Source organism: Pseudomonas sp. GM41(2012), assembly GCF_000282315.2.
In the GTDB taxonomy this organism is placed as follows: Bacteria; Pseudomonadota; Gammaproteobacteria; order Pseudomonadales; family Pseudomonadaceae; genus Aquipseudomonas.
Genome location: NZ_AKJN02000006.1, coordinates 1,371,181 through 1,484,418 on the forward strand (window position 1 = coordinate 1,371,181; position 113,238 = coordinate 1,484,418).

Consider the following 113,238-nt stretch of genomic DNA (forward strand, 5'->3'; position numbering starts at 1 on the left):
ACCTGACCGCTGTTCTCGAACACGGCGCGCCCCAACCCTTTGACGGCCTTTTCCAGGTCCGCATCGGCGAAAACGATGCCGGCGTTTTTGCCACCCAGCTCCAGCGATACCGGGCGGATACCCTTGGCTGCGGCCTTCATGATGATTTCACCCGTGCCGGTTTCACCGGTGAAGGTGACACCATTAACCTCTGGGTGAGCGGTGAGGAACGCGCCGGCCGAGTCGCCGCCGAATCCATGCACCACGTTGTACACACCGGGTGGCACGCCGGCTTCATTCATGACCTCGGCGAGCAGCGTGGCAGTGGCCGGTGTCTCTTCGGAAGGTTTGACCACGACGGTATTGCCACAGGCCAGGGCCGGCCCGACCTTCCAGGTCATCAGCAACAGCGGCAGGTTCCAGGGGCAAACAACGGCGATGACGCCACGCGGTGCTCGCACGCTGTAGTTCACGGCTTTGCCACCGTCAGGCGTATCCATCACGAAACTTTCGGTCGGCACATTCTTGATCAGGTCGGCGAACACCTTGAAGTTGGCCGCACCACGGGGAATGTCCAAATGTCCGGCGAGCGCGCGGGGTTTACCGGTATCGGCCACTTCGGCCGCCACGAACTCTTCATGGCGACGTTCGATGCCATCGGCCACCTTGTGCAACAGCGCCGTTCGCTGGGCGACGGTCATGCTGCCCCACGGGCCTTTCAATGCCGCTTGCGCAGCTCGCACGGCGTCGTCGACTTCAGTCTTGCCGGCCTCATGCACCAAGCCGATCAGGCTGTTATCGGCCGGGTTTCGGTTCTCGAAGGTACGGGCGCTACTCACCCATTCACCATTGATGAAATGGCGGAATTCTTTAGCAGGCATAAGGTATTCCTTCTTGTTTTAGAGTGTTGGAACGCTGGCTTCGGGATCGCCCGCCGTCAGGTATTCCCACATGCGTTCGTAGATTCGGCCGCTGGTGACAGCCCGTTGCGCGCAGCTTTGCGCGTCGAGTACCGGCCCTTGAGCGGCAAGACCTGCGCTGTGCAGTTGCAATTCAATCCGCGCGGCGTCTTCCAGGTACCAGGTCAGCGTCAACGCTTCGATCAGTGACGCGCCAACGACGATGGCGCCATTGCCACGCATGACCAGGGCGTTTCCCTGTCCTAATTGATCGGCCAGGTCGCTGGCCTGTTCGTCGCTGCGCAGCAGCTGTGGGTCGTCCCACAGAGGGATTGGCGACTGGAAATAGCTGCCCATTCCATGGCGCGGTTGAGGTGTCAGCCTTGCACAGGACAGGGTCATGACCTGGGCAGGCATGCTGCGGATCACCGCATGGGCATCCGGGCGGCGACGGTATATTTGCTGGTGGATGCGGACCTCACCCAGCACACCCTCGGGCAACTCACCTTTGATCGGGACCACAACGCCTGGCTCGCCCGGCCGGATCAAACCCATCGGTTGCGCTGCGCAAACCAAAAAATGCTCCTCATCCAGCCGCAGGCTGCAGTGTCCGTAGGCGTGCACCAGACCGGCGCGGGACAAGGCGCGCGCGGCCACGCGCACTTGCGATTGCTGTTCGCGGCTGGGGGTTGGCAAGCGACTCACGATTTGAATTCCGGAATGTCAGGCTTCGCACCCCAGGCGCAGAATCCCGCACCCTCCGCCGGAAACTGCCGAGGCTGGTGGCTTGCATCATTCTCTGGAGAGATCAGGCTAACCCCTGTCGAGTATTCGTAGGTCATGCCGTCAGGTCCCTCGAAGTAGAGGAACATCGCGCCCGAGGTGGGGTGGCGGCCCGGGCCAAAGAGGATGCGAATGCCCCGCTCAACCAGGAAGTAGTAGGCGCGCATCAAGTCATCGACGGTTTCCACCTGGTGGTTGATGTGTTGCACACCGGGATGGGACGAAGGGAACAACGCGATCTTGTGATGGACCTCGTCGATGCGCAGTAGCGGCGCCTCGCCAATTCGGTCACTGACCCTGGCGTTTGCCAGCTGAGTCCAGAACAGTTCATCACGCCGGGCATTCAGGGTGCGCAAGCCAATGTGGCTGAAACCGGTGATACCGGCATCGCGACTCGGGAAATAGCGTCGCCCGCTGGCATGGGGACGCAAGACCAGTTCGATGTTGTTGCCGCTGGGATCCTTGAAGCGAATGAAGTCGTCGACATAACGCACTTCAGCGTCTGCACGCGAGCCATGCTGTACGTCGAATTCATGACGCTCCAGCAACACCGCGGCGTCTTCCAGGTCTTGCGCTGTCCTGACCTCGAACGCTGTCGTGGTTTCCTGCGGATCGCCCTCGTAATAGCAGAGCGTGTGGTCGCGACTGTCCGATCGGAAGTACACCGCGTCGTTGGCTTCTCGGGCGATCTGCAGTCCGAGAACCTGAGTGGCGTAGCGACGCGCTTCGTCCAGATTCGCGGTACCCAACCGTATGTATCGAATGTCATGCAGGTTGATCATGAGGGATGTCCTCTTATTTATTGTTGTCTGGGATTCATCTTCCCGTTGCCCAATAAATAAAAGAAGCAAATATTAGTTATTCTCACTATCTGAAATGCTTATAGAGATATCAGCCTTTTCCGGAAAAAAAAATGCCCCGTATCCGTAGATACGAGGCATTGGCACTCACGAATCAGGTCAACCGATTGCCTCCTTGGCAATGTCTGAAGCGGCAGCCTGAGTACTCATCTCGCCCACTGTTTTATTCCTTGGCATGGAGATCACGAACACTGCGGAGATGACGTAGAAGCCGGCGCAGACGATCAATCCCGCTGCCAGGCTATAAAAGCTGGCAATGCCACTGAGCAGCACGGGGGCAAAAGCCGCCAACCCTCGGCCCATGTTGAAACAGAAGCCCGCCCCCAGCGTTCGCACCCGGATCGGGTACATCTCGCTGAAGTAAGAACCGAACAACCCTGCGAACACCATGAAAAATGCGTACCCCGCCCCGATCCAGATCAGCGATTGGGTCTGGGTGGTATAGACATAGACCAGCGCCATCATGGATGTCAGCAACAGCGATATGACAATCGTAAGCCGCTTGCCAATGCGGTCGGCGATGAAACCGAATACGTTCAGGCCAAAGAAATTCCCGAGATGGAGCACCGCCATAAAGCTGGTCATCGACGCCACAGTCAAGCCACGGTCCTGTATCAGGTAGGTGGGCAGCCACGTGCTGACGCCCCAGGAGCCAAGCAACGCGAAGCTGGCTGCAAGAGACCCCAGCAGGGTGTAACGAAGTAGCTCAGGCGAAAAAATCTCCCTGACCGATATCCGCTGCGCAGCAGTGCCCTGAGTATCGCGCTGAGCCTTCCAGGCCGGCGATTCAGGAATCAGAAAATACACATAAATGATCGGCAATATCACCGCGGCGCCGGACACGAAAAACATCAAACGCCATTCCGGCAGCATGAACTTTGCCGCCAGGGCAGCCGCGATGGCGCCAATCGGGAAGGCACTGATCACGAAGGATATGGCTCTGGCGCGTTGCTTGGGCGGCCACGTTTCGACGATATAAGCCGAGAGGATCGTCCATACCCCGCCGAGCCCAAGACCTGAGAGAAACCTCAGGCCCGCCATTACGTAGAGATCATGAGCGAATGCAAAGACACAGGTCAGTGCGCCGAAGATCGCCAGCGATGCAATCAATGCCTTGCGCCGGCCGAAGTTGTCGGAGTACCAACCTGTGGCAACGCCGCTCACCCCAATACCCAGCAATGTAGCGCTAGCCAGCGCACCCACCTCATGGAGGCTGAAACCCAGGTCCTGGCGGATAACGGGTAGAGCGAGCGTGAGCAGGATGATCTCCATTGCATCAAAGAGGTAGGCGATGAATCCACCGATCAGTACGTGCCACTTGGATATTCCAGTCATGATTTCACCTGGTTCTAATTATTGGACAGTGATGTTCATTCAAGGGGCGCCATGTTGTTTATGGCTTCCCTGGGAGGAGGTGACGTTCAGAATCGGTAAACGGCCTGCAGCCAGATTCGATCACCTTCGGCTCGGTTCTCGACCTTTGTCTCGTGCTGCCATTTCATGACAAACCCGATTGCCGGGGTCTGGTATTTGATCGCGGGGCCGATCGCGGCGACTTGACCACGGTTACCATCCAGGTAGGTCTCGCCATTCTTCTCATCATCGCTGACCTGCTTGTACAGATAGCCGTTCACGCCTACCTGCCATTCGCGGGTGATGTTGTAGCCGATGTTGTAGTCGGCGTTGAACTCACGGCCGGAGCGATAGTTGGTTTCGGAGTTCTCGCCGTTGATCATGTAGATGAGCTTGGCGCTGACCTCCAGATTCTCCAGCGGATAGGCGGTAAATGAATACCAGGGCCCGTAAGCCCATGTGTTTCGACCCGGGTTGAAAAGGCGGTCCTTGTCATAGGAACCGATGGGCGCAAACACATCCAGGCCGAGTAACTGGTGGTACCGTGGAGAGCTCCAACCCAATACAAATGGAACCACCGTCAGATCGCCGACGCCTTCTTGATGGTCGCTGCGATGAACGCGACCACGAGGCGTATCGACATCGAAACTGATGTCACCCTTGATCAAGGGCAAGGCAAGGCGACTGGCCAGTTTGGCACCCAGTATCGAGAAGTCCTGATAGACGTAATCCACGCGTATCGACAGTGCCTGGACATTAAGGTCAAAGTTGTGAATACCTTGTTTTTTATCGCCCTCGCCGTCCAGCGTTTTGTTCGCACTGTAGTCGGACAAGTAGAAGAACTCGGTAAAGCCTGGCGGTGGCATCTTTCCCGCGCCGACCGTATTCACACCCAGTGGGTATGAACTGCCGCCGCCCTCTGTTGCCTGGGCAAGCGGAACACAAAGAAGACCGATGCAGAGGGTGCTGATCCAGACGTTTGACGCGCGCAAGGTAGGTGATTTTAGTGTGTTCATCTCATGTTCCATTTTTATTTTTGTATTACGGAGGAGAGTTTTTTTGGAACTTTCAGCGTTGGCGTTACTTAAAAACGGCTGGCAAATTTCAGGTGCAGCGATGCACACCGTCATTTGTCAGGACGCTGCAAACAGTTGAGTTATTCAATGGCCGGGCACTGATTGCCCGGCCGTCAGCACGGTATTAGCGAATAGTGGTTTCCAGCTCGCCGAGCCCTTCGATGCAGACTTTCAATACATCGCCGCGGTCCAGGAATGTGTGGCTTTCCATGCCCACGCCTGCCGGTGTTCCCGTCAACAGCACATCACCGGGAAACAGGTCGATGGTCTGGCTCAGATAGGAAATCTGCTCTGCAACGCCGTACATATGGTTGCGGGTATTGGAATCCTGTACCCACGCGCCGTTCCTCGACAGCTTGATATTCAAGTTCTCGGGGTCTTTCACAAATTGTGCTGGCGTCAGGTACGGGCCGAGTGGGCAAGAACCGGTGAAGCATTTGTGTCCAATCCAGTCGAAGCGAAACGGCGAGCTCGGATCGACTTGCTCGCGGCGCAGTCGATCACGCGCGGACAGGTCATTGGCGCAGGTGTAACCCGCCACATAGTCGAGTGCATCTTCAATGGAGACGCGCGATGCTCTCTTGCCGATCACCACCGCCAACTCGGCTTCCCAATCGAGCATGCGGACACCTTCCGGAAAGTCCACCGCTTGCTTGTGTGCGACCAGACTGCCGCGGCCGGGTTTGATGAAATGCCAGGGAGCAATGCCCTCGCTGCGCGGATCCAGCGACAGTTTCATGTTGAACGCACGGGCCATGGCTTCGACATGGTCACGATAGTTTGCTCCCGCGCAATAGATCGTGCCTGGACGTTCCAGAAACGGAGCAAAGTGCAAAGTGGCAAGATCAAGCCGCTGCGACTCATAGAGCGCTGGCGCTTCAAACACCGCCACTGCAAGCTTTTGCAGCTGCGGATTGGACGTCTCCCAACTATCGAGCAATGTATCGATGGAAGCTGTCGGCAACTCAAGGCCTGCCGTGGCCACAAGCTGACCGAGATCATAGGCATATTCGCCAACCAGCAGGCCGGTAGCGTTTGACTGGACATCCGTCCGATAGGTGAAAAGCTGATACTTCATGGGGCCACCATCACAGGAGCGAAAAGCGTTGGTTGGAAAAGCTGACGTGGAGCGTCAGGCCGCCTTCCATGAGCAGCCACTTGCGTACCTCTACGTCATAAACACCCTGGGCAATAAAGGGATCTGACTGGACGATGCGCAGCGCTTCGGCCTGATCCGCTGCACGCAGAATGCTCATGCCGCCCAGTTCACCGGGAAAGGTCTGATCCGAGACAAAGGGTCCGGAAGCAAACAACTCGCCGCGTTGCTGCGCCAGAATCGCCCACTTCAAGTGGGCGTCCAGCAGCTCTGGTACGCGGGTCAGATCCCGTGGCGTACGCATGACCACGAACAGCGGCTTGTTCAACATCCCTGCCAGCAGTTCCTTGGTCGCAGAGCTGTCACTCATCACGCGCCGCCTCGAAGTTCTGAATGAACGTCTCAGGAGGTGGATTGGTTGCCCACACGGCGATCAGGTCTGGTGGTGCCCCGTCGATAGCCAGCCATTCGCTGTCATCTTCGGGAATGACATCGATGTCCCAGAAGTATTCGACCATGCTGTCCCAAGGGTCGCGGATGTAATGAAAGTAGTTGGAGCCTGCCACATGCCGACCCAGGCCAAATGCGCTTTCATAGCCCAGGCTCATCAGGTGTTGAGCGCCCAATTCGATCTCATCAATACCCATCACCTCAAAACTGAGATGGTGCAGGCCGCTATGGCTGCTCTTGGCCAGGCCCAGTACATGGTGATCACCGCCACAGCCACACCGCAGAAAGGCGATCTTGTCCCCCGCGCGATCAGAGACTTTCATCCCTAGCACCCGGGTATAGAAGTCAATCGAACGATCCACATCGGGGGTGAATTTGATCAAGTGACCCAAGCGCAACGGTGTCACTCGACGCAACTTCGAGGACGGTGTGCACCCGCGCTGACCGATGCGACGGTAACGGCCCGGGGTGTTCGACTCTGGCGTCGGCAAAGGAGCTAGCGGCATGGAGTCGGCGTCGGTGACGTGAACCCAATCGCCGGATGGATCACGAAACCACAGCCCTTCTTGCCCGATATCAAACGGTGCCGGATGGATGACCACACCGTGATAGCTCAGATTTTCGCGAATAGTCTGCAACCCCTCAGCATCGGTACCAAACGAGATGTAGCTGAGTTGCTTTGTAGTACCAGGCATCAGCCGCACTTGATCCTGGGCGCGCCCTTTGCAACGCAACACCAAATGCTCACCTGCCATGCGGGCTTCGAGCCCGACAGCTTCGTAGAAGGAACGACCTACTTCCAGGTCTGGAACGGTCACGCCTACGTGTTGTAGAGAACGAATCATTTTGGATGCTCCTCTTAACGGATAGGGGAAAAGGGCGCGGCGCTCAGCAGTTCCACCTGCTGGGCAACCACCAGATGGCCGTTCTTGCCGAGGAACGCGCGCCACCTTGGGTCGCTGGACAGCGCCGCGCGGCGTTGGGCACGGTCCTCATAGCTGGAGTATCCCCACAACTGAATGACCCGATTGATGTCCCCCGTTTCCGGCTTGAAATAACCGATCAGATTGCCCAGCGCCTCGCCCTGAAGTGGCAGCCCCTCCTCCTCGTAAGCACGCAGGAATTCGTGCAGGGCGCCAGGCTTGAGTTGATAGGTGCGTTGTTCGATCAGCATGTTGTTTTCTCTTTTTTGGAATGTTTCTGGGAATCAGCCTGGGAGTCGGCCTCGATCAACTTGATCACTGCCGAGATGTCTTCTTCACCGATGCCTTCTTTGATAGCCCGTTGAAAGTAAGGCTTGGCGGCGTTGAACAAAGGCGCGGCGCTACCGAGCTCCTCGGACAGCTCACTGGCCATATCGATGTACTTCTCCAGCGTGGCGAAAGGTCCTGGCGCCGGCAGGAAGTGACGATCAGCCATCATCGGTGCTCTTGCGCTGAACATCGTTGAACCACCCGCGCTTTGGCGTATGACCTCAACCACCTGCTGTGCGCTGAACCCTGCTTTCACGCCAAGGTTTAACGCCTCGGCTGCGGCCAAGGTGTGGATAGTCACGAGATAGTTGGCGATCAATTTCATTGCGACTGCGCACCCAAACCCACCGATGTGGAACTGGATGTCGGCGATCGCATCGAGTACCGGCTTGCAGTGCTCCACCAGGTCAGGGTCACCGCCCAGAAACAAGGAAGCCTTGCGTAGGGAAACCATGGATGGAGTACCACTGACCTCCGCTTCCAACACCCGCGCACCACGTTGTTCGATACGCTGAGCCATTCGTTGCTTGAAGGCTTTGTGATAGGTGCCGATCTCGATGAGCGTGTGCTGCGGTCCTATGGACTGAAGCAGGCCATCAGGCCCCTCCATGATTCCCATGTGGGCCACTTCGCTGGGCAGGCAAGTGAGGATGAAGTTTGATTGCGCCGCTACGGCGGCTGGGCTTTCGAGCGCGATGCCACCCTGACGGATGAAGGCTTCACGATCTCGACGTCGGTAACCGACAACGCGAAATCCGGCCGCAAGCAGGTTGGTTGCGATAGGAAGGCCAAGCTGGCCGATTCCCACCATACCGATGGTTATCACAGGCATTTTTCGCTTCTCTTGTTGTTGTTCTTTTACGCAAAGCTTGAAGCTCGGCTAAGCGCTAACCTAGGCGCAGCCGGGTTTGGGAGCAAACAGCCCAGGTTATGAATAAGTAGAAGCGAGGGTTATACAAAGGGCGTAAACGGGCCCGATACCTCAGCCGGGACGCATCCCATCGCTGAGGTTCAGGGGGAACCGGTGTGTTGTCGTTCAGCCAACACGTTCACGTCTCAATCACATCGTCCGCCCAACTGATGGCCGCAACGACAGTCGGGAAACCGATCGTGCTGGTCAGGGAAATCAGCGTGTGACGGATCTGCTCTGGCGTGGCGCCCGCCTCCAGTGCCCGTCGGGTATGGCTGTGCACCGCGCCCTCAGAGCGGATGGCCGCCGCGGCACCGAGCTGGATCAGCTGGACAACGATCTCTTCCAGTGGGCCGGTATGACGCACCGCCGTACCCAAGGCCTCCACGGCGGCCAGGTAATCCGGGTACTGCTGTTCGAGACGTTGGTAGGTGTTGTGCGCTTTCTTCTTTGTCATGTTTGTTTCCTCGCGTTGGAGGGCGATCAATTCGCGCCTTTACGCCCGAGTCATCAGGCTGCGATTTGCGAAACTTGCACACTGCAACAGTAGGCTACGCTTACAGCAGCTTATTGCACACGATGCTCGCGTCTGCAGGTTTTGGTTGGTTCTGGAGAGCGTCTGCAACAGCTATTTCAGACAGGCCCAAACAATTCACGCAGGACTACGTGATGACCGAGCCCCTCCTCAGTTTTGATCAACTCAAGCGTGCCGCCGCCTCCGGCGAGATCGATACCGTTCTGGTCTGCATGGTCGACATGCAAGGCCGACTCGTCGGCAAACGATTCCAGGTCGAGTTTTTCATCGACAGCGGCCATGAAGAAACCCATTGCTGCAATTACCTGCTCGCCGACGACATCGACATGGAACCGGTGCCGGGTTACGCCGCGGCCAGCTGGAGCAAAGGTTATGGCGACTTTGTGCTCAAACCCGACATGGCCACGTTGCGACGGGTGCCCTGGCTTGAGTGCACGGCGCTAGTGCTCTGCGATGTGCTCGATCATCACCATCGGCGCGACCTGCCGCACAGCCCGCGGGCGATCCTGAAAAAGCAGGTCGAGCGACTGCGCGAGCGCGGCTACACCGGCATGTTCGCCTCGGAACTGGAGTTCTATCTGTTCGACGAGAGCTACGAGGCCATCCACGAGCGCAACTACCACAAGCCGAAAACGGCCGGTCACTACATCGAGGACTACAACATCCTGCAGACCACCCGCGAAGAGCCGGTGCTGCGGGCGATTCGCAAGCATCTGCAGGCCAGCGGCATTCCCGTGGAAAACTCCAAGGGTGAATGGGGACCGGGTCAGGAAGAGATCAACATCCGTTACGCCGATGCGCTGACCATGGCCGACCACCACGTCATCATCAAGCACGCCTGCAAAGAGATCGCGCAACTGCAGGGCAAGGCGATCACGTTCATGGCCAAGTGGCGCTATGACGCCGCCGGTTCCAGTAGCCACATCCACAATTCGCTGTGGGACAAGAACGGTAAAAAGCCTTTGTTCTTCGACGCCAAGGCTGAGTTCGGCATGTCGAAACTGATGCGTTCCTGGGTGGCCGGGCAGCTCAAATACGCCAACGACATCACCTGTTTTCTCGCGCCCTACATCAATTCGTACAAGCGCTTTCAGGCCGGCACCTTTGCCCCGACCCGGGCGGTGTGGAGTCGGGACAATCGCACCGCAGGTTTCCGTTTGTGCGCGGAAGGCAGCAAATCCATCCGCATCGAATGTCGCATTGGCGGTGCCGACCTCAACCCTTATCTGGCCTTCGCCGCGTTGATCGCTGCGGGACTGGCCGGTATCGACGAGAAGCTCAGCCTCGCGCCGCCCTTCGAGGGCGATGCCTACGTCGACGAACACTTGCCTGAAGTATCGAAGACCCTGCGCGAAGCCTGCGCCGCACTTCAGGGCTCGACCATGTTGCGCGAAGCGTTCGGCGATGAAGTGATCGACCACTACGTGCACACCGCCGAATGGGAGCAGAAAGAGTACGACCGGCGGATCACCGACTGGGAACTGCAGCGCGGGTTTGAACGTTATTGAGACCGCCATCATGACTTCAACGATTCAACTCATCTCACCGGTCGATGGCCGGGTCTATGCCGAACGCCGCTGCGCCGATGCGGCGCAAATCGACCAGGCGCTGGCAGCGGCCGAAGCTGCCCAGGCGCAATGGAAACGCCGGCCACTGAGCGAACGCGCCGTCTTCTGCAACGCCGCGGTGGACGCGATGCTGGCCATGAAGGCTGACATCGTGCCGGAACTGGCCTGGCAGATGGGCCGCCCGGTGCGCTTTGGTGCTGGCGAACTGCGCGGTTTCGAAGAGCGTGCCCGGCATATGATCGCGATTGCGCCTGAAGCCTTGGCAGCGATTGAACCCACGCCTATTAACGGTTTTCGACGCCATATCAAACGCGAACCGCTGGGTACGGTGTTGGTCGTCGCCCCTTGGAATTACCCCTACCTGACTGCGGTGAATACGATTATCCCGGCGCTGATGGCCGGCAACAGCGTCATCCTCAAACACGCGTCGCAAACGTTGCTGGTCGGCGAACGGTTCGCCGAGGCGTTTCGCCGCGCCCATCTGCCCGAAGGACTGTTCCAGAACCTGCTGCTCAGTCATGTTAATACCGGAGCGATCATTGCCTCTGGACGCGTGCAGCAAGTGAACTTCACCGGCTCGGTCGAAGCCGGTAAATCCATGGAACATGCTGCCGTCGGAGGTTTCCTCGGCGTGGGCCTGGAACTCGGCGGCAAAGACCCGGCCTACGTCCGCGCAGACGCCAACCTCGAACACGCAGTGGAAAACCTGGTGGATGGCAGCTACTTCAACTCCGGGCAAAGCTGCTGCGCGGTCGAACGGATCTATGTCGATGAAAAAATCTACCCCGCGTTTGTCGAACGCTTCGTCGCACTGACTCGCCAATACGTGCTGGGCAGCCCACTGGACGAAGCCACCACCCTCGGCCCGCTGGTGAATCCGGCCGCCGCTGAATTCGTTCGGGGTCAGATCGCCGAAGCACTGTCAAAAGGCGCCAAGGCACTGATCGATCCGAAGACCTTTCCCGCCGACGCACCGGGCAGTGCCTACCTCGCGCCGCAAGTATTAGTCGACGTCACCCATCAAATGTCGGTGATGCGCGAGGAAAGCTTTGGTCCCGTGGTCGGCATCATGCCGGTGGCCAGCGACGACGACGCCATTGCCTTGATGAACGACAGTGAGTTCGGGCTCAGCGCGTCCATCTGGACGCAAGACCTTGCCGCCGCCGAACGCCTGGGCAACGAGATCGACACCGGCACCGTGTTCATGAACCGCTGCGATTACCTGGACCCGGCCCTGGCCTGGACCGGCGTGAAGAACAGCGGGCGCGGCGTCACGCTGTCGCGCCTGGGTTATGAACACCTGACCCGCGCGAAATCCTTCCATTTGCGCCACGAGATCTGAGCCATGAGCCTGACCGCGAACTGGAACTACCCCACAAGCATCCGCTTCGGTGTCGGCCGCATCGCCGAACTTGCCGAGATCTGCCGCAGCCAAGGGATCCAGCGACCGTTGCTGGTCACCGACAGTGGCCTGGCGCGTGCCCCGATCACCCTTTCAGCGCTGGACGCCTTGCGCGCCGCCGGCCTTGGCGTCGCGCTGTTTTGCGACCTTAAACCCAATCCGGTCGAAGCCAACCTGGCGGGCGGGCTCGACGCCTGGCGCGCCGGCAAACACGATGGCGTGGTCGCCTTCGGCGGTGGCAGTGGCCTGGACATGGGCAAGCTCATCGCCTTCATGAGCGGCCAGACCCGACCGGTGTGGGATTTCGAAGACATCGGTGACTACTGGACCCGCGCCGACGAAGGCAGCATCGCCCCGATCATTGCGGTGCCGACCACGGCGGGTACCGGCTCCGAGGTGGGCCGTGCGGCGGTAATCATCGATGAGCGTACGCACACCAAACGCATCATCTTCCACCCGAAGATGATGCCGCGCGTGGTCATCAGCGACCCGGCCCTCACCGTCGGCATGCCGGCCAAAGTCACCGCGGGCACCGGCATGGATGCGTTTGCGCATTGTCTGGAATCGTATTGCGCCCCCGGCTTTCACCCCATGGCCGAAGGGATTGCGGTGGAAGGCATGCGCCTGGTCGCCAATGCCCTGGTGCGAGCCGTACACACACCCTCGGACCTGGAGGCGCGAGCGGAAATGCTCGCGGCTGCCGCGATGGGCGCTACCGCTTTCCAGAAAGGTCTGGGCGGGATGCACGCCCTCTCACATCCGGTGGGCGCCCTGTACGACACCCATCACGGCATGACCAACGCCACGTTCATGCCCTATGTCCTGAAATTCAATCGCCCGGCCATCGAGGAACGCATCACCCGCCTCGCCGCTTATTTGCGTCTGCCCTCGCCCGGCTTCGACAGTTTTCTGGCCTTCGTCCTCAAGTTGCGCAAGGACATCGGCGTGCCCCATACGCTGGTTGAGCTGGGGGTGGATGACCGGCAGGCCGACCTGATCGCGGACATGGCGATTGTCGACCCCTGCGCCGGCGGCAACCCGCTGCCATTGACCCGAAATGGCGCGGCAGAAATTTTCGAAGCGGCGTACCACGGCCGTCTGTAGGAGCAGTTGACTGTCCATGGCCAAGGTGCGAACGCGCAGCATGGACGGGGTTTATCCGTTAGAAACAGGAGCAGTACGACAAGGGGTTGAAGGCCAGCCCGTCCGACAACGTAAACCCGGATGGATGCGTATCAAAACCTAAGGGGCACACAACATGAATCCAGCAAGCCAGCCCGGCACGAGCGCGCCGCAAGACGATGACGTCAAGGTGCTGCACAGCATGGGCTATGCCCAGCAGCTCTCGCGACGCATGGGCGTTTTCTCCAACTTTGCCATTTCCTTTTCGATCATCTGCATCCTCTCGGGTGGCATCAACTCACTCGCCCAGGGCACCTCGGGTGCGGGCGGTGCGTCAATCGGCATCGGCTGGCCGATCGGTTGCCTGATCTCCGGGGTTTTCGCCATGGCCATGGCGCAGATTTCCTCGGCCTACCCCACCGCTGGCGGCCTCTATCACTGGGGTTCGATTCTCGGTAACCGCTTCACCGGCTGGCTGACTGCGTGGTTCAATTTGCTGGGGCTGGTCACCGTGCTCGGTGCGATCAACGTCGGCACCTATTACTTCTTTTTCGGCGCCTTCGGACCAGCACTGGGAATGGAAGACACCACCACGACCCGGGTGATTTTCCTGGCGATCCTGACCGGTATCCAGGCCTTGTGTAACCACTTGGGTATCGGCCTGACGGCGAAGCTCACCGACTTCTCGGGCTATCTGATCTTCGCCACGGCGCTCGCGCTGACCATCGTCTGCCTGATCTCGGCGCCCAGCTATGAGTTCGCCCGGTTATGGACCTTCAGCAACTATTCCGGCGAGGCTGGCGGCAGCGTTTGGCCACAGGTGTCGAACGGCTGGATTTTCATGCTCGGCCTGCTGCTGCCGATCTATACCATCACCGGCTATGACGCCTCTGCGCATACCTCGGAAGAGACCCGAAATGCCGCCATGTCGGTGCCTCGCGGCATGGTCATGTCGGTGGTCTGGTCGCTGCTGTTCGGCTGGGTCATGCTCAGTTCGTTCGTGCTGATGCTGCCGAACATGGATGAGGCGGCGAAGCAAGGCTGGAACGTATTTTTCTGGGCCATGAACACGCAGGTCAACCCAACCGTGAAGCTCGCGCTGTACGTGGCGATTTTCATCTCGCAGTTCCTCTGCGGGCTGGCAACCGTGACCTCGGTTTCACGCATGATCTTCGCGTTTTCCCGTGACGGTGGCCTGCCCTGCTCGAAAGCGCTGGCCTCAGTTTCGCCTACCTATCGCAGCCCGGTGGCTGCGATCTGGACCGGTGCCACCCTGGCGGTATTGTTCGATTGGGGATCGTCGGTGATATCGGTCGGCGCAACGCCGGTCTATACCATCGTGGTGTCCTGCACGGTGATCTTCCTGTTCTTCTCCTTCATCATTCCCATCGTGCTGGGCCTGTTTACCTTCGGGACGTCGAAGTGGCCAACCATGGGGCCGTGGAACATGGGACGCTTCTGGTACTCCGTGTTCGCCATCCTCTCGATCCTCTCGATGGTGATCATTTTCGTCATCGGCATCCAGCCACCGAACGATTGGGCGCTGTACATCACCATCGGCTTTCTGGTGCTGACGGCCATCGTCTGGTTCGGTTTTGAAGCTCGACGCTTCCAGGGGCCGCCGATTGGCGACATGATCGTCAAGCGTCAGGCTGAAATTGCCGCGGCGGAAGAGGCGTTGAATAAACGGGCTGGAAGCTGATTGCTAGTTAAGCGTGACGCTAACCCTGTGGCGAGGGAGCTTGCTTCCGCTGGCTGCGTAGCGGCCCCAAAAGATCGCAGCCTTCGGCAGCTCCTACAGGGGATCGTGTATACCTGTAGGAGCTGCCGAAGGCTGCGATCTTTTAAGGGATCATTGCAACGCAAGAGAGTGGTTAATGGCATGCTGACCTCAGTCGATGATTGAGCGATCTCAAGATCAGCACCCACTTCTCATCCACTCAGACAACTTTTCATGAAACGCCATCGAATTCCGAGGGGGCGGTGATTATCATGGACGCCGGTTCGGCAGGAGGCATGCTCGAAGACGCAGTGAAGCCCTGTCTAATTCCCTGGGCTTCGTGCACCAACCTCTGCCACCATTCAAGACTTACAAGCCGAGTAGAAAACATGAATCGTCGTAAAAAAATACAGCAGTTATTAAAGGCTCACGCAAAAAAGGCCAGTGCCAAATTGGCACCGGCCAACAAGTCTAAATACATTAGTAAAGCTGACCGATTGAAGCTAGCGGCTGAACCTGGTCTAGACTCGATCAATTCCCCTGAGAGCTGATTTATTTATCTTCTTCGGTTGCTGGACGTTACGCGATAAAACCGGGACCGTGCCGCGCTCCCTTAACCAAACGTCAGGCACTTATCCAGCCTTACCGTTACGGAGCATATAAGACATGTCAAACATCGTCGCATGGACCCTGTTCGCCTTGGGCGTCTTCCATGTTCCATTCGGTATTATCAAGTTCAAAACGGCATTCGCCGCCGCTGTAGACTCTGGATTCGTTGACCAATTCAGAGCGCACGAAGATCGACGCACTGCCCTCTGGTTTACCATGCTGGGACCGCTTTTTATGCTCGCAGGGCAGACAGCGATTCACGCCGTAGCCGTTGGCGATCTCGCGCTACTTAAAATTGTTGGCCTCTATGTGTTGATGATCTCGATCATTTGCGTCATTGCTGTTCCAAAATCGGGGTTCTGGGCAACGCTGCTGGTTGCTCCGCTGATCATCGCGGCAGGGTATGGCTTGTACGCCTGACAAACGGTTCAAGTCGTCCACGTCATCGGGTAACTGAAACGGGGGGTTGGCTACCGCTTTATTCCTTAACGGCCCGCCTGATCCGGCTTGAGGATCGGCCTCTTTGGAGCCTCGCATGCCCCGTCTCTGCACCCATCTGCCTCTACCCTCCTCGACACTGTTTTCGCTTCGTTCACGCAGCCTGCTCACGCGGACCTGGCTGCGATGGATCCTGTGCCTGAGCATTGTCGTGCCCGGCATCGCCGTTGCAGAGACACGACCCGAGAACATGGTGTATCTGCGTACGATTGATCCGGGCATCGAGCAAGACATTCGCTATGCCAGCGCTCACAACTTCACCGGGCACCCACTCGACGGTTACGCCGCGGCGCAGTGTCTGTTATCGCTGGACGCCGCCAAGGCCCTCGCTCGGGTACAAACAGCGTTGCGGGCGCAGGGCTACGGTTTGAAGGTGTTTGACTGTTATCGACCGAGCCGTGCCGTTGCCGATATGGGGCGTTTTGCGTCGGAGCCGGGTGACCCGCGCAAGGCCGAGTTCTATCCGCGTGTGGACAAGCAGGACTTCTGGCGCCTGGGTTACGTGGCCCGTGTGTCGAACCACTCCAAAGGCTCAACCGTGGACCTGACACTGACCGGTCCGGATGCCCTGCCTGCCGAGACCTGGACACCTTCAGCCGGGCAAGTCGATTGCACGGCCCCTTATGACCAGCGTTGGCGCGACGGCGCGCTCGACATGGGCACAGGGTTCGATTGCTTTGATGAGCGCGCGCATACCGACAACCCGACGATCAGCGCTGCCGCCACAGAAAATCGCCAGAAGCTCAGCAGGGCCATGGAGAAAGAAGGGTTTACCGGGTACTCGAAGGAATGGTGGCACTTCACCTACAGCGGGGAAGGTTCGCCGAAGAACGTCATGGACTTCCCCATCACGCCGCTGGGTGCACGCGATGTTCTCGACACCGCCAATCAGCTGATTGTGGTCACCACAAAAAACTGGACTGACATCCAGGGCACGGCCCAGCGTTATGAACGGCAGGGCAACAGCTTTCGAAAATACGAAGGGTCATTTCCGGTCGTGGTCGGCAAGAGCGGGCTGGCGTGGGGCAAGGGCCTGAGCAGCGTTGAGCAACGCGAAGGTCCGGTCAAACGTGAAGGCGATGGAAAAGCGCCTGCCGGGGTGTTCAAACTGGGAACGGCATTTGGCTACGACAGCACGGCTGAGACAAAACTGCCTTACCTGGCGCTGACCTCGACCATCGAATGCGTGGATGACAGCCACTCCGCACGCTATAACGAGCTGGTCGACGGAGCGACTGTTTCGAAAGACTGGAACAGCTCCGAACGTATGCGTCGCGATGACGACATGTATCGAAAAGGCATTTTCATCGAGCACAATACGCCGGCGTCCCCCGCCTCGGGCTCGTGCATTTTCTTCCACATCTGGCGCGGCCCCACCTCGCCGACGCTCGGCTGCACCGCCATGGACCCAGCGGATATTTCTCGCTTGTTCGATTGGCTGGATCCTCGCCAGTCCCCTCTGCTGGTTCAAATGCCCGAAGCGGAATACGAGCAAATCCGCGAGAGCTGGAACCTCCCCGAACGTTGATACAACTCCGTTACGCCGGCTGTTACTTCCTGATCTGCACCGGCGCCAATACCCCTTCTGACTGTAACGCCAAGACACTTCGCCGCACTGCACGACCCGTCTACCGTGAAGCCATCAATGTGCTTACAGGGTCGTGACACATCATCGGCACCGTCCGCCGGATTCAAAACCCGCTGCCCATTGATTGCCCAACACTCAACCAAGGAAGAGGGAAACCATGAGTCAGTCAAGCGCAGCAAGTAAACAAAGCCAGCAACTGCACAAAGACGTGCAAGAGGCTTTCAAGTCGTTCCAGAGCGTCGCCCCAACAGCCCTGAAAACCACCGACTACAGCAAGGTGCTGACGTCGACCCTGGCGGCCACCCAAAAATCGGTCAAGATTCAGATCGCCTCCGCAGATCTGACCCTGCTCAAACAATCAGGCTACAAACTGTGTTTTGCCAAGAAAGTCGGCAACGAAGCCTACAACGTGGTCTGGCAGTCTTACGTTCAGTACCTGAGCAACAGCACGTTCAGCTGGACGCCCCAGTATCAGTTGTTCGGCGCCAACTCTTTCCAGGCCAACGTGCAGGTTGATGTGTCGACCAACCTCGTCAATATCGGGCTGGGCCAACAGTCGATACTCGACAATGCCGGCCTGCTGGGTTCGGCGACGAGCGGTGGCCCCGACACCTCCATCACCCTGGTGAACAACTACGGTGCGATCCACCCCGGCCTCAGCCAACTGTCCACGGGCATCGATGGCAGGCAGATCAGCACGCCCATCTACGTGGCCTCGGCACAAGTAGTCACCGGCCAGACCGTGCTAACCCCCGTCGAGACCATTCTGGTGTGGTTCGAACAGAACGTGCAGACCAGCACCATGTTCAGCACCTCACGCTCGCAATCGGTCGAAATCGACCTGACCTTCGATAACAGTGCGACCCGCCTCTACTCTGGCGGTCTCTGGACCATCCCGTAGCGCCAGCCTCCTGGGGCAACCTTATGGTTGCCCCTCTGTTCATCAATCGTCGCTGCCACCCCGGGCGAAATAGCCCGTCAACGACCGGCAAATGGACTCGGCCAGATCTTCCTGAGTGGCAATGCCATAGGGTTGATTGCGATCGAACTGCGCTGACCAGCGAATGCGGCCCTGAGCGACATCAATCAGGCGCACCGAGGCCCGGACACGAGCCGGCTCCACCCGCACGCTGCCTTCCAGCGAATAGCTGCCCCGCCCCGTCCGCCCCTGGGCCAGTGTTTTCACACTGCTTCGCGGCACCTTCATCAGCACATGACTGGCGCGGGTTTGCGTCTGTTCAAACGACTCGAACAGCCTGCAACTCAACTCTTCGCACAAGCCCCGGGTAAAGTCGTCGCCGTCGTGGGTGATGCAGGTAAACGGCTGGAGTTGCAGGACAGGATGGCGAATCGCGATGCCTTTGAGTCTGAGTCGCTGGTACGCCAGCCGATAACAACCGGCCGGAATGCTCAGACGCACCGGATCCTGCTGGCCAAACGTGGCGTAATGACTGGCGAGCTTGCGCCGCAATCGGCCTACCTGAACCCGCACCACGGGATCATCGCCGGTGCAGTAGACCGCCGGATCACGGCGAAACACCGCGATGCCGATGGCGTGCTCGGTCAGGGGGATGTCCGAGAACTGGAGGTCGTGCTCGACCAGAAAGCGCAGCAGGCTGCCCATCCGCCGTGACTTGGCGAACAACGGGCTAGCCAGTAACAGCGCGAGCACCCGCTCCACCTCTTCACGAGCGAGAGGCTCGGGAACGATGTCTGCACTTGCATTGCCAATGGGCTTGATCACCACAGCCTGCCTCCTTGCAGGTAACCGCTTGTCGCCCGCCACCTTGAGGGCATGAACGACTCGAGCGCTGCCAGAACGTAGCGTAGCAGTTGCCATCGGATCGGGAAGATATTGCAGTGGCGGGAGGCCCCGGCCATCGCCGAAGGAACACCCAGTGCAAATTCGTATACCATATCTGCAATTCAATCCGAACGATCACGACCGTGGCCCTGACAAAACTCAACGCTCCCGACCTTGGCAATTCGCCTTCGACGTCGGAAATCATCACCCGTCATCTGCGTGACGCCATCGTCGCCGGGCATTTCGCCGAGGACGAACCGATTCGCCAGGACGATATCGCCCGTCAGTTCAACGTCAGCAAGATTCCGGTGCGCGAAGCCCTCAAGCGCCTGGAGGCCGAAGGCCTGGTGATGTTTCAGCGTAATCGCGGGGCGATGGTCACCCGGGTTTCCGATGCAGAACTGGCGCAGATGTTCGAAGTGCGCATGCTGCTCGAAGACAAGGTGTTGCGCCTGGCCATTCCGAACATGACCGAAGACACCTTCGCCCGTGCCGAACGCATCTGCCAGGAGTTCATCGGCGAAGATGACGTCGGTCGCTGGGCCGAGCTCAACTGGGAACTGCACGCTTGTCTTTACGAACCGGCGCAACGACCGTTTCTGGTCGGCCTGATCCGCTCGATCAACGACAAGCTGGAGCGCTACCTGCGCATGCAGATGAGCCTGTCGGCCGGCAAGGAACGCGCCGATCACGAACACCGGGAAATCCTTGCAGCCTGTCGCGCCGGTGACGTGGACCTTGCGGTGAAGTTGCTCGACGAGCACATTGCCGGGGTCTGCAAGACCCTGTTCGAACATCTGCCTCACCACCACTGACCCCTCGCCGCACTGTGCCGATTTCGTCATCGGCACTGGATAAAACCATCAAGCCGACACCCCTCTCTACAGGCCACTCTTTCGTTCACTCATCTGAACGGACGTGGCCATCCCATGAAACGCATCACCGTGATCGACTCCCACACCGGCGGCGAACCGACCCGACTGGTGACCGCCGGCTTTCCTGACCTGGGCAACGGCAGCATGGCCGAGCGTCGACAGCGGCTGGCCGAACAGCATGATCAATGGCGCGCCGCTTGCGTGCTGGAACCACGGGGCAGTGACGTCCTGGTCGGCGCCCTGCTCTGTGAGCCGGTGGACCCGAGCGCCTGTGCCGGCGTGATTTTCTTCAACAACAGCGGTTACCTCGGCATGTGCGGCCACGGCACCATCGGCCTGGTGGCTTCGTTGGCGCATCTGGGCAAGATCGGCCCTGGGGTGCACAGCATCGAAACCCCGGTGGGCACGGTGCAGGCAACGCTGCACGAAGACCATTCGGTCAGCGTGCGCAACGTGCCGGCTTACCGTTATCGCAAAGCGCTGTCGCTGCAGGTACCGGGTATCGGTCAAGTGACCGGCGATGTTGCCTGGGGCGGGAACTGGTTTTTCCTGATTGCCGAGCATGGCCTGCGCGTTGCGGGCGATAACCTCGATGCGCTGACCGCCTACACCTTCGCCGTCCAGCAAGCACTGGAAGCCCAGGGTATTCGCGGCGAAGACGGCGGCTTGATCGACCATGTCGAGCTGTTCGCCGATGACGTGCAGGCCGACAGCCGCAATTTCGTCCTCTGCCCCGGCAAGGCCTACGACCGCTCGCCTTGTGGCACCGGTACCAGCGCCAAACTGGCGTGCCTGGCGGCCGACGACAAATTGCAGCCGGGACAGATCTGGCGTCAGGCCAGTGTCATCGGCAGCGAATTCGAGGGTTCCTACGAACTTCAGGGCGAGTGCATCGTGCCGACCATTCGCGGCCGCGCCTTTATCAGCGCCGAAGCCAGCCTGATCATCGAACAGGACGACCCGTTCGCCTGGGGCATTCGTTCGTGAACGACGGCCTGGTGGCCGATGTGATCGTGATCGGCGCCGGCATCATCGGCGCCGCTTGTGCCCAGGCGCTGGCGGGGCGCGGTTTGCACGTGCTGGTGCTGGACGCCGGCCTGCCCGGCGCCACGGCGGCGGGCATGGGCCACTTGCTGGTCCTCGACGACAACCCGGCCGAACTGGCCCTCAGTCAATATTCCCTGCATCGCTGGCGCGAACTGGCTCCGGTCCTGCCCGACGGCTGCGCCTACCGTTGCAATGGCACCCTCTGGCTGGCCGCCAATGCCGAAGAAATGGCCGTCGCCCACAGCAAATACCTGAACTTGCAGGCCCAAGGCGTGGCCTGCGAATTGATCTCCAGCAGTGCCTTGCACCAGCGCGAACCGGAACTGCGCGAGGGCCTGGAAGGCGGATTGCTGATCAATGGCGACGGCATTCTTTATGCGCCGGCGACCGCCAACTGGATGCTCGACACACCGAACATCAGCCAACGCCGGGCGCGGGTCAGCGAAGTCGACGGCAACCGCGTGCGACTCGACGACGGCCACTGGCTAAGCGCCGAAGCGGTGATTCTGGCCAACGGCGTCCAGGCCAACGAGCTTTGCCCGGAGTTGCCGATCGAGCCGAAGAAAGGTCACTTGCTGATCACCGACCGCTATCCCGGCAAGGTCACCCACACCCTGGTGGAACTTGGTTACGTCACCAGCGCCCACAACGCCAGCGGTCCCTCGACGGCGTGCAATATCCAGCCTCGGCCGACCGGGCAACTGTTCATCGGCGCTTCGCGACAATTCGGTACCACCAACCCGCAGGTCGAGGGCTGGATGCTGGCGAAAATGCTCCGGCGTGCCACCGACTACATGCCGGGGCTGGCTCAGCTTAACGGCATCCGTGCCTGGACCGGTTTTCGCGCCGCCAGCCCCGACGGCTTGCCGCTGGTGGGTCAGCACCCACAACGCAAAGGCTTATGGCTGGCGGTCGGTCATGAGGGCCTCGGCGTGACGACCGCCCCCGGCACCGCCGACCTGCTGGTCGCGCAGCTGTTCGACGAAACGCCGCCACTGGCCGCGCAACCGTATCTGCCGCAACGTTTTCTCGGAGAGCCCGTTTATGCCTGAATTGATGCTGGACGGGCGTGCCCTGCGGGTTGCCGAGGGCACCAGCGTCGCTGCTGCACTGGCCCTGAGCGGCGACGGCTGCACGCGCACCTCGGTCAGTGGCCAACGTCGCGCACCGTTGTGCGGCATGGGCATTTGCCAGGAATGCCGGGTGACCATCGACGGTCGGCGACGACTGGCCTGCCAGACGCTGTGCCGTGACGGCATGCACGTGGAGACTCAAGCATGAGCGAATACGCCGACCTGCTGATCATCGGTGCCGGTCCCGCCGGCATGGCCGCTGCGCTCGCCGCAGCGCCAAGCGGTGCGCGCATCGTCCTGCTTGATGACAACCCGTTGCCGGGCGGGCAAATCTGGCGCGACGGACCTCAAGCCAAGTTGCCGAACCCGGCGCGTCAGATGCGCGAGCGATTGGAAGCGTGCAGCAACATCCGCCGTCATTCGGGCACTCGAGTGATCGCCTGCGCCGCGCCGAAACAACTGCTGGTTGAAGACCCCGATCGAGGCTGGGTGATCGGTTACGACAAACTGATTCTGTGCACCGGTGCTCGCGAATTACTGCTGCCCTTCCCCGGCTGGACGCTGCCCGGCGTGACGGGTGCGGGTGGCCTCCAGGCATTGATCAAGGGAGGGCTGCCGGTGCAGGGCGAACGCATTGTGATTGCCGGCAGCGGGCCGTTATTGCTGGCCAGCGCTGGCACCGCAAAACACAACGGCGCCCGGGTGTTGCGCATCGCCGAGCAGGCCTGCGCGGCCGCCGTTGCCGGTTTCGCTGTGCAACTCCCACGCTGGCCGAACAAGCTGATGCAGTCGGTCACGTTGTTCGACCGCCATTACCGTACCGGAACCTATGTGCTGGCCGCCTTGGGCAATGAGCGGCTGGAAGGTGTGCGCCTGCAACAGCAAGGGAAAATCGTCGAGCTGGAATGTGATCGCCTCGCCTGTGGCTTCGGTCTGATCCCTAATACCCAACTCGGCCAGGCCCTCGGCTGCGAACTTGAAGATCAGGCGATTGCCGTCGATACCTGGCAGACCACTCGCCGCGCCGATCACTACGCGGCAGGTGAATGCACCGGTTTCGGTGGCAGTGAACTGGCGTTGGTCGAAGGCGCCATCGCCGGCCACGCCGCCGTCGGTGACGTTGATTCGGCCCGGGCATTGTGGCCGCGTCGTGCACGTTGGCAGGGTTTCGCCAACGCCCTCAACAAGGCATTCACCCTCGACCCGCAACTTAAGTCGCTGGCGCAACCCGACACCCTGGTGTGCCGTTGCGAAGACGTGCCTTACGGTTTGCTGGCCGGGCACACTGACTGGCGCGAGGCCAAACTGGCCAGCCGCTGCGGCATGGGCGCCTGCCAGGGTCGGGTGTGTGGCGGCGCGTTGCAGCACCTGTTCGGCTGGCAACCTGCGGCGCCACGCCCGCCCTTCAGTCCGGCGCGGATCGAGACCTTGCTGTGCCTGGACGATACCCCGCCGGCCTGAATGCCGGCCCGGGGCTTTCGGGTCCGTCGCCGAGTCTTTATGATCCCGGGCATTGCCTCCAGACGCCCAGCGCCATGTATGCCTCGCTCACTACCTTCAAACCCTGCGACCTGCCCACTCTGCTGAGCAGTCTGCAGCCGATCGCGGCGCTGCTCGACACCCTGTCGGACGTGGTGTTTTTCATCAAGGACAGCGAGGCCCGCTACGCCTTCGTCAACCAGACCCTGGCCCGACGCTGCGGCTTCAAACACAGTGACGAACTGCTCGGGCGCACCGCCGACATGGTCTTTCCCGAGCGCTTCGGCCCGCTGTACACCGAGCAGGATCGGCGGGTGCTGTCCACCGGCCGCGAACTGGCCGACCAACTCGAACTGCACCTGTATTACGGTAACCAGCCGGTCTGGTGCCTGACCCACAAACTCGCGCTGCGTGACCTGCAAGGTCAGATCGTCGGTCTGGCCGGCATCTCCCGCGACCTGCAAACGCCACAGTCCAGTCATCCGGCGTTTCAGAAACTTGCGGCGGTGGACGCGCATATCCGCAGCCATTTCGCCCGCCCTATCAGCCTCGCCGAACTGACCGCGATCGCCGGGTTTTCCGTGGCGCAACTGGAGCGCCACTGCAAACGAGTGTTCCAGCTCACTCCACGGCAAATGATCCACAAGGCGCGCCTGGAAGAAGGCTCCCGGCTGTTGCTGCACACCGACCTGCCCATCACCGAGATCGCCCTGCGCTGCGGTTACACCGACCACAGCGCGTTCAGCCGGCAGTTCCGCGCCTTGACCAGTCTGGCGCCAAGTCAGTATCGCGAAAGCCGTCGCTGAACCCGGGCGAGTGTTCCTTTAAGGGGCGCACGGCGTTCCCACTGCTCCCTTCTGTAACACCGCTTGATACGGCCCCCCGAGGCGTTCTTCTCCTACGCCCTGCTCCCACAATCTTGTAAGACCTTTAGCTCAAGCCTTGGCGATTAATTCTCGCCTCAGTTCGGAAACAGGCACGCTCATTGCTAATCAAATATCGTATACGAAATTCACAATACGATATCCAACAGCACTTTCCGACAACGAGGCCTCTATGAAAAACCCCGCATTTGCCGTAGCCCTCAGCGCTGTTCTCAGTACTTCCTTTATCGCCACCGCCCAGGCCGACAAGCTCGACGACATCATTGGTTCGGGCAAGCTGCGCTGCGCCGTGACCCTGGACTTCCCGCCGATGGGTTTTCGCGATGAAGGTAACAACCCGGCCGGTTTCGACGTGGACTACTGCCGCGACCTGGCGAAAATCCTCGGGGTCGACGCCGAAGTGGTTGAAACACCCTTCCCTGATCGAATCCCGGCGCTGGTCTCCGGGCGTGCAGACGTGATCGTCGCCTCCACGTCTGACACCCTCGAACGGGCCAAGACCGTCGGCCTCACCGTGCCGTACTTCGCCTTCCAGATGGTGGTGCTGACCCGTGACAACACCGGCATCAACAGCTTCGCCGATATCAAAGGCAAAGCCCTGGGCAACACCAGCGGCACCTATGAAGCCATCGCTCTGGAAAAAGACGTGAAGAATTGGGGCACCGGCACCTTCCGCGCCTATCAGTCGCAGAACGACACGCTGCTAGCGGTCGCCCAGGGTCACATCGACGCCACCGTGGTCACCAACACCGTGGCCGCCGCCACGATCAAGTCGGGCAAATACAAGAACCTGAAAATCGCCGGCAACGCGCCGTACACCATCGACTACGTGTCCCTGGGCGCCAAGCGTAACGAGTATGGATTGCTCAACTACCTCAACCTGTTCGTCAATCAGCAGGTGCGCAGCGGTCGCTACAACGAGCTGTTCACCAAATGGGTCGGCACCGAGATTTCACCCACCGACCTGACCGTGCCCAAGGTCTATTACTGAGGTGTCCGGCATGCCTAGGCCAACCTCTCTGACCGGTCGCAGCCTGGTCGCCGGCGCCGCCCAAGGCGCCCTGCTGCTTGCCGATGTCGGGCTGAGTTTCTGGGGCGGGGTCGATCCCTATAGTGGAGAGATCATCGACCGTCACCACCCGCTCAGCGGCGAACATCTGGCCGGCCGGGTGCTGGCGATTCCCAGTGGTCGCGGCTCGTGCACCGGCAGCAGTGTGCTGATGGAACTGATCAGCAACGGTCATGCGCCCGCCGCACTGGTGCTGGCCGAACCCGATGAGATCCTGACCCTGGGCGTGCTCGTGGCACAGACCATTTTCGAGCGCTCCCTGCCGGTGCTGTGCATCGGCAGGGAGGCCTTCGCCGCCTTGCGCGGCAAGGCCTTTGCTCGGGTCGAAGAGTCAACAGTGACTCTGTTCGAACACCTGCCGGGCGATGCCTGGCAGGCACTCGACAGTCCGTTGCAGACAGCAGAAAAAAGCACCGCCATCGAACTCACCGGACACGATCAGGCACTGCTCGACGGCGAGCATGGCAAAGCCGCCCAAGTGGCGATGCAGATCGTCCTGCGCATGGCTGAACTGCAAGGTGCCCGCCTTCTGGTGGATGTCACCCAGGCGCACATCGACGGCTGCATTTATACCGGACCTGCGAGCCTGCGCTTCGCCGAACAACTGGTGCAGTGGGGAGCCAAAGTGCGGGTACCGACCACCCTCAATTCGATTTCCGTCGACCAGCGCCGTTGGCGCGAGTTGGGCATTGATCCGGCACTCGGCGTACCGGCCAGCGCCTTGGGCGATGCGTACATGGCGATGGGCGCACAGCTGAGTTTTACCTGCGCGCCCTACCTGCTCGACAGCGCGCCGAAGGCCGGCGAGCAAATCGTCTGGGCCGAATCCAACGCAGTGGTCTATGCCAACAGCGTGCTCGGCGCGCGCACCCTGAAATACCCGGACTACCTGGATATCTGCATCGCCCTGACCGGCCGCGCGCCCCTGATCGGTTGCCATCTGGACGCGCAACGTAAAGCGAGACTGCAAATCGAATTGCCGATTTTAAGTGAGCTGGACGATGCCTTTTACCCCCTGCTCGGCTACCACATCGGGGCCCTGGCCGGCAGCCGGATTCCGCTGGTACTGGGACTGGAACAGAGCAAGCCGAGCCTGGACGATTTGAAAGCCTTCGGTGCCGCGTTCGCCACCACCTCCGCCGCGCCACTGTTCCACATCGCCGGTGTAACCCCGGAAGCACTCGACCCAACGCAGGTGCTGGAGGCGGATGCAGAAGTGCCGGTGGAAAAAATCCGCCTGAAGGATTTGCTGCTCAGCTGGCGCGAACTCAACAGTGCCCGCGACAACCGGGTGGATGTGGTCTCGCTGGGCAATCCGCATTTTTCCCTCAGCGAATTCGCGCATCTGGCGCGGCTGTGCCGGGGTCGGCACAAACACCCCGAGGTGGTGCTTGCCATTACCTGCGGTCGTGCGGTGCTGGAGCAGGCCCGCGAGGCGGGACATATCGCGGTGATCGAAGCCTTCGGCGCGACGCTGGTCACCGACACCTGCTGGTGCATGCTCGGCGAACCGGTGATCCCGCTGGCCGCCAAAACCTTGATGACCAACTCGGGCAAGTACGCCCATTACGCACCCGGCCTGGTGGGCCGCAAGGTGCACTTCGCCAACCTCGCCGAATGTGTCGACGCCGCCTGCAGCGCCACGGCCAGTGGTCGTTTGCCGGCCTGGCTGCAATCGGCCGCCTCACTGGAGAGTCACGCGCATGTTTGATTACACCTTCCAATGGCGCGCGACCCTGCGCGCCCTGCCGGACATGCTCGCCGGCGCCTGGGTCACCTTCGAGACCGCCGCGCTGTCGATGATCTTCGGCGTGCTGATCGCCCTGGCCCTGACGGTGATGCGCGAAACCAAACAACCGTTGTTGCGCGGCATCGGCAATGGCTGGGTGTCGATCGCCCGCAACACCCCGTCGCTGTTCCAGATCTACGTCCTCTACTTCGGCCTCGGCTCGCTCGACTTGCATGTCAGCTCATGGTTCGCGCTGTTGGCCGGGATCACTTTCAACAACGCCGGTTACCTGGCGGAAAACTTTCGCGGCGGCCTCAAGGCTGTGCCCGGCACGCAGGTGCGCGCGGCGCGTTCGCTGGGCATGAGTGCCTTCCAGGCTTACCGGATGATCATCGTCCCGCAGCTGCTGCGGATCGTCTTCTACCCGTTGAGTAACCAGATGGTCTGGGCGGTGCTGATGACGTCCCTGGGGGTGATCGTCGGGCTGAACAATGACCTGACCGGCGTGACCCAGGATTACAACGTCAAGACGTTCCGCACCTTCGAATACTTCGCCATCGCCGCGGCGCTGTATTACCTGATTGCCAAGGCGATCGTCGCCGTCGCCCGGCTGATGGCCTGGCGACTGTTCCGCTACTGAGGAGGTGAGCATGTTGACCACCAGTTTTTCCTGGAATGACCTGTTGTTCTTGCTTGATGGCGCCTGGGTCACTCTGAAACTCACGTTCTGGTCGATCATCCTCGGCTCCTTCGCCGGGCTGTTGTTCGGCTTGTTGCGGGCGCTGTTGCCGCGCGCCAGCCTGCCACTGGCGTGGGTGCTGGACGTGTTTCGCAGCGTGCCGTTGCTGATCCAGTTTGTGTTGTTCAACTCGCTGAAAAGCATCGTCGGCTTGAACATCAGCGCCTTCAGCGTCGGCTGCATTGTGCTCGGGGTCTATGCCGCCGCGTACTTCACCGAGATCGTGCGCAGCGGCGTGCTGTCAGTGCCGTTCACCGTGCGCCGGGCCAGTCGCTCGCTGGGCCTGAGTTTCCTGCAGGACCTGCGCTGGATCGTCCTGCCGATGGCCACGCGGGTGGCCTTTCCCGGCTGGCTGAACCTGGTGCTCAGCGTGATGAAAGACACCGCGCTGGTGATGTGGATCGGCATCGTCGAACTGCTGCGCGCCTCGCAAACCATCGTGACCCGCATTCAGGAACCGCTGCTGGTGCTGTGCATCGCGGGCCTCATCTACTACGTCATGAGCCTGGTGGTCGCTCGCCTCGGCGCTCGTCTGGAAAGAAGGTGGCAAGAAAATGATTGAGATCGACAACGTACACAAATCCTTCGGCAACCTCGAAGTGGTCAAGGGCGTCAACCTGACGGTGAACAAGGGCGAGGTGGTGTCGATCATCGGCGGCTCCGGCTCGGGCAAGTCGACCCTGCTGATGTGCATCAACGGCCTGGAGCCGATCCAGAAAGGCAACATCCGCGTCGACGGTGTCGAGGTCCATCACAGCGCCACCGACCTCAACCGTCTGCGGCAGAAGATCGGCATCGTCTTCCAGCAATGGAACGCGTTCCCGCACCTGACCGTGCTGGAAAACGTGATGCTGGCGCCGCGCAAAGTGCTGGGCAAGAGCAAGGCCGAAGCCGAGGAACTGGCGGTGAAACAACTGACCCACGTCGGTCTGGGCGACAAGCTCAAGGCCTTTCCCGGCAAGCTCTCCGGCGGCCAGCAACAGCGCATGGCGATCGCCCGCGCCCTGGCCATGTCGCCGGACTACATGCTGTTCGACGAAGCCACTTCGGCCCTCGACCCGCAGTTGGTAGGCGAGGTGCTGGACACCATGCGCATGCTCGCCGAAGACGGCATGACCATGGTGTTGGTGACGCATGAGATCCGCTTTGCCCGGGATGTGTCTGATCGGGTGGCGTTCTTTCGTAATGGGCTGGTGCATGAGATTGGTTCGCCGGATCAGGTGATTGGTAATCCGGTGCATGCCGAAACTGCGGCTTTCCTGAAATCAGTGAAATAACTAATGGCCCCATCGCGAGCAGGCTCACTCCCACAGGGTTTGATAGTGGACACAAAATCAGTGTGGGAGTGAGCCTGCTCGCGATAAGGCCCTAACAGACAAAACAAGGAGCAAACCATGCGCTCATCGAAAGTCATCCATGTCGTCAGCTGCCACGCCGAAGGCGAAGTCGGCGACGTGATCGTCGGCGGCGTCGCGCCGCCACCCGGGGCCACCGTGTGGGAACAGTCGCGCTGGATTGCCAAGGATCAGACCCTGCGCAACTTCGTCCTAAACGAACCTCGCGGCGGTGTGTTCCGTCACGTCAACCTGCTGGTGCCGGCCAAGGATCCTCGGGCGCAGATGGCCTGGATCATCATGGAACCGGCCGACACACCGCCGATGTCCGGCTCCAACTCACTGTGCGTGGCCACCGTATTGCTCGACAGCGGCATCCTGCCGATGACCGAACCGCAAACCCGGCTGGTGCTCGAAGCACCGGGCGGACTGATCGAAGCGGTGGCCGACTGCCGTGACGGCAAGGTCGAACGGGTGGAAATCAAGAACGTGCCCTCCTTCGCCGACCGCCTCGACGCCTGGATCGAAGTTGAAGGTGTCGGCTCATTGCAGGTCGACACCGCGTACGGCGGCGACAGTTTTGTGATCGCCGATGCCAAGCGCCTGGGCTTTTCCATTCGTCCTGATGAAGCGGCGGAGCTGGTCGAGGTCGGGCTGAAAATCACCCGCGCGGCTAATGAACAGTTGGGATTTGTCCATCCGCTGAACCCCGAGTGGTCGCACATTTCTTTCTGCCAGATCGCGGCGCCCATCGTCGTTGAAAACGGCATCGCCACCGGCGCCAACGCGGTGGTGATTCAACCCGGCAAGATCGACCGTTCGCCCACCGGCACTGGCTGCTCGGCGCGCATGGCGGTGCTGAAGGCCAAGGGCTTGATGCAGGTCGGCGAGCGTTTTATCGGCCGTTCGATCATCGGTTCCGAGTTTCACTGCCGCATCGATTCGTTGACGGAAGTGGCCGGACGCCCGGCAATTTACCCGTGCATTTCCGGCCGGGCCTGGATCACTGGCACTCACCAATTGCTGCTCGATCCGAGCGATCCGTGGCCACAAGGCTATCGCCTGTCTGACACTTGGCCTGGAGCCTGAGCACAGCCTTACACACCCTCACCCAAAAACTCTGACCAACGGCTAGTAAAAAACCCCTCGTAACTGAAAAAAGCACTGGCCGAGTCTTTTCACTTGCAATATCGTATACGAAATACAATTAACGAACCGGAGGCAACAATGAGCAAGCGCATTAACTGGAGTGGCGTCTTCCCCGCGGTGACCACTCAATTCAACGACGACTTCTCCATCAACCTGGAAAAAACCCACCAGGTGATTTCCAACGTGATCCGTGACGGCGTGTCGGGCCTGGTGGTGTGCGGTTCGGTGGGGGAAAACACCTCGCTGACCGCCGAAGAAAAAATCGCCGTGACCGAAGTCGCGGTCGACGCTTCCCGTGGTCGCGTGCCGGTGATTTGCGGTGTGGCTGAATTCACCAGCATTCAAGCGGCCAAGGTGGCCAACGCGGTGCGCCGGGTTGGTGTTGACGGCGTCATGCTGATGCCGGCGCTGGTCTACGGCTCCAAGCCGTTCGAGACCGCCGAGCACTACCGCTACGTGGCGAAAAACGCCGACGTACCGCTGATGGTTTACAACAACCCGCCGATCTACAAAAACGACGTCACCCCGGACATCCTGATTTCCCTGGCCGACTGCGACAACGTGGTGTGCTTCAAGGATTCTTCCGGCGACACCCGTCGTTTCATCGACGTGCGCAATGAAGTGGGCGACCGTTTTGTGCTGTTCGCCGGCCTTGATGACGTGGTGCTGGAAAGCATCGCCGTGGGTGCCGAAGGCTGGGTCTCGGGCATGTCCAACGTGTTCCCGAAAGAAGGCGAAACCATCTTCCGCCTGGCCAAGGCCGGTCGCTTCGCCGAAGCCATGCCGATCTACGAATGGCTGATGCCGATCCTGCACCTCGACGCCCGTGCCGACCTGGTGCAGTGCATCAAGCTGTGCGAAGCCATCGCCGGTCGCGGCAGCGCCCTGACCCGTCCACCACGCCTGGCCCTGCCGGAAGCCGATCGGGTTTTCGTCGAGCAGATCATGGCCAAGGCCCTGGCCAATCGTCCGGAACTGCCAGACGTCGGTCTCTGAGTGATTGCCGGGCGGGCCCTTGAGGCCCGGCCCGGCTACCTGTCTTTGCGCCTCTACAGGAAACGTCCGCATGCCCACTCCTCACAGCACCGCCCGCGCAACCACACCCTCGGGACTCAAACGTGTCGTGGCCGCCGCCATGGCCGGCACGGTCGCCGAATGGTATGAATTCTTTCTCTACGGCACCGCCTCGGCACTGGTCTTCGGCCAACTGTTCTTCCGTCAAACCGACAGCCCGATCGATGGCATCCTCGCCGCCTTCGCCCTGTATGCGGTCGGCTTCCTCGCCCGCCCATTGGGTGGCTTGGTGTTCGGTCATTACGGTGACAAGTTCGGCCGCAAACGCCTGCTGCAACTGAGCCTGGTGGTGGTCGGCATCACTACGTTCCTGATGGGTTGCCTGCCCGGTTTCGACCAGATCGGCTACGCCGCGCCCGTGTTGTTGGTGCTGCTGCGGCTGATCCAGGGTTTCGCCTTCGGTGGCGAATGGGGCGGTGCAATCCTGCTGGTGTCCGAACACTGCCCGGACAATCGCCGAGGCTTCTGGGCCAGTTGGCCGCAAGCCGGTGTCCCGGCCGGTAACCTGGTGGCGACCGTCGCGTTGCTGCTGTTGTCGTCGAACCTGTCGGAGGAGCAATTCCTCGCGTGGGGCTGGCGTGTAGCGTTCTGGTTCTCGGCGGTGGTGGTGCTGATCGGCTACTGGATTCGCACCAGCGTCGATGACGCGCCGATCTTCAAGGAGGCCCAGGCCCGTCAGGCGCATAACAAGCAACAACAGTTGGGCGTGGTCGAAGTGCTGCGTCATCACTGGCGTGCGGTGCTGGTCGGTATCGGCGCGCGGTTTGCCGAGAACATCCTTTACTACACCGTCGTGACCTTCTCGATTACCTACCTGAAGTTGGTGGTGCACAAGGACACTTCAGAGATTCTGTTTCTGATGTTCGGCGCGCACCTGCTGCATTTCTTCATGATCCCGCTGATGGGTTATCTGTCCGACTTGGTCGGGCGCAAACCGGTGTACCTGACGGGTGCGGTCCTCACCGCGTTCTGGGGCTTCATCGGCTTCCCGATGATGGACACCGGCAACAACTGGCTGATCATCGGGGCAATCACCCTGGGCCTGGCGATCGAGTCGATGACCTACGCGCCCTACTCGGCGCTGATGGCCGAAATGTTCCCGACCCACGTGCGCTACACCGCGTTGTCCCTGTGCTACCAGGTGGCACCGATCTTCGCCGGCTCGTTGGCGCCGCTGATTGCCCTCACCCTGCTCAACAAGTACCACAGCTCGACACCCATCGCCTGGTACCTGGTCGGCGCCGCGCTGATCTCCATCGTCGCCGTCGGCCTGACCCGGGAAACCCGTGGCAAGTCGCTGCACCTGGTGGATAGCGAATCTGCGGCGCGGATCGCTGCTCTGGACAACGCCGAACCCGCCATCCCTCGCAGGGGTGATTCGCTGGCCTGAGACGCCCTCGTAGGAGCAAGGCTTGCCCGCGATGGACGTCAACGATAACGCGTGTTGTCTGAATAAACGCATCGTTCTTGAGTTCTTCGCGGGCAAGCCTCGCTCCTACAAAGGACCCGGCCCCAACCTTTTCGACAGGAGTTTTTCATGCCCCACATCATCGGCCACAACTACATCGGCGGTACGCGCAGTGCCGCTGGCAGTATCACCGTGCAAAGCCATGACGCCAGCACCGGTGAAGCCCTGCCCTACTCGTTCACGCAAGCCACCGTTGAAGAAGTCGACGCCGCTGCACAAGCCGCAGCTGCCGCCTACCCGGCCTTCCGCAACTTGCCAGCGAGCCGCCGCGCTGAATTTCTCGAGGCCATCGCCGCGCAACTGGATGCGCTGGACGATGAATTCGTTGCCCTGGTCACCCGCGAGACGGCGCTGCCGACCGGGCGTATTCAGGGTGAGCGCGGTCGCACCAGCGGTCAGATGCGGCTGTTCGCTCAGGTCCTGCGCCGTGGCGATTTCTACGGTGCGCGCATCGACCGCGCCTTGCCCGAGCGTCAGCCGCTGCCTCGTGTGGATCTGCGTCAGTACCGGATCGGCGTCGGCCCGGTCGCGGTGTTCGGTGCGAGCAATTTCCCGCTGGCGTTCTCCACCGCCGGTGGCGACACCGCTGCCGCCCTGGCCGCCGGTTGCCCGGTGGTGTTCAAGGCCCACAGCGGGCATATGGCGACTGCCGAACGGGTGGCCGATGCGATCCTCCGCGCCGCCGAGCAAACCGGCATGCCCAAGGGTGTGTTCAACATGATCTACGGCGCGGGTGTTGGCGAAGCGTTGGTCAAGCATCCGGCGATCCAGGCTGTGGGTTTTACCGGTTCGCTCAAGGGTGGGCGCGCCCTCTGCGACATGGCCGCCGCACGGCCTCAACCGATTCCGGTGTTCGCCGAAATGAGCAGCATCAATCCGGTGCTGGTACTGCCCGAAGCCCTGCAACTGCGCGGGGATAAAATCGCCAGTGAGCTCGCTGCGTCAGTGGTGCTCGGTTGCGGCCAGTTCTGCACCAACCCCGGATTGGTGATTGGCATTCGCTCCCCTGAATTCAGCGCATTTATTCAATCGCTCAGCGCGGTAATGGCCGACCAGCCGGGGCAAACCATGCTCAACGCCGGCACGTTAACCAGCTACGCCAAGGGCGTGCAGGCGCTGCACGCGCATCCGCACATCAGCCACCTCGCCGGCCGCGAACAACAGGGCAAGCAGGCCCAGCCGCAGCTGTTCAAGGCCGACGTCAGCCTGCTGCTTAATGGCGATACTCTGTTGCAGGAAGAAGTTTTCGGCCCGACCACGGTGCTGGTGGAAGTGGCCGACAAGGCCGAACTGCACCGGGCGTTGCAGAGTTTGCACGGTCAACTCACGGCCACCCTGATTGCCGAAGCCGGTGACCTGCAAACCCATGACGAACTGCTGCCGTTACTTGAACAGAAAGTCGGCCGGGTATTGTTCAACGGCTACCCGACTGGCGTCGAAGTCTGCGATGCGATGGTGCATGGCGGTCCCTACCCGGCCACCTCCGATGCCCGTGGCACCTCGGTTGGCAGCCTGGCCATCAAGCGTTTTCTGCGCCCGGTGTGCTACCAGAATTGCCCGGATGCACTCTTGCCCGACGCGCTGAAAAACGCCAATCCGCTGGGCATCGCCCGTCTGGTCGACGGCAACAACCACCGCGAACCGCTGTAAAACCACTCAAATCTGCAGCGAAATCCTGTGGGAGCGAGCCTGCTCGCGATGAGGGATTAACATTCAACACATGTGCTGAATGTCAGACCGCTATCGCGAGCAGGCTCACTCCCACAGGGGGGTTGGTTGCCCTCCGTTTCTTCAATCCAGCAGGGCTTTCAAGTCGTTGTACAAGGCTTCGGGAATCTGCACGCCCTCCACCAGACTGCGCGCCCGCGCCTCGTAACGCCGTTGCGACGGCAAGCGGGCGCCTTGCTCTTGTATGCTCTGGAACATCACTTCGGCACGGGCCAGGTGCTGCTCGGTGGCCTCGCCGAGAAAGCGTCGCGGATCGAGGGCGATGATCAGCTCGCCGTGGTACGGCGACGACTTGCTGCCGGCGTCATAGGCCAGCGATTCGGCGCTGGTCAGGTCACCAATCAACGGCCCGGCGATCAACTCCACCATGGCGGCCAGCGCCGAGCCCTTGTGCCCGCCGAACGTCAGCATCGCGCCGGCATCGAGTACCACGTTCGCATCAGTACTCGGCTGCCCGTCTGCATCGACGCCCCAACCTTCGGGAATCGCTTTGCCGGCACGTCGATGCAACTCGATCTCGCCACGGGCAATCGCACTGGTGGCGAAGTCGAACACAAACGGATCCTTGCCCGAACGCGGCCAGCCGAATGCGATGGGATTGGTGCCGAACACCGGCTGACTGCCCCCCGCCGGCGCGACCCAGGCATGGCTGGGATTACACGCCAGCGCCACCAGACCGGCAGCGGTCAGCTGCTCGATCTCGACCCACAGCGCGGAAAAATGCACACAGCGATTGATCGCTAAAGCAGCAATCCCGTTTGCCCGGGTTTTCTCCTCCAGCAATGGCAGACCCGCCTGAAACGCCAACTGGGAGAAACCTCCAGCCGCATCGACCCGCACGATCGAAGGTGCCTGATCGATCACCCGTGGCTCGGCATCGGCCACCACCTTGCCGGCCCTGAGCGAATTCACACAGCCCAATACCCGATACAAACCGTGGGAGGCACAGCCATCGCGCTCGCCAGCAATCACCGTGGCGGCCACCGCCTGAGCGTGGGCAAGGTTGAAACCGTTGTGCAGCAAGATCGATTCGGCCAGCTCGCGAGCTTCGGCCAGGGACAGTCGTTTCATCATCAACTCCTTGGACAGACCGTCCAGACTGGCCCATTCCAGACGCCACGGCTTGATCGCTTTAGGCCCGGCCGACGACGAATTCAGCATATCCCACCAACAAACCATTCGTCGGCTGGACCTCATACCACCCCTTGACTCCGATTGAGCTCTGCGCGAGTATTATTTCAATCGCATACGATACAAACGTATACGACACACAAATCACACTATTGAAACATTGAGGATTCATTCCATGAGCAAGATCGAAAAAGTACTGGTTACCGGCAAGACCCACACCACGTTCAGCGACGCGACCCGTGCCCACGGCAAGCTCGACATCGAGCTGTCGTCGCCAGGTAACGCGAAACCAGCCCACGTGTTCGCAGCCACCCTGCCGCACCCGACTGCCGAGCAACTGTTCGCCGGTGCCTGGTCGGCCTGCTACACCGCCGCCGTCGGGCTGGTGGCTGGTGAGATGAACGTGGTGCTGCCGTCGGATCTGTCCGTCGACATCGAAGTCGATCTGGGTCAGACCGGTCCGGCCTATTTCCTTCAGGCTCGATTGACCCTGCGCGTGCCGGGTTTGTCGCACGATATCGCGACGACACTGGCGCACACCGCCGATCAAATCTGCCCGTACTCGAAAGCGACGCGGGGTAACATTGACGTGGCCCTGAACGTCCTCACGGCTTGACGCACCGCGCGGGCATTTGTCGATACACCACATATATCGCATACGCTTTAAGCGCATACGAATAACAAACCCAACTAAACGTTGAGGACTCAACCATGAACAAGATCGAAAAAGTCCTGGCCACAGGCAAAACCCACACGACATTCAGCGACGGCGCCAACTCTTCCCGCGGCCTCGCCATCGAGCTCTCGTCGCCGGGAAACCCTCGGCTGGCACACGAGTTCGCCGCCATTGTGCCGCACCCAACGGCAGAGCAGTTTTTCGCCGGCGCATGGTCGGCCTGCTACACCGCTGCCGTCGAGCTGGCGGCGAAAAATATGCAGGTGACGCTGCCGCCCAATCTGGCCGTTGATATTGAGGTCGATCTGGGCCAGACCGGTCCGGCCTACTTCCTCCAGGCCCGGCTGACACTTCGCGTGCCAGGCTTGACGCAAGACGTCGCGACGGAACTGGCGCACGCCGCTGACCAAATCTGCCCGTACTCGAAGGCAACGCGCGGCAATATCAACGTGGTCATCAACGCCCTGACAGCGTGATGCACTGTACGACCGGTTCGACTTTCGCCGTCGAACCGGTCGCCGCCGTCAGTTAGGGTTGTTCCGATACAATCGCATACGAGGTATATTTCATTTTTTTGCGAGCCACCCGTCTTTGGCCAACGAGGATGCACATGAAACCCACCGACAACGCCGCCCCCGACAACCTGAAGCTCTCCGAATTCCTGTGTTTTGCGGTCTATTCCACCAACCTGGCCTTCGGCAAGGCGTACAAGCCGATACTCGAGCAGCTTGGGCTGACCTATACGCAATACATCACCATCGTCGCGCTGTGGGAGGAAGACCATCAGACCGTCGGCAGCCTGGGCGAGAAGCTGTTTCTGGAATCGAACACGCTGACCCCGATCCTGAAGAAACTGGAAGCGATGGGCTTTTTGCAAAGGCAGCGCGATCCCGAGGACGAGCGCCAAGTGCGGATCAGCCTGACGAAGAACGGTCGACAGCTGCGCGAAAGCCAACCGGAAATGGGCCTTGCTGACGCGACGGGCCTGACGCTCGACGAGTTCACGATCCTGCAGAAGGCGATCGTGAAGTTGCGCGGCAATCTGATCAAGTCGACGAAAGCCGGGGAATGAGCCGGCCAGTCGATCTGGACATTTTCACGCGCGAATTAGCGCCCCGTCTCATCCCGCACCACCCCGCGCTCCTCCAGCAAGCGCACAAACATGGTCAGACTTTGCGACACCGTGCCCCGGCGCCATACCAGCCAGGTGCGCAAATAGCGGAACGATTCCGATAACGGCCAGACGCTCACCGTGGTGCATCCGGGCATGCTGTTGAGCATGCTGCGGGGCATTAGCGCCAGGCCTGCACCGGCGCTGACGCACGCCAGCATGCCGTGGTAGGACTCCATTTCGAAAATCTTCCCGGGCACCGCCGCGTCCTTGGCAAACCAGCTTTCGAAGTGGTGTCGGTAGGAGCAATTGGAGCGGAAGGCGTAGATGTTTTCGCCATTAACATCCCGCGCACGATGGATGGGGGAATGGTTGAGCGGTGCGATCACCACCATTTCTTCCTCAAACGCCGGCACGCCTTCCAGTGCCGGGTGCAGCACCGGTCCATCGACAAACGCTGCCGCCAGTCGGCCCGACAACACCCCGTCGATCATGGTCCCCGAAGGCCCGGTGGACAGGTCCAGCTCGACCTTGGCGTGCTTCTGGTTATACGCGGCCAGCAGCTCAGGGATACGCACCGCCGCCGTACTCTCCAGTGATCCCAACGGAAACGAACCCTGCGGTTCTTCGCCCGCCACCGTCGCGCGAGCCTCCTGGACCAGGTCGAGAATGCGCCGGGCGTAGTCGAGGAAACTCCAGCCGGCCGGCGACAGGCGCAGGCGGCTCTTCTCGCGGATAAACAGGTCCACGCCCAGATCCAGCTCCAACTGCTTGATCCGCGTCGTCAGGTTGGAAGGCACCCGATGAATGTGCTGAGCCGCCGCGCTGATGCTGCCGTGTTCGGCGACGGCTTTGAAAATTTCCAGCTGAACCAGATCCAAGTCATTCTCCAAACGTGAACGATATGCTCAGTATTATTCAGTTTCCAGAAAACAAACGCCACCGTAACCTGAGCGCATCCCCACCTCGCAGGACGGTGCCATGACTCAAGTTTCCAGCCTCACCCATGCCATTTCGATCAACCCCGCCACCGGCGAGCAGATCGGCCACTACCCTTTCGAATCCGCATCGGCACTGGACGCCGCCCTGTCCCGCGCCGCTGCCGGGTTCCGCGCCTGGCGCAGCAAACCGGTTGATCAACGCTCGCAGTTGTTGATCGCCCTGGCGCAGGCATTGCGCGACAACGCCGCCGCGATGGCGAACATGATCACCCTGGAAATGGGCAAGCCGATCACTCAGGCGCGCGGCGAAATCGAAAAATGCGCGCAACTCTGCGAGTGGTACGCCGAACACGGCCCGGCGATGCTGAGCGCTGAACCGACGCTGGTTGAAGGTGGAAAAGCGCGCATTGAATACCGCCCGCTCGGCCCGATTCTCGCGGTGATGCCGTGGAACTTCCCGATCTGGCAGGTCCTGCGCGGCGCGGTTCCAGCATTGATCGCCGGCAACACCTACATGCTCAAACATGCGCCCAACGTGATGGGCAGCGCTTATCTGTTGCGAGAGGCCTTCAAGCAAGCCGACTTCCCCGAAGGTGTCTTCGAGGTGATCAATGTCACGCCGGACGGCGTCTCCACCGCGATCGCCGATCCACGCATCGCGGCAGTCACCCTCACCGGCAGCGTTCGAGCCGGCATGGCGATCGGCGCTCAAGCCGGTGCGGCGTTGAAGAAGTGCGTGCTGGAACTGGGCGGCTCCGATCCGTTCATCGTGCTCAACGATGCTGACCTCGACGAAGCGGTCAAAGCCGCCGTTATTGGCCGTTATCAGAACACCGGGCAAGTTTGCGCAGCGGCCAAACGCTTGATCGTCGAGCAAGGGATCGTCGAGGAATTCACGCGCAAGTTCGTCGAAGCCACGCAAAAACTGGTGGTTGGCGATCCTCTGGCCGCTAACACCTACATCGGCCCAATGGCCCGCTTTGATCTGCGTGATGAACTGGATCAACAGGTGCGCGACACCCTGGAGGAAGGCGCGACGCTGTTGATGGGCGGCAAGAAGGCTGAAGGCCCTGGCAACTTTTACGAGCCCACGGTGTTCGGTGATGTCACCGACCAGATGACCTCGTTCAAACAGGAACTGTTTGGCCCGGTGGCCTCGATCATCACCGCACGCGATGCGGCCCATGCTCTGGCACTGGCGAATGACAGCGAATTCGGCCTCGCTTCAACCATTTACACACGCAACGTCGAGCTTGCCGAGCAGATGGCCGATGAACTGGAAACCGGTGGCGTGTTTATCAATGGCTATTGCGCCTCCGATCCGCGTGTCACTTTCGGCGGCGTGAAGAAAAGCGGGTTTGGCCGTGAGCTCTCGCATTTCGGTGTGCGCGAATTCTGCAATGCCCAGACGGTGTGGCTGGATCGGCACTGATTGCATAACGATGCCCGGGAGCCCTTTGGCTCCCGGGCTCACGCGCTATTCGTTCAGGTAATACAGCTTGTTCACAATCACCCAGCGGTAATTGATGTTCAGCAGCGACAGATAATCGGTAAATCGCATACCGAGATAATCATCAACGACTTTTACCGCGGCGGCATCGCCCGTGACATCGAGGCTGAGTACTTCCCAAAACGGTTTGACCTCTTTGGCTGCCGGCCCCTCAGCCTTGATCGCGCTGATAAATTCCTCCAGGGAGGCCCATTCAAGCTTTTCCTCAAAATGGCCAATGATGCGGCAAGCAGGATGAAAGGCCTGTCGCAGCAAGGCTTCATCAGCGAACACCATGCCTTCTACATAATTGCGGACCACCACGTTGATGTGTTCTTTAGCCAGCAGTTGAGTCGTCATGTCATACCTCCAGCGTTCCCGTCCTCGCATCGCCGGATCAGGTTGTTCGATCATCCATCCCACCTTGAAAGTCTAGCACCGCGCGCTTAACCGTCCCGGACGGCGACTATGATGATGGGGGTCACTTGCCTTTCGAGGAGCTGAGAGATGTCGCTGACTCTTTACTACCATCCGCTGTCGTCGTTCTGCCACAAAGTGCTCATCGCGCTCTACGAAAACACTACCGAATTCGAAAAGCGGATCATCGATCTCGCCAACGATGCAGACCGGGCAGAGCTGCAAGCGCTGTGGCCGCTCGGCAAATTCCCGGTCATCCGCGACCACGCTCGCCAGCGCAACGTGGCAGAGACCACGATCATCATCGAATACCTGGACCGGTTTTATCCGGGTGAACATCCACTCGTTCCCAACGATTGGGACGTCGCGCTGGAAGTCCGTCTGTGGGACCGTGTGTGCGACCACTATCTACAGACGCCGCTGCAACAGATCGTGTTTGATCGCCTGCGCGACGCTCACGGTGATTTGACCAGGGAACGTTCCACCCTGCGGACAACGTACGGCATGCTCGACCATCAGATGGCGTCGAGAATCTGGCTCGCCAGTGCAGATTTCAGCCTGGCCGATTGCGCCGCGGCCCCGGCGCTTTTCTATGCCAGCACGCTCGAGCCGTTCCCCGACCACTATGGCCACTTGAAAGCCTATTTCGAGAGACTGATGAATAGACCGTCCGTCCAGCGGGTCATCGACGAAGCCAGGCCCTGGTTTTCGTTTTATCCATTTGAAGAGGCCATCCCGGAGCGATTTCGCCAGCCGCGGGACAACACCTGACCGGCCTCGAACGTTCGCCTACCCCACCACGTCAATCAACTGCTCGCGCTGCGCCCCCGTCAGCATCGGACCGAAACCGGCACCGGCATTTTCCGCCATGTAACGCGGGTTGCTGGTGCCGGGGATCACGCAGGTCACCGCCGAATGCGTCAGCAGGAACTTGAGCGCCAGTTGCGGCCAGCTGCTGATCCCCACTTGCGCGGCCCAACCCGGTAGCGGCTTGCCCTTCAAGCGGGCGAGCAAATCACCGCCGCCGAAGGGCCGATTGCAGATCACCGCCACGCCCCGCTCGCGACACAGCGGCAGGATGCGTTTCTCGACGCCGCGATCGTCCAGGGCATAGTTGATCTGCAAAAAGTCCAACGGCTCGGCCTTGAGCACCGCTTCCACCTCGTCATACGCCGACGCCGTGTAATGGGTGATGCCGATGTAACGAATGCGCCCTTCTTCCTTCCATTTGCGCAGCGTGGGCAAATGGGTTTTCCAATCCAGCAGGTTGTGAATCTGCATCAGGTCGATCCGGTCGGTCTGCAGCAGCTTGAAAGACTGTTCCATCTGCGCGATGCCTTCTTCGCGGCCACGGGTCCACACTTTGGTGGCCAGAAAGGCCGGCGAGCGCGGCTCATGAATCGACAGCAGCTCACCGGTCGTCTGTTCGGCACGACCGTACATGGGCGAACTGTCGATCACCTTCCCGCCCTTCTCGAACAACGCGCGCAGCACCGCAGGCAGTTGCTTGTAGGCCGGACTTGAAGGTTCGACATCAAAGCCGCGATACGTGCCCAGCCCAACGATCGGCAGAAGTTCGGCGCTGGATGGAATGGCCCGGGTCAGCATGTTCTTGCCTCCTGTTTCGGTCGACGGCGTGGATGCTGCAAAAGCCGGATCGAAGGTGAAAACCGCCGAAGCACCGGCAGCCAGCGTGAGTATTTTTCGACGCGTGTAGCCATCAGTGTGGCTCATGGAATCGCCCTTCCACATTTTTGCTGTCAGCCACGGTCCACCGCACTTCTCGCGCCGCACGCACGAGACTGGCCACATCAGCATAGCTACCGGCGACAGCGCCGCTCTTTCCGACGGCAGGACGTTGAGCCATTTCACAGCGACGGGCATGGGCGCCCTCCCGGTGCGTCGCGCTATCGGTCTACTACACTCTGACAGCGATCAAGCGATAGCCGTCTTCAGGCCAGAGCCGTCAATGCCGCCCACTAAAGTTAGCCGAATGCCACGAATCCTGGTGTCAATCGTCGTCATCATCGCCGTCGTGTATCTGGCGCTCTGCGCTGCGCTGTTCGTGTTCCAGCGCGCCCTCATCTACTTCCCGCAACCCCGCGCCGTCGGCACCTCGGCAACGCTGCTCACGTTGTCCGTCGACGACGCGCAGGTGCTGGTGTCCGTCAGGCCTCACGAGGGGCCGAATGCGTTGATCTATTTCGGTGGAAATGCCGAGGACGTCTCCCGGAGCCTGCCTTCGTTTTCCGCAGCCTTTGCCGATCACGCCGTCTACTTGCTGCACTACAGAGGCTACGGTGGCAGTTCCGGGTCGCCCTCCGAGGAGATGATTTCGCGCGACGCCCTGACCTTGTTTGACCTGGTCTACGCCACCCATCCACACATTACGGTGGTCGGTCGCAGCCTGGGCTCGGGCGTCGCCGTGCGCCTCGCCAGCCAACGCCCGGCGGCGCGTCTGGTGCTGATCACGCCCTACAACAGTGTTGCAGAACTCGCCGCCCGGCAGTTCCCCATCTTCCCGGTGAAGTGGTTGCTCAAGGACACCTTTGAATCCTGGAAGTACGCCGCCCACATCACGGTGCCGACGCTGTTGATCGCGGCGGAGCACGACGAAGTGATACCGCGCGCCAGCACCGAGCGGCTCTTCACGCATTTCGCCAAGGGAGTGGCGTCGCTGAAGGTCATACCGGGTACGGGGCACAACTCGATATCCGAGAGCCCCGAGTACCTCAAGGTGTTGGGCGGTGGTTTGTAAATGGCGGCGACTAGCGCAGCGACCGGAACGCCGCGCGAAGCTCCTCGGTAAACAGCTGTGGCTGCTCCCAGGCCGCGAAGTGGCCCCCCTTCTCGGCCTGATGGAAGTAGATCAAGTTGCTATAAGCGCGCCGGGCCCAGGTTTCTGGCGGGCAGTAGACATCCTCTGGAAACACGGTGACGGCCACCGGCAGCGAAATCTCGGTGGTCTTCTGTGCGGCCGAAGAAAGCGGGCTTCGCCCCATGTTCTCCCAGTAGAGCCTTGCTGCCGAGGCGGCGCTATTGGTCAGCCAGTAGAGGGTGATGTCGTCCAGCACTTCATCCTTCGTCGGTGACTGTTGCGGGTCGGCGCCGTATGTCCACCGGGCAAAGCCTGGATGCACGAGCATGAGCGCGGCGAGGAAGGCCGGTGAATCCGTCGCGCCGTAACCGATCATCTGCGGCCGCGCGGCCATCATCGCGCTGTACGCCAGGTTCCCCTGTTTGACGAGCGTGGCGACGGCGTCATAGGTCGCGCGTTCCTTGTCGGAAAATCCCGCCGGCGCCGGTCCGCCGACAGCGAGCGCTGCGCTCGCTTCCGCCGGTATCGTGGCGGGCAGGTTAAGGTGAATGCCGCGCAATCCGGCCGGCGCCTGGCGCGCCATCGCGCTGGTGATGGGCGCGCCCCAGTCGCCACCTTGGGCGACGTAGTGGGTGTACTCGAGGCGCTGCATCAGCTGTGCCCAGACCCGCGCGATGTGGTCCGGATCCCAACCGATACCACTCGGTTTGCCGGAGAAGCCATAGCCAGGAATGGACGGAATCACCACATCGAAGGCATCTGCCGCATTGCCCCCGTGCGCGGTCGGGTCGGTGAGCGGACCGACGACCTTGATGAACTCGAACACCGAGCCTGGCCAACCGTGGGTCATGATCATCGGCAAAGCGTTCGGATGCGGGGAGCGCACCCAGATAAAGTGGATCTCGACCCCGTCGAGGGTGGTCACGTACTGCGCCAGGGAATTGAGCTGCGCTTCGGCCTTGCGCCAGTCGTAGTCCGTGCCCCAGTAGCGAACCAGTTCTTGCAGCTGTGCCAGTTGTGCGCCCTGTGATCGATCGGAAACCGTCTCTTTGTCCGGCCAGCGGGTCGCCGCGATACGGTTGCGCAGATCGGCGAGGTCCTTGTCCGCAACATTGACGTGGAAGGGTTGAATGGCCTGGGGATCGGCGGCGGGAGCGGCGCTGGCGAGGGCCGAGACGCAAAGCGCGAGGGTCGCGATAGCGACCGCGAATGGGTGCTTCATCTTCATACCTCAGCTGAGGGATACGATGAGTCCGTCCGTGGTGAGAATGGCGTGGGCGGAGGTCGGGCGGTGCATGCCGCCCTTTACGATCTCGACGTCAAAAAGGTTAGACAATCCTGGACGCTTTCACACGGACTGAAACCGCTCATTCATGCTTGATCGCTTAACGCTTACCACGTTCCAGACAGCAAAACGCCCTCCCCGGCCGTAGACGCCGGGAGGGCGAACGGCGCTGATGGATCAGATCCGGAAACTGCCCACCAACTGTTTCAAGCGAGCCGCCTGCTGCTCCAGATCGGAACAGGCTCGCAGGGTTGAATGAAGGTTCTCCACGCCGTCCTGATTCAAGGTGTTGATTTCTCTAATGTCCCTATTGATCGACTCAACCACGGCGGTTTGTTCTTCAGTGGCGGTGGCAACCGACTGGTTCATGCCATCGATTTCGCCGATTCGCAGGGTCACACTGTTCAAGCGCTCCCCGGCCAGGTTGGCGATCTCCATACTTTCCAGGCTGTGGCGCTGGCTCTGACTCATGGTGCTGACCGACTCGCGGGCGCCGACTTGCAGCTCTTCGATCATCGTCTGCACCTGTTGCGCCGATTCCTGTGTGCGATGGGCCAGGTTGCGTACTTCATCGGCAACCACCGCAAAACCCCGACCGGCCTCACCGGCACGGGCCGCTTCAATGGCGGCGTTGAGCGCCAGCAGGTTGGTTTGCTGGGAGATGCTGGTGATCACCTCCAGGATCTGCCCGATATTCACCGTTTTGCTGTTGAGGTTCTCGATGTTGCCGCTGGAAGTGCCGAGCATCCCGGACAACGTGTTCATCGCCTGGATGGTTCTTTCGACGACCTCCTGACCCTCAGCCGCCAGGCCACGGGCATCGCTGGCCTGATGCGAGGCCTGGGCGGCGTTGCGGGCAATCTCTTGGGCGGCTGCGCCGAGCTGGTTGATCGCGGCCGCCACGCTGTTGCTGCGACTGGACTGCTCGTCGGAGTTGAGCATCGACGAGTTGGAAGCGCTGACCACCCGCAGGGCCACTTCGTTGACCTGTTCTGTGGCCGAGGAGACCTCGCGAATCGAACCATGAACCCTTTCGACAAAACGGTTGAACGCCGTACCGAGGATGCCGAATTCGTCTTGCGTCTGGATCGTCAGGCGCTTGGTCAGATCACCTTCACCCTCGGCGATATCCTGCATCGCCCGGGTCATCACTTGCATGGGTTGCATCAGGAAGCGAATCAGCAGGCTGAGCAATCCAATAATGACCAGCACGGCGATCACCGTGGCGATCAGGGCTGAATCACGAAATTCGCTGAGCATCGAAAACGCCTTGTCCTTGTCCACGGACAAACCGATGTACCAGTTCAGTGACGGCAAGCCTTTGATCGGTGCAAACGTGACGATGCGGGTTTTGCCATCAACCCGGACTTCACTGATATCGCTGCTGATGCGCGGGGTCTCTTGCGGATAAACATCCTTGAGCGTCTTCATCACCAACGCTTTGTCCGGGTGAACCAGAATCTTGCCGTCAGTGCTGACCAGAAAGGCATAACCCATGCCGTTGAAGTCCAGGGCATTGATGCTGTCGGCAACAGCCTGCAGGCCCAGATCACCGCCCGCGACGCCCTGCGTCTGCCCGGCCTTGCTGATCGCGTTGACGACGGTGATAACCAGGTTGCCGGTGGTGGCATCGATGTAAGGTTCGGTGACGGTCGGGCCGCTGCTGTTGACCGCGTCCTTGTACCAGGGGCGGGCACGAGGGTCGTAGCCCGCCGGCATCTTGGCGTCCGGATAGGTGATGAACTTACCGTCTTTATCTCCCACATAGGTGGCGATAAAGGTCGACGCCAGGGCTTGTTGCTTCAGCAGAAGCGTTATGTTTTCCGCCGCCGGATTGATCGCCACCGATTGTGAAAGGTTCTCCATCAACAACACCCTGCCATACAGCCAATTGGCAATGTTGCTCGCGGTGACACCACCCATTTCGTGCAGATAACTGTCCAGGTCCTTACGAATAGCGCTGCGCTGCAGGTAGTCGTTGTAGACCGTGAACAACCCGAACGCGGCGATGACAATCAGAGAGACGGCCAGCAGGATCTTGTGGCTGAACTTCAGGCTATTACTCATGGTCAGTCTGCAGCCCGGGTCAGCAGCGCAAGGGTACGCTCGAAGCGGTCCAGCCCTTCCACAATGTCCACCTCGGACACAATCAAACTGGGGGCAAAACGCAGTACATCGGGGCCGGCCTGCAACAGGATCAACCCCTGCCCGGCCGCCGCATTCAGCACTTCTTTGGCTCGCCCACGCCAGCCGTCAGTGAGCACGCAACCGATGAGCAGCCCCAGTCCGCGAATTTCGTTGAACACACCGTATTGCTCGGCCATTTGGGCAAGGCGAGCCTTGAACTGTTCTGCGCGTTGTTTCACGCCATCGAGCAGGACCGGGTCGCTGACCAGGTCAAACACCGCCTCGGCCACCGCACAGCCCAGCGGATTACCGCCATAGGTGGTGCCATGGGTGCCCGGCAACAGGTGTTGCGCCAGCCCTTCGCGCGTCAACATCGCGCCAATCGGGAACCCGCCTCCCAGGCTCTTGGCACTGGTCAGGATGTCGGGCTCAACGCCGTAATGCTGATAAGCGAACAACTCTCCAGTGCGTCCCACGCCGGTCTGCACTTCGTCGAAGATCAACAGCGCATTGAACTGATCGCAGAGCTTGCGGGCACCTTCGAGGTAAGCGCGCTCAGCGGGCAGCACACCGCCCTCGCCCTGAATCGGCTCCAGGACCACCGCGCAGGTTCTGTCCGACATCGCGTTCTGCAGTGCATCCAGATCATTGAAAGGCACATGGCTGATCCCTTCAATTCTCGGGCCGAAGCCGTCGGAGTATTTAGGTTGGCCGCCCACGCACACGGTAAACAGTGTTCGGCCATGGAAGCTGTTCAACGCGGCGATGATTTCAAATTTGTCCGCGCCATAACGGTCATGGGCGACCCGTCGTGCGAGCTTGAATGCCGCTTCATTCGCCTCGGCTCCCGAGTTGCAGAAGAACGCGCGGTCGGCGAAGGTCGCCTCCACCAGTTTGCGCGCCAGGCGCAACGCAGGCTCGTTGGTAAATACGTTGGAGACATGCCAGAGCGTGTTCGCTTGCTCCGTCAATGCACTAACCAGTTTCGGGTGGGCATGGCCGAGCACGTTGACGGCGATCCCACCGGAGAAATCGATCAGCTCTCGGCCATTCTGATCCCAGACCCGCGATCCTTCTCCACGGACCGGAATAAACGGCGCAGGCGCGTAGTTGGGCACCATGAAACGATCGAAATCGCCACGGTCGACCGACGCTTGCTTCTGTTGCTTGGGCAAATGCACTTCGGCCAACATGCAGCGGGCGCTGCCGCCGCCAATCAGTTCGATCGTATCGATGTTCACCGGCAAGGGCTTGGCATGTCGTTCAATGAGTTGGCGTTGCTCGGTATTCAAAGAGCACCAGGCCGTGCGCGACATCACCAGGATGGGCTCGCCCTTTTGGTTGTGAACTTCCAGCATGTTGCCCGCAAACGACTCGAGCTGTTCCCAGGTCAGTGCCAGGATTTCCTTGCCACTGGCTCGCAGCTGAGTTTCAAGTTCGGTGCGCTCCTGAAGATTGCTGACCGCTTCCAGGCAGACCACCGCGAGCCCCGTGCCGACGCTCATCATCACGTTGGTGTGATAGATCGCCACCCCTTCGCGGTCAACAGCATTAAAGGCGCATAAACGGTACCCGAGACTCTCGACAAACTGGCGCAGTGCATCGACATGGGTGCGAGCCGAATACCCTGCATAACAAATACGCTGAACGCGATCGAGCACCATGCTGCCGGTGCCCTCCAGGAAAAGTTCCTGCTGCTCCAGCTCGGTAAAGTCGAGCAAGTGCTCAATCGAATAGTCCTGCAGCAACGCTTCCAGAACGCCTTTGTCACGCTCCAGCCGACGGTTCTGTCCCTGCATCGGATACAGCACCAGCGTGCCATCGGCATGACTGCTCCACCAGTTGTTAGGGAAGATCGAATCGGGTGTATGGGGGGACGCGCTGTCCTGGGCCACCAGCACTTCGACCCCTTGCTCGCGTAATACCGCTACATAGCCATCAAACTCTTCAAGGGCCTGAGCTTGCGCCTGGTCCTGCGGCAATGAGCACTTCTGAAATCGATTGTTCGCGGCGGTATCAACGTTGAAGGAGAAGCGCGAAGGTCGAATCATCAACACGGTATTAGTCGTTTGCATGGGAGCCTTTCAAGAAAAGGAAGTGAGTGCGGTTATTCTCCGTCCTCCCCTGCGGCCGACTCGGCTGTTATCCCATTGGCGCTCGACTCAGAATGTTGAAAGTTTTACCTCAGCAGCCGATTCCGCTCTTGCTGAAATGGACGCTCATTGCTGATACCCATCAAACGAAAATCGCTGAGCAGATGAAATAAACCCTCGGTCGTTTAAGCCCTTTTTACAGCGACATCCGCTGCGCGAACGGCAGAACACCACATAAACAAACAGCGCCTTTGCCTAAAAATTCCATGGCTGTTCGCTCAATGCCTGATGGACCTGGCTGATGCCAAATCCACGCCAGCATGGGGCCTTTCCTCATCCAGTATGGAAGACTCGATATGCCACGTTTTATGCTCAGTACGCTGACGCTCGCCCTGGCCTTGACGGCAATGATGCCGGTGGTCAATGCCGCCCCTTTGCTCGATCCCACCCCTGAACATCCTCGCGCCGACAATCAATCAGGCCAGGCCAACACTTGGCTGGAGATTGATCAGGCTGCCTTCGAAGGGAACATCACCAAGCTCCAGCAACGGCTGGCGGGCAAAAGCCAGATGTGTGCCGTGATGAAAGCCGACGCTTATGGAAACGGCATTGGTTTACTGATCCCTTCCGCCATCCGGATGGGGATTACCTGTATCGGCGTGGCGAGCAATGAGGAGGCGCGTGTTGCACGGGCAAAAGGCTTCAAGGGACGCCTGATGCGTTTGCGTAGCGCGACCGTTGAAGAAGTCGAGCATGCACTGCGCTACAACATCGAAGAACTGGTCGGCAACCTGGAGGTTGCACGCCAGCTCAATGAACTGGCCACCCGCAAGGGCGTGAAGCTGCCGGTTCACCTGGCGCTGAATTCGGCGGGCATGAGCCGCAACGGTCTGGAAATGAGCACGGCTGAGGGGCAACAACAGGCGGTGGAGCTGACCCGGCTGGATCATCTGAATCTCGTCGGGATCATGACCCACTTCCCGGTCGAAGAACGAGAGGATGTTCTGAAGGGACTGGCCACATTCAAGGAGCAGTCTGGCTGGCTGATCGAGCACGCCAAACTGGACCGCAGCCGGATCACCCTGCATTGCGCCAATACCTTCACCACCCTTGAGGTGCCGGAAGGTTGGCTGGACATGGTTCGCCCGGGGGCTGCGCTCTATGGTTATCCAGTGGGTGGGCATAACGAGTTTCAACGGGTGATGCAGTTCAAATCGCGGGTCGCGGCGGTCAACGCCTACCCGGCGGGCAGTACGATCAGCTACGACCGCACCTTTACCCTGAGCAAAGACTCGTTGATCGCCAACATCCCGGCCGGCTACTCCGACGGTTATCGAAGAGCGTTCTCCAACAAAGCCTCAGTGCTGGTTCACGGTCAACGCGCGCCGGTGATCGGCAAGGTCACCATGAATACACTGATGATTGACGTCAGTGGCATCAAGGGCGTGCAACCGGGAGATGAGGTCGTTCTGTACGGCAAGCAAGGTGATGAAGAGATTACCCAGACGGAGCTTGAGACCATCAACGGTGCGTTGCTGGCGGACCTCTACACGATCTGGGGCAACTCCAATCCGAAAGTCTTGAAGTCCAAATAAGGCAACGCAGATCATCTGTAGGAGCCGAGCTTGCTCGCGATGGACTCAAGGCGGCGCGTTTATTCAGAAAACACGCGTTACCGTTAACCTCCATCGCGAGCAAGCTCGGCTCCTACAGAGATCTCATCGTTACAGTTCCGATCAGCTTTGCTCAAAGTGGTCCCGCAAGTACTCAGCCGCTTCATCCGAGGCTTGCTTGACGTGCTTTGTCATCAACGCAACCGCCGCCTCCACATCTTTTGCCCGGTACGCCGCCAGGATCGCGCGGTGCTCGTCCTGGCTATCAATCCCCGCTGAGCGTAGCTGCATGTAGATATGCGTATAACGCTGCGCAACGGTGTGCGCACGGATAATCATATTTTCCAGATGCTTCATTTGCGCAGGCGCATACAGCGCCGTGTGAAGCGTGAGGTTCCATTGACTGCTCAAGATCGGATCGTGAACTTTCTCGAACTCATCGATGATGCGTTCGACTGCATCAAGTTGCTCGGGTGTCGAGAGCGGTACCGAATGGCGGACAGCCAGCGGCTCTAAAACCGCCCTTAATTCAAAGCACTCATTCATTTCATGCCGGGAAGGCTGCGTCACCATGAAGCCGCGGTTTGGCAGGAACTGGACCAGCCCCTGACCTTCAAGCTCGCGTAGCGCTTCGCGAACCGGCACCTTGCTGGTGTTGAGTTCGGTAGCGATCAGGTCCTGACGCAGCGGTTCGCTACCGGAAAGCGCGCCGGTAACGATGGCTTCCCTGATGACGGCCGCAACAAATTGAGGCGCGGACACACGGGCCAGCGGGATCAGACCTGCAATGTATTTCAGTGGTGATGGGTTAGACATATGACACTAAGTGGCCAGGAGCGATTTAAAGGCGTGTCTGTGTTTGGCAGATACGAGCAACAACTTCATTATGCACAACCGTATACGATTATACGAAAACGAACAAGGACGGCATCCTCAGCCTCGCCCCCCCGAACAGAGTCCTCCAGTTCCTTTCCTCCATTCATCTGAAGGCGAGCCTCATTCATCGCATTTTTGTTGTCGCTGGCGAAACTTAAATCGTATACTTTCTACAGTAGAAAGGGATTGGTAACACCCTGGTAAGCCGTTCGCGATCAGGTCCTAGTCCCTCTTGCGCCATCTGCAACCACATCAGGACAACCACCGTGATCAACATAAAAAATGTTTCCAAGTGGTACGGCAACTTTCAGGTACTGAGCGATTGCTCGACCACAATTCAGAAGAGTGAAGTCGTCGTGGTGTGCGGCCCTTCCGGCTCTGGCAAATCAACGCTGATCAAAACGGTCAATGCACTGGAGCCCTTCCAGAAAGGCGAAATCGTCGTCGACGGTATCAGCCTCTCGGACCCGAAAACCAACCTGCCAAAGCTACGCAGCCGGGTCGGCATGGTGTTTCAGCACTTCGAATTGTTTCCACACCTCTCTGTTACGCAAAACCTGACGCTCGCCCAGATGAAGGTGCTGGGCCGGGGCCAGGACGAGGCGCTCAAGCGGGGTCTTAAGATGCTCGATCGTGTTGGACTGAGCGCCCATAAAGACAAATTTCCGGGGCAGCTCTCAGGTGGCCAGCAACAACGTGTGGCAATTGCTCGTGCCTTATCGATGGACCCGATCGTGATGCTGTTCGACGAACCCACCTCGGCCCTGGACCCGGAAATGGTCGGCGAGGTTCTAGACGTCATGATCAAGCTGGCAAACGAGGGCATGACCATGATGTGCGTCACCCACGAAATGGGCTTTGCCAGGAAAGTCAGTAACCGTGTGATTTTCATGGACGCGGGAAAAATCATTGAAGACTGTAAAAAAGAAGAGTTCTTTGGCACCCCCGAAGCACGGTCGCCGCGTGCCAAGGACTTCCTGTCGAAAATCCTGCAGCATTGATCACCAGGAGTCGAAAGGGGCGTGTCCAGACGCTCCTACCAACGCAACTCGAAAGCATTTTTTGCGCCCGGCTGGATGCTGCTGCCCAAGCGTGCGCACTCGCGAGAAAGGGTGTCGTGCAGCCATTGACGGTCATCCCCTTCGGCGCGACAAATGCGATAGCGACGCACGCGGGTGGGTATCAGGTCCAGCGACTGCAGGTGCCCGCCCGGGTCCAGCGAGGCAAAGTACAGAAGCCCCAGATCGCCGCGAAAGGCTGTGTGGCCCTCGATGCCTTCGTAATCGTTCAGTAGATCACCGCAGCCATAGAGAATCAGGCGTTCGTGGTACACCTCGATGCCCTTGACGTGGTGCGAGGAATGCCCGTGCACCACGTCAACTCCGGCCTCGTCGATCAAGGCATGGGCGAACCGGACCTGCTCGCGCGGGATATCGAACCCCCAGTTGCCGCCCCAGTGAATGGAGGCGACCACCAGATCCCCCGGATTTTTGCCCTCGAGAATCCGTTTGGCCACAGGGCGCAGGCTTTGCATCGACAAATCTTCCAGTCGCGCGACGCCCGCGCGCCTATCCGTGGCGGCCCAATCCGGCGCAATGCCGCTGTCGGGTGCACCGAGGCCAAACACCAGCAAGCGCCGCCCGCCAGGCTGCGGCAGCACGGCGGGCGCTTCGGCAGATTGCCGATTGTGCCCGGCGCCAGCGCTGCACATACCGTTGCTCGCCAGGGTATCCAGCGTATCGGCCAGCCCGGTTGCCCCCCAGTCCAGCACATGGTTGTTGGCCAGCACGCAGCAGTCGATGCCGGCTGCGCTGATGGCCGGGAAGTTCTCCGGGCTCATGCGGTAATTGATGCCCTTTGGCTCCGGTCGTCCGCGGCGGGACACCGCAGTTTCCAGATTGATGATGCGTGCGTGTGGCCGACGAAGTTCGAACTCTTCCAGCGCAACGCCCCAGACATAGGTAAAATCGGCTGGGCATGGAATCGAGCCACTGAGTCTTTCTGCCAGCCGGACGTAGTCGCCGGCATTCTTGACGTAAGCTTCGTAAAGCCGCGGATCACCAGGATGCGGCAGTACTGAGTCGATGCCGCGGGCGGTCATGACGTCGCCGGCGAGAAACAGCTTCAGCGTATCGGTAACAGTTGCCATGGCACCCTCCCACGCAAACTGGGGACAGTCCCCGATTAGCTCACCTGCGGCCCCATCACAACGATCATCATGTCTCAACTATAGCCAGGTGGTGTTCTCAAATCATGGCCAAAAAACAAGCCGGGGGATGTTTCCATCCGCCGGTTTATTATTACGTTGAAATGCGTAGTATTACTTCTGCACTTCTTCTCAGTTGTTCTTCATATGCAACTGATAAAGCTCATTGGCAATGGCGATATCCTCCAGCCCCAATCCGATCGAGCGGAAGAATGTATGGCGCTCGGGATCGGGCAGTCGCGCAACGCCCGTCAGAAGTTCGGGCAAATCTCCGTAAATACTTTCGGGCAACCAGCCATGCTGGTCTTTTGCCATGCGCATCTCCCCTGCACTGTCCGGCGTCGTAACCCGGTAATCGCAATAAACATTCATGTTCAGCAGGGATTCAGGCGGTACTTCGTGCGCCAGTGGGGCATTGGTGCAAATGGACGTGATCAACGCTGGTTTTTTCAGCACGGCAGGGTCAAGCACCGTTCGACCGGCCGAGGTGCACAGCAGGATGACATCCGCATCATCAACGGCACTGGCGAGTTCAGTATGAATGCTGACGCGTGGATCGAGATCCCGTAGGCCCTGCTGCTCGGACGCGGGCAGAGAGTCAATGTTGGGTGAATACAACCTGATATCCCCCCACTCGCGCAGTGCCGAAACATGCCGGACATGCGCCTGACCCAGCCGCCCTACTCCCACCACGGCCAACTTGCTGACATGCGCGGGCGCGAGTAAATCGACGGCGAGCGCTGTGGTTCCCGCCGTTCGCTCAACCGTCAGTTGTCCCGAATCACAGAGCAAGCGAGGTTGACCGTCATCCATCGACATCATCAACGTCCAGGCCGTCACCAGGGCTCCTTCCGGACGCGGGATATAGGGCGAGAGCTTTGCACCAAAAACCCGTTCCTCGGCAAGCGTTCCGAGGTAGCTGATAAAGTTGCCTTGCCCGTTGGGAAACGGATTGCGCAGTTGTGGCGGTTGCACAGCCTTTTCCTGTCCCAGCGCCAGGAACATACGACGCAATGCGGACAACACATCAATTTGACCGATCAGTTTGGCCACTTGAATTGAATCCAATACAGCAATGTCATTTTTCATCAATACATTCCTTCATAGAGCCTCTGACAGAAAATCTGAAACGTCGAGACGACTCAATTCGAGTTCATCGGCATAAACATTAAAACAACGAAGTGAATAGCTAGAGCAGAGGAACTGTTAATTCTTACAAAGCACAATCCGGCACAAACGATCGCTAAAGACAGGCAACTACATCGATTTCAATATCAAACGGAAACGGCCAGGGTTTGACTGCAACAAAAGACCGGACAGGTGGATTGTCAGGGAAATACTTGCGATACACGGTATTCACCTCATCCATCATCGCGGGGTCCGTGACAAAGATCGTGGTTTTCACCACGTTATCGAGGCACGAACCTGCCGATTCAAGAACAACTTTCATCACCCGCAATACCGCGTGAGTCTGTTCAACAATCGTGCCTCGAACAATATTCCCGGTCAGCGGATCGAGCGGCGGCAGGCCGCAGGTATAGAGCATCGAACCCGAGCGAATCAACAAAGAGGTCGGTGTATTCAAACGTCTGAGCGCGTCAGATAAAAACGGTACTTCGATGATTTCTTTCATAGAGGCGTCCATTATTGAAACAGGCGGGTTCTACGCTCACGTTCAATCGACGCGACGTAGTGTTGGATATACATGCAGATAACGAAGTAGATGACGCCGACAAACAGATAGAGCTCCTTATAGAACCCCTGCCAGTTTTCGTCATAAAGGCTTGATCTTGCCGATCCGAGCAAATCGAAAAGCCCGATGATCATCAACAGCGAGCTGTTCTTGACGAACGCGATGGCGATGTTGGCAATCGGTTGCAGCGAGTGGGCGATGACTTGCGGCAAAATGACGTAGGCGTGACTGCCCCAATAGCCGAACCCCAGGCTTGCCGACGCTTGGCGCTGACCGACTGAAAGTGCTTGCAGGGCACCGCGCAAGGCTTCGGAAAAGTAAGCGGCGGTAAACAGCGAGAGACCGATACCTGCCCGAAAAAGCTTGTCGAAAATAAGCTCGTCCGGAAGTATCAACGGAATGATCGCAAAGGTCATGAAGACAATAGTGATCGCCGGAACACTGCGAATGAGATCGACATAAAGTCGGCACGGAACAGAGATCAGCGGCATCTCCGACCGACAACCCAACGCCAGCAGCACACCCAGAGGGAACGCGCAAACAAGGCCGGCAATGCTGATCAGCAAGGTGATCGGCAGTCCACCCCAACGCGCACGGTCCACTGACTCAAGACCGAACAGCCCGCCACTCATCAATAGATAACCAATCAGCGCCGCCAGTACCCACAGCACGATGGCCGTAGTGTGATGACGGACCCGAAACAAACACCAAAGCGCAACCGCCGCGATCAAAGCAACGAAGGTGATCGGACGCCAAAGCGACTCGGGAGGATAGGCTCCAAACAGAATGAGATTGAGTTTGGTACCGATGAATGCCCAACAGGCGCCGCCGTTCTGGTGGCATAGCGCGGCATCGCCAATGAAGGTCGCATCAAGCACCAACCATTTGAAGATACTTGGGCCTACCAGAACCACGCCCCAGAGAAATAATGCGCCGAACACAATCCGGCTGGGCAAACCTGAGCCCAGGCCTTTCAAACGTTTGATTAGCGTCAAGGGTGCGGCAATTGATACTTGGGCACCATTATTCAGATCACCAGACATAATGTTTCTCCCAAAGACCGATTACCCGCGTCGTAATAATGTTTACCGTGACGTAAACCAGCATGAAAATGCTGATCAACTCGATGGCCTGCCCGGTTTGATTCATGGCGGTGTTGCCCGCCGAGACCAGTTCCGGGTATCCCACGGCAACACCCAGCGAACTGTTTTTCATCAGGTTCAGTAATTCACTGACTACCGCCGGCATCGCGATCCGGAAGGCTTGTGGCATCACGATGTAACGCAGCACGCCAAAGTGCGTCAGGCCCAGTGCATAACCTGCTGCAATCTGTCCTTGGGCAATGGACTGCACCGCCCCACGGATCGCTTCGGCTATATAAGTGCCCGTGTACACAGAGAGCCCGATGAACATACTCATGAACTCGGGTGAAAAGTGCCCGCCGCCGCCGATTGAGAACTTGCTTGCGGTGGGCCATTCAAAGGTCATTTGCCCGGACCACAGGGCATAACCGGTGGACACAAAAGCAATCACGCTCAGGACTATCAGTAAGGCTCCCGGATTCTTTAGTGGGCTGCCACCGATCCTCACACTTCTCAAGATAAACGCCACGAGGGTGCAAAAGATCGCGACGATCGCCGTCAATGCGAAGGGGTTTGGCCACGGGAAATTGATCCCGCGATTACTGATGAACACACCCGGTACCGGCTCCAGAGCCTCCCGGACCACCGGTAAACCGTAAGTAAAAACAGCGAACCAGAAGAACAACTGCAGCAGCAGCGGCGTATTGCGGATCGTCGAGACATACACTTTGGCAATTCGTCTGGCCAGGCCGAACTTCGACAACTGAGCCAGCGCCGCCAATACCCCGAGCAGCACGGAGAACACAATGGAGCAAAGCGCCACTTTCAGCGTGTTCGAAAACCCCGCGAGCAAGGCGTACGCATATGACTTGTCGCCGCTGAAAGCAATCATGCTTTCGCTGAGGTCGAAGCCGGCGCGAGTCCACAGAAAGCCGAACCCGGTATTGATCCCTTTTTGTGTAAGGCGCTCGTTGATCACGTGCCCGAAATACCAGACCGCAATCACCACAACCGTGAGCACTGCGAGCTGGACCAACACCGTGACCGCCCGGTGCTGGTGTTTAACTGCACCCTCTCTTGCCGACATGACCTTCACCTCTCGTTTCTGATTCGCCGTCTATGCGGCGTTTGAGCCATTCACATCACGGATCAGAAAAGCGGGGCGTACAGCAGACCACCGTCCGACCACAGCGAATTCTGGCCACGCTTCATCTGCAACGGCGTGTTTGCACCCACGTTACGCTCGAAGATTTCTTTGTAATTGCCCACCGCTGAGATGACATTGATCACCCAGTCATCCTTGAGGCCCAGCCCTGCTCCCACACCTGGCGTTACACCCAGAAGGCGCCGGATGTCTTCGTTGTTGCTGGTGAGCATTTGTTTAACGTTTGCTTTGGTAATGCCCAGTTCTTCTGCGGTAAAGGTTGCAAAGACCGTCCACTTGACGAGGTCTGCGAAGTGCTTGTCATCACCACGGACGACGGGACCCATCGGCGATTTCGAGATCACATCAGGAAGGATGGCGTAGTTTTCAGGGTTGCCCGAGTTGAGCCGAATAACCGCTAGCTGCGATACATCGCTGGTGATCACATCACAGCGGCTTGCGAAAAAGGCCGAGAAGAACTCAGTCCCGCTTTCGATCACCACAGGTTTGAACGAGATCTTCAGTTTGTCGAAGAAGTTGCGAACCACATATTCGCTGGTGGTGCCCTGCTGAATGCAGACCGTCGCACCATCGAGCTCTGCCGCCTTGGTGACGCCCAGTTTCTTGTTGATCAGAAAGCCTTGGCCGTCGAAGAAATCCACCACCGGAAATTGCAGGCCCATCGTGGTATCGCGTGTCAGGGTCCAGGTGCTGTTCCGAGAGAGGACATCCACTTCGCCATTCTGCAGCGCCGTGAAACGCGCCTGATCGGACAACGGGACAAACTTGACCTTGGGCTTCTCGAAAATCGCCGCGGCAAATGCCTTGCAGAAATCCGCATCAAACCCCTGCCAATCACCCGCACTGTTGGGCGCACCAAAGCCGACCAGGCCAGGGTGCACACCACAGACAAGCACTCCGCGCTCACGAATTTTCGACAAGGTATCGGCCTGTACCGGTGCAGACATTGCCAATGAAAGCCCCAGGGCTGCTGCGGTAGATGCGAAAAGAACTCTTAGACGTGTCATCAGCTTCTCCACTCGGTAGAAAGTATACGATTTGAAGTTATATGACTTTAAACGATGCTGTCAAGCGACGGCCGATGCTTGTCTAAGATGATTTTGATCTAGAGGCGGTAACCCGCTGGACGGTAGGAATTCGGGCGATCATTGCAACCGCACGCCTTGCTGTCATGGGTGAAACCCGACAGTTTGCCAATGGCTGGCAGCCAACCGCAGGCCCTATCGCAAGGGCGAAACGTAAGCTTCACCCTTGCGATAACTTGCCAATGTGCGTAACAGGCCCGGCCTCAGACCCGACTTCGGGCTATGAATAAGCACCAATCACCCACTTCACTTTTTCCAGCGCCTCCCGCAGTACGCCCATCTCCGCAGACCCCAGCGCCAAGCGAATCGCATGCGGTACATGGGCAGAAGTCGCAAAAGGCTCAGCGGTTGAAATCGCGACTTTTTCACGCAGCAGCGCCGCGGCGATCTGGTCGGCCCTCGCATCCTCAGACAACGGCAGCCAAAGAAAATAGGACGACGGGTGGCGAATGCACGGAAGGCCCGCCAGCACTTCTGCGGCCATGGTCTGCCTGGCCTGCGCATCCTGGCGTTTTTCAGCTTCCAGCTGCATGACCGTGCCATCGTCGAGCCAGGTGCTCGCGATTGCCGTCAGCACGCCCGGGGTATTCCAGGTGGTCGCCCTGATCGTGCGCTCCAGCGCGGGCACTTTTTCGGCGGGGGCGGCGACGAAACCTACGCGCAGTCCAGTGGCCACACTCTTGGAGAGTCCTGAAACGTAAACGGTCCGCTCGGGAGCCAGTTGCGCTATCGGTGCCGGCGGGTTCTCGGCAAGGAAGGCATAGGCGGCGTCCTCGATGATCAGCAAGTCATGCTTGCGCGCAATCGTCACCAGCGACTCGCGCTGATCGGCACTCATCACCCACCCCAGCGGATTGTGCAGCGTCGGCATCGAGTACACCGCCCGCACGCGGCGACTCCGGCACAGACGATCCAGCGCCTCCAGATCAGGTCCCTGTTCGGTCACGGGAATGGGCACGATTTCAAGGTGCAAGGCTTCGGCCAGCACGATGAATCCTGAATAGGTCAGCGCATCCGCTGCAATCACATCACCGGGTTGCAGCAGCGCCATCATCGTCACGGCCAGCCCATGCTGGGCACCGCTGACCATCAGCACTTGCTCGGCATCCACTGTCAGCCCTCGGGCGAGCAAATGACGCGCCACCGAGGCGCGCTCATGCAGGCGCCCAGCGTGTGGCTGGTAGCGCAGCAGGGATTCCAGATCACCGCCCGAGGCGAGCTGGCGCAGCGCATTTCGCAAGAGTTCTGCCTGCCCTGGCAGCGAGGGATAGTTGAAGTTGAGGTCGGTCATTCCCACGGCAACGTTTTTCTGGTCGATGCCCAAACCCGGCGGCAACGACGTCTCCCGCACGAACGTGCCTCGCCCCGTTTCCCCACTGACCAGGCCCATGGCTTCGAGCTCTGCATAGACCCGACTGGCGGTCACCAGCGCCAGCCCTTCTGTCGCCGCCAGTTGGCGATGCGTCGGCAAGCGCGTGCCCGGCAACAATCGGCCAGACCGGATGTCGGCCGCCAAAGCATCCACTAATGACTTGTACCGTGAGCGAGGCATGTCGGATGTATCCATGACAATTTTTTGATTGTAGTGATCATCGACCATACGATGGATCTCTGCAAATTCAGAGAGCCCTCACATGGAACGGACCCTGCAAAACCCAACAACGGAAAAGACCGCGAGCGGATGGCTCAACGGGTTCATCGGCGTGCTGATTTTCAGCGGCTCGCTGCCGGCCACACGGTTGGCCGTACTGGAATTCGACCCGGTGTTCCTGACCGTTGCTCGAGCGGCGATTGCCGGGCTTCTGGCGCTTTGCATGCTGGTGCTGTTTAAAGAAAAGCGGCCCGCCAAGCATCAGCTTATGCCCTTGGCGATCGTGGCAATGGGCGTTGTAGTAGGGTTTCCGTTGCTGACGGCATTGGCGCTGCAGTACGTGACGTCGGCGCATTCCATCGTCTTCGTTGGCCTGTTGCCACTCGCCACAGCGGTGTTCGGCGTATTGCGCGGCGGGGAGCGTCCACGGCCGGTGTTCTGGTTCTTCTCGGTGCTGGGCAGCGCGTTGGTCGTGGGATTTGCCGTCTCGCAAGGCCTGACCGCTTCGCCGACCGGTGACATTCTCATGCTGCTGGCCATCCTCGCCTGCGGGCTGGGTTATGCGGAAGGTGCGAAGCTTTCAAGAACCCTGGGAGGCTGGCAGGTGATCTCTTGGGCATTGGTCCTGTCGCTGCCCGTCATGCTCCCGCTCACCTGGTTCATGACCCCGGCTTCGTTCTCGGGAATTACCCCAGCCGCGTGGTTGAGCCTGGCGTACGTATCGCTCTTCAGCATGCTGATCGGCTTCGTATTCTGGTACCGAGGGCTGGCCCAAGGGGGGATTGCCGCCGTCGGCCAGCTGCAATTGCTGCAGCCGTTTTTTGGTTTGGCGCTGGCGGCCACGCTGCTCCACGAACACGTGAGCATTGGCATGCTGGGGGTTACCGTCGCGGTGATCCTTTGCGTGGCCGGGGCGCGAAAGTTTTCGAATTGAGCGGGCGCGACAAGCGTTGTTGCCAGTTTCCGCCATTGGCGCGCTGGCAGGCTTCTTCAGAATCGAACTGCACATGGGCCGATACCGGGCTGACGAGAACGTCCGCTTCGTTTAACGCAACGGCAGTCAACTCGAGCATGCGCTCGCCCTGCCCGCTGGCCAGCGCCTGATCCTTATTGGCCTGCGTATCGAAGACCCAGATGATCCGCAGACTGGAGGGGAACACCTCGTAATCGACCTCGTGGGTCAGCCAGCAGAACCCGACGATGTCCGCTTTGGCCGTCTCACACGCCTCGGTCAGGGTGGCAATCAGGCGACGCTCGATCTGCGCCTGATCGCGCTTGCTTAACGGCATGGGTGAATCCTTGTGACGGGTAAAAAGAAGCCATCATACGACACCTCCATGTCCTCTTTGACGGACGCACTGATACCACCGCAAATATGTCTCTTTCGCCCGTGAACCTTGTGTTGAAGCGCCAGTCATAGCCGAGCCGTGAATTCCACTTGCCCGCTCAGAGCTATTCATCCATGCGCCAAAACCGCCTGTTCGTTCGCGTTGCCTCGCTCTGTTTCATTCCTCTTTTTTCCCTGTTCGCCAACCCCGCCCACGCCGGTGCCGAAAGGCAGTTGGTGGAAGCCATCAACGACTACCGCGCTCATCCCGATCGCTGCCTGGGGCGCGCGGGTCGTGCGTTATCGCCGCTGGCGTTGAAGTCGAACCTGGCCTTGCCGATTGGCTATGGCGGCGGTTTGCGCGATCGATTGAAGGCGTCCGGCTATCAGGCGGTGACCGTGCGCACGATTCGCGTGGTCGGTGCGCAGGATGCCGATGAGGCCTTCGACATGCTCCAGAGCGATTACTGCGGGGCGTTGCTCGATACCCAATATGCCGACATTGGCGTCAGTCGCGCCCGGAGTGAATGGCAAGTGGTGCTGGCGCAACCGGTGCTGGACAGTCGCGTGGGTGATTCGCGAGCCGTCAGCAAAGCGTTGCTGGCCCAGGTCAATGCGGCACGCTCCACGCCGCGACTTTGCGGTCGTCAACGCTTCGCCGCCGCACGGCCATTGGCCTGGAACGCAGCTCTGGGCGCAGCGGCGCAAGGGCACAGCAAAGCAATGGCCTACGGCAACTACTTCGCCCACCAGGACCCCGACGGCGACATGCCCGCAGACCGGGCCAGAGCCGCTGGTTTCCGTGGCCGGCAGATCGGCGAGAACATCGCCGCCGGCCAGGGCTCACCGAGCAAGGCAATGTCGGGCTGGCTGGCCAGCCCGGGGCATTGCGCCAACTTGATGAACCCGATGTTTACCCAGATGGGCGCAGCCTATGCGGCGGACGCGCGTAGCGATGAAGGCGTTTACTGGACGATGTTGTTTGGCGCGCCTTGAATGATTGAGCGGCGCCTTATTTAGGGCGCCGCACCGCCCTCACCTTTCCACTGCCACCACCGCCGCAGAAAAACTGATCGCCGCCATCCGATTCAAGTCCCGACACTCCGACGCCGGCCGGCAACTTCACGCTCTCCAGCACCTCGCCGGTGGTCGAATCGATATGGCGTAACTCACTCTCGTCTTCTTCCCAGGTGCCATGCCACAACTGACCGTCGACCCAGGTCACCCCGGTGACAAAGCGGTTGGATTCAAGGGTGCGCAGAATCGCGCCGGTCTCGGGGTCGATCTGATGAATCTTGCGATCCCGATACTCACCGACCCACAGCGTGCCTTCCGCCCACGTCAGCCCTGAGTCACTGCCGCCAGGCGCCGGAATAGTTGCAAGTACACGGCCGGTCTGCGGGTCAATTTTCTGGATGCGATCCTCGGCGATCTGGAACAGGTGCTGGCCGTCGAAGGCGGTGCCGGCATGGGCGGCGACGTCGATTGAACGCAGTGTCTTGCCACTCGCCGGGTCCAGGGCGTTGAGTTTGTCGCCGGTGGCAAACCACACGTGCTGGCCGTCCCAGGTGACGCCGTGCACCTTATCGACACCGGCAAAGGGTCCATATTCACGAACGATTTTGGCTGCTGATTGTTTCATGTTGGCATTCCTCGTTACGGGTGGGTGACGTTCATCCTAGTCACCCGGCAGTGGCACCGGGAGTAACAAGGTCGTCGCGAAACCCGGCACCGGCGGGGTCATCCAGCGACGCGCCCGACCGCGACCGAACGACTGCACCTTGCCCGCGCGGGCCAGTTCGTCGAGCGCCCGTTGTACCGTTCGCTGGCTGGCGCCAAGGGCCAGTGCCAGGGCCGAGCTCGACCACGACTCACCGTCGACGAGGAAAGCGAACACCGACCCGTGCTTCTCTTCGACGTGTTGCGCCAGCACCACCACGTCAGAGGCAACCAGCGACACCAGCGCAAAACCACGTTGGGTTGCAGTGATGCCGGCCAAGGGTTTCAGCGCCGCACGCAGTCGCCCGACTTCGACTCTCAATCGTGCGCGAAGGGACTCATCGGCGTGCTTCAAACGAAAGGCCCGGGCAATCAGCGTTTCCCTCGACACGTCGGCCGGCCACGCTTCGGCCAGTGCCCGTGCGAGGGCGAACAAGACCGGGCGTGTGGCGAGGGAGACCGACATGCCGGCGCCACGCACCACGTAGCGACAGGCGTCCATGACCAGCGACATGGACGCGAGCAACGCTTCAACCTCCTCCAGCAACAGAGGCCGTTCTTCGCCATGGGCAATCAAACGCGCGACGGGCGTGTTCAGAACAAGGACAGCGTTTTCCACCTCGGCCGTCAGCGCAGGAATATCGGCATCGTGCGCGGCGTGCTCGGCCCTTGTGAGTGCAGACCGCGCCTTGTTCGTCTCGAGTCGTCGCATCGCGATCCCCGCCACGACCAGTTCGTGGGCGGCGCGCAATGCCGGCGGCAATGGCGCGGGGTCAAGCTCGGCGAGCAGCACGTCGGCCTCTTCGAGATGCCCGATCAGCAGCAAACGCCGAATCTGCAGATACCGCGCATGAGCGGCGTTCACTCGATCGCCGTGCGTCTCAAGCGTCACCCGCGCCGCCTCGAGTGCCTTCACCGGCCAGCCCAACTCCCGGGAGGCCAGCGCGATCTCGGCCTCGGCGACCACACAGCGCGCCCGAGCCAAGGCCTCCTTCGGTCCGAAGGCCCGCGCCGCCCTCTGCACCAGCGCCTTGGCTCGCACCAGATCGCCGAGTTGCGCCATCGCAATCCCGCGCAACGCCAGCGCCGGCGCATCGTCGCGCAACGCAACCCGGTTCAGCGCGCCGAGCGGATCACCCGCTGCCAGCGCCTGCGCTGCGGCCGTGATCAGCGAGTCCATCGCAATCCCGCCACCGTTGTCACTCCCACCTTTGGATGTTCGCTGTTGAGTCTATCTCACGATGCACCATCACGAGGGCGTGACTCTAAAGCCGCAGGTGCCTGCCCTGCCGCTGGGAATTCCTTGAGCGAGTATCGGTTTTCTTATCGGGTGATTTAAAACGGTTGCTCAGCCGCAGGAACGGCGCGTTTTTGCTTGCACAGCAAAACCACACACTCGCTGACGAAGGCGCCGACCACCGCCAACGCCATGTCTTTCTGTGAATCCCAGGGATCGTTCTGCGCACCGACGAAGGCACGCGAGGTGTCGTCGCCCAGGTAGGCACCACCGATCCATTCCACCATTTCGTAAATGGCCGACGTCGACAGAATGATGTTCAACGCCATAAACACCAACCAGAAACCCCGCAACGGCGTCAGGCGCAGCAACACTTCTCGAATGGGATAAGCCATCAACAGCCCGTAACTCAGATGGACCAGCCGATCAAAATGATTGCGATGCAACCCCAGCGCTTTATCGAGGCTGACCCCGGTCAAGGCTGAACACCATTGGTCGTACGGCACCTTGGCGTAGGTGTAGTGAGAACCCAGTTCGTGAATGCACAGGAAAACGAATACCAGGCTGATGGAAACCGCCGACAGGCGAAACCGGCCAGAAACCGCCACCAGTGTGCCCACCAAAAACAGTACCAAGAGGTTTTCCAGTGCCCAATCCACTCGGCTGCGGGGTGAATAACCCGACACCACGACGATCAACACAAACAGCATCAGCAGCGTCAGGTCGTATCGCTGGTGTGCCTTGGGCTGCATGGTTTGAGCTCCTCAATCGGAGAATGACGACGGCTCCTGAGTCCTTCTACATGGATCAACGCATCGCGAGTCTGGTTCAGGTACACCGACAAAAGGCTGCCCTCACAACGTCATCGTCCAGCCGCCGCGAAGAGGCCCGAGCAAACAGCACAAAACCCGGCCTGAAAAATACTCAGAGCCCCCCATGGCTCCCAGTCTTTCTCAAATGTATAAGGGCTACACGACGCCCGTCCGGCGCCAACCGCTCCTCAACCCCATACGGCACAAACCCGAGCTGCGGATACAACAGCAGCCCCGCCGTATTCTCGTTGAAGCACGACAGCTGCACCTCCCATGCCCGATGACGTTCAAACGCCAACCCTACCATCGTCTGCACCAAAAACTTTGCGATCCCTTTCCCCCGAGCCTTGGGCGACACGATCACATTGCCGATCGCGCAAACGCCATCGCGCTCAAACCTGTAAAAGTTAGCAAAGCCCATCACAGAACCGTCCGCCTCAACCACCGTTGAGTCGGAACGTTGAGCAATCGAAGCCTTCAGTTGATCCTCCGTCAGCGGGTACTGCGCCTTCGGGAACATAAAAAACAGCTCTTGGGGATTTTGAGGAAAATCGCAAATCGTCAGGACATCTTCTGCGCTGACGGGGCGGTGGGTCAGGTGCATGGTTTGGATCCATCCAAGTGTCGGGATGACAGATTACTTTTTGCAGGGAATGGATAGAAGTTTCCTTTTCAGGTTCACCACGGCTTAGGTCTGGCTTTTGTGACCAACGGCGGAAATGCTCGGCAAGTCCCGGTGTGCCGAAGTAAAAACCGTCTAATCCGGTCGTCTCAGCCTCTCAATAAATCTTGGATCATCGACAACGCAGCACGCTACAAACAACTGCTTACAAAGTAGAAACTCATTAAGCCCGATCTTGTACTAGCGAGTGTTAGCTTGGGCGCCTGATCGGGCCATGAGATGCCAAAACCTTAATGATGCGCATCAAACTTCCCAACGTTCCTGCCCTCGGTGCATACCTTGCACTTTCTTGCCTGTTTGCCGCCGCATGGTTCTTCAACCCTGCCAGTACGCATTCCTCCTTTGCCCTGATAAGTCCAGTGATGGCCGTGGCCGGCAAAGTGGCCAAGCCCATTTATACCAGCCGCTTCGCCTCGTCCGGGCTGGTGGATTTCGTGCATTCCTCGGCGGTGACCGCTTTGCCCGACGGCAGCCTGATGACGGTCTGGTTCGCCGGCTCCCGTGAAGGCGCAGCCGATGTGCAGGTGCGTTCCGCCCGTTTCGACCCGAAAACCGGCGAGTGGGGGGCTGAAAAGGTATTGGCGACGCGGGATTCGACCCAACAGGGCACGCGAAAATACATTCGCAAGCTGGGCAATCCGGTGGTTGCCCTCGCGCCGGATAATCGTGTGTGGCTGTTCTACGTGTCCGTGTCCATGGGTGGCTGGGCCGGCAGCGCGGTCAATGTGATGGTGTCAGATGACTTCGGTGAAAGCTGGTCCGCCCCGCGCCAGCTGATCACCTCACCCTTTCTGAACATCAGCACGCTGGTTCGGTCGGCACCGGTGTTTCATGCCGACGGCTCCATCGGCTTGCCGGTCTACCACGAGTTTCTGGGCAAGTTTGCCGAGTACCTCTACTTGAGCGCAGACGGCAATGTGATCGATAAATTCCGCATCAGCCACGGCAATAATTCATTGCAACCCACGGTGGTTCCGCTGGACGGCCAGCGCGGCATCGCCTTGCTGCGCTATGCCGGCGATACCCACCACCGTGTGCTGGCGACCCGTACCGAAGACGCCGGTCAAACCTGGAGTGAGCCCTATCCGCTCGATCCCTCGAACCCGAACTCATCGTTGGCGGCCGTCGCAACGCCCGAACATGGGTTGCTGGTGGCGCTCAACGACCTGCAGGAGGGGCGCTTCAAACTGAGTCTGTATGGGACCGACGCAAAAATGGACGATTGGCGTTCGTTGCGCGACCTCGACAAGTCACCTGATCCCGCAGGCGCTCCGTTTTCTCCCGAGGCCTACAAGGAAATCATCGGTAGAGAGTTTCGCGGTTCCAGCGGCGCGCTTCGCCAACCGCTGGAGGCACAGTTCCTGGACAACCTCGACAACCGTGTCTGTAAAAGCCAAGGGTGTGAATTTGAATATGAATACCCGTACTTCATCCGCAGTCCCGACGGTATGTATCACTTGGTTTATTCCTGGAACAACACCTTCATCAAGCACGTCTCCTTCAACGATGCCTGGCTTAACGAGCGTCGCAAATGATCAGCCTGTGGCAAGCCCATGTCAGCTTCGCAATGATCATCTTCCTGGTGCTGCCTTCTTTCGGCTTGCCCAGGACCTGGCGGATCGCACTGTTGGCCGCCTTGCTGGCAGTCAGCTTCATACCGCTGGACGGGTTATCGCTGGCCGCCTATTTGCGCAGCTACATCGATGACCTGGCGATCACCTCCATGGTGTTCATGGCGTGGGGCTGCTTGCGTCGGCTGGACATCCTGCCACCTGCGCGGGGTAAAACCGGCGTTTTGATCCTCTTCGCCGCGATGGCCCTGGTGCTGTACCCGGCCACCCTGGGCATGAGTGATCTGGACCCCTATCGGTTTGGCTACAGCCCGCGCCCCCTGCTGATTTTCCTCGCCGTGCTGACCCTGGGCCTGTTTTACCTGCGCAACGGCCTGGCCGTCGTGATGCTGGCCAGCGCGACCCTGGCCTTCATTGCCGGGATCAAACCTTCGCAAAACTATTGGGATTACCTGGTTGATCCGCTGCTGGGTCTGTATTGCTGCGCGGCACTGCTGATGCTTGCCGCGCGCTGGACGTATCGCCTGGCAACCCAGCGCCGCGGTGCAGCGTCCGGTTCCGTTTGAGATTTAACGACTTTATTGACAGGGGAACAGGGATGGGTTGGCTGCACTCGAGACGTTTACATTACTGGCTGGGCGCGACAGCGATTACGTTTGCGCTGTTTGCTGCGCTTCGGGTCCTGTTCTTTTTCGGCTATTCGGGTTTCGACGCCAGAGCGCTGTTCGACCAACATGCCGTCATGGAAACCCTGGGGATCGGCTTTCGTTTCGATTTGCGCCTGGCCATCCTGGCGATGTTGCCGTTGGCGTTGCTGGCCTGGATTCCTCGCTGGAACCTGATCGGCAGCCGTCTGCTTCGCCGGATCGCCCGCGTGTATCTGGTCGCGGCACTGAGCGTCCTGCTGCTGATTTACATCATCGATTTTGGTCATTACGCCTACCTGGGCGTGAGGATCAACGCCACCGTGCTGCGCTTCATCGAGGATGCGCAAATATCCCGTGACATGGTCTGGCAGACCTATCCGGTGATCTGGATTTCACTGGGTTGGCTGGCAACGGTCGCCTTGGTGACACTGGCCTTGGTGCGTCTGGAACGCGTGACGCTGGACCGCCCTCGCAAAGCCATTCGCCGGCTCTCCGCGACGTTGGGTGGTGCGTTGATGGTCGTAGTGGTGCTGCTGGGCATTTTAGGTCGTGTCGAAAACATGAACCTTGAAAACCCGGTTCCGTTGCGCTGGAGCGATGCGTTCTTCTCGGGCAATAACCAGATCGCTGCGTTGGGCCTGAACCCGGTGTTGTTCCTCTACGACACGGTCAAAGTCGGCCAGTCGCGCTATGACGAAGCGCAGGTGCGCGAACACTACGCGGTGATGACCAACTACCTGGGCGTGGACAAGCCCGACCCGCAAACCCTTGATTTCGTCCGTCACCAGGGGCCACAACCCTACAAAGTACCGGGCTCGCGGCCGCCGAACGTGATGTTCGTCATGCTCGAATCGCTGGGCACCAGCGCCGTCGGGGCCTACGGCAACCCGATCAATCCGACGCCGAATATCGATCGCCTGGCCACGCAGAGCTGGTTCTTCGAGCACTTCTATGTGCCGGTGACGGGGACCGCAAAAACCGTCTGGGCCAGCATCAGCGGAGTGCCCGACGTCACCCGTCAGGAAACCGCGACGCGTAATCCGTTGATCACCAAACAAAACACACTGATCAATGCGTTCACCGGTTACGAGAAGATCTACACCATCGGCGGCAACTCCGGCTGGGCCAACATGAATGCCTTGATCCGGCAAAGCATCGACGGTGTTCGCTTGTTCGAAGAGCGGGACTGGAAGTCTCCGGTGGTGGATGTCTGGGGGATTTCCGATCTGGATCTGTTCAAGGAAACCGATCAGATCCTGCAAGCACTGCCCAAGGACAAACCGTTCTTCGCCTATGTGCAGACGGCCGGGAATCACCGCCCCTTCACGATTCCCAAGACCAATGATGGGTTCGAGGTCAAGCACCCTACCCTGGCCGAAGTACAGGCCGCAGGGTCGCGCAGTGTCGAGCAGTACAACGCCGTGCGTTTGCTGGACTTCAACATCGGACGCTTGATGGAAATCGCCAAAGCAGGCGGCTGGTACGACAACACCATTTTCGTGCTGTTTGGCGACCACAACACCCGTATCGCGCAGATCCCGTTCCTGGCCCCGGCCTACGAGCAACTGGGTCTGGAAAGCAACGCGGTGCCGATGATCATCCACGCGCCGGGCTTGCTCGGGACGCGCAAGGTCAAGGAAGCCGTCGGCCTGGTGGACTTGCTGCCCACCGTGGCGGGCATGGCCGGCCTTGAGTTTCGCAACAGCGGCATGGGCCGAGACATTCAGCAGCCCGCGCCCGAGGGTGAGCGCGTAGTACCGCTGGTACTGCGTGAGGGAACATTCCCGCTGATTGCTGGCGTGACTCAACACTACATGGTGCAGATGGAGCACGACGGCAGCTCGCCAAGTCTCCATGACCTGGCCTCACCGACGCCGCTGGACAACGTCGCCGAGCAAAACCCTGAAGAGTTCAAACGCCTGTCGCAACTGACCCGCGCCATGCACGAAACCTCAAGGTTGATGCTGTACCAGAACGTGCGCAAGTAACGGCGTTCCCGCGTCTATGCTTCAAATAGACGCGGGGCCTACCCCTGAAACCCGTAAAAGACTCTGCCTATCACGACCCAATACTCCCCCTATTAGCTGACTTCCCAACTGGGGTCTAACCTTATTCGAGCGCCGGCACCATAAGCCGGCCGGTCAAGAGCTGATAAGGAGATAGGAATGGGTCAGAAACCTGACTAAACCTGCCGTAGGCCACCGTGCAGGCAACTCGATTGCCGCTATTCAGAATTCCCGTGTGATCAAAACAATCAGTTGATCAAACTGCTGGCCCTGCAGCCTGTGTCATTGGTTTCGCCCGTTGCTGTTTAACGCCCACGCTGGGCCGGATAGCCGGATGAATACGACCAAAGGTAGCTCACACATGGCAAACGAATCGAAATGCCCGTTCATTAGCGCCGCTGGCGGTGGCACGACAAACCGCGACTGGTGGCCGAACCAACTGAATCTGAAGATCCTCCATCAGCACTCGTCCCTGTCCGACCCCATGGACAAGGACTTCAACTACGCCGAAGCCTTCAAAAGCCTGGACTTTGAAGCGGTCAAAAGAGACCTGACTGCGTTGATGACCGATTCCCAGGACTGGTGGCCGGCGGACTTCGGTCACTACGGGCCACTCTTCATTCGCATGGCCTGGCACGCCGCCGGTACGTACCGCACCGGTGACGGTCGTGGTGGCGCCGGTTCCGGTCAGCAACGTTTCGCGCCGCTCAACAGTTGGCCGGACAACGTCAGCCTCGACAAGGCACGCCGGCTGCTCTGGCCGGTCAAGCAAAAGTACGGTCGTAAAATTTCCTGGGCGGATCTGATCGTCCTCACCGGCAACGTCGCGCTGGAGTCCATGGGCTTCAAGACCTTCGGCTTTTCCGGTGGTCGTCCGGACGTTTGGGAACCGGATGAAGACGTCTACTGGGGCTCGGAAAACAAGTGGCTGGGCGGCGACACCCGCTATGGCAAAAAAAACGAGCCCATGCAAGAGCCCGGCGAAGGCCCTCTCGTTGCCGAGCCGGGGGAAAATGAGGAGAGCCGCACCGACCAGGGGCGCTTCCTGGAGAACCCGCTCGCCGCCGTGCAAATGGGCCTTATCTACGTCAACCCGGAAGGCCCGGAAGGCAACCCCGACCCGGTCGCGGCCGGGAAGGACATCCGTGAAACCTTCGCACGCATGGCAATGAATGACGAAGAAACCGTGGCACTGATCGCTGGCGGCCACGCCTTCGGCAAGACCCACGGCGCCGGACCTGCCGACAATGTCGGCGCCGAGCCCGAAGCCGCTGGCCTCGAACAACAGGGCTTTGGCTGGAAGAACAGCTTCGGCACCGGTAAAGGCCCGGACACCATCACCAGCGGCCTGGAAGTCACCTGGACCACCACGCCCACGAAATGGAGCAACAACTACCTGGAGAACCTGTTCGGCTTCGAGTGGGAACTGAGTAAAAGCCCGGCCGGTGCGAACCAGTGGATACCGAAAAACAACGCCGGTGCCGGCATCATTCCGGATGCTCACGACCCGTCCAAGCGTCGTAACCCGACCATGTTGACCACCGACCTGTCGCTGCGATTCGACCCGATCTATGAACCGATTTCGCGACGTTTCCTGGCCAATCCAGACCAGTTGGCTGACGCGTTCGCCCGCGCCTGGTTCAAGCTGATCCACCGCGACATGGGTCCCCTCTCCCGCTACCTCGGCCCGGAAATGCCGAGCGAAGAGCTGCTGTGGCAAGACCCGATTCCAGCGGTCGACCATGCCTTGGTCAACGACAGTGACGTCGCCGCGCTCAAGAGCAAACTCCTGGCATCGGGCCTGACCGTCTCGCAGCTTGTATCAACGGCTTGGGCGGCGGCTTCGACCTTCCGTGGTTCCGACAAACGCGGCGGCGCCAACGGTGGGCGCTTGCGTCTGGCCCCGCAGAAGTTCTGGCAGGCCAACCAGCCTGAGCAACTGGCGAACGTGCTGGCGAAACTCGAGGGTATCCAGAGCGAGTTCAACAACAGCGGCAAGAAAATCTCGCTGGCAGACCTGATCGTGCTGGCCGGTAACGCCGGCGTCGAACAGGCAGCGAAAAATGCGGGTCAAACCGTGACGGTGCCGTTCTCACCAGGACGGATGGATGCTTCCCAAGAGCAGACGGACGTGGAGTCTTTCGGCTTCCTCGAACCCATCGCCGATGGCTTCCGCAACTACCTCAAAGGCAGGTACCGCGTCCCGGCCGAGCAGCTGTTGATCGACAAGGCGCAACTGCTGACACTCACCGCGCCAGAAATGACCGCGCTCATTGGCGGCATGCGCGTGCTGAACACCAACGTCGGACAAACCAGGCACGGTGTATTCACCCAGCAGCCGGAGGCGTTGACCAACGACTTCTTCAAGAACCTGCTGGATATGGGCGTGGAATGGAAACCGGTGTCGGAGACTAACGAGGAGTTTGAAGGGCGCGATCGCAAGACCGGCGAATTGAAATGGACCGGCACCCGCGTCGATCTCGTCTTCGGCTCAAATGCGCAATTGCGAGCGTTGGCTGAAGTCTATGCAACCGCCGATGCGCAGGAAAAGTTCGTTAAAGACTTCGTCGCCGCCTGGGCTAAAGTGATGGACCTGGATCGCTTCGACCTCAAGTAACACCAGCGGTATCGCTGAAACTGCAACGCCTCCCACTGTGGAGGCGTTGTTGGTTCAGGCGCGGCGCTGGCGGGAGGATGTCTGATCGCAGAAAGGACTAAGTGGGAGAGATCGTGGCCAGGGCACCAATCAAAATGGTCAACACCAGAAATCCACCCAGGAAAATCGCCATCTTGCCCATTGGGCCTCCTACATTATGAGTTTGCGGTGCAGCGGTTTCCGCGACTGCGGAGCGTGCCGTTATTGTGAGCCGGCGGCTGTGTGCGTTACAGATGCAGATAGCGATGGAAAATACGGATCAGAACACCGAATTGGGGCCAGATCGCCTTTAAACGTCAATTGCGCCAGGATCTATTTATGCCGCTGAGCTTTCATAAAATGCACGCCAATGGCGATGACTTCGTCATTGTCGACTCGCGAAACGCGGCCAATCCAATGACCAGTACCCTGGCTCGGCGAATGGGTGATCGGAACCGGGGAGTCGGATTCAATCAACTCGCGGTGGTGCTCGATTGCGATGATGCAGATGCGCGTTTGATGTTTTGGAATGCAGATGGCTCCACACTGGATGCTTGTGGCAGCGCAACGCGGGGCGCCGCGGATATGCTGATGCGCGAATCAAATACCACTTCGATAGCGCTCCGAACCAACCGTGGTCTACTCACTTGCGAACGAACTTCCACCGGCGCGATTTCCGTCAACATGGGGGAGCCGCTTTTCGGCTGGTCGGATATTCCGCTGTCTCTGGAACTGGATACAACTGTTTTGCCACTTGCTGGTGACCCAACAGCTTGCAGCATGGGAAATCCGCACTGCACCTATTTCGTGGATGATCTAACAGCCATTGATATAGCGACCATCGGCCCGACAATTGAAACCAATCCCCTGTTCCCCCTCAGGACGAATGTGCATTTCGTCCAGATCATTAACCGAAAACACATTCGGTTGCGCATTTGGGAGCGCTGGGGTGGCATTCCGCTCGGTTCAGGTTCCTGCTCCTGCGGTGCCGCGGTTAACGGAATTCGTCGTGGCTTGTTAGACCATTCCGTTGAGGTTGAATGTGATGGCGGAACTGTGACGGTTCAATGGGATGGCGTGGGACCTGTGTTTCTTATTGGGCCGGTGGAGACAACATTTTCGGGAATGATCATGGAAAGCTTATTGCACGGTTTATAGCGGCTATATCGTGATAAACGGAGGAGTTAATCATTTACGACAAGACACGCGGAATTATCAAAAAGATCCTTAACCACTACTCGGCAAGCTCGACGTATCTCGACTCCCCACCTCCGGTCGCGCCCGACAACCAACCCCATACGAAGGTCAGCGTGGTACGTCCTGCGTGATCAACACCTACCGTGCCACGAGACCAGCCGGAAAGAATCTCACCATCCGTGGTCAAGCACTGATAAAGAAGCTCAATGGTATCGGGGCCTGTCACGCGTCCGACTTGATTACCCATGCGAATATGGCCGCCCTGGTAAGTACCCCAAACAGCACCTTCCTCGACATGGTAGTGAAACACTGTGCGTGCATCGGATAGCCCGTGGGCGTTGTTTGCTACCGAAAATCGGCGATTGTTCAAACGCTCGCTGATTTGAGAAAACGGGATTTCCATAAATGTCGCGTCCTATTAGTCGAGATGTTCCATTCCAGCCTTCGATGATCTTAAGCCATTTTGTCGTGACGGATGAGGCGCTGCTTTGGCCATCTCTGGAGATGCGAGCTCACGACGTTAAACAGCAAGATGGGTTCACCGCACGCTTAAGCACGACGAGGAGTAAGTCCGCCCTATTCAGGTCTGCTTCGCAGCCCAACGGGGGCAAGCCCCCTCGCCACAAAAACTCGTCAACCTTAAGTGTTGTGTAACCTGCAAGAACTGAATCCCAGATACAAAAAAGCCCACTGACCGTCACCGGTTCAGTGGGCTTTTGATCAGGCCTCTAGTTACAGAGCCATATCAGTCGCAGCATTAGCCTTCGGCGCCTTGGCCGGAGCAGCCGGAGCAGCAGCCGGAGCCGCCATCTGACCAATCGCCGGCGGCGGAGTCAGCTGCAACACCTTGGCGGTGTAAGCCCACTCTTCAGCCACTTTCTCAGGACTGCCATTCAACTGAGTGCCATAGCTCGGCACGATCTGGTGCAGCTTTTCCTGCCAGGCAGGCGATGCAACCTTGTCCTTGAACACTTTCTGCAGCACGGTCAGCATGATCGGTGCAGCAGTCGAAGCACCCGGGGATGCGCCCAGCAGGCCAGCGATGGTGCCGTCTTGCGAGGCAACAATCTCGGTACCCAACTTCAGCACGCCACCCGCGGCTTCATCACGCTTGATGATTTGCACGCGTTGGCCGGCTTGCCACAGGCGCCAGTCTTCGGCTTTGGCGTTCGGGAAGTATTCTTTCAGGGCGTTGAGGCGGTCTTCGTCAGACAGCATCAGTTGGCCTGCAAGGTACTCGACCAGCGGGTATTCCTTGATGCCGACTTTGGTCATTGGCCACACGTTGTGCGTGGTGGTGGTGGTCAGCAGGTCCAGGTACGAGCCTTCTTTCAGGAACTTGGTGCTGAAGGTCGCGAATGGGCCAAACAGGATGACGCGCTTGCCGTCCAGGACGCGGGTGTCCAGGTGCGGAACCGACATTGGCGGTGCGCCAACGGAGGCTTTGCCGTAGGCCTTGGCCAGGTGTTGCTCGGCGATGGTCGGGTTCTCGGTCACCAGGAACGAGCCGCCTACCGGGAAGCCTGCGTATTCCTTGGCTTCAGGAATGCCGGACTTCTGCAGCAGGTGCAGTGCACCGCCGCCCGCGCCGATGAACACGAACTTGGCGTCGGTTTCGGTTTTGCTGCCGTCTTTCAGGTTTTTGTAGCTGACGCGCCAGCTGCCGTCTTCGTTCTTGGTGATGTCTTGCACTTCGCTAGACAGTTTCAAGTCGAATTTCGGCGTGGTTTGCAGGTGCGCAACGAACTGGCGGGTGATCTCGCCGAAGTTGACGTCGGTACCGATCGGAGACCAGGTGGCCGCGACTTTCTGGTTCGGGTCACGCCCTTCCATCATCAGCGGAACCCACTTCTTGATCACAGCCGGGTCTTCGGAGTACTGCATGCCGGCGAACAGCGGGCTCGCTTGCAGGGCTTCGTAGCGCTTCTTCAGGAACTTGATGTTGTCATCGCCCCACACAAAGCTCATGTGCGGTGTGGAGTTGATGAACGAACGCGGATTCTTCAGCACGCCTTGCTGAACCTGCCAGGCCCAGAACTGACGGGAGATCTGGAAGGCTTCGTTGATTTCAACGGCTTTCGGGATCTGAACGTTGCCTTTATCGTCTTCCGGGGTGTAGTTCAACTCGGCCAGGGCGGAGTGACCGGTACCGGCGTTGTTCCAGCCATTGGAGCTTTCCAGGGCGACACCGTCGAGGCGCTCGATCATTTCCATCGAAGTGCCAGGTTCCAGCTCATTGAGCCAAACACCGAGGGTCGCGCTCATGATGCCGCCGCCAATGAGCAGCACATCGACTTTCTTTGCCTCTTCCGCGTGAACGGACGTGATCCCCATCGACAAAGCCAGCCCCAGCAGGGCCGTGTTCATTTTCTTAAACATCTGTAGCACCTTTGATAAAACGCCATCCGCCCTTCCATCCCCATGCTTGAGGCCCCTGGTTCACGGCATGCAGGCAGCATGCTGTGGGTTGCGCACTCATAAGGATTGGAGGGTGGGCACACAAGGCCGACGTGTCTCCATCGACCTCAGTTTATATGTCCCTACTGAACTGACTTTTTATCGTTATTGGCTTCAGCTACTTGAGCGACAGTGATTCTGTTGGCGCGTCTCAAGGACGCGCAAACTGAATAGGTCAAAGCAAGTTAGGGCGAAGAATATCACGACACGGCAAACCCGCGCGTCTGTTCCCGACTTGATGGTCCGCCTCGGCCACTATACTCATCGTGCTTTTTCTCGATGAGCCGGTGAGGAGATTGTCATGAGCGACAAAGTTGATCTGCGCAAATATTCCTCCCAAGTGGTCGACGGCGTGGAACGCGCGCCGGGACGATCCATGCTGCGTGCCGTGGGATTCACCGACGAAGACTTCAAGAAACCGCAGATCGGCATCGCCTCCACCTGGGCGATGGTGACGCCGTGCAACATGCACATCGACAAACTGGCGATAGAAGCCGAAAAAGGCGCGAATGCCGCCGGTGCCAAGGGCGTCATTTTCAACACCATCACCATTTCCGACGGCATCGCCAACGGCACCGAAGGCATGAAGTACTCGCTGGTGTCGCGGGAAGTGATCGCTGATTCCATTGAAGTCGTGGCCGGTTGCGAAGGCTTTGACGGCCTGGTAACCGTGGGCGGTTGTGACAAGAACATGCCGGGCTGCCTGATCGGTATGGCGCGGCTGAATCGCCCGTCCATCTTCGTCTATGGCGGCACCATCCGGCCGGGCGCTGGCCATACCGATATCATCTCCGTGTTCGAGGCCGTGGGTCAGAACGCGCGGGGGGATATCAGCGAGATTCAGGTCAAGCAAATCGAGGAAGTGGCGATTCCCGGCCCCGGCTCCTGCGGCGGCATGTACACCGCCAACACCATGGCCTCCGCGATTGAGGCGTTGGGCATGAGCCTGCCCGGTTCCAGCTCTCAGGACGCCGTCGGCAGCGACAAGGCGTCGGACAGTTTCCGCGCCGGCCAGCAAGTCATGGAGCTGCTCAAGCTAGACATCAAACCGCGCGACATCATGACCCGCAAGGCCTTTGAAAATGCGATTCGGGTGGTGATCGCCCTCGCCGGCTCGACCAATGCCGTGCTGCATCTTCTGGCCATGGCGCATGCCGTGGATGTCGAGCTGACGCTGGATGATTTCGTCGAGTTGGGCAAGGTGTCCCCGGTGGTCGCCGACCTGCGCCCCAGCGGCCAATACATGATGAGTGAACTGGTGGCCATCGGCGGCATCCAGCCGCTGATGAAGCGCATGCTCGCCGCCGGCATGCTGCATGGCGATGCGCTGACGGTCACCGGCAAGACCCTGGCCGAAAACCTGGAAAACGTGCCCGACTATCCCGAAGGTCAGGACGTGATCCTGCCCTTCGACCAACCGATCAAAAAAGACTCCCATTTGGTGGTGCTGCGCGGCAACCTTTCGCCCACCGGCGCCGTGGCCAAGATCACCGGCAAGGAAGGTTTGCGCTTTGAAGGCACGGCGCGGGTCTACCACGGTGAGGAAGGTGCGTTGGCCGGCATACTCAACGGCGAAGTGAAAGCCGGCGATGTGATCGTGATTCGCTACGAAGGTCCCAAGGGCGGGCCCGGCATGCGCGAAATGCTCTCGCCGACATCGGCGGTCATGGGCAAGGGGCTGGGCAAGGACGTTGCGTTGATCACCGACGGCCGCTTCTCCGGCGGTTCACACGGGTTTGTGGTGGGCCATATCACGCCCGAAGCCTTTGATGGCGGGCCGATAGCGCTGATTGAAGACGGCGACAAGATCACCATCGATGCTGAAACTCGGCAGATTACGGTCGATGTCTCCGACGCCGAACTGGCCGAGCGCAAGACCCGATGGGTGCGCCCGGAATCCAAGTACAAACGCGGTGTGTTGGCCAAGTACGCGAAGACCGTGTCCAGCGCCTCGGAAGGCGCGGTGACGGACAAGTACCTGTAATCGACGTTGTCAGGACTGACGCCTTCGCGAGCAAGCCCGCTCCCACACTTGATCTTTGTCGAATACAAATCTGTACTCACTGGAGATCAAATGTGGGAGCGGGCTTGCTCGCGAAGAGGCCTTCACAATCACCGAAACCAATTGATCGGTACGCAAGCCTTAAAGCCTGAACCGATCCACCGACTGCGAGAGCTTGCCTGCCAGGGTGGACAGCTCATCGGTGGTCGAGGCAGTCCGGCCGATGACTTTGCTGTTGCCTTCGGACATGCCGGCAATCATTTCGACCTGATGGGCGATTTCATTGCTGGCCAGGCTCTGCTCACCGATGGTGCGGGTGATGTCATTGACCAGTTGCGTGGTGTTCAACGTGGCGTCGAGGATTTCGCGGATGGCGCGCTCGACGTCGGCGGTCACGGCCATGCCTTTGTCGACCTGCGCCACGCCCGCCTCCATGCTGGTCACCGCCTCGCGGGTGCTTTGCTGGATGCGTGAGACCATCGTGGCAATTTCCTGGGTGGAGGCGCTGGTGCGTCCCGCCAGGCTGCGCACTTCATCGGCCACCACGGCAAATCCACGGCCCTGCTCACCGGCACGAGCGGCTTCGATCGCGGCGTTGAGCGCCAGCAGGTTGGTTTGGTCGGCGATGCCCTTGATCACCTGGATGATGCTGAAAATCCCTTCGGACTCCTTGTCCAGCGTGCGGATCACCTGGGCCGATTGCTGCGCCGAACGCGCAATGCCGTCCATGTCGTTGACCACCTGATGGATCACGCGACCGCCATCCTTGGCCAGCGCCTCGGCCTGATTGGCCATGTTCAACGCACGTTCGGCATGCCGGGTGATTTCCTCGATGCTCGCGGTCATTTCACTGGCGGCAGCCGCCATGGTACTGGCCGCTACGCTTTGTTGCTGGCTGCTGCCGGCGACTTCGTGGCAGCCGCTGCTCAATTGTTCACTCATGCCGCTCACGCCGTGGGCGTTGCTGCGCACGGCTTCGATCATGCCGCGCAGGTCGCGCTGCATGGTCGCGAGGCTGCGAATCAGCGCGCTCGCTTCGTCGTTGTGAGTGGGCTCGACAATCGGTTCGCTCAGGTTGCCGTGGGCGATGCTGTCGGCGATGCGGCTGGCGGTTTGCAACGGCCCCATGATACTCAGCATCACCGAGCGCCCCTGGGCCAGCAGCAATAACAGGCTGGCGATCAGGACGCCGCCGAGGGTGAAGTTGGCGTTACTGATGACTTTCTGAGTGCCGACACTGGTCTGTTGGGTGTTGGTTTCGATCAGTTCGCTGAGGGCGGCCATCTGTTCTTCCAGCTGGCTGAATACGCTACTGAAACTGCCCAGTTGTTGCTGCGCGGCTTCCGGATTTTCCAGCGCCAGCGCGACGATGCGCTCGGCTGCGCTGATGTAGGTATCGAGGCTGGGCTTGATCTTGTTCAGGCTCGCTTTAAGGATGTCGTTGACCGGCAGCTTGAGGTTTTCACCGAGCATTTCACGAAAATGCGCCGCATGTTCCTCGATGGAACTGCGCACCTCGGCTTTGCTGCTGGTGCTTTTACCCAACCCGACCAGCATCGCCGACAGCACGTCGGCGCGTAACGCATCGTGCATCATGTCGGCTTCGAGGTGATTGCGCAGCACGGCCATACTGACCTCGTTGTCATTCACCGCCTCAGCCATCTGGGTGTTTCCCAGGTAACTGACCAGGCTCATGATCAACGCGGTAATCAGCCCGGTGCCAATCAGCAGAATCAAACGTAATTTTATGGACACTCTGTGGTTCCTCTCTCGGCACGTTTGTCAGTTGCGTTGAAGCCAACTGCGGATTGGTTTGCTAAAGAGGTTATCGACCGGCGCGAGTGGTTAATGAAGCGAAAGTCCATACGCGCATGTCTTTACGACATGCGGTATGTTTTTTCGGTTTTGAGGGCGCCTGAATCAGGCAGCGGAGAAGAAGTAGCGCGTCAGGTGAAAGAAGATCGGTGCTGCGAAGCAAATCGAGTCCATCCGGTCGAGCATGCCGCCGTGACCTTTGATCATGGTGCCCCAGTCCTTGGCGCTCAAACTGCGTTTGATCGCCGACATGACCAGACCACCGAGGAAGCCCATCACCACGATGACGAACGACATCAGCAGTGACTGCCAGAAGCTGAAGGGGGTCATCCAGAACATGCAGCCGCCAATCAGCGTTGCAGACAGGCCTCCACCGACCAGACCTTCGACCGTTTTTGACGGACTCACCAGCGGCGCAACTTTGTGCTTGCCGAAGAGTTTGCCGAACACGTACTGCAGCACATCACTCAACTGAACGACGAACACCAGATAGAACAGCAGCAGCGCGTTTTGGCCCGCGAACCCTTCCAGATCCAACAGCAAAAGCGCGGGCGCATGGCTGATGCAATAAATGCAGATCATCACGCCCCACTGGATCTTCGCCGTCCTTTCCAGGAAGCCGTCAGTGTCCTGGCTCAGCACCGCAATCGCCGGTAGCAGCAGGAATGAATACACCGGAATCAGCAGCGTAAACATCGAATACCAGTGCGTACCGATCAGGATGTATTGCAGCGGGATCAGGATGAAAAACGCCGAAAACAGGGCGTTATGGTCACCCCGCCTGGTCGGTGTCAGGGTGATGAACTCCCTGAGCGCGAACAGTGAGATGAATCCGAACAGGACGACCGTTGCATTACCGCCCAGCAGGTAGGAAACGAAGAAGATGATGACCATCCCCCACCAGGCATTCACGCGCTGATTGAGGTTTTCGATGGTCGAGACAGCGCCTTCCGTTTTGGCCCGCCGGGCCAGCAATCGACCGGCCAGCGAAGCAATCGCCAGCAAACATGCCAATCCGAAAAAGAACCACAAAAACTTTGCTTCAAGACTCATTTCGACAACCCCACAATGGCGTTACGCGCGCGTTCCAGAAACACCTGTTTATCCTCGCCAGCAATCCTTTCCATCGGATTGCCGATACGGATCGTGCAGATGATCGGCAGAGGGACGTGTTTGCCTTTGGGCATGGAGCGATGAAGGTTTTCCAGGTAGATCGGTACCAGATCGACATCGGGGAAGGTCTCGGCCAGCCGGTAAAGACCTGATTTGAATTCTCCGGGCAGTGCCTCGGATGAGCGCGTGCCTTCCGGAAAGAAGATGATCGAATGACCCGCCTGCACCACATCGAAAATGGGCTCCAGCGCGTTTTTACCGGGCGCCGGTTTACGGTCGATCAGCACGGCATTCAGGCCTTTCTGGGAGATGTACGACAGAAATCGGTTTTTCCCCCAGTAATCGGCAGCGGCGATCGGCTTCACATTCAACCTGGCCTCAGGCGGCAGGGCCGCAATGATGGCCAAGGTGTCCATGTGACTGGTGTGGTTGGCGAAATAGATTCGCTGACGCGTGAGATCCGGCGGGCTCTCCCATCTGGCCGTGACGCCAATCAACAGTCGAAGAACAGAAATCAGCGCATTACTGATCCACATGGTCGGCCCCCTTCAACTGCTTGGCGATCGCCAGCGTTCGCGTAGCGCAGGTGGCGACAGAGCCAATGGCGATGACAGCCAGTGCGATCAACAGTACGTAGTGAGTGCCATAAAGCTTTGCTTCGATGGCATTCAGCAGCAGTCCTGCGGTCATCACGGCCATTCGATGCTGCTTGGCCATAGGGCCGATGAAGGTCTGCTTGAGGCCAATCGAGCCGCCGAACACCCTGACATACGCAGTCAGTGCCGCCGCCAGGGCAGCAAACCATCCGAGGTCGGATTGGCCAATGGCATACCCGAGCCCGACGATCAGCAGGCTGTCGGCGATCCGGTCGGGGAATTCGTTGTAGAGACTGCCGATGTCGGACTTCTTGCCGCCCTCTATCGCCACCATCCCATCGAACAGGTTGCACAGCAGGCGCAACTGAATGCCGATCGCGCAGCAGATCGATCCAATGACACCGCTATCAATATTGAGCGCCACGACGCCGGCAAGCGCGAAGGCGATGCTGGCGACGGATATCTGATTGGGGGAAATGTCTCTTTTCACCAGAATGTCGGTGATGTGTCTTGCCCAGCCCGCAGAGCGCGTCTTGATGGGCCTTCTGTTGTCATCCACTGGCCAATATCCCTATAAGTGATGTGTTACTACGTGTTGCATTGTAATAGCGAGTCGCGCTGACTACCCAGCAATATGAGCCCTCAACGCAAGTTCGTTTTTTTCTCGGCTGCATGCTAGGTTGTACGATGACCGATAAGTGATATTTTTCACTCTCGCTCCGACGACCCACAACAACAAGGAAACACCCATGAAAAAAGTGAAATTGCTGATTGGATTCTTGTGCCTCTTCAGTGGCTACGTAGCCGCTGCCCCCACTTCCGCGGACAAGGATGTTGCGCAAGCCGTCGATCATCTGACGCAGGCCATGCTGCACAAGAACATTGCCGAGCTGAAAGCGCTGACCGCCGAGAACCTGACCTACGGGCACTCCAGCGGAAAGATCCAGGACAAGAAAGCATTCATCGACGATATCGAGACCGGCAAAAGCGCGTTCAAAACCCTGGAGATGCAGAACCAGACCATCACCATTTCGGGTGACGTAGCGTTAGTCCGCCATCACTTCTCGGCTCAAGCGCTCAAAGGCACCGAAGTGGTTCCGACCGAAATCGAGAACTTCCAGATCTGGCAAAAACAGAAAGGCCACTGGTTGCTGGTCGGTCGACAAGCGTTCAAGTTCTGATTTTTGTGTAACGAAGGGGACGCCGGTCAGCCAGGCTTCGGTGTCCCCTACTCTCCCCCTTTATCTACCGTTGATCCGCGAGTTTGGTCTGAATCCGATAAAAACATATTTGTATGCTTAAATTGATATTGTCGAACAATCCCACCACCAGAGGGTGCCGTCATGAATATCAAAGTCCTGGCTTTAATGCTGTTGGCGTTCTGTGCTCAACCGGCCTGGAGTCAGAATCCCCCCGCCGCTCCAGCCTCCGCCGACAGCGCCGCGCTGACCACACGCCTGGCCTTGCGCGACCTGTGGGTCGAGCATATTTTCTGGATCAGAAATTATGCGATCGCCAACCAAACAGCGGACAAACAGCAAGCCAAAGTCGCCGCTGACCAGGTCGTCGACAACGCGACCAAAATCGCCAACAGCATCGCTCCACTCTACGGCCAGCCCGCTGCCGATCAACTGCTCAAGCTGCTTGCCGGTCACTGGGGCGCGGTGAAACACTACAGCGATGCCACGGTCGCCAAAGACACGAAGGGCAAGCAGACAGCCGTCACGGATTTGACCAGCAATGCCAAGGCGATTGCGGCGTTTCTGGCCAAAGCCAACCCCAACCTGCCTGAAAACACGCTGGTTGCCATGTTGTCGGCTCACGGCGGCCACCACGTCGCCCAGGTCGATGAACTCGCCGCACATGACTATGCAGGCGAAGCACGCACCTGGCAGATGATGCGCACCCACATCGTGTCGCTGGCTGACGCGCTGACGGCCGCACTGGTCAAGCAGTTCCCGGACAAGTTCTGATACCGCGCGAGGGCAAACCATGCTGGAAGGACTGGGCCGTACACAGCAGGACCTGCTCAATGCGCTGCTGCACCATGCGGGCGGCATGAGCATTGACGAGTTGGCTGACCATCTTTCGGTGACACGCACCGCGGTTCGCCAGCATCTGGCGGCGCTGGAGCGTGACGCCTTGGTGCTGCGCGGCGAAACCCGGCCAACGGGCCGCCGTCCGGAGCAGCTGTATCGGCTCACCGACCATGCGCGGGAGCAGTTCCCTCGCCAATATCAGATGCTGGCCAGTGTGCTGATCGAGGAAGTGGCCGACATCATCGGCCCCGATGCCCTGGCTTCGCTGATGCGCAGCATGGGCCGTAAACTGGCCCAGGACCGCGAACCTCAGGTGGTTGACGAAGCCAGGATCGTGCAGCACATGAACCAGGCAGGATACGAAGCAGAGGTATTTTTTCGCTCGTCCGACGACAAGGAAATCGTCGCCCACAACTGCGTCTTCCACCGCCTGGCCGCGGCCCACCCGGTGGTCTGCGAACTGGACCTGGCGTTGATCGGAGCGTTAGGCGGTGGTGAAGTCGATCACACGGAGTGCATGGTGCGCGGCGGAAATGTCTGTCGATTCAAACTGCGACCAACCGTAGAAAAGGCCAGCGAGCCTGGTGTTTCACCCAACTCGCCAAACCCCGCACCGGACCGCTAAAGTGGCGCGACCGAGACTTGAGAAACGATGAACATGGATGCACTTCACCAAGGAAGTTGCCTGTGCGGCGCAGTGAAATATCGGGTGGTTGCCGAGCTGAAAGCGGTTACCCATTGCCATTGCAGCCAATGCCGCAAGGGCCACGGGGCAGCGTTTGCGACGTATGCAACCGCACCCAGGTCTGCGATCAAGATCATTGCGGGTGTCGAGTCGCTGAAAACCTTTAACTCGTCTGAAGGTGTCGCCCGACAGTTCTGTGGCGACTGCGGCTCTTCGCTGTTCTGGTCTGATTCCAAAAGTGAGTTTTCGGATTGGATGTCCGTGGCGATAGGCACGCTGGACACGCCGTTCCTGAGTGAAAAACAGAAACATGTGTGTGTTGCATCGAAAGCGCCGTGGTACGCAATCGAGGATCGGTGGCCGCGGACGGAGTGAGCGCTTTCGGCCAAGAAGCGAAAGCACATGAGGTACATTGATACCGGACGCTAAATTCACTGATGGGAGGGACCGTATATGACGACGCGAACTGAAACTGCGATCCTGGCCGGCGGTTGCTTCTGGGGCATGCAGGATCTGCTAAGACGCTATCCCGGCGTGCTCTCCACGCGGGTAGGCTACTCGGGCGGCGATGTACCCAACGCGACTTACCGCAACCATGGCACGCACGCGGAAGCGATCGAGATCGTGTTCGATCCGGACCAGATCAGCTATCGCCAGATCCTCGAGTTTTTCTTTCAGATCCACGACCCGACGACGAAAAATCGTCAGGGCAACGATGTGGGTATGAGCTATCGCTCTGCACTGTTCTATCTCAACGATGAGCAGAAGCAGGTGGCCGAGGATACGGTGGCCGACGCTGATGCATCTGGCTTGTGGCCCGACAAGGTCGTCACTGAAATCGTGCCCGCAGGCCCGTTCTGGGAAGCAGAACCAGAACATCAGGACTACCTCGAACACTATCCCAACGGTTACACCTGCCATTTCATTCGGCCAGACTGGAAGCTGCCCAAACGAGAGTGATGGTACGGCGCATCTGTGAAGGGTCAGGAAGCAAGGTGATTTGTATCACTCTGTATGTTCGCGGGCGATCTTACACAGCGATACACAATCGCCGGATCAGGACACATACGCATTACATGAAGGTGAAAAAGTGGGTGGCGTCGCACACCTGGCGTTCTTCGATGAACCCAGGCTAAAGAGCCCAACACCCCAGCAGGAACCACCTCATGATCAATGAAATCGATACCGTGCTTTACACCGGCAAGACCCACACGACCGGAGGCCGTAACGGCGAGGCGCGAAGCGACGATGGACGTTTGGACATCAAGCTTTCCGCGCCTGGCTCGTCAGGGAGTGGCACCAATCCCGAACAGCTGCTGGCTGCAGGTTGGTCGGCCTGTTTTATCGGTGCAATGAGTAAGGCGGCTGTCGCGTTGAAGGTGACTCTGCCGAGCGATGTTGCCGTCGATGCCGAAGTGGACCTGGGCAAGACCGAAGACGCCTTTTTCCTCCAGGCGCGCCTCAATGTCAGCCTTCCGGGTCTGGACCCTGTTGTCGCGCGGGCGGTGGTGGATGGTGCCCACCAGCGGTGCCCGTACTCGAAGGCTACCCGTGGCAACATCGACGTCACGATTAATCTGGTTTGATCGAAACACCTCGTGCGGCCTGACGCTGTCACTTAAGGTCGGGGGGCATATCCGTTTCTGCGGTGATGGCTGCTGGCGGTTTCGCTCTTACAGCGAGTCACTTGGAAAAGCCCCAAGTAACCAAGGGCTCTTGCCCCTGGCGTACGGCCCTTCGCTTAGGCTCAGGGTTCCCTCGCTCCGGTCCTGCTCCGTGGGCCCGCCGCCATCGGCCATCCATGGCCGGGGGCGGCTACCACGGCATCCTTGCCGCGGTGCCCACTGCGCAGAACCTGCGCTCGGCCTCTCGATGGGGCGGTGCATCAAGATCAAAAGCTGCAGGCGAGCTAACGCTCGGCCTGTTGAGTGGTGAGAAGCAAAAGCTGTACACCGATCTGCTTTATGTGGGAGCGGGCTTGCTCGCGAAGGGGTCGTGTCAGTCGACATCAAAGGTGGATGCGAGTCCGCCTTCGCGAGCAGGCTCGCTCCCACAGTTGGAATTTTGCCGGGCACGGGATTGGGGGGGGCTCCGTCGATGAACTACGGGAGCGGGCTCGAAGGATAGGCCGGCCCGTAGGCCGCCTCGCTTTTGCTTTTGATCTTCTTGCCCCGTCGGAAGGCCGAGCGCAGGTTCTGCGCAGTGGGCACCGCGGCAAGGATGCCGCGGTAGCCGCCCCCGGCCATGGATGGCCGATGGCGGCGGGCCCACGGAGCAGGACCGGAGCGAGGGAACCCTGAGCCTAAGCGAAGGGCCGTACGCCAGGGGCAAGAGTCCTTGGTTACTTGGGGCTTTTCCAAGTGACTCGCTGTAAGAGCGAAACCGCCAGCCGCCGTGACCGCAGAAACGGATATGTACCCCGATCTTAAGTAAACAGCATTACCCGTGCGGCCAGCCTACCCAGCAGGCTGCACTGGCCACTGCCCTCAATCGTCCTCATGCAACTTGATACCGCGAGCATGAAGCAGATGCGGAACCACCAGCACCAGCAGCGTCAGCGCGAGGAACGCGGCCGATATCGGTTGCGTCACAAACACCAGCCAGTCGCCCTCGCTGATGGACAACGCATTGCGCAGCTGCTTTTCAGCCATCGGCCCCAGCAGCATGCCGACGATCACGGGGGCGACGGGAAAATCGAAACGACGCATCAGCACCCCGCCCCAACCAATTGCCAACATCAGCATAAGATCGAAGGAAGAGTGACGCATGCCGTACACGCCGATGGTGGCAAACACCAAAATGCCGGCGTTCAGATACGGGCGGGGAATCTGCAGAAGCTTGACCCACAGGCCCACCAACGGAAGATTCAACACCAGCAGAATTACGTTGCCGACATACAGCGAGGCCACCAGGGTCCAGACCAATTCTCCCGACGTCTGAAAGAGCATCGGCCCCGGCTGCAGGTTGTAGTTCTGGAACGCGGCCAACAGAATCGCCGCCGTGGCGGACGTCGGAATGCCGAGCGTCAGCAGTGGCACCAAAGAACCCGTCGCACTCGCGTTGTTGGCCGCCTCGGGACCGGCAACCCCCTCGATCGCCCCCTCGCCCTTGCTGCCCGCAAACTCTTTCGGGTACTTGCTCAGTTTGCGTTCCGCCGAATAGGACAGGAACGTCGGAATTTCCGCGCCCCCGGCCGGAATCGACCCGAATGGAAAACCGATCAACGTGCCCCGTAGCCACGCGGGCACCGAGCGTTTCCAGTCAGAGCGCGTCATCCACAACGAGGTCAAACGGTGCCGACCGGACGCTTCTTCTTTCTGATAAAGCAGGCTGTACAACGCCTCACCCACGGCAAACAAACCGACCGCCACGAGCACGACTTCGATGCCATCGACCAACTCCGGCACCGCCAAGGTGTAGCGGGCAATGCCCGAGGTCGAGTCCAGGCCGATCAAGCCGATGGTCAGCCCAACGCCTAGCGAGGCAAAACCGCGCAGCATCGAAGCGCCGAGTACCGCAGACACCGTCGTGAAGGACAGCACCAGAATCGCGAAATACTCCGCAGGACCAAACTTGAGCGCCAACGTGGCAACAATCGGGGCAAACAATGTCAGCAACACCGTCGCGATGGTGCCAGCAACGAATGAGCCAATCGCGGCGGTGGCCAGGGCCGGTCCTGCCCGGCCGTTGCGCGCCATGAGATTGCCTTCCAGGGCCGTGACCATGGAGGACGATTCACCGGGCGTATTGAGCAGGATGGAAGTGGTCGAGCCGCCAAACTGCGCGCCGTAATAGATACCGGCGAACATGATCAAGGCGCCCGTAGGGTCGACCTTGGCGGTAATCGGCAGCAGCAGCGCCACCGTCAGCGCCGGCCCAATACCCGGCAAGACACCAATGGCGGTGCCGAGCAAACAGCCGATAAAGCCCCACATCAAATTAATCGGTGTCAGCGCAGCGGAAAAACCAATGGCCAGGTTCGCGAGAGTTTCCACCTTGTTTACCTCCTTCGGCCCGGGTCAGATCCAGGCGTTGACAAGGGGCGGCAGGGAAACCCCTAGCCCGGCGTTGAACAGCCAGTAAATCGGCAGGGTCAAAGCAATACCGATGGCGAGGTCCTTCACCGGCCGACGACTGCCAAAACCCCGTGCCGAACAGGCGAACAGCAGCCCGGCGGCCAATACAAAACCGATGAGGTTAATCAGCACGGCCACCCCCACAAGTCCCGCCGTCACCCAGGCTGCGCCGGATTTTCCGCCGGGCAGCACTTGGGCAGCTTCGTCGCTGTGGTCTGCCAACTCGCGGAAACCACCGGTAGCGGCCTGATAACACAGCAACAGACCGACGACGCCCAGGAACACCGCGACGGCGTACGGATAGACGTGGGCCCCCAGGATGACGAACCCCATCTCGGGAGGAAACCGGAATGCGCCCACCGCCAACACGGCGCTGATGGCGATCACTCCGATGCCGATCGCCAGTTGTACCGGCACGATTGCGCGAGGCTGAGTCATTTCGAAACCAGTCCGACCTCGACCAGCATCGCCCGGAGCCGTACATGCTCTTCGTCGACGAATTTGCCGAACTCATCGCCGGTCAGGACGTTGGGTGACCATTTGTTGGTCTCGATATTGTCTTTCCAGACTTTGCTGTTGGTGGCGGCCACGACGGCGTCGGTCACTTCTTTGCGCTGCTCGGGCGTGAGGTTCGCGGCACCGTAAACGCCCCGCCAATTGCCGATGGTCACGTCGTAGCCTTTCTCTTTGAGGGTCGGCGCATCGATGCCTTCGATACGTTCGGGCGAGCCGATGGCGAGTACTCGGAACTGGCCGTTTCTGATGTATTGGCCCAGCTCGGCATAACCGCCGGTGATCACCTTGATCTGCCCACCCAAAGCCTGAGCAACGACCTCACCCCCGCCCGCGAAGGCGACGTAATTCACCTTGTTGACCGGGACACCCATTTTCGCGGCCAACTCGGCTATGCCGATGTGATCGATCGACCCCTTGGAGCCACCGCCCCAGGAGATACTGGTCGGCTTGTCCTTGAAGACTTTCAGCAAGTCCTCCAGGGTTTTGAATTCAGACTCCTTGCGCACGGCAATCACGTTGTATTCGGTAAACAGCCGGGCAATCGGCGTTACGTCCTTCAAGGTGATTTGCGGTTTGTTCTGTTCAATGGCAGTGACCATGATCGCGCCGACAACCAGCAGCGCATTCGGATCGCCCTTGGTGCTGTTGGCGAACTGCGCCAGCCCCAACGTCCCCCCTGCTCCGCCCTTGTTCTCGAAGGTGGTGGATTTGGCCGTGTTGGCCTCGATCAAGGCTTTGCCCAGAACCCTGGCGGTCTGGTCATAGCCGCCACCCACAGAACCCGGGGCCATGAACTTGACGGTGTCCAGCGCAAAGGCCGGTGTCGCGAGTGCGGCAGCGGTCATTCCCACTGCCATGTAGCGGCTGAATCGACTAAACAAAGCGAACATGCGTTTTCTCCCGAGACTTTTTGTTTTTATGGGCACCCGTTGAACATCGATCAGGGAGCAAACCCTGATCAATGAATATCCATCTCGGGATAAGCGTAGGCCATGGTTAGGGCGATGACATGCTACGAAGAATCTCTTGGAATAAGACTAATGCCAATCAGCTAAGCAATTTCAGCTGCTACAGATTGCATTGCGGGTTAACTGACTGACATTAGGCCTGCACTCCTGAGGGGCGCCTGATGTGACGCACCCCAAGGATCGTGCCGATGTTGTTATGTATTGGTTTTCAACTTGGTCCACAGGCGGGTCGTCAACCGAGCGATGGCCGCGGGGAGTTCCTCTACGGTAAACAACTTGTCCAGCACACCTGTCGGCGGGTAAATCGCCAGGTCCTGCTTCACCGCCGGAACAACATACTGATCCGCCGCCAGATTGGGGTTGGCGTAATGGATGCTGTTGCTGATGTTGGCAATGACCTGCGGTGTCAGCAGGTAGTTCATGTAGGCGTAGCCATTCTTCTCGTGCGGCGCGCTCTTGGGCATGACCACCATGTCGAACCACAGCGTCGAGCCTTCGTCAGGGATCGAATAGGCGATGTCGATGCCGTTGTTGGCTTCCTTGGCGCTGGCGGCCGCCTGCACGATGTCGCCATTGAAACCGATCACCGCGCAGACATTGCCGTTCGCCAGGTCGCTGATGTATTTGGAGGCGTGGAAATACTGGACGTAAGGCCTGATCTTGAGCAGCGCCTGCTCGGCTTTTTTGTAATCCGCCGGCTCGTGGCTATGCGGCGGCAGCCCCAGGTAATTCAGGGTGATCGGCAGGATCTGCGTAGGGTTATCGATAATCGCCACGCCGCACTGGCTCAGCTTCTTGATGTTGTTTTCATCAAAAAACAGATTCCAGGAATGGGTGACATCGGTGTTGCCGAAGATCGCCTTGATCTTCTCGACGTTGTAGCCGATACCCGCCGTGCCCCACATGTACGGATAACCGTACTGGTTGCCCGGATCATTGACTTCGAGTTTTTTCATCAACGCCGGATCAAGGTTTTTCCAGTTGGGCAGCTGGCTTTTATCGAGTTTCTGCACCGCCCCGGCTTTGATCAATCGGGACAGAAAATGGTTTGAAGGGCTCACCACGTCATAGCCGGTGTTGCCGGTCATCAGTTTGGATTCGAGCACTTCGTTGCTGTCGTGAATGTCGTACGTCGCCTTGATCCCCGTTTCCTTGGTGAACGTGGTCAAGGTGTCGTCGGCGATGTAACCGTTCCAGTTTGAAATATTGACGACTTCGTCAGCGTAAGTGGCTGCCGACAACGTCGCCAGCACGACCATCAGGGAAATGTTGTTGACGCGCATGTTCAATCACCGTGTGTTTGATGAGTTTTTATTTTTTGATCGCCGGATGTTCTAGATTTCTGTTTTGGCCCTGACCGCCTCCACACGCATTCGAAGCATGGCACCGATATCGAGCAAGGGGCGCGGCGGCAGCCAGCCCGGCTGGGCCCTGCGCATCACAGATTCGAGGATGGGCGAGCTGTCACCCGATGCCAGTTCAACGAGCAAGCGTCCCCAGAGGGTGCCGCGTGCGACGCCCGAACCATTGCAGCCGGCCACCGCAAACACACCTTCGTCGACCTTGGCGAAATACGGTTGCCCGGTGCGCGAAGCGCTCAAGTGTCCGGTCCAGGTGTATTGAATGTCCTGCTCGCTCAAGAACGGGAAGCGTCGTTGCAAGCCGAGCACATGGTGTTTGCGACGGTGCAGCAGCTCACTGTCGGATAAATCCCGAGAACGGTATTCCGCCGTATTGCGGATCATCACGCGGCGGTCCGGAGTCAGTCGCACCGTGGCGCCCAGTGGCCGGGTGGACAGCACGCCCCAAGGCTCAACCGCGCCGATGGACTTGAACTCGGCGTCGCTGAGCGGCCGTGTCAGGCTGGCGCTGAGTTCCATCGGGAACGTCCCGCTGTCCTCTATTCCGGAGCGCGGAATGAACGCGTTCAGGCACACCAGGACTTGCCTGGCCTCGATGCTTCCATCGGTGCCATTGGCGCGAATACGCCCTTTGCCTAAACGCTCCAGGCCGGTGATGTCGGTGTTCTCAAACAGGGTCACGTTGGCCGGCAGCGTATCCAGCAGGCCCTTCACGTATTTCGCCGGTTGCAGCAGTGCGTTGCCATTGCCGCACCAGATCGCGGCCTGGTAATGCGCGGTGCCCAGTTGTTTGCTCAGCGGTTCACCTTCCAGGAAATGCGCAGAGGCGCCCACAGCGCGTAGCGTTGCCAATTTGGCCGCGACATCGGTCAACTTGCCGGGATCGTTGACGGCGAAAAAGTAGCCCGATTCCCTGAATTCACATTCGATGCCCAGACGCGCGATGCGCTGGCGCACTTCGTCACTGGCGGCACGGGAAATCGAGGTATCGACTTCAAAACCGGCAAACCCCGGGTTGCCGATCAGCTCATCCTTCGCCGGATGTTCATGTCCCACCACGAAGCCCGAATTGCGCGCCGAGGCGCCCTGCGCGGCCCGCTGTCTGTCGACAATCACGATCCGCGCCTGAGGGTGCATTTCAGCAAGGGTGTGAGCGGCGCACAGCCCGGTGATACCGGCACCGACAATCAGCCAATCGGCTTTTTGCGTGCCTTTGAGAGCATCGCGAGCGGGAGAACTCCCCGCCTGCGCAATCCAGCCACATACATTGGTCATGCATCACCTCGTCTGCCTGTCGTTCTGCAAGCACCGCACATGACGTCATCGCATGAGTATTTCCGGCCGGCGCTGGCTAGAGCTAGAATCTATAAGGCCTGTAGTGATACAACCAACGTTATAAAATCATCGAGCCATTCAAAAAACGCATGGATAAAATTCACCACGTTCCTTCTCTCCAGGCCTTGCAGGCGCTGGTCGAGGTCGCAGGCTCGGGCAGCTTCACGCAAGCGGCGCAAAAGCTGTGCCTGACCCAAAGCGCAGTGAGCCGAAAAATCCAGCAGTTGGAGAGCCACTTCGACTTGCCGATGTTCGTGAGGAATAGCCGCAGTGTTCGACTGACACCGGAAGGCGAACAGGTGCTTGCGACCGCCCGAAGTATCCTGGCGCAACTGAAAACCCTTGAAGATCGGCTGACACCGCAAAAACGACCCTTCCGCATACGCATGCATGTGTCGCTGGCGGTTCGATGGTTGCTGCCAAAGTTGAGCGAGTTCTATCGAAGTCATCCGCAGGTTTCGCTGTCGATCGAAACCGTGGCCACGGAAGTGGTGGAGCCGGCCATCGACAGCGATGCCTACATCCTCTATCTGCCCGAGCCGTCCCGCGATCCTGACTGCCTGACGTTGTTCGAAGAGGCGCTGGTGCCGGTGTGCGCCCCAGGCTTGGGCAGCACGACCCAGACGTTGAAATCGGTGGCCGATCTCGTGCGTTTCCCGCTGTTGCATCGCTCGGCGGACAAGCATGACTGGGTCCAGTGGCTGCACGCCAATGGTGGCCAGTCACTCGAGGACTATCGCCATATCCCCTTCAACCTCGACGAGTTGGCGCTTGATGCGGCGGCGCGAGGGCTGGGCGTCGCCATGACTGACCTGACCCTGGCAGGAGAATCAATCGAACGCGGCGTGCTCGTCGTTCCGTTCGGCCATCCCTTGAAGACCCGCGGCATTTACGCCTTGAACCTGCAACCTTCCGCCGCCGCTCATCCAGCCTGCTCGCTGATCATGCAGTGGTTTGCCCAACAGGCCGAACAGCCGGCAGGCGACGTTTGACCACCCGGGATTGACCACTACGTTCCGCGCCCCAACCCTTGTGTCGCATTGGCAAAAGCAGCGCTCGCCTCTTGAACCAGCCTGCGCCATTCAACGCTGTTGATGAGTCCGGTGCGCTCCATCTCATCGGCAGCCTTGAGCAACTCGTCATATTGCTCTTCAGCATCCATCCGGATTTCGGGCACTTGCAGGAGCTGATACCAGGCCGCCAGGGCTTCGCTCTTTTGATCATCACTCATGCTCAAACTCCCAAAGACAGTCTTCGTTTTGAAGTTTTTTCATGGGTGGCGTTCCTCACTCCCGACATACGGCTCCAAAGCAGTCGCTGACCTGATCCTCGAAGCCGCCGGTCACCCACCGTCACTTCGGCGCCGTTTCATTAGAAAATTGTCATTCAACTGTGGGTCGGCTGTGAGGAACACCTGGTTAACCTGAATTCACTGCCAGGCACCCCATCGGCAGCCAACCCGCCTCTGAATAGAGGAAGTCATCATGAAAATGTTAATCCTCGGGTTTGCTGCTCTCCTCGCCACGGGTTTTGCGTTTGCAGATACCCAGACCGCCGAACCTGTCATCCACGACAAGACCGGTTCCTTCGTCCACCTGGATATCGCCAAAGACCTGTCCAGCAATATCATCACGCAAGAATGCGGCATCGTCCCCGCGCAGCTGATTTACCTCGACCATCAGGGTCGCAAGCACGTGCTGGATTACCAGATCCATGGCATGAATTGCATTGGTGAAAACTGATCAGACGCCTGTACTCACAGAGGATCGGGCTACTCTGGCGCCACTGGCTGACCTCTGTAGCCCGCCGCTGCGAGAGGTATGTTGCTGGCACTGAACCGGACAGATCCCATCCCCGCCGAACACACCGCCCAGACTGCTCGAGCGCTTCTATCGCGCCGACGAATCCCGCGAACACTCGGCACACTCCAACGGCCTGGGCCTGTCGATGGTGGCGACGATCATGCAGCTGCACAATCGGGCTTACAGCGTTAGCAGCAGCGAAGTCATCACCTGTTTCGAGCTGTTTTTCCGGCGCGGCAATTGGATGAATGATGTCGGTCCGACCTGTCGTATGAACTGAATCTGTCCATCGCTGCTCCGCTACATGTCTCATTTTATTTCCCTGCTTTGACAATCGGCGCTTGAGCTTTAGTCTGTCGCAACCTATAAATACTATAGATAATCATGAGCGACCTACTGCCGTTTCCGCTGTCCAAAAAGAAAGCCTTGGAAATCATTAGGGAGCTTTCGCATAGATCTGAGCGTGTCTTTTACTCTAAGCACGCACGGTCCCGCATGATTGAGCGAGAGATATCCATGCCTGACGTAATGGATTGCCTTCGCAGAGGACAGGTCACTGATGGTCCCTATCAAGCACCCGGGGGCGATTGGAGATTCACTATTTCATGGTTCAGGGCTGGGTCACCCCTCCAACTTGTCGGCGCAATCGATGTCGACGAAGACGGGAGATATCTCGTCATAGTGACCACGATGCAAAGGGAGAGATAATTTGATGTACCACTACGTTGAAAGCGGGCTACCGAACGTCTGGCTTAGCAACGGCTACAGGGTGAAAGAGACTGCCTATGGCGAGTCGGTTGCTATCACGGATGTCGAGGGCCTTCACGATTTTATCGGCAAGACGATTGCGCAAAAACCGGCAGCTCTAACCGGTGCAGAGTTTCGGTTCCTGCGTAAAGAGCTGGGTTTGTCTCAAGAAAGGCTGGCCGGCATTGTCGGACTGACCTCCCAAGCAGTGGCGATCTGGGAAAAGACTGACAAGATTCCGACTGTAAATGATCGCTACCTGCGCGGGCTTTACCTGGAAGCCAAGACTGGCGAGGCGGATCTGATGGCCGCCATTAACTCGATCAACGAACTGGATCATGAGCTTCATAAACTCAACCTTCAGTTTGAAGATGGATGGCACAAGCAAGACCAAACGTGCGCCTGACAAAGACCTGAATGACAAAGCCCGGACGTGTTCCGTCATGCTCTTCACTTAAAGTCGGGGGTACATTTCCGTTTCTGCGGTGATGGCGGCTGGCGGTTTCGCTTTTACAGCGAGTCACTTGGAAATACGGAATGCCGCCCAACCCCAAGTAACCAAGAGCTCTTGCCCCGCCATTCGGCCTCTGGGAAAGGGGCAAGCAGATCAAGATCAAAAACCAGAGCCAGAGCCTGGCGCAGTACCTGTGGGAGCGAGCCTGCTCGCGAAAAACGTCCGGACACCGCGTTCATTCAGACAGCACGCGTAATCGTTCACATCTTTCGCGAGCAGGCTCCCACAGGGGAATGCGTACGCTTGAAGAGACAGGCCGGCCGGTAGGCCGCCTCGCTTTGCTTTTGCGGTGCACGCGCCATCGAGAGGCCGAGCGCAGGTTCTGCGCAGTGGGCAACCCGGCATGGATGCCGGGTTAGCCGCCCCCGGCCATGGATGGCCGATGGCGGCGGGCCCACGGAGCAGGACCGGAGCGAGGGCATGCCGAGCCTAAGCGAGGAACCGATCGAAAGGGGCAAGAGCCCTTGGTTACTTGGGGCTCTTCCAAGTGACTCGCTGTAAAAGCGAAACCGATAGCCGCCGTGACCGCAAAAACGGATATACACACAAAAAAAAACACAGGCCGGCCCTTGATCCACCGCCCCCTAGCTACGCATGTGTGTACCTGGAAACACCGAACTCAAGTGAACAGCATTACGGACGTGCACCCGGCTTTTTTCTTTCCTGCGCTTCTGACCCGATCAGACGAATCAAAAAGCAACTTCAACTGAAATGGCCAAAAACGCCACCCCCCTTGAGCAGTTTTGGCATAGGCCAAAATCATCACGGTGTCTAGACTCACCCCCATATAACAGTGCAAAAGCACACTTGAATCCAGGCCTGCTCCAGGGGAACCCGCATGAACCCATCCGACATTTTTGTTATCAGCGCCGTCCGCTCAGCCATCGGCAGCTTTGGCGGTTCGCTCAAAGATGTGCCGCCCATTCAATTGGCCACTGATGTTTGCCGTGCCGCCATTGAACGTTCGGGGCTAGCGCCTGAACACATCGGTCACGTGGTGATGGGGCATGTGATCCCGACGGAAGCACGCGACGCCTACATCTCTCGTGCCGTGGCGATGAATGCCGGCCTGCCGAAAGAAACGCCCGCTTTCAACGTCAACCGCCTCTGCGGTTCTGGTTTGCAAGCCATTGTCAGTGCAGCTCAAAGTTTGATGCTGGGGGATGCCGGGGCTGCGCTGGCGGGTGGCGTCGAATCCATGAGCCGCGGAACCTATCTGTTGCCGCAAGCGCGCTGGGGCGCACGCATGGGCGATATGCAAGCCATCGACTACGTGCTCGGCGTTCTGCAAGACCCGTTTGGCGGTTTCCACATGGGCATTACTGCGGAAAACATCGCCGAGCGCTATGGCATCACTCGTCAGGCACAGGATGAATTGGCGCTGCTCAGCCAGCAACGGGCGGCCCGGGCGATTGCCGAAGGCCGATTCACCGACCAGATCGTGCCGATCGAAGTGGCGTCCCGCAAAGGTACTGTGACGTTTGCGACGGACGAGCATGTCCGCGCCGAGGTCAATGCCGAGCAATTGGGCAAGATGAAACCGGCCTTCAAAAAAGACGGCAGCGTCACCGCCGGCAACGCCTCCGGCCTCAATGATGGTGCCGGAGCACTGATCATGGCCACGGGTCAGATGGTTCTCGACCAAGGCCTCAAGCCCATCGCCCGACTGGTCGGTTACGCCCATGCCGGCGTGGAGCCAGAGCTGATGGGGTTGGGACCGATTCCCGCCACCCGCCTGGTCCTCAAACGCGCCGGTCTGACCGTTGCCGACCTGGATGTCATCGAGTCCAACGAAGCATTCGCGGCCCAAGCGTGTGCCGTGGCGCAGGAACTGGGCTTCGACCCCGAGAAGGTCAACCCGAACGGTTCGGGGATTTCTCTGGGCCATCCGGTGGGCGCGACCGGTGCGATTATCGCCACCAAGGCGATTCACGAATTGCACCGTGTTCAGGGGCGTTATGCCCTGGCAACCATGTGCATCGGCGGCGGCCAAGGCATCGCCGTGTTGTTCGAACGCGTCTGATCGGCCCAAACGAAGACGGCGCCCATGGTGGGCGCCGTCTTCGTTTTACCACGATGGAATCAGTGCGCAATGCACGCAGATTTCAGCTCGGTGTAAGCCTCGATCGCTGCGCGACCACACTCGCGCCCCCTACCCGATTGCCGACCAGGCACTACCTTGCTGCAGACACCTCGGACCGCCCCGCTGCCGGCCGTTCGGTATCTCGATGGGCTTCATTTTTTCAAGCCCGAAGGTTCTACTAAACTACCCAGAACTACGCAGATTCAGTGAATGATTTCACAGTACTGCTAAAGTGATAGCACGCGTCGCCACATGCTCCCAAAGCCTGAATTTTCGAAGGCAGGTGGCTAATCACGGTGACGCCAACGCTCTCAAGCGAGGGCAGCATGAACTGAATCGCGTCTTCATCGAGCGCGAGGGGCAGCAGGCATGAGGTCTAAATATGATATTTGAGCCCAACAGTACCCGCTCCGTTCTCCAGCGAAGAAGCAGTACGAGTATCGTTATTCAGGCTGGTCTCGATTGTGTTGCAGTGACTGGCGTTGCGTGGTTATTGATCAATTATCATATCGGCTTCATAACGCAGTCCTATGTCATCCTGCTCCTGTTGCTGCTGGGGGCGTTGGCCGTCGTGTACGACCACTATGCTATTTACCGCAGCAACGTTGGTTTTACCGTCAAAGCCTTCAAGCTTTTGAAAGCGTGGACTGCCACGTTTGGCTTTCTCGTTGCCATGGCCTTTCTTACCAAGCAAAGCGAACAGTACTCGCGTTTATTGGTCGGGCAGTTATTTGTTGCTGGATATTTTGCGCAGTTGCTTTTGCACCTCGCGACACGCGAGATGCAGAAGAAATTTTTGGCCCACTCAACTCAATTGGAAAACTCGCTCATCATTGGCTCGGGCGAACTGGCCAGCTATCTTCATAAGAAAATCAGCAATAATCCCTGGCTCGGTGAGCGCATAGTCGGCTGTGTATTGATTGGTGCGGACGATGATCGGGGAAAGGAAAGTCTGGAAGGCGCGCAACGTCTGTCGATACTGGGCGATATCTCCGACCTTGATGAGTTAGTTGTCAAACATGCCATTCGTACCGTCTATTTCGTGACCCCACTGGGTGGCTCGGAGGTCATCCAGGATGTTTATTTAAGGCTGTTCGATAAACACATCTCTGTTAACTGGGTGCCTGACATTTTCTCGTTGCGCCTGATCAACCACAGTGTTCGCGAAATTGCCGGCATTCCCGTGCTGACCTTGTCTGAAACTCCGCTGATGGGGATGCGTCTGTTTCTGAAGAACCTTGAGGACAAAGTCCTGGCCTTTCTGATTTTGGTTCTTGCAGCGCCAGTCCTGGTAGCCGTCGCCATTGCCATCAAGCTCGACAGCCCCGGCCCCATATTCTTTCGTCAGCAACGCATGGGGTGGAGTGGAGAAGCTTTTCGGATCTGGAAGTTCAGAAGCATGGTCGTCCATCAGCCTGAAGACGGCATCGTCAAGCAGGCGCAAAAGAATGACCCACGCATGACCAGGGTTGGGGCCTTTATTCGGCGAACCAGCCTTGATGAACTACCGCAGTTGTTCAACGTTTTGATGGGGGAAATGTCTCTGGTGGGGCCTCGCCCGCACGCTATTCAACACGATGTTCAGTACTCGCCCGATGTCTCGGGCTACTTTGCGCGTCACAACATTAAACCGGGCATCACAGGCCTGGCTCAAGTACGTGGCTATCGTGGTGAAACGAAGGATATAGATCAGATGATTCGGCGTGTTGACTCGGATATCGAGTACATCAACAACTGGTCGCTATGGCTCGACTTCGTCATTCTTGTACGAACGGTGTTTGCCTTCTCCGGCAAACATGCCTATTAGCCAGTCTTGAGTGCCTGGGCAATCTCAAGGCCCATTTGATGCGCAATAAAGGCGAGGCCTACGTCCTCGCCGTATCAGGACGGAAAGAGATCCAGCGTGCGCTCAACTTCATCGGGGTCGATTCTAAAACCATTTTCCTCTGGTGTACCGACCACAAAACCAAAGTTCTGCTGATCACGATCCGTTAGATATTTAAAGAAACAGATAAAGCGATTAGGCGGCTGCAATACCAGCAGCGAACCACCTGGCGGGAGAACATTAACCCCATGGATAAGATGACTCCCCTCGACCCCTATCACGGTTCTGGCCCCGGCGCAGGTCGCCACGATGGTCGAAACATCGGACGTCGCAGGGTCGAGAATGCGAAAACCTCTGCGGTCACGTAGCCGTTCCGCCAGCTCCATCTCATTGCGTAACAATCGCAGTTCACCCCTGCTACCTCGCAGAATGAACACGCCAGGGTGGGAGCAAACTGTTACGTGTGATAACAGCTTTTCCCCCATCTCACGGAAACGCCGGTGCTTATGTCTGTTTTGGCATAGATCGTCAAAGATCACGAGCTCACGAAAAAATGCGTTACGTAAATAAACGGGCCTCATATCAAGCCAGTTCTCATAACCGGGAGTGTGAAGTATGCCGTGCCTTGCTGTGGAAACATTATTGGGCGAGGGTAGCGCGGTCACCGGAACGCCTTCTTCACATGCCAATCGATAGGTTAAACAATCATCCATCAACCACGTTCCAAACCACTTGATTCCCCCCGCGGTGCAATACAACGCCCCGCGATTGATCTCGTTTTCTACTCGAATCTTTGGTAACCAACCGGAACCCGGTGACAACCATGATTTGGCATTGCCTTTGTAGAGCGTGCCATCGATTAACCAGATATCTTTAAGCAGGTAACCTCTAGTCGGACCATGTTCAACACGACCGACGCCTTCCATTGTGCGGCGGGGATGCTCGTGAGGATAAAAAAGCTTCTCTTCCCATCCCGTTACACGCTCGAGCTGATTTGGCAAGAAAAAAGCGGACGGAGCAATCGAGGTGTCGCCTGGAGAAATTTCCCACGTTTTCACGGCTTGGCTTTGCAGAGTCAAGGACGGTTTGCGGGTGAGCCGTGTGTTAAACACGTATTTATACGCAGCAAGGCTCCACTTTGATTGGCCGTCACTCGTCAATGCATTGAATTCCGACATATGCAACCCATCCAAATTTAGTTATACAGAAACAGTGTTCATGGCCAAAACTGCACTTCTTTAAAATCAGCAACCTTTTCAGGTGGATACGATACTTTCCAGGACAGGGGGTGACTTCAGATGAGCGTAACGACTACGCAAGGTGCCGAGAAGCATTTCTCCCGGCGCCCTGGCACAATAAACGTATATTTTGAAAAGGCCGCCAAAACCCATTTCGCGGTATCGATTAGCAACTTCCTCGTCAGTCGGACCGTCCGGCAACCCAAGATGAAGTGTCAACTGCTTGCCTTCGACAGCAAATAGAGGTGTCTCCCAAAGAAATTGCGCTGCGCCCACCTTGGGCAGTCGAACAAACAAATAGCCGTAATTGCCCAGCGTATCAACATCACCGCCTCGCCTTCTTTTCCACTCAAGAAGTCCATCGTCCGGGCGAGCCAGGCACGTTCCGATATCATAATAGTCAAAACCATTTTCTATCGCCCACTCCAGTGCCATGAACGTAGTAATTGAGTTAACTTCACGTAACTTTTTAGTATCTGAAAACACAGCATCAGGGTAGCCGAAACGCACGGTGCTCCAATAGCGCTTTCCTGCCCGGGTCACTACGCAGCCAAGATGGCATGCAACAATCTCATCCTCTAACAACACCAGATCGAGTCGCCCGGCAACTTTGGCCACCCGTTGAACTTCATGCGCTTCAATTTGAGAGGCGGCCATACCATGCCTTGCCTTGGCGTAAGGTCGAAGCATTTCCCGGTCTGCACTTTCAATCTCGTCATCGTTCAACGCTTGTTTCATACGGTAGCGCAACCGGTTCTTGCGCAGATTTCGACGTAACTCAGTGTTGTATCTTGCTGTGATCTCGTCGATTGACTTGCTCAGCGGCACGACGGCACTCAGATATTGAGGCACATACAATGCCCCCACTGTCGGCATTTCACTGACCCACACCGTCCGGTCTGACGTGTCCAACTTTAACTGACTACCAACCGCTTGAGATTTAGCACCCAGTAGAACCTTCACAAATTCCCGCTGTGTTTTCCTGCCTACATAGAGAATGTCGTGGAGGCTATCTTCCCGGAGTCTGAACCTGACAATTTCCCAACGCCAAAAAAATGTTCGCCCAAGTATATCCCGCAGCCAGGCAACCGCTTTCCTTAGCTCAAATCGCATCGAAGGAGATATTAACTTACGAACTAATTTTGCTATATATTCTTTCATTTCGTTATCAGTACAATTTAAGGAAGGGGTATTTAGTTTACAAATCAACAAACTAAATACTCGAAATGAGCGTTCGACAACTGAGCACGTTTTTCACACGTCACTTTCTTTCGCGCGAAAAACTCGCCAGACCTTCCCTGGAATCAAGATTGCCCGACAACATTTTATTGACGCCAATCTTAATGAAGAAAACACCCCTATCAACTCGACAATTCCAACTTGAGTAAAGGTGCTACACCGGGGTTTGGCAAGATATTTCAGCCGTGTTTTTAACGCCTCGGAGGGGAGTCCTGCCAGGTGTCAAATTCCTGTCACGTCAAGAGTCCCTGTAGATCAACGTGCGCAACAAGAACATCGGATTACCCACCACATAGCGTTTGAATAATCGCTTTGGCTCACCCAGCAGCCTGAACACCCACTCACAACCGAGACGACGCACCCATTGCGGAGCGCGTGACACCTTGCCGCCGAGAAAATCCAGAATCGCCCCTCCGCACACGACCAGGCAGGGCACGCCACTGACGGCTAACCTGGCAGCAACGGCTTCTTGCTTGGGCATGCCCATACCCAGCACAACCAGTTCCGGCTGAAACTGCCGGGCAAGGTTTATATAGGTATCCACCGGCGCGAAACCATGGTGAGCAGAGACGATGTTGACCGCAAATATCGCTTCACTACGCTGCACCGCGTTGGCTAGAAAGGGCTCTTCAGTGCCCCAGAAAGCCACGCGCCGGCCCTTGAACGCGGCCAGTAATTTGGGAATGAAATCTGTGCCATTCATATTCAGCCCCGGCTCCAGGCCGAGGCGACGAAACAGGAGGGCCATGCCGGAGCCATCCCTCAACAATACGTCCGCAGCCAGCAGCGCGTTAAAGTAGTCGGTATTGGCCACCACCAGATTCATGGCATGGGCATTGGCGAACCCGAGTACTGTGGTCACGTCAGGTCTGGATAACGCATCAATCAGTGCTTGCTCGTCATCAACATCGCTGACCACCCTGAGTTTCCGGGTAATCGTTTGCCAGCTGTGCTGCCAGGATAAAGCACGCATTAGTTGTCATCTCGCTTCGAACGCACCCATTCAACCTGGCGCTTAAGCAAAAAGCCGAGATACAGAGGGATTTTCTTCACCGCGTAGAACGGCGCATACAACAAGGCTGCAAAAGAAATAATCCCGCGACCAAATTGGCTCCATGCCAGCAAGATAGTTACCCCCAATATTGCCACTCCGCAAGAAGCTATCAAGGCTGGCGCCAAAGCTCCGGACAGCATAAATACCAACCATGCCAGACCAAATACCGCCCCCAAGGCCAACGTCAACAAGGCTAACGGCGGGACCAGCAAATCCAGCGTCATCGCCAGCAGACGCCAGTTACGCCGACCAATCGACTCCACCAGCAACTTTGGTGTATCCCCAAGGATTACCCCTAGATGACCATGTTCCCAGCGCGTACGCTGAGTAGTTAAGCCTTCATCGCTGCGCGGAAAATAACTGGTTACCAGAGCATCGGGGCAGAACACAGGCGGCTTGCCGCTTCGGCATAAATCCAGGCCCATCTTCAAATCTTCTACGATGTGGCCACTGGCCAAATTGATCAACGTCAGATCCCGCCAGACGAAAGCCATTCCCGTGCCCATTAGCTGACAAGGCAAACCAAGCCGGGTCCAACCCTGCGGCCGCACCCGATTCTTCACACACCAGGCAAACTCGGCAAGCCGCACTTTTAGCCCGGAACCTGCTGGAGCAAGCATTAAATTAAGGGCTTGCGCTGGCCGCCCTGAGTCTGTGCAACAGATTGCCAAACGCTCAATAGAACCCTCGGCCACCTGGCAATCCGCATCGACAACTATCATGACCTCCGGCGCATCGCTCGCCAAATGACGCACCCCGCAGTCCAGCGCATAACCCTTGCCACGCTGCAGATCATTGCTGCGCTCCACCACCTCGGCGCCCGCCGTGCGAGCTTGCGCAGCCGTGTCGTCAGAACAGTTATCCGCCACCACCAATAGGCGATCACCCAAAAGCAACTGCGGCCGAATGCTATTTAACGTCGCGACGATGATCGAGGATTCATTGTGTGCCGGGATCAACACCGCCACCCGCGGTCGCGATCCTTGCGCCTTCGAGCGCGACCGTGCAGGCAGGCAGGCCATCAGCACCTGCACAAACAGCACCAACACCGGCAGGAGGATGAGTATCAGCAAGGAGCTGAACAGCCAACCAAGTAATGTGATCATGCTTGCGCCCTAAACAAATTAGCCAACTTGGCCGCTTCGGTATCGATGTCATGTCGCTCCAGCACTCGCTGATAGGCCGCCTCGCCCATCCGCTGCAACACCTCGACAGGTTGCGCGAGGCAGTCCGCCAACGCCACCACCAACTCATCCACCGCTCCAGCGGGAAACAACCAACCGTTCACACCCTCTTGTACTAACTCGGGAATCCCTGCCACATAGCTCGTCAATACTGGCCGGCGCAAGGCCATGGCTTCCATGATGACCACCGGCAAACCCTCGGCGAAGCTCGGCAGCACCAAGGCCCGCGCCGCAAGAATTTCCGCCCGCACCTGCTCACTGCTGATCCAGCCGGTAATTCGCACCTGCGCCTGCAAGCCGTGTTGTGCAATCAGGGCTTCGATTTCCGCGCGCATTTCTCCATCGCCGGCCAGTACTATTTCGAACTCCACACCTTGAGCTGCCAGGATGCGGGCAGCCTCAAGCAACAACAGTTGTCCCTTCTGCTCACACAAACGACCTACGCAAACCAACCGCGGCGCAGATGGCACGGCAACAGCCGGCACATCGTGAAACGCCCGCTCCAGACCACAGTGCACCACCTTTACCCTTGGCCAGTGCGCATGAGCCACCCAGCGAAACAGCTGGCTACGCCCATAAGAACTGATCGCCGCGACAAAAGCTGCGCGCCGGACTTTCTCGCCCAAATGAATAAACTGCGGTTTGTCGAACTCCTCTGGGCCGTGCACGGTAAAACTGTACGCCGGCCCACCAAGTACATTGGCCAGCATCACCACTTCGGTTGAGTTGGTGCCGAAATGCGCATGCACATGCTCGGCCCCAAACGCGTGCAACCAGGTCAGCACCCGACACGCCTCGGACAAATAAACCAAATGATATGGCCAGGGGCGATCGGCACGCTGGCCCATGCGTAGCGCCAACCACAGCGCCGAAAAAAAACGTCGCGGCTGGGCGCACAGCACCTGCAGCACAGGCACTAACAGCTCTTTGACTCCGCCCTGCAGCACATACTGGGTTTTATCACGCTCAGACACGTCTTCGGCATCCACCAATTCGGCGTCCCAGCCACGCAGAGCAATGCGCTGCACCACAAACCCCTGACGTTCCAACGCCAAAATCTCGCGACGAATGAAGCTATGGCTGACTTTGGGGTATTGATTGATGAAATAAGCGATACGCATAGGAACCAGACTTAGTTGTCGTTGCGGTGGATTATTACTGCAAGTAATCCCACAGTAGTACAGGTCTCAGGAACGTCAACCAGCCATACGGTTGCTGCTATAACTACCGATCAACACGCTGTCTATCTTTTTAAAGGTGTCGTCCAGCAGTTCATAGCGCCTGCGATACATGGCACGTTTTTTTGAAGCAATACTGTCGAGCGGCTTTCTGGACAGAACCATGGGAATCTCAAAAAAATCTTCGCGCTCTGATGGAGTCGCTCCATGCTCTAACCAGATCACATCATAATTTGCCGCCAGTTCCAGAGCTTTGTGAGCGCCAAAATACGGATGACGATGGTGGCGATACCCATCCCCTACCGCATAAATTTTTTCAACACCAATATTGATGGCAATGTATTTAATAACTTCAATCAGAAAGCTTCTTGGCCGCAGGCCTTCAAAGTCTTTAGTCAGGTCCCTGTAGATACTCAACGACAGTTCACTCTCGACGCCTTTATGTATCCCTTGAACGGCGCCGATAAAAATACATAACTCAGTGTCCGTGCGACACAACGTAAATGCTATTGAAGCAATGCGCAGATCCGCCTGAAACAAGTTCAGCACCAACTCCCCTTCGCGCATAAACCAGAAGGGACGATCCAGCACCAGGGAACAACCAGCAGCAAACTCCGACAAATCACTCAGCAGCAAACTTTCACTTCGCCCCAACAGCAGTAGTTGCGGACAGCTTTTGGTAACCACTTCGTAATGCGAGGCTAAAACACTAAGTTTATTCTTGGGGCTCCAGATTCTACTGATGTATGGCCAATGAACAACGCCTACACAATCCCCGCCTAACTTCTCAACGCCGGACTCACCCAGGGCGCTCGACATTCGCCCGCAAAACAACTTTAGCTCGGACCAGTTTTTTGCAACCAAAACCAGCATTTTAAACTTATTATTCAATGCCCTTAAGGAATACCCGGCATGTAAAAAAAACACGCTCTTCAATATCACCCAATTATTCATATAAGTCTCACTTGTATTCGATCAGCGCCGTCTTGCCGGCGCCGAATCTGTTCAGTAGAAACTTGACTTGCCCAAGCATCTCGGGAAATTTCCCCAGCACGAGAAAGAAAGCCCGCAGCCAGTTTTCGCGCGTGGATCTATCGCCCCTGCGGGCGAGACGCACGACCTGCAATGGATAGACCAGCAGAAGAAGCAGCCCAAACCATCCAAACACCGAACTCGCGATAACAGTCGCCAGCGGGACACCCAATCCCCAGAACCAGACACGACGCGACTCACGCAACCAATGTTGCTCCGGTGCGGCCCCATGCAAAAATGCGCCCTCGGCAAAGGCATAACCACCGCGCAGGGTACGCTGCCACCATTGGCCGAACCGGGTCATGGTTGCATCGTGCAAGGTCATTTCCTCGCCCAGACGCCAGACCTTCCAACCATTCCCACGCAGACGCAAGCACAATTCAGGCTCTTCCCCGGCAATAAGGCCCGGTCGAAACCCGGACACTTCGGCAAAGGCGTCAGCCCGCATCAGCGCATCGCCACCACATGCCTTGGCCTCACCTACCGGCGTATCCCATTCGAAATCACACAGTAAGTTGTAAACAGAGTGCTGCGGAAAACGCTCACGGCGCCGTCCACAGACCACCGCGACGTCAGGATGTGTATCAAGAAAGGCCAGCGCCCGGGGCAGCCAACCGTCGACAACCTCACAATCACCGTCAACGAACTGCACATAACGCATCGCTGGCAATGAGCGTTGCAGGCAGGCAAATCCTTCATTGCGCGCGCGCGCAGCCGTAAAGGGAATCGTCATGTCCAACTCGACCACCTCGACCCCAAGCCTCAGTGCCATCTGCACTGAACCGTCCGTTGATCCAGAGTCGACATAAACGATCTTCTGCGCCGAACCGACGAGGGAAACCAGGCAACGCTCAAGCCGTAGGCCTTCGTTGCGACCGATAACAACGACACCAATCCCCATAGCCATGGCGTTCACTCAGCGACGCAATTGAAGTAATCCATCGGGTGGTTCATGAGAATTCCCTCGATTCTGCGTACTTCCTTTTCTTGATAGTCGCAGGAACACCCACGGCCACCGAGTCGTCCGGCACATCGGTCAGCACCACAGCATTGGCACCAATCACGACATTGTTACCAATGCGGATATTACCCAGCACCTTGGCCCCTGCCCCGATATCAACATTGTTACCCATCACCGGAGCAATCGGCTCGCTCACATTCTTGAGGCCCACGACGACGCCATTGCGAATACGGCAATCATCGCCGAACTGCGCATAGCCACTGATCACGATTCCGCCGAAATGATCGATGACGAAGTTGCGCCCGACCACCACCTCACACGGCAGCTCGATACCCGTGACGATCTGCACCAGTTTGAAGAGCACTTTGTATATAAAGGAGAAAAACTTACGTAGTAGTGCCGGTCGCACTCCGTAACGCCAGCGCCCAAAGCGATAAACCACCATCACCCAAAACCCCTGAGCCCCCCAATCTCCGGCGTATGCACGTAAATCCGCACGTATGTTTTCGAACATAACTGGCTCTACCGTGTTGGTTGGCTAGCGAATTTGGTATCACGCAGCAGCGCCCAGGTCACACGAGTATGCTGCCAACACCCCCCTAAAGCGGCCCGACCGCGGCCTTTCAATAGCGCCTTGAGCGCCACAATCAGATCACCCAGACTCACCAGTAGCATATGTGAGGCCAAACCAGGCAGGCCGTGGTGCTTGCGGAAGTACAAAAGCTCACTTTCGATTTGTAACGTGGGTAGCTGACGACTATCCGCATTGAGTTTGTCAACAGACTTGGCACTTTCACCGCCGATATGCACCACCGTGGTATGCGGGTAGTAAACGACCTTCCACCCTGCCTGTTTAACGCGTTTGCAGTGATCTATCTCCTCGAAATAAAGGAAGTAGCGCGGATCGAACAAGCCAATCTGGTCGATAACTTCACGGCGAATCAGGTAATAGCACCCGGGCACCCAGTCGCACTCACGCACCGAAGCATGATCCCAGGCCATGTCGTCGACTCTTTTCACCACAGGGAAAAAGCGTTCAAGCCCTGTATGCGAAAGGAAGACATTTAACGGCGTTGGAAAATAGCGACAGGAGGGCTGTAAATCACCCTCTCGTCCAACCAATCGAACGCCGAGGACCCCGCAATCAGGATGAGTCTCCATGTAGTCGAGCGTCTTGCTAAGCGTGTCCGCAGCAACAAAGGCATCGGTATTGAGGAGCAACGCATACTTGCCCTGCAGGTGTTCAACCAATTGATTATTGGCACGCCCAAAGCCAACATTATTTTCATTGGCGAGTTGCAATGCCTCTGGACAAATAGTTGCCAGACACTCCAGCGAATTATCGACAGAGGCATTATCCACCACCAAATAGCGCGCGCGATCCACGCTAGTTGACTGGCGTAACGCATTAAACATCGGTTGCAACAACTCCGCTGTGTTGTAATTAACCACCAACACGTCAAGGGGAGCACTAGCCATTGGGTTGCTCGCCAAAAAAGTGTTGCGCTCTCATTTTTATAAGCTTCGGTTCAAATGTCGGGTCGTATACACCATCGCGCTGCCTGATAAGTTCAATCCACGGATAAGTGGCGCTACGCTCTTCGACTTTCGCCAACACTTCTTCCAAGGTACAGATAACCTTGGCTGGATTACCCCCCACCACTACCCCAGGAGGAACATCTTTTACGACTACAGCACCGGCCGCAACAATCGAATTAGGGCCAATAGTCACACGCGGCATGATGATAGAGCCATAGCCGATAAAACAATTATCAAGAATATCGATAGGGCCGACAGAGTCTAGTTTTTTATTAAAGCGCACCTCGAGCATGCCGATTATTCCATCGTGGCCGAACAGCGTGCAACAAGATAAACCTACATTATTTCCGAGTCGTACTAGCGAAGGGTCAGTTATGTTGGCAGCAGGATTGATCCATACGCCTTGACCGATGGAGTGCAAAGATCCCCATCGCACCATATGTTTAGCCCATTCATACCCGTCCGGCTTACAGAATTTTTTATAGAGCGGGGTCCCATACCCTGTTGTTTTTGCAATATAAGCAATCGTGCGTTTTAGTAGACCAATCATCCTCTCAGCCTCATTAATTCAGCGCTAGACACCTGTGCCAGGGTTAGATACACCCTGAGTCTTCATTACCACTACCCTAAGAGTAGACGCTTCCCTAATCCAACACTCAAATAATCCACACATGCTCCCCCCTCAGTAATACCTGCCCATCTGATGGTTAAGATGTTCCGCCAGCCTTAAAACAATTTGCAAAAGAGGCATCGTGGGGTTACAGGCACCGCCTGTAGCGAAAACACTGCTCCCCGCCACGTAAAGATTCTCGACACCGAACACTTTGCAGTTCTCGTCGACAACGCCAAACTCAGACGACGTCGCCATGCGTGTGGTCCCCATATGATGAGCATGGGGATTGAGCTTCAGTGGTAAATCGACGTCATAAACGTATTCTTCCAACTTGACAAAGCCCAACCCTGTTTCGGCAAAACACTTTGCCACTTCGAGCCCTATGGACTTGACGGTATTTCTGTCTGCCGGGGTCAGTTCCCAATGAACATTTGCCTTCCTCATCCCTAACGCATCTCGCTCGTCGAGCAATGAGATTCGGCTATTGGGGTTGGGAAACTGCTCGATCAGCGTGCCGAGCACCCCATCTCCAGGGCAATCGAACTTGGCAATAAATTCAACCTTGCGCTCCACACCCACGTCGCAAACGAGGTTCTCGAAAAAGCTCTTGATGGCAGCCATTCGCCCATAGGATTTCACTTCAGCTACAAGCGTGGCCGTCACATTCCCTTTCCCTGACTTGTGCTCCATCACGAATGCATCGGTCGTGAAGTACTCCTGCCGAGCATCTGTACCCTGCCCGTCGTTCAGGATGAAGGTCCCCATTTCGACGTTCAGGTGCTCCATGAAGCATCTACCGACGAAACCATCCTTGCTGACGATACCGCCAGCTACCAGAGACTCGCTGTTAAGCAGGTGCCTGGCATTCTCGATCGCGCCAGTCGCCAGAATGAATTGTTTTGCCGTGACTCGCTCTCGATGCAACTCATAGTCCGAGACGACTATCGTTGCTATGCGGCCGGTCTTGCTGTCGAACTCAAGATCGACGCAATTGCAATGGATGAAGACATCCAGCCCCTCGGTCTCATTAAGTTCCTTGGCATATTTTTGTGCAAATCGTGTAGGCGGGCTTAGCAGGAAACGATCAGCGTAAAAGTCGTTGCCGTCCAGACTCGCATTGATAGCCTTGAAACCGGAGTGTGGCGGAAGATCGACAATATCCATGGCCGCCGGCAGATTGCGCTCGATCTCGGAAAACGCGATGGGCCAACCCGGCACGGGTACCGGAGGGCCCACGGTAAAGTCCGACGGTTCGAATGGACGGCATCGCCCGGCCCAGTGATTGGAGGTCCCGCCAAGATAGCGCAGGCGTGTTTCATGAGCATACATATCGAGGCCTGATGATGAGACCTTGTAGAGGTTCTGTGAGACCGGCGAATAGTCGTGCCCGCCGCCCTCGACAAGCACCACACGCCGACCATTACCGGCTAAACGCAAGGCCAGCGTAATCCCGGCTGGCCCACCGCCGATGATGCAGATGTCATAGTGGTCGCGGAGTTCTTTCTGCGATTGGTAGTCTTTGATCATGCGTGTGTTTGCCGAAAATGCCGGGCAGGCAGCACCCATCCGTTGATTACAACAAACTCGGATTTAGCAGCAGAAGGCCGGGCAACGGCTTTGGAAAATCCGAACATGACCCCTCCAACACTCAATAGAGCAGAAGCCTGGAGGAAGCTTCTGCGCCCCATCACAGAGGTATTCAAATCAGTTTCTCTCATGATTCAAAGCTCCACGACATCGAGATTACGCTGGAAATTTCAACGACTACATCAAGGCCACATTTTGCCGACGGCCATCAATACCTCAATGGCGACGCGGTGCCGCAGCTTTGGAAACATCAAGAGAAATAGATCAAAGCCATTTAACAAAATCCGTCAATAACTCCCCACACAATGCCCCCACCGCCAGCATAGGCAACACCACCAATTCACGCTTGAGACTGAACATCCCCAGACGACAATTGACATAAAAAACCAGGATAAGCGTAGGAAACGTGTACAGGGCAGCGCCCCAAATCGCATATTTGACCCCGCCAATCGCCAACAGCAGAGGCAGTAGCACCCACAACGAGACCACGCGAATAATGTTATCCATGGCCTGGTACTTGGTGAGCCCCAAGGCAATCCAGACCTGATTCGCCAGCATGTAGCGCATTGTGAAAAAAGAGAGTGAAAGAATGGCCATCATGTTGCCGGCCTGAGCGTAACGCTCATCGTACAAGATGCTGATGAGCAGTGGACTGCCGGTCAGGAACAGTCCACAGAGGAACAGGCAGGCCAGATCGAGCATCAATTTCAAGCGGTAATACAAAGCGTGGAGCCGTACGGTGTCATTCGTTCTTGAGGCCTCACTGAAAGCCGGCAAGGCCACGGCCCCGACTACCTTTTGCAACGCAAGCTGAACAGCTCCCAAAATCAGCACGGCAATGGAGTAAACGCCCAGTTCGCCGGCCGTCATGCTGCCGCCGAACCAGACACGATCACCGTACATGGCCAATACGCCCACTGCCGACGACAACAGTATCCAACGGCCGAAGCCGACTAATTCATTGAGCGCAGAACGCTCCCACTGTAGACGGTTAGACGGGCCCTCAAACCAGACATGCCCCAGCAGCGTGTTGACCATCGTTTGGACCAGACCTGCAATCACCAGCGACCAGATGGACCTGGTGAAGTAACCGATGCCCAGCATGACCAGCAGCCCGACGACCTGAGACCCAAACTCGGTGAGTACCACCTTCTTTTGCTGGAAAGAGCGCACTGCCAGGTCGATTTTGGTCGACTGAAAACCAACGATGATTGCCGAGAAACCGGTCACGGCCAACACCAGCGGCAACTCGGGTGCGGCGTAGGTGGAATTGGGCGACCACAGATTGAGGGCC

Annotated in this window: 108 protein-coding genes and 4 pseudogenes (2 of these 112 cut by a window edge); 52 read left to right on the forward strand and 60 right to left on the reverse strand. The window is 58.5% G+C overall.

What is annotated here, in order from left to right:
- The 11 genes and pseudogenes from PMI27_RS19730 to PMI27_RS19680 all read right to left on the reverse strand — a co-directional run.
- Positions 1-860, reverse strand: the 5' portion of a protein-coding gene (locus PMI27_RS19730) for a 2-hydroxymuconic semialdehyde dehydrogenase (RefSeq protein WP_008157149.1). 601 nt of this gene lie to the left of the window's left edge; 860 of the gene's 1,461 nt are visible here — the first part of the coding sequence; the start codon lies at positions 858-860; its stop codon lies off the left edge, out of view.
- Between the two features lie 18 nt (positions 861-878).
- Complete coding sequence (locus PMI27_RS19725; RefSeq protein WP_008157150.1) at positions 879-1,583, reverse strand: class II aldolase/adducin family protein; 705 nt, start codon at positions 1,581-1,583, stop codon at positions 879-881.
- On the reverse strand, positions 1,580-2,443 hold the full coding sequence (locus PMI27_RS19720) for a VOC family protein (RefSeq protein WP_008157152.1): 864 nt from the start codon (positions 2,441-2,443) through the stop codon (positions 1,580-1,582). The genes PMI27_RS19725 and PMI27_RS19720 overlap by 4 nt, the downstream gene beginning before the upstream one ends.
- A 177-nt stretch (positions 2,444-2,620) precedes the next feature.
- Entirely contained in the window at positions 2,621-3,856 is a 1,236-nt protein-coding gene (locus PMI27_RS19715) for an MFS transporter (protein WP_008157154.1), read from the reverse strand.
- Between the two features lie 86 nt (positions 3,857-3,942).
- Complete coding sequence (locus PMI27_RS19710; protein ID WP_008157155.1) at positions 3,943-4,890, reverse strand: SphA family protein; 948 nt, start codon at positions 4,888-4,890, stop codon at positions 3,943-3,945.
- Positions 4,891-5,074: 184 nt separating this feature from the next.
- Positions 5,075-6,028, reverse strand: a complete 954-nt coding sequence (locus PMI27_RS19705; protein ID WP_008157157.1) for a fumarylacetoacetate hydrolase family protein — start codon at positions 6,026-6,028, stop codon at positions 5,075-5,077.
- Positions 6,029-6,038: 10 nt separating this feature from the next.
- Entirely contained in the window at positions 6,039-6,416 is a 378-nt protein-coding gene (locus PMI27_RS19700; RefSeq protein WP_008157159.1) for a YciI family protein, read from the reverse strand.
- A complete protein-coding gene (locus PMI27_RS19695) occupies positions 6,409-7,341 on the reverse strand; it encodes a VOC family protein (protein ID WP_008157161.1) in 933 nt (310 codons plus the stop codon). Before PMI27_RS19695 ends, PMI27_RS19700 begins: the two co-directional genes overlap by 8 nt.
- Before the next feature lie 14 nt (positions 7,342-7,355).
- Positions 7,356-7,670 (reverse strand): NIPSNAP family protein, encoded by a 315-nt coding sequence (locus PMI27_RS19690; protein WP_008157163.1) that lies wholly within the window; start codon positions 7,668-7,670, stop codon positions 7,356-7,358.
- A pseudogene (locus tag PMI27_RS32325) lies at positions 7,664-8,590 on the reverse strand (NAD(P)-dependent oxidoreductase); the annotation flags it as partial. The gene PMI27_RS19690 and the pseudogene PMI27_RS32325, both read right to left, overlap by 7 nt.
- Before the next feature lie 208 nt (positions 8,591-8,798).
- Complete coding sequence (locus PMI27_RS19680; protein WP_008157167.1) at positions 8,799-9,116, reverse strand: carboxymuconolactone decarboxylase family protein; 318 nt, start codon at positions 9,114-9,116, stop codon at positions 8,799-8,801.
- Positions 9,117-9,328: 212 nt separating this feature from the next.
- Between PMI27_RS19680 and PMI27_RS19675 the strand changes: the two genes are divergently transcribed.
- The 8 genes from PMI27_RS19675 to PMI27_RS19645 all read left to right on the forward strand — a co-directional run bounded on the left by PMI27_RS19675 (position 9,329) and on the right by PMI27_RS19645 (position 18,602).
- Entirely contained in the window at positions 9,329-10,702 is a 1,374-nt protein-coding gene (locus PMI27_RS19675; protein WP_008157169.1) for a glutamine synthetase family protein, read from the forward strand.
- 10 nt (positions 10,703-10,712) lie between these two features.
- Positions 10,713-12,104 carry an aldehyde dehydrogenase family protein gene (locus tag PMI27_RS19670; protein WP_008157171.1) on the forward strand — a complete coding sequence of 464 codons (1,392 nt, stop codon included), beginning with the start codon at positions 10,713-10,715 and terminating at the stop codon, positions 12,102-12,104.
- 3 nt (positions 12,105-12,107) lie between these two features.
- Positions 12,108-13,268, forward strand: coding sequence for an iron-containing alcohol dehydrogenase (locus PMI27_RS19665; protein ID WP_008157173.1), 1,161 nt, complete (start codon positions 12,108-12,110; stop codon positions 13,266-13,268).
- 154 nt (positions 13,269-13,422) lie between these two features.
- The gene (locus tag PMI27_RS19660; RefSeq protein ID WP_008157175.1) at positions 13,423-14,988 is read left to right on the forward strand and encodes an amino acid permease; all 1,566 of its coding nucleotides are present in this window, start codon (positions 13,423-13,425) and stop codon (positions 14,986-14,988) included.
- A gap of 407 nt (positions 14,989-15,395) precedes the next feature.
- Complete coding sequence (locus tag PMI27_RS30325; RefSeq protein WP_008157215.1) at positions 15,396-15,557, forward strand: DUF2986 domain-containing protein; 162 nt, start codon at positions 15,396-15,398, stop codon at positions 15,555-15,557.
- A gap of 115 nt (positions 15,558-15,672) precedes the next feature.
- The gene (locus tag PMI27_RS19655; protein ID WP_008157214.1) at positions 15,673-16,035 is read left to right on the forward strand and encodes a DUF6463 family protein; all 363 of its coding nucleotides are present in this window, start codon (positions 15,673-15,675) and stop codon (positions 16,033-16,035) included.
- A 115-nt stretch (positions 16,036-16,150) separates the two neighbouring features.
- The gene (locus tag PMI27_RS19650; RefSeq protein ID WP_008157213.1) at positions 16,151-17,641 is read left to right on the forward strand and encodes a M15 family metallopeptidase; all 1,491 of its coding nucleotides are present in this window, start codon (positions 16,151-16,153) and stop codon (positions 17,639-17,641) included.
- 217 nt (positions 17,642-17,858) lie between these two features.
- A complete protein-coding gene (locus tag PMI27_RS19645; protein ID WP_008157212.1) occupies positions 17,859-18,602 on the forward strand; it encodes a hypothetical protein in 744 nt (247 codons plus the stop codon).
- Positions 18,603-18,644: 42 nt separating this feature from the next.
- Here PMI27_RS19645 and PMI27_RS19640 read toward each other — a convergent pair whose 3' ends face one another.
- Positions 18,645-19,448, reverse strand: coding sequence for a hypothetical protein (locus PMI27_RS19640; protein ID WP_008157211.1), 804 nt, complete (start codon positions 19,446-19,448; stop codon positions 18,645-18,647).
- Between the two features lie 200 nt (positions 19,449-19,648).
- Between PMI27_RS19640 and PMI27_RS19635 the strand changes: the two genes are divergently transcribed.
- The 15 genes from PMI27_RS19635 to PMI27_RS19565 all read left to right on the forward strand — a co-directional run bounded on the left by PMI27_RS19635 (position 19,649) and on the right by PMI27_RS19565 (position 35,075).
- Positions 19,649-20,320, forward strand: coding sequence for a GntR family transcriptional regulator (locus tag PMI27_RS19635; RefSeq protein ID WP_008157210.1), 672 nt, complete (start codon positions 19,649-19,651; stop codon positions 20,318-20,320).
- Positions 20,321-20,434: 114 nt separating this feature from the next.
- On the forward strand, positions 20,435-21,367 hold the full coding sequence (locus PMI27_RS19630; RefSeq protein WP_008157209.1) for a 4-hydroxyproline epimerase: 933 nt from the start codon (positions 20,435-20,437) through the stop codon (positions 21,365-21,367).
- On the forward strand, positions 21,364-22,479 hold the full coding sequence (locus PMI27_RS19625; RefSeq protein ID WP_008157208.1) for an NAD(P)/FAD-dependent oxidoreductase: 1,116 nt from the start codon (positions 21,364-21,366) through the stop codon (positions 22,477-22,479). Before PMI27_RS19630 ends, PMI27_RS19625 begins: the two co-directional genes overlap by 4 nt.
- Positions 22,472-22,708 carry a (2Fe-2S)-binding protein gene (locus PMI27_RS19620; RefSeq protein WP_008157207.1) on the forward strand — a complete coding sequence of 79 codons (237 nt, stop codon included), beginning with the start codon at positions 22,472-22,474 and terminating at the stop codon, positions 22,706-22,708. Before PMI27_RS19625 ends, PMI27_RS19620 begins: the two co-directional genes overlap by 8 nt.
- A complete protein-coding gene (locus tag PMI27_RS19615; protein WP_008157206.1) occupies positions 22,705-23,961 on the forward strand; it encodes an NAD(P)/FAD-dependent oxidoreductase in 1,257 nt (418 codons plus the stop codon). The genes PMI27_RS19620 and PMI27_RS19615 overlap by 4 nt, the downstream gene beginning before the upstream one ends.
- Before the next feature lie 74 nt (positions 23,962-24,035).
- Entirely contained in the window at positions 24,036-24,785 is a 750-nt protein-coding gene (locus tag PMI27_RS19610) for an AraC family transcriptional regulator (RefSeq protein ID WP_008157205.1), read from the forward strand.
- 250 nt (positions 24,786-25,035) lie between these two features.
- The gene (locus PMI27_RS19605) at positions 25,036-25,854 is read left to right on the forward strand and encodes an ABC transporter substrate-binding protein (protein ID WP_008157204.1); all 819 of its coding nucleotides are present in this window, start codon (positions 25,036-25,038) and stop codon (positions 25,852-25,854) included.
- 10 nt (positions 25,855-25,864) lie between these two features.
- The gene (gene lhpI, locus PMI27_RS19600) at positions 25,865-27,643 is read left to right on the forward strand and encodes a cis-3-hydroxy-L-proline dehydratase (protein ID WP_008157203.1); all 1,779 of its coding nucleotides are present in this window, start codon (positions 25,865-25,867) and stop codon (positions 27,641-27,643) included.
- Complete coding sequence (locus tag PMI27_RS19595) at positions 27,636-28,301, forward strand: amino acid ABC transporter permease (protein ID WP_008157202.1); 666 nt, start codon at positions 27,636-27,638, stop codon at positions 28,299-28,301. Before lhpI ends, PMI27_RS19595 begins: the two co-directional genes overlap by 8 nt.
- A 10-nt stretch (positions 28,302-28,311) precedes the next feature.
- Positions 28,312-28,962: an amino acid ABC transporter permease gene (locus PMI27_RS19590; RefSeq protein ID WP_008157201.1), complete on the forward strand. Its 651-nt coding sequence runs from the start codon at positions 28,312-28,314 to the stop codon at positions 28,960-28,962.
- Positions 28,955-29,677, forward strand: a complete 723-nt coding sequence (locus PMI27_RS19585; RefSeq protein WP_008157200.1) for an amino acid ABC transporter ATP-binding protein — start codon at positions 28,955-28,957, stop codon at positions 29,675-29,677. Before PMI27_RS19590 ends, PMI27_RS19585 begins: the two co-directional genes overlap by 8 nt.
- Before the next feature lie 117 nt (positions 29,678-29,794).
- Positions 29,795-30,823 (forward strand): trans-3-hydroxy-L-proline dehydratase, encoded by a 1,029-nt coding sequence (locus PMI27_RS19580; RefSeq protein WP_008157199.1) that lies wholly within the window; start codon positions 29,795-29,797, stop codon positions 30,821-30,823.
- 138 nt (positions 30,824-30,961) lie between these two features.
- Positions 30,962-31,879 carry a dihydrodipicolinate synthase family protein gene (locus tag PMI27_RS19575; RefSeq protein WP_008157198.1) on the forward strand — a complete coding sequence of 306 codons (918 nt, stop codon included), beginning with the start codon at positions 30,962-30,964 and terminating at the stop codon, positions 31,877-31,879.
- Between the two features lie 70 nt (positions 31,880-31,949).
- The gene (gene abaF / locus PMI27_RS19570; protein ID WP_008157197.1) at positions 31,950-33,347 is read left to right on the forward strand and encodes a fosfomycin efflux MFS transporter AbaF; all 1,398 of its coding nucleotides are present in this window, start codon (positions 31,950-31,952) and stop codon (positions 33,345-33,347) included.
- A gap of 147 nt (positions 33,348-33,494) precedes the next feature.
- The gene (locus PMI27_RS19565; protein WP_008157196.1) at positions 33,495-35,075 is read left to right on the forward strand and encodes an aldehyde dehydrogenase (NADP(+)); all 1,581 of its coding nucleotides are present in this window, start codon (positions 33,495-33,497) and stop codon (positions 35,073-35,075) included.
- 141 nt (positions 35,076-35,216) lie between these two features.
- On the opposite strand, the gene PMI27_RS19560 is transcribed toward PMI27_RS19565, so the two are convergent.
- A complete protein-coding gene (locus tag PMI27_RS19560; protein ID WP_033053324.1) occupies positions 35,217-36,224 on the reverse strand; it encodes an Ldh family oxidoreductase in 1,008 nt (335 codons plus the stop codon).
- A 235-nt stretch (positions 36,225-36,459) separates the two neighbouring features.
- On the opposite strand from PMI27_RS19560, the gene PMI27_RS19555 reads away from it, so the two are divergent.
- From PMI27_RS19555 to PMI27_RS19545, 3 genes are all read left to right on the forward strand, one after another.
- Positions 36,460-36,900: an Ohr family peroxiredoxin gene (locus PMI27_RS19555; protein ID WP_008157194.1), complete on the forward strand. Its 441-nt coding sequence runs from the start codon at positions 36,460-36,462 to the stop codon at positions 36,898-36,900.
- A 95-nt stretch (positions 36,901-36,995) separates the two neighbouring features.
- Positions 36,996-37,436 (forward strand): Ohr family peroxiredoxin, encoded by a 441-nt coding sequence (locus PMI27_RS19550; protein WP_008157193.1) that lies wholly within the window; start codon positions 36,996-36,998, stop codon positions 37,434-37,436.
- 134 nt (positions 37,437-37,570) lie between these two features.
- A complete protein-coding gene (locus PMI27_RS19545; RefSeq protein WP_008157192.1) occupies positions 37,571-38,032 on the forward strand; it encodes a MarR family winged helix-turn-helix transcriptional regulator in 462 nt (153 codons plus the stop codon).
- A 35-nt stretch (positions 38,033-38,067) separates the two neighbouring features.
- Here PMI27_RS19545 and ptrR read toward each other — a convergent pair whose 3' ends face one another.
- Positions 38,068-38,952 (reverse strand): putrescine utilization regulator PtrR, encoded by an 885-nt coding sequence (ptrR, locus tag PMI27_RS19540; RefSeq protein WP_008157191.1) that lies wholly within the window; start codon positions 38,950-38,952, stop codon positions 38,068-38,070.
- Between the two features lie 100 nt (positions 38,953-39,052).
- On the opposite strand from ptrR, the gene PMI27_RS19535 reads away from it, so the two are divergent.
- Complete coding sequence (locus tag PMI27_RS19535) at positions 39,053-40,444, forward strand: aldehyde dehydrogenase family protein (RefSeq protein WP_008157190.1); 1,392 nt, start codon at positions 39,053-39,055, stop codon at positions 40,442-40,444.
- A gap of 45 nt (positions 40,445-40,489) precedes the next feature.
- On the opposite strand, the gene PMI27_RS19530 is transcribed toward PMI27_RS19535, so the two are convergent.
- Complete coding sequence (locus PMI27_RS19530) at positions 40,490-40,861, reverse strand: nuclear transport factor 2 family protein (protein WP_008157189.1); 372 nt, start codon at positions 40,859-40,861, stop codon at positions 40,490-40,492.
- Between the two features lie 147 nt (positions 40,862-41,008).
- On the opposite strand from PMI27_RS19530, the gene PMI27_RS19525 reads away from it, so the two are divergent.
- On the forward strand, positions 41,009-41,689 hold the full coding sequence (locus PMI27_RS19525) for a glutathione S-transferase family protein (protein WP_008157188.1): 681 nt from the start codon (positions 41,009-41,011) through the stop codon (positions 41,687-41,689).
- An 18-nt stretch (positions 41,690-41,707) separates the two neighbouring features.
- Here PMI27_RS19525 and PMI27_RS19520 read toward each other — a convergent pair whose 3' ends face one another.
- Positions 41,708-42,652: an aldo/keto reductase gene (locus tag PMI27_RS19520; protein ID WP_033053141.1), complete on the reverse strand. Its 945-nt coding sequence runs from the start codon at positions 42,650-42,652 to the stop codon at positions 41,708-41,710.
- Between the two features lie 235 nt (positions 42,653-42,887).
- Between PMI27_RS19520 and PMI27_RS19515 the strand changes: the two genes are divergently transcribed.
- Positions 42,888-43,676, forward strand: a complete 789-nt coding sequence (locus PMI27_RS19515) for an alpha/beta hydrolase (RefSeq protein ID WP_008157186.1) — start codon at positions 42,888-42,890, stop codon at positions 43,674-43,676.
- Between the two features lie 10 nt (positions 43,677-43,686).
- Here the strand turns inward: PMI27_RS19515 and PMI27_RS19510 are convergent, their stop codons facing one another.
- The 5 genes and pseudogenes from PMI27_RS19510 to PMI27_RS32255 form a co-directional block, all read right to left on the reverse strand.
- Positions 43,687-44,958, reverse strand: a complete 1,272-nt coding sequence (locus PMI27_RS19510) for an epoxide hydrolase family protein (RefSeq protein WP_008157185.1) — start codon at positions 44,956-44,958, stop codon at positions 43,687-43,689.
- A 240-nt stretch (positions 44,959-45,198) separates the two neighbouring features.
- Positions 45,199-47,088 carry a methyl-accepting chemotaxis protein gene (locus tag PMI27_RS19505; protein WP_008157184.1) on the reverse strand — a complete coding sequence of 630 codons (1,890 nt, stop codon included), beginning with the start codon at positions 47,086-47,088 and terminating at the stop codon, positions 45,199-45,201.
- A gap of 2 nt (positions 47,089-47,090) precedes the next feature.
- The gene (locus PMI27_RS32060) at positions 47,091-48,341 is read right to left on the reverse strand and encodes an aspartate aminotransferase family protein (protein WP_033053325.1); all 1,251 of its coding nucleotides are present in this window, start codon (positions 48,339-48,341) and stop codon (positions 47,091-47,093) included.
- Positions 48,336-49,223 (reverse strand): annotated as a pseudogene (ctlX, locus tag PMI27_RS32065) (citrulline utilization hydrolase CtlX); the annotation flags it as partial. The pseudogene ctlX and the gene PMI27_RS32060, both read right to left, overlap by 6 nt.
- 214 nt (positions 49,224-49,437) lie before the next feature.
- Entirely contained in the window at positions 49,438-49,563 is a 126-nt protein-coding gene (locus PMI27_RS32255; protein ID WP_274519670.1) for a hypothetical protein, read from the reverse strand.
- A gap of 34 nt (positions 49,564-49,597) precedes the next feature.
- On the opposite strand from PMI27_RS32255, the gene alr reads away from it, so the two are divergent.
- Positions 49,598-50,836 carry an alanine racemase gene (gene alr / locus PMI27_RS19500; protein ID WP_008157182.1) on the forward strand — a complete coding sequence of 413 codons (1,239 nt, stop codon included), beginning with the start codon at positions 49,598-49,600 and terminating at the stop codon, positions 50,834-50,836.
- 141 nt (positions 50,837-50,977) lie between these two features.
- Here the strand turns inward: alr and PMI27_RS19495 are convergent, their stop codons facing one another.
- A complete protein-coding gene (locus PMI27_RS19495; RefSeq protein ID WP_008157181.1) occupies positions 50,978-51,670 on the reverse strand; it encodes a GntR family transcriptional regulator in 693 nt (230 codons plus the stop codon).
- A gap of 326 nt (positions 51,671-51,996) precedes the next feature.
- Between PMI27_RS19495 and PMI27_RS19490 the strand changes: the two genes are divergently transcribed.
- Positions 51,997-52,731 (forward strand): amino acid ABC transporter ATP-binding protein, encoded by a 735-nt coding sequence (locus tag PMI27_RS19490; RefSeq protein WP_008157180.1) that lies wholly within the window; start codon positions 51,997-51,999, stop codon positions 52,729-52,731.
- A gap of 35 nt (positions 52,732-52,766) precedes the next feature.
- Here the strand turns inward: PMI27_RS19490 and PMI27_RS19485 are convergent, their stop codons facing one another.
- The 7 genes from PMI27_RS19485 to PMI27_RS19455 all read right to left on the reverse strand — a co-directional run bounded on the left by PMI27_RS19485 (position 52,767) and on the right by PMI27_RS19455 (position 60,513).
- Positions 52,767-53,879 carry a CapA family protein gene (locus tag PMI27_RS19485; RefSeq protein ID WP_008147057.1) on the reverse strand — a complete coding sequence of 371 codons (1,113 nt, stop codon included), beginning with the start codon at positions 53,877-53,879 and terminating at the stop codon, positions 52,767-52,769.
- Positions 53,880-54,068: 189 nt separating this feature from the next.
- Positions 54,069-55,025 carry an ornithine cyclodeaminase family protein gene (locus tag PMI27_RS19480; protein WP_008156401.1) on the reverse strand — a complete coding sequence of 319 codons (957 nt, stop codon included), beginning with the start codon at positions 55,023-55,025 and terminating at the stop codon, positions 54,069-54,071.
- Positions 55,026-55,179: 154 nt separating this feature from the next.
- Complete coding sequence (locus PMI27_RS19475; protein WP_008156403.1) at positions 55,180-55,569, reverse strand: RidA family protein; 390 nt, start codon at positions 55,567-55,569, stop codon at positions 55,180-55,182.
- An 11-nt stretch (positions 55,570-55,580) separates the two neighbouring features.
- The gene (locus PMI27_RS19470) at positions 55,581-56,672 is read right to left on the reverse strand and encodes an amino acid ABC transporter permease (protein ID WP_008156405.1); all 1,092 of its coding nucleotides are present in this window, start codon (positions 56,670-56,672) and stop codon (positions 55,581-55,583) included.
- On the reverse strand, positions 56,662-57,798 hold the full coding sequence (locus PMI27_RS19465; protein WP_008156407.1) for an amino acid ABC transporter permease: 1,137 nt from the start codon (positions 57,796-57,798) through the stop codon (positions 56,662-56,664). The genes PMI27_RS19470 and PMI27_RS19465 overlap by 11 nt, the downstream gene beginning before the upstream one ends.
- A gap of 62 nt (positions 57,799-57,860) precedes the next feature.
- Positions 57,861-58,883 carry an amino acid ABC transporter substrate-binding protein gene (locus PMI27_RS19460; protein ID WP_008156408.1) on the reverse strand — a complete coding sequence of 341 codons (1,023 nt, stop codon included), beginning with the start codon at positions 58,881-58,883 and terminating at the stop codon, positions 57,861-57,863.
- Between the two features lie 298 nt (positions 58,884-59,181).
- Positions 59,182-60,513: an aminotransferase-like domain-containing protein gene (locus PMI27_RS19455; RefSeq protein WP_033053327.1), complete on the reverse strand. Its 1,332-nt coding sequence runs from the start codon at positions 60,511-60,513 to the stop codon at positions 59,182-59,184.
- Between the two features lie 82 nt (positions 60,514-60,595).
- On the opposite strand from PMI27_RS19455, the gene PMI27_RS19450 reads away from it, so the two are divergent.
- Positions 60,596-61,486: a DMT family transporter gene (locus PMI27_RS19450; RefSeq protein ID WP_008156411.1), complete on the forward strand. Its 891-nt coding sequence runs from the start codon at positions 60,596-60,598 to the stop codon at positions 61,484-61,486.
- On the opposite strand, the gene PMI27_RS19445 is transcribed toward PMI27_RS19450, so the two are convergent.
- Positions 61,434-61,841 carry a hypothetical protein gene (locus tag PMI27_RS19445; RefSeq protein ID WP_008156413.1) on the reverse strand — a complete coding sequence of 136 codons (408 nt, stop codon included), beginning with the start codon at positions 61,839-61,841 and terminating at the stop codon, positions 61,434-61,436. The genes PMI27_RS19450 and PMI27_RS19445 overlap by 53 nt on opposite strands.
- 173 nt (positions 61,842-62,014) lie before the next feature.
- Here PMI27_RS19445 and PMI27_RS19440 point away from each other — a divergent pair, with 173 nt between their 5' ends.
- Entirely contained in the window at positions 62,015-62,875 is an 861-nt protein-coding gene (locus PMI27_RS19440; protein ID WP_008156415.1) for a CAP domain-containing protein, read from the forward strand.
- Positions 62,876-62,891: 16 nt separating this feature from the next.
- Here PMI27_RS19440 and PMI27_RS19435 read toward each other — a convergent pair whose 3' ends face one another.
- From PMI27_RS19435 to PMI27_RS19420, 4 genes are all read right to left on the reverse strand, one after another.
- A complete protein-coding gene (locus PMI27_RS19435) occupies positions 62,892-63,521 on the reverse strand; it encodes a Vgb family protein (protein ID WP_008156417.1) in 630 nt (209 codons plus the stop codon).
- Between the two features lie 36 nt (positions 63,522-63,557).
- Positions 63,558-64,778, reverse strand: coding sequence for a hypothetical protein (locus tag PMI27_RS19430; RefSeq protein WP_008156418.1), 1,221 nt, complete (start codon positions 64,776-64,778; stop codon positions 63,558-63,560).
- A 155-nt stretch (positions 64,779-64,933) separates the two neighbouring features.
- Complete coding sequence (locus tag PMI27_RS19425; RefSeq protein ID WP_008156421.1) at positions 64,934-65,587, reverse strand: DUF2238 domain-containing protein; 654 nt, start codon at positions 65,585-65,587, stop codon at positions 64,934-64,936.
- Positions 65,588-65,759: 172 nt separating this feature from the next.
- The gene (locus tag PMI27_RS19420) at positions 65,760-66,251 is read right to left on the reverse strand and encodes a GNAT family N-acetyltransferase (RefSeq protein ID WP_008156423.1); all 492 of its coding nucleotides are present in this window, start codon (positions 66,249-66,251) and stop codon (positions 65,760-65,762) included.
- Between the two features lie 314 nt (positions 66,252-66,565).
- Here PMI27_RS19420 and PMI27_RS19415 point away from each other — a divergent pair, with 314 nt between their 5' ends.
- From PMI27_RS19415 to dapF, 5 genes are all read left to right on the forward strand, one after another.
- On the forward strand, positions 66,566-67,864 hold the full coding sequence (locus PMI27_RS19415) for a sialidase family protein (RefSeq protein ID WP_033053330.1): 1,299 nt from the start codon (positions 66,566-66,568) through the stop codon (positions 67,862-67,864).
- Positions 67,861-68,466: a hypothetical protein gene (locus tag PMI27_RS19410; protein WP_008156426.1), complete on the forward strand. Its 606-nt coding sequence runs from the start codon at positions 67,861-67,863 to the stop codon at positions 68,464-68,466. The genes PMI27_RS19415 and PMI27_RS19410 overlap by 4 nt, the downstream gene beginning before the upstream one ends.
- Before the next feature lie 32 nt (positions 68,467-68,498).
- Positions 68,499-70,535: an LTA synthase family protein gene (locus tag PMI27_RS19405; protein WP_008156428.1), complete on the forward strand. Its 2,037-nt coding sequence runs from the start codon at positions 68,499-68,501 to the stop codon at positions 70,533-70,535.
- A 379-nt stretch (positions 70,536-70,914) separates the two neighbouring features.
- Positions 70,915-73,170 carry a catalase/peroxidase HPI gene (gene katG, locus PMI27_RS19400; protein WP_008156429.1) on the forward strand — a complete coding sequence of 752 codons (2,256 nt, stop codon included), beginning with the start codon at positions 70,915-70,917 and terminating at the stop codon, positions 73,168-73,170.
- Positions 73,171-73,527: 357 nt separating this feature from the next.
- Positions 73,528-74,346 carry a diaminopimelate epimerase gene (dapF, locus tag PMI27_RS19395; protein ID WP_008156431.1) on the forward strand — a complete coding sequence of 273 codons (819 nt, stop codon included), beginning with the start codon at positions 73,528-73,530 and terminating at the stop codon, positions 74,344-74,346.
- Positions 74,347-74,422: 76 nt separating this feature from the next.
- On the opposite strand, the gene PMI27_RS19390 is transcribed toward dapF, so the two are convergent.
- Positions 74,423-74,788, reverse strand: a complete 366-nt coding sequence (locus PMI27_RS19390; protein WP_008156432.1) for a hypothetical protein — start codon at positions 74,786-74,788, stop codon at positions 74,423-74,425.
- Positions 74,789-75,117: 329 nt separating this feature from the next.
- Complete coding sequence (mqo, locus tag PMI27_RS19385; protein ID WP_008156434.1) at positions 75,118-76,764, reverse strand: malate dehydrogenase (quinone); 1,647 nt, start codon at positions 76,762-76,764, stop codon at positions 75,118-75,120.
- A gap of 379 nt (positions 76,765-77,143) precedes the next feature.
- Between mqo and ilvD the strand changes: the two genes are divergently transcribed.
- Positions 77,144-78,826, forward strand: coding sequence for a dihydroxy-acid dehydratase (ilvD, locus tag PMI27_RS19380; RefSeq protein WP_008156436.1), 1,683 nt, complete (start codon positions 77,144-77,146; stop codon positions 78,824-78,826).
- A 159-nt stretch (positions 78,827-78,985) separates the two neighbouring features.
- Here the strand turns inward: ilvD and PMI27_RS32420 are convergent, their stop codons facing one another.
- The 5 genes and pseudogenes from PMI27_RS32420 to PMI27_RS19360 form a co-directional block, all read right to left on the reverse strand.
- A complete protein-coding gene (locus tag PMI27_RS32420; RefSeq protein WP_371922120.1) occupies positions 78,986-79,849 on the reverse strand; it encodes a methyl-accepting chemotaxis protein in 864 nt (287 codons plus the stop codon).
- Positions 79,844-80,599: pseudogene (locus PMI27_RS32425) on the reverse strand (MCP four helix bundle domain-containing protein); the annotation flags it as partial. The pseudogene PMI27_RS32425 and the gene PMI27_RS32420, both read right to left, overlap by 6 nt.
- A gap of 165 nt (positions 80,600-80,764) precedes the next feature.
- The gene (locus PMI27_RS19370; RefSeq protein WP_008156440.1) at positions 80,765-81,712 is read right to left on the reverse strand and encodes a phosphatidate cytidylyltransferase; all 948 of its coding nucleotides are present in this window, start codon (positions 81,710-81,712) and stop codon (positions 80,765-80,767) included.
- Complete coding sequence (locus PMI27_RS19365; protein WP_008156442.1) at positions 81,709-82,308, reverse strand: lysophospholipid acyltransferase family protein; 600 nt, start codon at positions 82,306-82,308, stop codon at positions 81,709-81,711. The genes PMI27_RS19370 and PMI27_RS19365 overlap by 4 nt, the downstream gene beginning before the upstream one ends.
- Entirely contained in the window at positions 82,295-82,927 is a 633-nt protein-coding gene (locus PMI27_RS19360; protein WP_008156444.1) for a CDP-alcohol phosphatidyltransferase family protein, read from the reverse strand. The genes PMI27_RS19365 and PMI27_RS19360 overlap by 14 nt, the downstream gene beginning before the upstream one ends.
- 190 nt (positions 82,928-83,117) lie before the next feature.
- Between PMI27_RS19360 and PMI27_RS19355 the strand changes: the two genes are divergently transcribed.
- The 6 genes from PMI27_RS19355 to PMI27_RS19330 all read left to right on the forward strand — a co-directional run bounded on the left by PMI27_RS19355 (position 83,118) and on the right by PMI27_RS19330 (position 86,678).
- The gene (locus tag PMI27_RS19355; protein ID WP_008156446.1) at positions 83,118-83,549 is read left to right on the forward strand and encodes a nuclear transport factor 2 family protein; all 432 of its coding nucleotides are present in this window, start codon (positions 83,118-83,120) and stop codon (positions 83,547-83,549) included.
- A 162-nt stretch (positions 83,550-83,711) separates the two neighbouring features.
- Entirely contained in the window at positions 83,712-84,341 is a 630-nt protein-coding gene (locus tag PMI27_RS19350; RefSeq protein WP_008156448.1) for a hypothetical protein, read from the forward strand.
- A gap of 19 nt (positions 84,342-84,360) precedes the next feature.
- Positions 84,361-85,032 (forward strand): helix-turn-helix transcriptional regulator, encoded by a 672-nt coding sequence (locus PMI27_RS19345; RefSeq protein WP_008156450.1) that lies wholly within the window; start codon positions 84,361-84,363, stop codon positions 85,030-85,032.
- 33 nt (positions 85,033-85,065) lie between these two features.
- Positions 85,066-85,467: a GFA family protein gene (locus PMI27_RS19340; protein WP_033053332.1), complete on the forward strand. Its 402-nt coding sequence runs from the start codon at positions 85,066-85,068 to the stop codon at positions 85,465-85,467.
- A gap of 78 nt (positions 85,468-85,545) precedes the next feature.
- Positions 85,546-86,052: a peptide-methionine (S)-S-oxide reductase MsrA gene (gene msrA, locus PMI27_RS19335; protein ID WP_008156454.1), complete on the forward strand. Its 507-nt coding sequence runs from the start codon at positions 85,546-85,548 to the stop codon at positions 86,050-86,052.
- Positions 86,053-86,258: 206 nt separating this feature from the next.
- Positions 86,259-86,678, forward strand: a complete 420-nt coding sequence (locus PMI27_RS19330) for an organic hydroperoxide resistance protein (protein WP_008156455.1) — start codon at positions 86,259-86,261, stop codon at positions 86,676-86,678.
- A 900-nt stretch (positions 86,679-87,578) separates the two neighbouring features.
- Here PMI27_RS19330 and PMI27_RS19325 read toward each other — a convergent pair.
- The 5 genes from PMI27_RS19325 to PMI27_RS19305 all read right to left on the reverse strand — a co-directional run bounded on the left by PMI27_RS19325 (position 87,579) and on the right by PMI27_RS19305 (position 93,288).
- Positions 87,579-89,087, reverse strand: coding sequence for a tripartite tricarboxylate transporter permease (locus PMI27_RS19325; RefSeq protein WP_008156728.1), 1,509 nt, complete (start codon positions 89,085-89,087; stop codon positions 87,579-87,581).
- A gap of 24 nt (positions 89,088-89,111) precedes the next feature.
- The gene (locus PMI27_RS19320) at positions 89,112-89,606 is read right to left on the reverse strand and encodes a tripartite tricarboxylate transporter TctB family protein (protein WP_008156727.1); all 495 of its coding nucleotides are present in this window, start codon (positions 89,604-89,606) and stop codon (positions 89,112-89,114) included.
- Entirely contained in the window at positions 89,603-90,574 is a 972-nt protein-coding gene (locus PMI27_RS19315) for a tripartite tricarboxylate transporter substrate binding protein (RefSeq protein ID WP_008156726.1), read from the reverse strand. Before PMI27_RS19315 ends, PMI27_RS19320 begins: the two co-directional genes overlap by 4 nt.
- Before the next feature lie 272 nt (positions 90,575-90,846).
- Positions 90,847-91,935, reverse strand: coding sequence for a polyamine ABC transporter substrate-binding protein (locus tag PMI27_RS19310; RefSeq protein WP_008156725.1), 1,089 nt, complete (start codon positions 91,933-91,935; stop codon positions 90,847-90,849).
- Positions 91,936-91,986: 51 nt separating this feature from the next.
- Complete coding sequence (locus PMI27_RS19305; protein WP_008156724.1) at positions 91,987-93,288, reverse strand: NAD(P)/FAD-dependent oxidoreductase; 1,302 nt, start codon at positions 93,286-93,288, stop codon at positions 91,987-91,989.
- Between the two features lie 149 nt (positions 93,289-93,437).
- Between PMI27_RS19305 and PMI27_RS19300 the strand changes: the two genes are divergently transcribed.
- Positions 93,438-94,340 carry a LysR substrate-binding domain-containing protein gene (locus PMI27_RS19300; RefSeq protein ID WP_008156721.1) on the forward strand — a complete coding sequence of 301 codons (903 nt, stop codon included), beginning with the start codon at positions 93,438-93,440 and terminating at the stop codon, positions 94,338-94,340.
- 17 nt (positions 94,341-94,357) lie between these two features.
- Here the strand turns inward: PMI27_RS19300 and PMI27_RS19295 are convergent, their stop codons facing one another.
- A complete protein-coding gene (locus tag PMI27_RS19295) occupies positions 94,358-94,579 on the reverse strand; it encodes a hypothetical protein (protein ID WP_008156720.1) in 222 nt (73 codons plus the stop codon).
- 253 nt (positions 94,580-94,832) lie between these two features.
- Between PMI27_RS19295 and PMI27_RS19290 the strand changes: the two genes are divergently transcribed.
- The 6 genes and pseudogenes from PMI27_RS19290 to PMI27_RS19275 all read left to right on the forward strand — a co-directional run bounded on the left by PMI27_RS19290 (position 94,833) and on the right by PMI27_RS19275 (position 100,301).
- Positions 94,833-95,090, forward strand: coding sequence for a DUF2790 domain-containing protein (locus PMI27_RS19290; protein ID WP_008156718.1), 258 nt, complete (start codon positions 94,833-94,835; stop codon positions 95,088-95,090).
- Between the two features lie 102 nt (positions 95,091-95,192).
- A pseudogene (locus PMI27_RS32070) lies at positions 95,193-95,430 on the forward strand (ATP-binding protein); the annotation flags it as partial.
- Positions 95,431-95,534: 104 nt separating this feature from the next.
- Positions 95,535-95,858, forward strand: a complete 324-nt coding sequence (locus tag PMI27_RS32430; protein ID WP_033053145.1) for a DUF4258 domain-containing protein — start codon at positions 95,535-95,537, stop codon at positions 95,856-95,858.
- A 4-nt stretch (positions 95,859-95,862) separates the two neighbouring features.
- On the forward strand, positions 95,863-96,303 hold the full coding sequence (locus PMI27_RS19285) for a helix-turn-helix domain-containing protein (RefSeq protein ID WP_008156715.1): 441 nt from the start codon (positions 95,863-95,865) through the stop codon (positions 96,301-96,303).
- Positions 96,304-97,249: 946 nt separating this feature from the next.
- Positions 97,250-98,434, forward strand: coding sequence for an acetyl-CoA C-acyltransferase family protein (locus tag PMI27_RS19280; RefSeq protein WP_008155747.1), 1,185 nt, complete (start codon positions 97,250-97,252; stop codon positions 98,432-98,434).
- A 442-nt stretch (positions 98,435-98,876) separates the two neighbouring features.
- Positions 98,877-100,301, forward strand: a complete 1,425-nt coding sequence (locus PMI27_RS19275) for an undecaprenyl-phosphate glucose phosphotransferase (RefSeq protein ID WP_008155748.1) — start codon at positions 98,877-98,879, stop codon at positions 100,299-100,301.
- Between the two features lie 74 nt (positions 100,302-100,375).
- Here PMI27_RS19275 and PMI27_RS19270 read toward each other — a convergent pair whose 3' ends face one another.
- The 13 genes from PMI27_RS19270 to PMI27_RS19215 all read right to left on the reverse strand — a co-directional run.
- Positions 100,376-101,497, reverse strand: a complete 1,122-nt coding sequence (locus PMI27_RS19270) for a glycosyltransferase 61 family protein (protein ID WP_008155750.1) — start codon at positions 101,495-101,497, stop codon at positions 100,376-100,378.
- A gap of 78 nt (positions 101,498-101,575) precedes the next feature.
- A complete protein-coding gene (locus tag PMI27_RS19265; RefSeq protein WP_008155753.1) occupies positions 101,576-102,718 on the reverse strand; it encodes a hypothetical protein in 1,143 nt (380 codons plus the stop codon).
- A gap of 316 nt (positions 102,719-103,034) precedes the next feature.
- Positions 103,035-103,769 carry a WecB/TagA/CpsF family glycosyltransferase gene (locus PMI27_RS19260; protein WP_008155754.1) on the reverse strand — a complete coding sequence of 245 codons (735 nt, stop codon included), beginning with the start codon at positions 103,767-103,769 and terminating at the stop codon, positions 103,035-103,037.
- Positions 103,769-104,956, reverse strand: coding sequence for a glycosyltransferase family 2 protein (locus PMI27_RS19255; RefSeq protein ID WP_008155755.1), 1,188 nt, complete (start codon positions 104,954-104,956; stop codon positions 103,769-103,771). The genes PMI27_RS19260 and PMI27_RS19255 overlap by 1 nt, the downstream gene beginning before the upstream one ends.
- Positions 104,953-106,155 carry a glycosyltransferase gene (locus tag PMI27_RS19250; protein ID WP_008155756.1) on the reverse strand — a complete coding sequence of 401 codons (1,203 nt, stop codon included), beginning with the start codon at positions 106,153-106,155 and terminating at the stop codon, positions 104,953-104,955. Before PMI27_RS19250 ends, PMI27_RS19255 begins: the two co-directional genes overlap by 4 nt.
- A gap of 75 nt (positions 106,156-106,230) precedes the next feature.
- Positions 106,231-107,166: a DUF535 family protein gene (locus PMI27_RS19245; RefSeq protein WP_008155758.1), complete on the reverse strand. Its 936-nt coding sequence runs from the start codon at positions 107,164-107,166 to the stop codon at positions 106,231-106,233.
- 7 nt (positions 107,167-107,173) lie between these two features.
- A complete protein-coding gene (locus PMI27_RS19240; RefSeq protein WP_008155759.1) occupies positions 107,174-108,151 on the reverse strand; it encodes a glycosyltransferase family 2 protein in 978 nt (325 codons plus the stop codon).
- A 43-nt stretch (positions 108,152-108,194) separates the two neighbouring features.
- The gene (locus tag PMI27_RS19235; protein ID WP_008155760.1) at positions 108,195-108,719 is read right to left on the reverse strand and encodes a serine O-acetyltransferase; all 525 of its coding nucleotides are present in this window, start codon (positions 108,717-108,719) and stop codon (positions 108,195-108,197) included.
- Positions 108,720-108,727: 8 nt separating this feature from the next.
- A complete protein-coding gene (locus tag PMI27_RS19230; RefSeq protein ID WP_008155762.1) occupies positions 108,728-109,684 on the reverse strand; it encodes a glycosyltransferase family 2 protein in 957 nt (318 codons plus the stop codon).
- Positions 109,677-110,294, reverse strand: coding sequence for an acyltransferase (locus PMI27_RS19225; RefSeq protein WP_008155764.1), 618 nt, complete (start codon positions 110,292-110,294; stop codon positions 109,677-109,679). Before PMI27_RS19225 ends, PMI27_RS19230 begins: the two co-directional genes overlap by 8 nt.
- Before the next feature lie 132 nt (positions 110,295-110,426).
- Positions 110,427-111,884: an FAD-dependent oxidoreductase gene (locus PMI27_RS19220; protein WP_008155766.1), complete on the reverse strand. Its 1,458-nt coding sequence runs from the start codon at positions 111,882-111,884 to the stop codon at positions 110,427-110,429.
- Complete coding sequence (locus PMI27_RS30340; RefSeq protein WP_081757403.1) at positions 111,881-112,075, reverse strand: hypothetical protein; 195 nt, start codon at positions 112,073-112,075, stop codon at positions 111,881-111,883. Before PMI27_RS30340 ends, PMI27_RS19220 begins: the two co-directional genes overlap by 4 nt.
- 133 nt (positions 112,076-112,208) lie before the next feature.
- Positions 112,209-113,238: the 3' portion of an oligosaccharide flippase family protein gene (locus PMI27_RS19215; protein WP_008155767.1), read on the reverse strand. The gene runs 347 nt beyond the window's last position; the window shows 1,030 of its 1,377 coding nt (coding positions 348-1,377); the start codon falls outside the window, past its right edge; its stop codon occupies positions 112,209-112,211.

What these genes read in the sequence shown, in the direction of transcription:
- PMI27_RS19720 (WP_008157152.1), bottom strand. Translation starts at nt 2,443, where the DNA reads ATGATCAACCTGCATGACATTCGATACATACGGTTGGGTACCGCGAAT.
- PMI27_RS19715 (WP_008157154.1), bottom strand. Translation starts at nt 3,856, where the DNA reads ATGACTGGAATATCCAAGTGGCACGTACTGATCGGTGGATTCATCGCC.
- PMI27_RS19710 (WP_008157155.1), bottom strand. Translation starts at nt 4,890, where the DNA reads ATGAACACACTAAAATCACCTACCTTGCGCGCGTCAAACGTCTGGATC.
- PMI27_RS19705 (WP_008157157.1), bottom strand. Translation starts at nt 6,028, where the DNA reads ATGAAGTATCAGCTTTTCACCTATCGGACGGATGTCCAGTCAAACGCT.
- PMI27_RS19700 (WP_008157159.1), bottom strand. Translation starts at nt 6,416, where the DNA reads ATGAGTGACAGCTCTGCGACCAAGGAACTGCTGGCAGGGATGTTGAAC.
- PMI27_RS19695 (WP_008157161.1), bottom strand. Translation starts at nt 7,341, where the DNA reads ATGATTCGTTCTCTACAACACGTAGGCGTGACCGTTCCAGACCTGGAA.
- PMI27_RS19690 (WP_008157163.1), bottom strand. Translation starts at nt 7,670, where the DNA reads ATGCTGATCGAACAACGCACCTATCAACTCAAGCCTGGCGCCCTGCAC.
- PMI27_RS19680 (WP_008157167.1), bottom strand. Translation starts at nt 9,116, where the DNA reads ATGACAAAGAAGAAAGCGCACAACACCTACCAACGTCTCGAACAGCAG.
- PMI27_RS19675 (WP_008157169.1), top strand. Translation starts at nt 9,329, where the DNA reads ATGACCGAGCCCCTCCTCAGTTTTGATCAACTCAAGCGTGCCGCCGCC.
- PMI27_RS19670 (WP_008157171.1), top strand. Translation starts at nt 10,713, where the DNA reads ATGACTTCAACGATTCAACTCATCTCACCGGTCGATGGCCGGGTCTAT.
- PMI27_RS19665 (WP_008157173.1), top strand. Translation starts at nt 12,108, where the DNA reads ATGAGCCTGACCGCGAACTGGAACTACCCCACAAGCATCCGCTTCGGT.
- PMI27_RS19660 (WP_008157175.1), top strand. Translation starts at nt 13,423, where the DNA reads ATGAATCCAGCAAGCCAGCCCGGCACGAGCGCGCCGCAAGACGATGAC.
- PMI27_RS30325 (WP_008157215.1), top strand. Translation starts at nt 15,396, where the DNA reads ATGAATCGTCGTAAAAAAATACAGCAGTTATTAAAGGCTCACGCAAAA.
- PMI27_RS19655 (WP_008157214.1), top strand. Translation starts at nt 15,673, where the DNA reads ATGTCAAACATCGTCGCATGGACCCTGTTCGCCTTGGGCGTCTTCCAT.
- PMI27_RS19650 (WP_008157213.1), top strand. Translation starts at nt 16,151, where the DNA reads ATGCCCCGTCTCTGCACCCATCTGCCTCTACCCTCCTCGACACTGTTT.
- PMI27_RS19645 (WP_008157212.1), top strand. Translation starts at nt 17,859, where the DNA reads ATGAGTCAGTCAAGCGCAGCAAGTAAACAAAGCCAGCAACTGCACAAA.
- PMI27_RS19630 (WP_008157209.1), top strand. Translation starts at nt 20,435, where the DNA reads ATGAAACGCATCACCGTGATCGACTCCCACACCGGCGGCGAACCGACC.
- PMI27_RS19620 (WP_008157207.1), top strand. Translation starts at nt 22,472, where the DNA reads ATGCCTGAATTGATGCTGGACGGGCGTGCCCTGCGGGTTGCCGAGGGC.
- PMI27_RS19615 (WP_008157206.1), top strand. Translation starts at nt 22,705, where the DNA reads ATGAGCGAATACGCCGACCTGCTGATCATCGGTGCCGGTCCCGCCGGC.
- PMI27_RS19610 (WP_008157205.1), top strand. Translation starts at nt 24,036, where the DNA reads ATGTATGCCTCGCTCACTACCTTCAAACCCTGCGACCTGCCCACTCTG.
- PMI27_RS19605 (WP_008157204.1), top strand. Translation starts at nt 25,036, where the DNA reads ATGAAAAACCCCGCATTTGCCGTAGCCCTCAGCGCTGTTCTCAGTACT.
- lhpI (WP_008157203.1), top strand. Translation starts at nt 25,865, where the DNA reads ATGCCTAGGCCAACCTCTCTGACCGGTCGCAGCCTGGTCGCCGGCGCC.
- PMI27_RS19595 (WP_008157202.1), top strand. Translation starts at nt 27,636, where the DNA reads ATGTTTGATTACACCTTCCAATGGCGCGCGACCCTGCGCGCCCTGCCG.
- PMI27_RS19590 (WP_008157201.1), top strand. Translation starts at nt 28,312, where the DNA reads ATGTTGACCACCAGTTTTTCCTGGAATGACCTGTTGTTCTTGCTTGAT.
- PMI27_RS19585 (WP_008157200.1), top strand. Translation starts at nt 28,955, where the DNA reads ATGATTGAGATCGACAACGTACACAAATCCTTCGGCAACCTCGAAGTG.
- PMI27_RS19580 (WP_008157199.1), top strand. Translation starts at nt 29,795, where the DNA reads ATGCGCTCATCGAAAGTCATCCATGTCGTCAGCTGCCACGCCGAAGGC.
- PMI27_RS19575 (WP_008157198.1), top strand. Translation starts at nt 30,962, where the DNA reads ATGAGCAAGCGCATTAACTGGAGTGGCGTCTTCCCCGCGGTGACCACT.
- abaF (WP_008157197.1), top strand. Translation starts at nt 31,950, where the DNA reads ATGCCCACTCCTCACAGCACCGCCCGCGCAACCACACCCTCGGGACTC.
- PMI27_RS19565 (WP_008157196.1), top strand. Translation starts at nt 33,495, where the DNA reads ATGCCCCACATCATCGGCCACAACTACATCGGCGGTACGCGCAGTGCC.
- PMI27_RS19560 (WP_033053324.1), bottom strand. Translation starts at nt 36,224, where the DNA reads ATGAAACGACTGTCCCTGGCCGAAGCTCGCGAGCTGGCCGAATCGATC.
- PMI27_RS19555 (WP_008157194.1), top strand. Translation starts at nt 36,460, where the DNA reads ATGAGCAAGATCGAAAAAGTACTGGTTACCGGCAAGACCCACACCACG.
- PMI27_RS19550 (WP_008157193.1), top strand. Translation starts at nt 36,996, where the DNA reads ATGAACAAGATCGAAAAAGTCCTGGCCACAGGCAAAACCCACACGACA.
- PMI27_RS19545 (WP_008157192.1), top strand. Translation starts at nt 37,571, where the DNA reads ATGAAACCCACCGACAACGCCGCCCCCGACAACCTGAAGCTCTCCGAA.
- PMI27_RS19535 (WP_008157190.1), top strand. Translation starts at nt 39,053, where the DNA reads ATGACTCAAGTTTCCAGCCTCACCCATGCCATTTCGATCAACCCCGCC.
- PMI27_RS19530 (WP_008157189.1), bottom strand. Translation starts at nt 40,861, where the DNA reads ATGACGACTCAACTGCTGGCTAAAGAACACATCAACGTGGTGGTCCGC.
- PMI27_RS19525 (WP_008157188.1), top strand. Translation starts at nt 41,009, where the DNA reads ATGTCGCTGACTCTTTACTACCATCCGCTGTCGTCGTTCTGCCACAAA.
- PMI27_RS19520 (WP_033053141.1), bottom strand. Translation starts at nt 42,652, where the DNA reads ATGAGCCACACTGATGGCTACACGCGTCGAAAAATACTCACGCTGGCT.
- PMI27_RS19515 (WP_008157186.1), top strand. Translation starts at nt 42,888, where the DNA reads ATGCCGCCCACTAAAGTTAGCCGAATGCCACGAATCCTGGTGTCAATC.
- PMI27_RS19510 (WP_008157185.1), bottom strand. Translation starts at nt 44,958, where the DNA reads ATGAAGCACCCATTCGCGGTCGCTATCGCGACCCTCGCGCTTTGCGTC.
- PMI27_RS19505 (WP_008157184.1), bottom strand. Translation starts at nt 47,088, where the DNA reads ATGAGTAATAGCCTGAAGTTCAGCCACAAGATCCTGCTGGCCGTCTCT.
- PMI27_RS32060 (WP_033053325.1), bottom strand. Translation starts at nt 48,341, where the DNA reads ATGTTGGCCGAAGTGCATTTGCCCAAGCAACAGAAGCAAGCGTCGGTC.
- PMI27_RS32255 (WP_274519670.1), bottom strand. Translation starts at nt 49,563, where the DNA reads ATGCTGGCGTGGATTTGGCATCAGCCAGGTCCATCAGGCATTGAGCGA.
- alr (WP_008157182.1), top strand. Translation starts at nt 49,598, where the DNA reads ATGCCACGTTTTATGCTCAGTACGCTGACGCTCGCCCTGGCCTTGACG.
- PMI27_RS19495 (WP_008157181.1), bottom strand. Translation starts at nt 51,670, where the DNA reads ATGTCTAACCCATCACCACTGAAATACATTGCAGGTCTGATCCCGCTG.
- PMI27_RS19485 (WP_008147057.1), bottom strand. Translation starts at nt 53,879, where the DNA reads ATGGCAACTGTTACCGATACGCTGAAGCTGTTTCTCGCCGGCGACGTC.
- PMI27_RS19480 (WP_008156401.1), bottom strand. Translation starts at nt 55,025, where the DNA reads ATGAAAAATGACATTGCTGTATTGGATTCAATTCAAGTGGCCAAACTG.
- PMI27_RS19475 (WP_008156403.1), bottom strand. Translation starts at nt 55,569, where the DNA reads ATGAAAGAAATCATCGAAGTACCGTTTTTATCTGACGCGCTCAGACGT.
- PMI27_RS19470 (WP_008156405.1), bottom strand. Translation starts at nt 56,672, where the DNA reads ATGTCTGGTGATCTGAATAATGGTGCCCAAGTATCAATTGCCGCACCC.
- PMI27_RS19465 (WP_008156407.1), bottom strand. Translation starts at nt 57,798, where the DNA reads ATGTCGGCAAGAGAGGGTGCAGTTAAACACCAGCACCGGGCGGTCACG.
- PMI27_RS19460 (WP_008156408.1), bottom strand. Translation starts at nt 58,883, where the DNA reads ATGACACGTCTAAGAGTTCTTTTCGCATCTACCGCAGCAGCCCTGGGG.
- PMI27_RS19455 (WP_033053327.1), bottom strand. Translation starts at nt 60,513, where the DNA reads ATGCCTCGCTCACGGTACAAGTCATTAGTGGATGCTTTGGCGGCCGAC.
- PMI27_RS19450 (WP_008156411.1), top strand. Translation starts at nt 60,596, where the DNA reads ATGGAACGGACCCTGCAAAACCCAACAACGGAAAAGACCGCGAGCGGA.
- PMI27_RS19445 (WP_008156413.1), bottom strand. Translation starts at nt 61,841, where the DNA reads ATGCCGTTAAGCAAGCGCGATCAGGCGCAGATCGAGCGTCGCCTGATT.
- PMI27_RS19440 (WP_008156415.1), top strand. Translation starts at nt 62,015, where the DNA reads ATGCGCCAAAACCGCCTGTTCGTTCGCGTTGCCTCGCTCTGTTTCATT.
- PMI27_RS19435 (WP_008156417.1), bottom strand. Translation starts at nt 63,521, where the DNA reads ATGAAACAATCAGCAGCCAAAATCGTTCGTGAATATGGACCCTTTGCC.
- PMI27_RS19430 (WP_008156418.1), bottom strand. Translation starts at nt 64,778, where the DNA reads ATGGACTCGCTGATCACGGCCGCAGCGCAGGCGCTGGCAGCGGGTGAT.
- PMI27_RS19425 (WP_008156421.1), bottom strand. Translation starts at nt 65,587, where the DNA reads ATGCAGCCCAAGGCACACCAGCGATACGACCTGACGCTGCTGATGCTG.
- PMI27_RS19420 (WP_008156423.1), bottom strand. Translation starts at nt 66,251, where the DNA reads ATGCACCTGACCCACCGCCCCGTCAGCGCAGAAGATGTCCTGACGATT.
- PMI27_RS19415 (WP_033053330.1), top strand. Translation starts at nt 66,566, where the DNA reads ATGCGCATCAAACTTCCCAACGTTCCTGCCCTCGGTGCATACCTTGCA.
- PMI27_RS19410 (WP_008156426.1), top strand. Translation starts at nt 67,861, where the DNA reads ATGATCAGCCTGTGGCAAGCCCATGTCAGCTTCGCAATGATCATCTTC.
- PMI27_RS19405 (WP_008156428.1), top strand. Translation starts at nt 68,499, where the DNA reads ATGGGTTGGCTGCACTCGAGACGTTTACATTACTGGCTGGGCGCGACA.
- katG (WP_008156429.1), top strand. Translation starts at nt 70,915, where the DNA reads ATGGCAAACGAATCGAAATGCCCGTTCATTAGCGCCGCTGGCGGTGGC.
- dapF (WP_008156431.1), top strand. Translation starts at nt 73,528, where the DNA reads ATGCCGCTGAGCTTTCATAAAATGCACGCCAATGGCGATGACTTCGTC.
- PMI27_RS19390 (WP_008156432.1), bottom strand. Translation starts at nt 74,788, where the DNA reads ATGGAAATCCCGTTTTCTCAAATCAGCGAGCGTTTGAACAATCGCCGA.
- mqo (WP_008156434.1), bottom strand. Translation starts at nt 76,764, where the DNA reads ATGTTTAAGAAAATGAACACGGCCCTGCTGGGGCTGGCTTTGTCGATG.
- ilvD (WP_008156436.1), top strand. Translation starts at nt 77,144, where the DNA reads ATGAGCGACAAAGTTGATCTGCGCAAATATTCCTCCCAAGTGGTCGAC.
- PMI27_RS32420 (WP_371922120.1), bottom strand. Translation starts at nt 79,849, where the DNA reads ATGCAGCGCGACCTGCGCGGCATGATCGAAGCCGTGCGCAGCAACGCC.
- PMI27_RS19370 (WP_008156440.1), bottom strand. Translation starts at nt 81,712, where the DNA reads ATGAGTCTTGAAGCAAAGTTTTTGTGGTTCTTTTTCGGATTGGCATGT.
- PMI27_RS19365 (WP_008156442.1), bottom strand. Translation starts at nt 82,308, where the DNA reads ATGTGGATCAGTAATGCGCTGATTTCTGTTCTTCGACTGTTGATTGGC.
- PMI27_RS19355 (WP_008156446.1), top strand. Translation starts at nt 83,118, where the DNA reads ATGAAAAAAGTGAAATTGCTGATTGGATTCTTGTGCCTCTTCAGTGGC.
- PMI27_RS19350 (WP_008156448.1), top strand. Translation starts at nt 83,712, where the DNA reads ATGAATATCAAAGTCCTGGCTTTAATGCTGTTGGCGTTCTGTGCTCAA.
- PMI27_RS19345 (WP_008156450.1), top strand. Translation starts at nt 84,361, where the DNA reads ATGCTGGAAGGACTGGGCCGTACACAGCAGGACCTGCTCAATGCGCTG.
- PMI27_RS19340 (WP_033053332.1), top strand. Translation starts at nt 85,066, where the DNA reads ATGGATGCACTTCACCAAGGAAGTTGCCTGTGCGGCGCAGTGAAATAT.
- msrA (WP_008156454.1), top strand. Translation starts at nt 85,546, where the DNA reads ATGACGACGCGAACTGAAACTGCGATCCTGGCCGGCGGTTGCTTCTGG.
- PMI27_RS19330 (WP_008156455.1), top strand. Translation starts at nt 86,259, where the DNA reads ATGATCAATGAAATCGATACCGTGCTTTACACCGGCAAGACCCACACG.
- PMI27_RS19320 (WP_008156727.1), bottom strand. Translation starts at nt 89,606, where the DNA reads ATGACTCAGCCTCGCGCAATCGTGCCGGTACAACTGGCGATCGGCATC.
- PMI27_RS19315 (WP_008156726.1), bottom strand. Translation starts at nt 90,574, where the DNA reads ATGTTCGCTTTGTTTAGTCGATTCAGCCGCTACATGGCAGTGGGAATG.
- PMI27_RS19310 (WP_008156725.1), bottom strand. Translation starts at nt 91,935, where the DNA reads ATGCGCGTCAACAACATTTCCCTGATGGTCGTGCTGGCGACGTTGTCG.
- PMI27_RS19305 (WP_008156724.1), bottom strand. Translation starts at nt 93,288, where the DNA reads ATGACCAATGTATGTGGCTGGATTGCGCAGGCGGGGAGTTCTCCCGCT.
- PMI27_RS19300 (WP_008156721.1), top strand. Translation starts at nt 93,438, where the DNA reads ATGGATAAAATTCACCACGTTCCTTCTCTCCAGGCCTTGCAGGCGCTG.
- PMI27_RS19295 (WP_008156720.1), bottom strand. Translation starts at nt 94,579, where the DNA reads ATGAGTGATGATCAAAAGAGCGAAGCCCTGGCGGCCTGGTATCAGCTC.
- PMI27_RS19290 (WP_008156718.1), top strand. Translation starts at nt 94,833, where the DNA reads ATGAAAATGTTAATCCTCGGGTTTGCTGCTCTCCTCGCCACGGGTTTT.
- PMI27_RS32430 (WP_033053145.1), top strand. Translation starts at nt 95,535, where the DNA reads ATGAGCGACCTACTGCCGTTTCCGCTGTCCAAAAAGAAAGCCTTGGAA.
- PMI27_RS19285 (WP_008156715.1), top strand. Translation starts at nt 95,863, where the DNA reads ATGTACCACTACGTTGAAAGCGGGCTACCGAACGTCTGGCTTAGCAAC.
- PMI27_RS19280 (WP_008155747.1), top strand. Translation starts at nt 97,250, where the DNA reads ATGAACCCATCCGACATTTTTGTTATCAGCGCCGTCCGCTCAGCCATC.
- PMI27_RS19275 (WP_008155748.1), top strand. Translation starts at nt 98,877, where the DNA reads ATGATATTTGAGCCCAACAGTACCCGCTCCGTTCTCCAGCGAAGAAGC.
- PMI27_RS19270 (WP_008155750.1), bottom strand. Translation starts at nt 101,497, where the DNA reads ATGTCGGAATTCAATGCATTGACGAGTGACGGCCAATCAAAGTGGAGC.
- PMI27_RS19265 (WP_008155753.1), bottom strand. Translation starts at nt 102,718, where the DNA reads ATGAAAGAATATATAGCAAAATTAGTTCGTAAGTTAATATCTCCTTCG.
- PMI27_RS19260 (WP_008155754.1), bottom strand. Translation starts at nt 103,769, where the DNA reads ATGCGTGCTTTATCCTGGCAGCACAGCTGGCAAACGATTACCCGGAAA.
- PMI27_RS19255 (WP_008155755.1), bottom strand. Translation starts at nt 104,956, where the DNA reads ATGATCACATTACTTGGTTGGCTGTTCAGCTCCTTGCTGATACTCATC.
- PMI27_RS19250 (WP_008155756.1), bottom strand. Translation starts at nt 106,155, where the DNA reads ATGCGTATCGCTTATTTCATCAATCAATACCCCAAAGTCAGCCATAGC.
- PMI27_RS19245 (WP_008155758.1), bottom strand. Translation starts at nt 107,166, where the DNA reads ATGAATAATTGGGTGATATTGAAGAGCGTGTTTTTTTTACATGCCGGG.
- PMI27_RS19240 (WP_008155759.1), bottom strand. Translation starts at nt 108,151, where the DNA reads ATGGCTATGGGGATTGGTGTCGTTGTTATCGGTCGCAACGAAGGCCTA.
- PMI27_RS19235 (WP_008155760.1), bottom strand. Translation starts at nt 108,719, where the DNA reads ATGTTCGAAAACATACGTGCGGATTTACGTGCATACGCCGGAGATTGG.
- PMI27_RS19230 (WP_008155762.1), bottom strand. Translation starts at nt 109,684, where the DNA reads ATGGCTAGTGCTCCCCTTGACGTGTTGGTGGTTAATTACAACACAGCG.
- PMI27_RS19225 (WP_008155764.1), bottom strand. Translation starts at nt 110,294, where the DNA reads ATGATTGGTCTACTAAAACGCACGATTGCTTATATTGCAAAAACAACA.
- PMI27_RS19220 (WP_008155766.1), bottom strand. Translation starts at nt 111,884, where the DNA reads ATGATCAAAGACTACCAATCGCAGAAAGAACTCCGCGACCACTATGAC.
- PMI27_RS30340 (WP_081757403.1), bottom strand. Translation starts at nt 112,075, where the DNA reads ATGAGAGAAACTGATTTGAATACCTCTGTGATGGGGCGCAGAAGCTTC.